At 73.2% G+C, this 114,564-nt stretch carries 100 protein-coding genes and 2 riboswitches (1 of these 102 cut by a window edge); of the genes, 52 read left to right on the forward strand and 48 right to left on the reverse strand.

What is annotated here, in order from left to right; all coding sequences use genetic code 11:
* From C6361_RS10660 to C6361_RS10670, 3 genes are all read right to left on the reverse strand, one after another.
* Positions 1-840, reverse strand: partial view of a helicase HerA domain-containing protein gene (locus C6361_RS10660; RefSeq protein ID WP_107267629.1) — the beginning only. 1,329 nt of this gene lie to the left of the window's left edge; 840 of the gene's 2,169 nt are visible here — the first part of the coding sequence; it begins with the start codon at positions 838-840; its stop codon lies beyond the left edge, outside the window.
* A 344-nt stretch (positions 841-1,184) separates the two neighbouring features.
* Positions 1,185-2,225, reverse strand: a complete 1,041-nt coding sequence (locus C6361_RS10665; protein WP_107267630.1) for a DNA adenine methylase — start codon at positions 2,223-2,225, stop codon at positions 1,185-1,187.
* 27 nt (positions 2,226-2,252) lie between these two features.
* The gene (locus C6361_RS10670; protein WP_159079280.1) at positions 2,253-2,624 is read right to left on the reverse strand and encodes a hypothetical protein; all 372 of its coding nucleotides are present in this window, start codon (positions 2,622-2,624) and stop codon (positions 2,253-2,255) included.
* A gap of 284 nt (positions 2,625-2,908) precedes the next feature.
* Between C6361_RS10670 and C6361_RS36955 the strand changes: the two genes are divergently transcribed.
* The gene (locus C6361_RS36955) at positions 2,909-3,412 is read left to right on the forward strand and encodes a hypothetical protein (protein ID WP_159079281.1); all 504 of its coding nucleotides are present in this window, start codon (positions 2,909-2,911) and stop codon (positions 3,410-3,412) included.
* A 541-nt stretch (positions 3,413-3,953) separates the two neighbouring features.
* On the opposite strand, the gene C6361_RS10675 is transcribed toward C6361_RS36955, so the two are convergent.
* The 3 genes from C6361_RS10675 to C6361_RS10685 form a co-directional block, all read right to left on the reverse strand.
* Positions 3,954-4,574 carry a collagen-like triple helix repeat-containing protein gene (locus C6361_RS10675; RefSeq protein WP_107267632.1) on the reverse strand — a complete coding sequence of 207 codons (621 nt, stop codon included), beginning with the start codon at positions 4,572-4,574 and terminating at the stop codon, positions 3,954-3,956.
* A 71-nt stretch (positions 4,575-4,645) separates the two neighbouring features.
* Positions 4,646-4,954: a hypothetical protein gene (locus C6361_RS10680; RefSeq protein ID WP_107267633.1), complete on the reverse strand. Its 309-nt coding sequence runs from the start codon at positions 4,952-4,954 to the stop codon at positions 4,646-4,648.
* Between the two features lie 3 nt (positions 4,955-4,957).
* Positions 4,958-5,782, reverse strand: coding sequence for a hypothetical protein (locus C6361_RS10685; protein WP_107267634.1), 825 nt, complete (start codon positions 5,780-5,782; stop codon positions 4,958-4,960).
* A gap of 209 nt (positions 5,783-5,991) precedes the next feature.
* On the opposite strand from C6361_RS10685, the gene lhgO reads away from it, so the two are divergent.
* Both lhgO and C6361_RS10695 read left to right on the forward strand, forming a co-directional pair.
* Positions 5,992-7,200, forward strand: a complete 1,209-nt coding sequence (gene lhgO / locus C6361_RS10690; RefSeq protein ID WP_107267635.1) for an L-2-hydroxyglutarate oxidase — start codon at positions 5,992-5,994, stop codon at positions 7,198-7,200.
* 157 nt (positions 7,201-7,357) lie between these two features.
* Positions 7,358-7,594 carry a hypothetical protein gene (locus C6361_RS10695; protein ID WP_107257470.1) on the forward strand — a complete coding sequence of 79 codons (237 nt, stop codon included), beginning with the start codon at positions 7,358-7,360 and terminating at the stop codon, positions 7,592-7,594.
* A 6-nt stretch (positions 7,595-7,600) separates the two neighbouring features.
* On the opposite strand, the gene C6361_RS10700 is transcribed toward C6361_RS10695, so the two are convergent.
* Entirely contained in the window at positions 7,601-9,079 is a 1,479-nt protein-coding gene (locus C6361_RS10700) for an FAD-dependent oxidoreductase (protein ID WP_107267636.1), read from the reverse strand.
* Positions 9,079-9,579, reverse strand: a complete 501-nt coding sequence (locus C6361_RS10705) for an MSMEG_6728 family protein (protein ID WP_107257472.1) — start codon at positions 9,577-9,579, stop codon at positions 9,079-9,081. Before C6361_RS10705 ends, C6361_RS10700 begins: the two co-directional genes overlap by 1 nt.
* A gap of 116 nt (positions 9,580-9,695) precedes the next feature.
* On the opposite strand from C6361_RS10705, the gene C6361_RS10710 reads away from it, so the two are divergent.
* Positions 9,696-11,708 carry a TrkA family potassium uptake protein gene (locus C6361_RS10710; protein WP_107267637.1) on the forward strand — a complete coding sequence of 671 codons (2,013 nt, stop codon included), beginning with the start codon at positions 9,696-9,698 and terminating at the stop codon, positions 11,706-11,708.
* Between the two features lie 47 nt (positions 11,709-11,755).
* Here the strand turns inward: C6361_RS10710 and C6361_RS10715 are convergent, their stop codons facing one another.
* On the reverse strand, positions 11,756-13,012 hold the full coding sequence (locus C6361_RS10715; protein WP_369931376.1) for a DUF4032 domain-containing protein: 1,257 nt from the start codon (positions 13,010-13,012) through the stop codon (positions 11,756-11,758).
* Positions 13,013-13,086: 74 nt separating this feature from the next.
* Here C6361_RS10715 and C6361_RS10720 point away from each other — a divergent pair, with 74 nt between their 5' ends.
* The 3 genes from C6361_RS10720 (at position 13,087) to C6361_RS10730 (ending at position 15,462) form a co-directional block, all read left to right on the forward strand.
* Positions 13,087-13,839, forward strand: a complete 753-nt coding sequence (locus C6361_RS10720) for a phosphatase PAP2 family protein (RefSeq protein ID WP_107267638.1) — start codon at positions 13,087-13,089, stop codon at positions 13,837-13,839.
* Between the two features lie 10 nt (positions 13,840-13,849).
* Positions 13,850-15,124 carry an APC family permease gene (locus tag C6361_RS10725; RefSeq protein ID WP_107267639.1) on the forward strand — a complete coding sequence of 425 codons (1,275 nt, stop codon included), beginning with the start codon at positions 13,850-13,852 and terminating at the stop codon, positions 15,122-15,124.
* Positions 15,125-15,213: 89 nt separating this feature from the next.
* On the forward strand, positions 15,214-15,462 hold the full coding sequence (locus tag C6361_RS10730; RefSeq protein WP_107270879.1) for a hypothetical protein: 249 nt from the start codon (positions 15,214-15,216) through the stop codon (positions 15,460-15,462).
* 88 nt (positions 15,463-15,550) lie between these two features.
* Here C6361_RS10730 and C6361_RS10735 read toward each other — a convergent pair whose 3' ends face one another.
* The 5 genes from C6361_RS10735 to C6361_RS10755 form a co-directional block, all read right to left on the reverse strand.
* Entirely contained in the window at positions 15,551-16,177 is a 627-nt protein-coding gene (locus C6361_RS10735) for a dihydrofolate reductase family protein (protein ID WP_107267640.1), read from the reverse strand.
* Positions 16,174-16,650: an SRPBCC domain-containing protein gene (locus tag C6361_RS10740; RefSeq protein WP_107267641.1), complete on the reverse strand. Its 477-nt coding sequence runs from the start codon at positions 16,648-16,650 to the stop codon at positions 16,174-16,176. The genes C6361_RS10735 and C6361_RS10740 overlap by 4 nt, the downstream gene beginning before the upstream one ends.
* Complete coding sequence (locus C6361_RS10745; RefSeq protein WP_107257479.1) at positions 16,634-16,984, reverse strand: helix-turn-helix transcriptional regulator; 351 nt, start codon at positions 16,982-16,984, stop codon at positions 16,634-16,636. Before C6361_RS10745 ends, C6361_RS10740 begins: the two co-directional genes overlap by 17 nt.
* 97 nt (positions 16,985-17,081) lie before the next feature.
* Complete coding sequence (locus C6361_RS10750) at positions 17,082-17,804, reverse strand: DUF3105 domain-containing protein (RefSeq protein WP_107267642.1); 723 nt, start codon at positions 17,802-17,804, stop codon at positions 17,082-17,084.
* 386 nt (positions 17,805-18,190) lie between these two features.
* Positions 18,191-18,394 carry an AlpA family transcriptional regulator gene (locus tag C6361_RS10755; RefSeq protein ID WP_159079282.1) on the reverse strand — a complete coding sequence of 68 codons (204 nt, stop codon included), beginning with the start codon at positions 18,392-18,394 and terminating at the stop codon, positions 18,191-18,193.
* Between the two features lie 222 nt (positions 18,395-18,616).
* Between C6361_RS10755 and C6361_RS10760 the strand changes: the two genes are divergently transcribed.
* The 3 genes from C6361_RS10760 to C6361_RS10775 all read left to right on the forward strand — a co-directional run bounded on the left by C6361_RS10760 (position 18,617) and on the right by C6361_RS10775 (position 21,341).
* On the forward strand, positions 18,617-19,129 hold the full coding sequence (locus tag C6361_RS10760; RefSeq protein ID WP_107267644.1) for a hypothetical protein: 513 nt from the start codon (positions 18,617-18,619) through the stop codon (positions 19,127-19,129).
* Positions 19,130-19,321: 192 nt separating this feature from the next.
* Positions 19,322-19,588, forward strand: a complete 267-nt coding sequence (locus C6361_RS10765) for a DivIVA domain-containing protein (protein ID WP_234359440.1) — start codon at positions 19,322-19,324, stop codon at positions 19,586-19,588.
* Between the two features lie 331 nt (positions 19,589-19,919).
* Positions 19,920-21,341: a WGR domain-containing protein gene (locus tag C6361_RS10775; RefSeq protein WP_107257490.1), complete on the forward strand. Its 1,422-nt coding sequence runs from the start codon at positions 19,920-19,922 to the stop codon at positions 21,339-21,341.
* Here C6361_RS10775 and C6361_RS10780 read toward each other — a convergent pair.
* The 4 genes from C6361_RS10780 to C6361_RS10795 form a co-directional block, all read right to left on the reverse strand.
* A complete protein-coding gene (locus C6361_RS10780) occupies positions 21,305-22,510 on the reverse strand; it encodes a lipopolysaccharide biosynthesis protein (RefSeq protein ID WP_107267646.1) in 1,206 nt (401 codons plus the stop codon). The genes C6361_RS10775 and C6361_RS10780 overlap by 37 nt on opposite strands.
* Positions 22,511-22,577: 67 nt before the next feature.
* Entirely contained in the window at positions 22,578-23,603 is a 1,026-nt protein-coding gene (locus tag C6361_RS10785) for an NAD(P)-dependent oxidoreductase (RefSeq protein ID WP_107267647.1), read from the reverse strand.
* Positions 23,604-23,614: 11 nt separating this feature from the next.
* On the reverse strand, positions 23,615-24,448 hold the full coding sequence (locus C6361_RS10790; RefSeq protein ID WP_107267648.1) for a glycosyltransferase family 2 protein: 834 nt from the start codon (positions 24,446-24,448) through the stop codon (positions 23,615-23,617).
* Positions 24,445-25,647, reverse strand: coding sequence for a nucleotide sugar dehydrogenase (locus C6361_RS10795; RefSeq protein ID WP_107267649.1), 1,203 nt, complete (start codon positions 25,645-25,647; stop codon positions 24,445-24,447). Before C6361_RS10795 ends, C6361_RS10790 begins: the two co-directional genes overlap by 4 nt.
* Before the next feature lie 113 nt (positions 25,648-25,760).
* On the opposite strand from C6361_RS10795, the gene C6361_RS10800 reads away from it, so the two are divergent.
* Genes C6361_RS10800 through C6361_RS10810 form a run of 3 tightly spaced genes read left to right on the forward strand, consistent with a single transcriptional unit; the run spans position 25,761 to position 30,259 of the window.
* Positions 25,761-26,522, forward strand: coding sequence for an FkbM family methyltransferase (locus C6361_RS10800; protein WP_107267650.1), 762 nt, complete (start codon positions 25,761-25,763; stop codon positions 26,520-26,522).
* Positions 26,519-28,450, forward strand: a complete 1,932-nt coding sequence (locus tag C6361_RS10805) for a hypothetical protein (protein ID WP_107267651.1) — start codon at positions 26,519-26,521, stop codon at positions 28,448-28,450. The genes C6361_RS10800 and C6361_RS10805 overlap by 4 nt, the downstream gene beginning before the upstream one ends.
* A gap of 3 nt (positions 28,451-28,453) precedes the next feature.
* On the forward strand, positions 28,454-30,259 hold the full coding sequence (locus tag C6361_RS10810; protein WP_234359441.1) for a hypothetical protein: 1,806 nt from the start codon (positions 28,454-28,456) through the stop codon (positions 30,257-30,259).
* Between the two features lie 55 nt (positions 30,260-30,314).
* Here the strand turns inward: C6361_RS10810 and C6361_RS10815 are convergent, their stop codons facing one another.
* The gene (locus C6361_RS10815; RefSeq protein ID WP_107267652.1) at positions 30,315-31,490 is read right to left on the reverse strand and encodes a glycosyltransferase family 4 protein; all 1,176 of its coding nucleotides are present in this window, start codon (positions 31,488-31,490) and stop codon (positions 30,315-30,317) included.
* A gap of 100 nt (positions 31,491-31,590) precedes the next feature.
* On the opposite strand from C6361_RS10815, the gene C6361_RS10820 reads away from it, so the two are divergent.
* The 3 genes from C6361_RS10820 (at position 31,591) to C6361_RS10830 (ending at position 39,546) form a co-directional block, all read left to right on the forward strand.
* Positions 31,591-33,297, forward strand: coding sequence for a substrate-binding domain-containing protein (locus tag C6361_RS10820; RefSeq protein WP_107267653.1), 1,707 nt, complete (start codon positions 31,591-31,593; stop codon positions 33,295-33,297).
* The gene (locus tag C6361_RS10825) at positions 33,294-38,351 is read left to right on the forward strand and encodes an alpha-(1->3)-arabinofuranosyltransferase family protein (RefSeq protein WP_107270880.1); all 5,058 of its coding nucleotides are present in this window, start codon (positions 33,294-33,296) and stop codon (positions 38,349-38,351) included. The genes C6361_RS10820 and C6361_RS10825 overlap by 4 nt, the downstream gene beginning before the upstream one ends.
* A 106-nt stretch (positions 38,352-38,457) precedes the next feature.
* Positions 38,458-39,546 (forward strand): DUF3068 domain-containing protein, encoded by a 1,089-nt coding sequence (locus tag C6361_RS10830; RefSeq protein ID WP_107267654.1) that lies wholly within the window; start codon positions 38,458-38,460, stop codon positions 39,544-39,546.
* Between the two features lie 269 nt (positions 39,547-39,815).
* Here the strand turns inward: C6361_RS10830 and nagA are convergent, their stop codons facing one another.
* From nagA to C6361_RS10845, 3 genes are all read right to left on the reverse strand, one after another.
* Positions 39,816-40,937: an N-acetylglucosamine-6-phosphate deacetylase gene (gene nagA, locus C6361_RS10835; protein ID WP_107257500.1), complete on the reverse strand. Its 1,122-nt coding sequence runs from the start codon at positions 40,935-40,937 to the stop codon at positions 39,816-39,818.
* Positions 40,938-41,085: 148 nt separating this feature from the next.
* On the reverse strand, positions 41,086-42,051 hold the full coding sequence (locus tag C6361_RS10840) for an ROK family protein (RefSeq protein ID WP_304598547.1): 966 nt from the start codon (positions 42,049-42,051) through the stop codon (positions 41,086-41,088).
* An 11-nt stretch (positions 42,052-42,062) separates the two neighbouring features.
* Complete coding sequence (locus C6361_RS10845) at positions 42,063-42,992, reverse strand: SIS domain-containing protein (protein WP_107267655.1); 930 nt, start codon at positions 42,990-42,992, stop codon at positions 42,063-42,065.
* Between the two features lie 224 nt (positions 42,993-43,216).
* On the opposite strand from C6361_RS10845, the gene C6361_RS10850 reads away from it, so the two are divergent.
* From C6361_RS10850 to C6361_RS10860, 3 genes are all read left to right on the forward strand, one after another.
* The gene (locus tag C6361_RS10850; protein ID WP_101369278.1) at positions 43,217-44,002 is read left to right on the forward strand and encodes a DeoR/GlpR family DNA-binding transcription regulator; all 786 of its coding nucleotides are present in this window, start codon (positions 43,217-43,219) and stop codon (positions 44,000-44,002) included.
* Positions 44,003-44,070: 68 nt separating this feature from the next.
* Positions 44,071-44,742, forward strand: coding sequence for a hypothetical protein (locus C6361_RS10855; RefSeq protein ID WP_159079283.1), 672 nt, complete (start codon positions 44,071-44,073; stop codon positions 44,740-44,742).
* A gap of 177 nt (positions 44,743-44,919) precedes the next feature.
* Positions 44,920-45,435, forward strand: coding sequence for a hypothetical protein (locus tag C6361_RS10860; RefSeq protein ID WP_159079284.1), 516 nt, complete (start codon positions 44,920-44,922; stop codon positions 45,433-45,435).
* Between the two features lie 33 nt (positions 45,436-45,468).
* On the opposite strand, the gene C6361_RS10865 is transcribed toward C6361_RS10860, so the two are convergent.
* Complete coding sequence (locus tag C6361_RS10865) at positions 45,469-46,119, reverse strand: response regulator transcription factor (protein ID WP_107267658.1); 651 nt, start codon at positions 46,117-46,119, stop codon at positions 45,469-45,471.
* Positions 46,116-47,264: a sensor histidine kinase gene (locus C6361_RS10870; RefSeq protein ID WP_159079285.1), complete on the reverse strand. Its 1,149-nt coding sequence runs from the start codon at positions 47,262-47,264 to the stop codon at positions 46,116-46,118. The genes C6361_RS10865 and C6361_RS10870 overlap by 4 nt, the downstream gene beginning before the upstream one ends.
* Before the next feature lie 154 nt (positions 47,265-47,418).
* Here C6361_RS10870 and C6361_RS10875 point away from each other — a divergent pair, with 154 nt between their 5' ends.
* From C6361_RS10875 to C6361_RS10890, 4 genes are all read left to right on the forward strand, one after another.
* Positions 47,419-48,306, forward strand: coding sequence for a hypothetical protein (locus C6361_RS10875; RefSeq protein ID WP_107267660.1), 888 nt, complete (start codon positions 47,419-47,421; stop codon positions 48,304-48,306).
* 98 nt (positions 48,307-48,404) lie between these two features.
* Entirely contained in the window at positions 48,405-49,418 is a 1,014-nt protein-coding gene (locus C6361_RS10880) for an ATP-binding cassette domain-containing protein (protein WP_107267661.1), read from the forward strand.
* Positions 49,415-50,431, forward strand: a complete 1,017-nt coding sequence (locus tag C6361_RS10885) for an ABC transporter permease subunit (protein ID WP_107267662.1) — start codon at positions 49,415-49,417, stop codon at positions 50,429-50,431. Before C6361_RS10880 ends, C6361_RS10885 begins: the two co-directional genes overlap by 4 nt.
* Before the next feature lie 231 nt (positions 50,432-50,662).
* Complete coding sequence (locus C6361_RS10890; RefSeq protein WP_107267663.1) at positions 50,663-51,094, forward strand: DUF3263 domain-containing protein; 432 nt, start codon at positions 50,663-50,665, stop codon at positions 51,092-51,094.
* Between the two features lie 36 nt (positions 51,095-51,130).
* On the opposite strand, the gene C6361_RS10895 is transcribed toward C6361_RS10890, so the two are convergent.
* Positions 51,131-51,343 (reverse strand): hypothetical protein, encoded by a 213-nt coding sequence (locus tag C6361_RS10895; RefSeq protein ID WP_107257510.1) that lies wholly within the window; start codon positions 51,341-51,343, stop codon positions 51,131-51,133.
* Between the two features lie 306 nt (positions 51,344-51,649).
* Here C6361_RS10895 and C6361_RS10900 point away from each other — a divergent pair, with 306 nt between their 5' ends.
* From C6361_RS10900 to C6361_RS10910, 3 genes are all read left to right on the forward strand, one after another.
* Entirely contained in the window at positions 51,650-52,483 is an 834-nt protein-coding gene (locus tag C6361_RS10900) for a hypothetical protein (protein WP_234359442.1), read from the forward strand.
* A gap of 91 nt (positions 52,484-52,574) precedes the next feature.
* Positions 52,575-53,171 carry a DUF4291 domain-containing protein gene (locus tag C6361_RS10905; protein WP_107263752.1) on the forward strand — a complete coding sequence of 199 codons (597 nt, stop codon included), beginning with the start codon at positions 52,575-52,577 and terminating at the stop codon, positions 53,169-53,171.
* 198 nt (positions 53,172-53,369) lie between these two features.
* Positions 53,370-53,888, forward strand: coding sequence for a GNAT family N-acetyltransferase (locus C6361_RS10910; protein WP_107263753.1), 519 nt, complete (start codon positions 53,370-53,372; stop codon positions 53,886-53,888).
* Positions 53,889-53,965: 77 nt separating this feature from the next.
* Here C6361_RS10910 and C6361_RS10915 read toward each other — a convergent pair whose 3' ends face one another.
* The gene (locus C6361_RS10915; RefSeq protein WP_107257511.1) at positions 53,966-54,400 is read right to left on the reverse strand and encodes a hypothetical protein; all 435 of its coding nucleotides are present in this window, start codon (positions 54,398-54,400) and stop codon (positions 53,966-53,968) included.
* Between the two features lie 200 nt (positions 54,401-54,600).
* On the opposite strand from C6361_RS10915, the gene C6361_RS10920 reads away from it, so the two are divergent.
* The 5 genes from C6361_RS10920 to C6361_RS10940 all read left to right on the forward strand — a co-directional run bounded on the left by C6361_RS10920 (position 54,601) and on the right by C6361_RS10940 (position 60,598).
* Entirely contained in the window at positions 54,601-55,911 is a 1,311-nt protein-coding gene (locus C6361_RS10920; protein ID WP_107263754.1) for a helix-turn-helix transcriptional regulator, read from the forward strand.
* A gap of 248 nt (positions 55,912-56,159) precedes the next feature.
* On the forward strand, positions 56,160-56,777 hold the full coding sequence (locus C6361_RS10925; RefSeq protein ID WP_107257512.1) for a toll/interleukin-1 receptor domain-containing protein: 618 nt from the start codon (positions 56,160-56,162) through the stop codon (positions 56,775-56,777).
* Positions 56,770-59,106 (forward strand): hypothetical protein, encoded by a 2,337-nt coding sequence (locus C6361_RS10930; RefSeq protein WP_107267665.1) that lies wholly within the window; start codon positions 56,770-56,772, stop codon positions 59,104-59,106. The genes C6361_RS10925 and C6361_RS10930 overlap by 8 nt, the downstream gene beginning before the upstream one ends.
* A complete protein-coding gene (locus C6361_RS10935; protein ID WP_107267666.1) occupies positions 59,100-60,083 on the forward strand; it encodes a hypothetical protein in 984 nt (327 codons plus the stop codon). Before C6361_RS10930 ends, C6361_RS10935 begins: the two co-directional genes overlap by 7 nt.
* Positions 60,080-60,598, forward strand: a complete 519-nt coding sequence (locus tag C6361_RS10940; protein ID WP_159079286.1) for a hypothetical protein — start codon at positions 60,080-60,082, stop codon at positions 60,596-60,598. The genes C6361_RS10935 and C6361_RS10940 overlap by 4 nt, the downstream gene beginning before the upstream one ends.
* A 74-nt stretch (positions 60,599-60,672) precedes the next feature.
* Here C6361_RS10940 and C6361_RS10945 read toward each other — a convergent pair whose 3' ends face one another.
* The gene (locus tag C6361_RS10945) at positions 60,673-61,257 is read right to left on the reverse strand and encodes a TetR/AcrR family transcriptional regulator (RefSeq protein ID WP_107267668.1); all 585 of its coding nucleotides are present in this window, start codon (positions 61,255-61,257) and stop codon (positions 60,673-60,675) included.
* An 89-nt stretch (positions 61,258-61,346) separates the two neighbouring features.
* Between C6361_RS10945 and C6361_RS10950 the strand changes: the two genes are divergently transcribed.
* Positions 61,347-61,754, forward strand: coding sequence for a nuclear transport factor 2 family protein (locus C6361_RS10950; protein WP_107267669.1), 408 nt, complete (start codon positions 61,347-61,349; stop codon positions 61,752-61,754).
* Positions 61,755-61,785: 31 nt separating this feature from the next.
* Here the strand turns inward: C6361_RS10950 and C6361_RS10955 are convergent, their stop codons facing one another.
* The 8 genes from C6361_RS10955 to C6361_RS10990 form a co-directional block, all read right to left on the reverse strand.
* Positions 61,786-64,044 (reverse strand): AAA family ATPase, encoded by a 2,259-nt coding sequence (locus tag C6361_RS10955; protein ID WP_107267670.1) that lies wholly within the window; start codon positions 64,042-64,044, stop codon positions 61,786-61,788.
* A 54-nt stretch (positions 64,045-64,098) separates the two neighbouring features.
* Positions 64,099-64,998, reverse strand: coding sequence for a cellulose binding domain-containing protein (locus C6361_RS10960; protein ID WP_107267671.1), 900 nt, complete (start codon positions 64,996-64,998; stop codon positions 64,099-64,101).
* Positions 64,999-65,144: 146 nt separating this feature from the next.
* Positions 65,145-65,558: a hypothetical protein gene (locus tag C6361_RS10965; protein ID WP_107257520.1), complete on the reverse strand. Its 414-nt coding sequence runs from the start codon at positions 65,556-65,558 to the stop codon at positions 65,145-65,147.
* Between the two features lie 53 nt (positions 65,559-65,611).
* The gene (locus C6361_RS10970; protein ID WP_318396947.1) at positions 65,612-66,163 is read right to left on the reverse strand and encodes an ATP/GTP-binding protein; all 552 of its coding nucleotides are present in this window, start codon (positions 66,161-66,163) and stop codon (positions 65,612-65,614) included.
* A 211-nt stretch (positions 66,164-66,374) separates the two neighbouring features.
* Complete coding sequence (locus C6361_RS10975; protein ID WP_107257521.1) at positions 66,375-66,878, reverse strand: DUF742 domain-containing protein; 504 nt, start codon at positions 66,876-66,878, stop codon at positions 66,375-66,377.
* A 76-nt stretch (positions 66,879-66,954) separates the two neighbouring features.
* Positions 66,955-67,422 carry a roadblock/LC7 domain-containing protein gene (locus C6361_RS10980; RefSeq protein WP_107257522.1) on the reverse strand — a complete coding sequence of 156 codons (468 nt, stop codon included), beginning with the start codon at positions 67,420-67,422 and terminating at the stop codon, positions 66,955-66,957.
* Positions 67,419-70,391 carry a nitrate- and nitrite sensing domain-containing protein gene (locus C6361_RS10985; RefSeq protein WP_107267672.1) on the reverse strand — a complete coding sequence of 991 codons (2,973 nt, stop codon included), beginning with the start codon at positions 70,389-70,391 and terminating at the stop codon, positions 67,419-67,421. Before C6361_RS10985 ends, C6361_RS10980 begins: the two co-directional genes overlap by 4 nt.
* Complete coding sequence (locus C6361_RS10990) at positions 70,381-71,724, reverse strand: hypothetical protein (RefSeq protein WP_159079287.1); 1,344 nt, start codon at positions 71,722-71,724, stop codon at positions 70,381-70,383. The genes C6361_RS10985 and C6361_RS10990 overlap by 11 nt, the downstream gene beginning before the upstream one ends.
* Before the next feature lie 374 nt (positions 71,725-72,098).
* On the opposite strand from C6361_RS10990, the gene C6361_RS10995 reads away from it, so the two are divergent.
* The 3 genes from C6361_RS10995 to C6361_RS11005 all read left to right on the forward strand — a co-directional run bounded on the left by C6361_RS10995 (position 72,099) and on the right by C6361_RS11005 (position 77,314).
* On the forward strand, positions 72,099-75,017 hold the full coding sequence (locus C6361_RS10995; RefSeq protein ID WP_107267673.1) for an alpha/beta fold hydrolase: 2,919 nt from the start codon (positions 72,099-72,101) through the stop codon (positions 75,015-75,017).
* A complete protein-coding gene (locus tag C6361_RS11000) occupies positions 75,017-75,901 on the forward strand; it encodes an ABC transporter permease (protein ID WP_107257526.1) in 885 nt (294 codons plus the stop codon). Before C6361_RS10995 ends, C6361_RS11000 begins: the two co-directional genes overlap by 1 nt.
* A 141-nt stretch (positions 75,902-76,042) precedes the next feature.
* Positions 76,043-77,314, forward strand: a complete 1,272-nt coding sequence (locus C6361_RS11005) for a sensor histidine kinase (protein ID WP_107257527.1) — start codon at positions 76,043-76,045, stop codon at positions 77,312-77,314.
* On the opposite strand, the gene C6361_RS11010 is transcribed toward C6361_RS11005, so the two are convergent.
* The gene (locus tag C6361_RS11010; protein ID WP_234359443.1) at positions 77,257-77,955 is read right to left on the reverse strand and encodes a response regulator; all 699 of its coding nucleotides are present in this window, start codon (positions 77,953-77,955) and stop codon (positions 77,257-77,259) included. The genes C6361_RS11005 and C6361_RS11010 overlap by 58 nt on opposite strands.
* A 239-nt stretch (positions 77,956-78,194) precedes the next feature.
* Between C6361_RS11010 and C6361_RS11015 the strand changes: the two genes are divergently transcribed.
* From C6361_RS11015 to C6361_RS11030, 5 genes are all read left to right on the forward strand, one after another.
* A complete protein-coding gene (locus C6361_RS11015; protein ID WP_107267674.1) occupies positions 78,195-79,886 on the forward strand; it encodes a PqqD family peptide modification chaperone in 1,692 nt (563 codons plus the stop codon).
* Entirely contained in the window at positions 79,883-80,761 is an 879-nt protein-coding gene (locus C6361_RS36960; RefSeq protein ID WP_159079288.1) for a S24/S26 family peptidase, read from the forward strand. The genes C6361_RS11015 and C6361_RS36960 overlap by 4 nt, the downstream gene beginning before the upstream one ends.
* Entirely contained in the window at positions 80,758-81,696 is a 939-nt protein-coding gene (locus C6361_RS36965) for an ABC transporter ATP-binding protein (RefSeq protein WP_159079289.1), read from the forward strand. The genes C6361_RS36960 and C6361_RS36965 overlap by 4 nt, the downstream gene beginning before the upstream one ends.
* A complete protein-coding gene (locus tag C6361_RS11025) occupies positions 81,693-82,505 on the forward strand; it encodes an ABC transporter permease (RefSeq protein ID WP_199853322.1) in 813 nt (270 codons plus the stop codon). Before C6361_RS36965 ends, C6361_RS11025 begins: the two co-directional genes overlap by 4 nt.
* Before the next feature lie 218 nt (positions 82,506-82,723).
* Positions 82,724-83,614: an oxidoreductase gene (locus C6361_RS11030; protein WP_107267676.1), complete on the forward strand. Its 891-nt coding sequence runs from the start codon at positions 82,724-82,726 to the stop codon at positions 83,612-83,614.
* A 52-nt stretch (positions 83,615-83,666) separates the two neighbouring features.
* Here the strand turns inward: C6361_RS11030 and C6361_RS11035 are convergent, their stop codons facing one another.
* Positions 83,667-83,945, reverse strand: coding sequence for a DUF6295 family protein (locus tag C6361_RS11035; RefSeq protein WP_107257531.1), 279 nt, complete (start codon positions 83,943-83,945; stop codon positions 83,667-83,669).
* Positions 83,946-84,012: 67 nt separating this feature from the next.
* The gene (locus tag C6361_RS11040; RefSeq protein WP_107257532.1) at positions 84,013-84,756 is read right to left on the reverse strand and encodes a dienelactone hydrolase family protein; all 744 of its coding nucleotides are present in this window, start codon (positions 84,754-84,756) and stop codon (positions 84,013-84,015) included.
* Positions 84,757-84,945: 189 nt separating this feature from the next.
* A riboswitch (SAM riboswitch) is annotated at positions 84,946-85,062 on the forward strand.
* A 13-nt stretch (positions 85,063-85,075) separates the two neighbouring features.
* On the opposite strand from C6361_RS11040, the gene thrC reads away from it, so the two are divergent.
* The 3 genes from thrC to paaN all read left to right on the forward strand — a co-directional run bounded on the left by thrC (position 85,076) and on the right by paaN (position 89,537).
* Positions 85,076-86,371, forward strand: a complete 1,296-nt coding sequence (gene thrC, locus C6361_RS11045) for a threonine synthase (protein WP_107257533.1) — start codon at positions 85,076-85,078, stop codon at positions 86,369-86,371.
* Between the two features lie 412 nt (positions 86,372-86,783).
* Positions 86,784-87,800, forward strand: a complete 1,017-nt coding sequence (locus C6361_RS11050) for a GNAT family N-acetyltransferase (RefSeq protein WP_107267677.1) — start codon at positions 86,784-86,786, stop codon at positions 87,798-87,800.
* A gap of 63 nt (positions 87,801-87,863) precedes the next feature.
* Positions 87,864-89,537 (forward strand): phenylacetic acid degradation protein PaaN, encoded by a 1,674-nt coding sequence (gene paaN, locus C6361_RS11055; RefSeq protein WP_107267678.1) that lies wholly within the window; start codon positions 87,864-87,866, stop codon positions 89,535-89,537.
* A gap of 72 nt (positions 89,538-89,609) precedes the next feature.
* Here the strand turns inward: paaN and C6361_RS11060 are convergent, their stop codons facing one another.
* The gene (locus C6361_RS11060; protein WP_234359592.1) at positions 89,610-90,056 is read right to left on the reverse strand and encodes a GNAT family N-acetyltransferase; all 447 of its coding nucleotides are present in this window, start codon (positions 90,054-90,056) and stop codon (positions 89,610-89,612) included.
* A gap of 507 nt (positions 90,057-90,563) precedes the next feature.
* Here C6361_RS11060 and C6361_RS11065 point away from each other — a divergent pair.
* On the forward strand, positions 90,564-90,767 hold the full coding sequence (locus tag C6361_RS11065) for a cold-shock protein (protein ID WP_033342363.1): 204 nt from the start codon (positions 90,564-90,566) through the stop codon (positions 90,765-90,767).
* Positions 90,768-91,812: 1,045 nt separating this feature from the next.
* Positions 91,813-93,435 carry a chaperonin GroEL gene (groL, locus tag C6361_RS11070; protein WP_107257537.1) on the forward strand — a complete coding sequence of 541 codons (1,623 nt, stop codon included), beginning with the start codon at positions 91,813-91,815 and terminating at the stop codon, positions 93,433-93,435.
* A 51-nt stretch (positions 93,436-93,486) separates the two neighbouring features.
* On the opposite strand, the gene C6361_RS11075 is transcribed toward groL, so the two are convergent.
* From C6361_RS11075 to C6361_RS11085, 3 genes are all read right to left on the reverse strand, one after another.
* Positions 93,487-93,729 carry a hypothetical protein gene (locus C6361_RS11075; RefSeq protein WP_107267680.1) on the reverse strand — a complete coding sequence of 81 codons (243 nt, stop codon included), beginning with the start codon at positions 93,727-93,729 and terminating at the stop codon, positions 93,487-93,489.
* Between the two features lie 108 nt (positions 93,730-93,837).
* Positions 93,838-94,803, reverse strand: coding sequence for a GNAT family N-acetyltransferase (locus C6361_RS11080; protein ID WP_107267681.1), 966 nt, complete (start codon positions 94,801-94,803; stop codon positions 93,838-93,840).
* 70 nt (positions 94,804-94,873) lie between these two features.
* A complete protein-coding gene (locus C6361_RS11085) occupies positions 94,874-97,657 on the reverse strand; it encodes a S8 family serine peptidase (RefSeq protein WP_159079290.1) in 2,784 nt (927 codons plus the stop codon).
* Between the two features lie 162 nt (positions 97,658-97,819).
* On the opposite strand from C6361_RS11085, the gene C6361_RS11090 reads away from it, so the two are divergent.
* Positions 97,820-99,643: a glycerol-3-phosphate dehydrogenase/oxidase gene (locus tag C6361_RS11090; RefSeq protein ID WP_107257540.1), complete on the forward strand. Its 1,824-nt coding sequence runs from the start codon at positions 97,820-97,822 to the stop codon at positions 99,641-99,643.
* Between the two features lie 71 nt (positions 99,644-99,714).
* Here the strand turns inward: C6361_RS11090 and C6361_RS11095 are convergent, their stop codons facing one another.
* A complete protein-coding gene (locus C6361_RS11095) occupies positions 99,715-101,109 on the reverse strand; it encodes an FAD-binding oxidoreductase (protein ID WP_107267682.1) in 1,395 nt (464 codons plus the stop codon).
* 175 nt (positions 101,110-101,284) lie between these two features.
* Between C6361_RS11095 and C6361_RS11100 the strand changes: the two genes are divergently transcribed.
* Positions 101,285-102,517: an aromatic acid exporter family protein gene (locus C6361_RS11100; RefSeq protein ID WP_107270885.1), complete on the forward strand. Its 1,233-nt coding sequence runs from the start codon at positions 101,285-101,287 to the stop codon at positions 102,515-102,517.
* 50 nt (positions 102,518-102,567) lie between these two features.
* On the opposite strand, the gene C6361_RS11105 is transcribed toward C6361_RS11100, so the two are convergent.
* On the reverse strand, positions 102,568-103,878 hold the full coding sequence (locus C6361_RS11105) for an aminotransferase class V-fold PLP-dependent enzyme (protein ID WP_107267683.1): 1,311 nt from the start codon (positions 103,876-103,878) through the stop codon (positions 102,568-102,570).
* A 46-nt stretch (positions 103,879-103,924) separates the two neighbouring features.
* A riboswitch (SAM riboswitch) is annotated at positions 103,925-104,044 on the reverse strand.
* Positions 104,045-104,110: 66 nt separating this feature from the next.
* On the opposite strand from C6361_RS11105, the gene C6361_RS11110 reads away from it, so the two are divergent.
* On the forward strand, positions 104,111-105,670 hold the full coding sequence (locus C6361_RS11110) for a PrsW family intramembrane metalloprotease (RefSeq protein ID WP_107267684.1): 1,560 nt from the start codon (positions 104,111-104,113) through the stop codon (positions 105,668-105,670).
* Between the two features lie 88 nt (positions 105,671-105,758).
* Here C6361_RS11110 and C6361_RS11115 read toward each other — a convergent pair whose 3' ends face one another.
* Positions 105,759-106,097 carry a co-chaperone GroES gene (locus C6361_RS11115; RefSeq protein ID WP_101369320.1) on the reverse strand — a complete coding sequence of 113 codons (339 nt, stop codon included), beginning with the start codon at positions 106,095-106,097 and terminating at the stop codon, positions 105,759-105,761.
* A gap of 103 nt (positions 106,098-106,200) precedes the next feature.
* On the opposite strand from C6361_RS11115, the gene C6361_RS11120 reads away from it, so the two are divergent.
* Positions 106,201-107,502 (forward strand): AI-2E family transporter, encoded by a 1,302-nt coding sequence (locus C6361_RS11120; protein WP_369931420.1) that lies wholly within the window; start codon positions 106,201-106,203, stop codon positions 107,500-107,502.
* A 25-nt stretch (positions 107,503-107,527) separates the two neighbouring features.
* Here C6361_RS11120 and C6361_RS11125 read toward each other — a convergent pair whose 3' ends face one another.
* Complete coding sequence (locus C6361_RS11125; protein WP_107270886.1) at positions 107,528-109,645, reverse strand: ATP-dependent DNA helicase; 2,118 nt, start codon at positions 109,643-109,645, stop codon at positions 107,528-107,530.
* A gap of 282 nt (positions 109,646-109,927) precedes the next feature.
* On the opposite strand from C6361_RS11125, the gene C6361_RS11130 reads away from it, so the two are divergent.
* Positions 109,928-110,431 (forward strand): DUF402 domain-containing protein, encoded by a 504-nt coding sequence (locus C6361_RS11130; RefSeq protein ID WP_107257545.1) that lies wholly within the window; start codon positions 109,928-109,930, stop codon positions 110,429-110,431.
* 49 nt (positions 110,432-110,480) lie between these two features.
* Here C6361_RS11130 and sigJ read toward each other — a convergent pair whose 3' ends face one another.
* Entirely contained in the window at positions 110,481-111,449 is a 969-nt protein-coding gene (gene sigJ, locus C6361_RS11135; RefSeq protein WP_107267686.1) for an RNA polymerase sigma factor SigJ, read from the reverse strand.
* A 307-nt stretch (positions 111,450-111,756) separates the two neighbouring features.
* On the opposite strand from sigJ, the gene C6361_RS11140 reads away from it, so the two are divergent.
* A complete protein-coding gene (locus C6361_RS11140; RefSeq protein WP_107257547.1) occupies positions 111,757-112,383 on the forward strand; it encodes a DUF47 domain-containing protein in 627 nt (208 codons plus the stop codon).
* A gap of 3 nt (positions 112,384-112,386) precedes the next feature.
* Positions 112,387-113,388: an inorganic phosphate transporter gene (locus C6361_RS11145; RefSeq protein ID WP_107257548.1), complete on the forward strand. Its 1,002-nt coding sequence runs from the start codon at positions 112,387-112,389 to the stop codon at positions 113,386-113,388.
* Positions 113,389-113,463: 75 nt separating this feature from the next.
* On the opposite strand, the gene C6361_RS11150 is transcribed toward C6361_RS11145, so the two are convergent.
* The gene (locus C6361_RS11150; RefSeq protein ID WP_107267687.1) at positions 113,464-114,459 is read right to left on the reverse strand and encodes a Gfo/Idh/MocA family protein; all 996 of its coding nucleotides are present in this window, start codon (positions 114,457-114,459) and stop codon (positions 113,464-113,466) included.
* Positions 114,460-114,564: the final 105 nt, after the last annotated feature.

The following is a 114,564-nucleotide window of genomic DNA, read 5'->3' on the forward strand; positions in this document are numbered from 1 at the left end:
CAGCAACTGACCGATGCGCTCGCCGTTCTCACAGGCGTGTCGGAAGACCGCGGTGGTGAGGGTCTTCACGGTGTTGGACTTGCCGGTGCGGGTCATGCCGAAGATGGCGGTCTTCTGCTCAATGAAGTCACCGACCCGTACGGCGACTGGCACCTCATGCTCCTGGCGCAACTTCGCGCGCCGACGGGTGCTGGCGTACCGCACGTGGCCGATCGGCAGCAGCTGCGGGGCGGTCCCCTCCTCGGCCTCGGCCTCGGTGACCGATGGGTACGAGGCGATGATCTCCAGCGCCGCCGGGGACGGCTTGAAAACCCGGTAGGAGGTGGCCGCGTAGAGGTTGTCCAGGTCGCTGCCGAACGCCAGGTACTGCACGCCGTTGGTCGTGACGTCGGCGTAGAAGGTGCCCAGAATGCGGCACCGTAGACCGCTGTACTGCATCCGGTCGCGGGTCAGGTTGTCGATCGGGACGGACGACGAGTCCAGGGTGACGGCGGCGGCGTCTGGCGCAGCGTCGCCCCAGACGGCATCGTGCCTGGCGGCGGCCTCGCGGATCTCGGTCAGCTCGGTCTGACGCGGGATTGGTGCCGTGCCCTCGACGCGCAGCAGCAGCACTTCGTCGTCGTCTTCATTTCCGGCAGGCACGCCAGCCTGTCGAACGGTCGCCAGCAGGAAGCAGAACTCGGGGATCCCACCGGCTGCCCGCTTCCACGCGTCGTTGGTCACGACAGTGGCGCCCCGGAAGTCGATGTCGAAGATCCGGCCGACGTCGACTCCGTCCAGCAGAGCGTTGAGGGGGCTCACCTCGGCTTGAGCGCGAGCAGAGCCGATCGGCATGGTCATCGCGTTCTGGTTCCTCTCAGCTACTCGTCCGCGGTGCCGGGAAGGCTCGTGATCACGAGCTCTGAAGATCCCGGCGACCGCCTGCAGGTTGTGGCGCTCAGATCAATGTGGACGCGCGAACGGTACGCCATGCCACCGACAAAGCCAGTCGATCCGGTCTCCGAGGGCCTGGCAGTTCCGGCCGGCCCAACGCTGTAGGAGGGGTAGCTGGGCAGACCACACCCCGTCTCGATCGGGTCACCGGCGGCAGTTGCGATACGGCAATGATGCCCGACGGTGACGGGTACGTACACCCGAAGGGGACACGGATATGTCGGCCGTTAGTGGGATCCAGCCGGGGCCTGCTACGAGCTAAGGACTCTGTAGCGGTCCGACCCTGGTATCAAGCAGAAGTTTGTGACTAGCAGTTCGTCCTTGACGGTACGTTTCTCTGACCCTGCGGCTGTGTACCGGTGAGAAACATGCAACGTGGCCTGCCCTGGCCGCGCTCTGTACAGGCCACGGATCGTCTGGTTGTCGTCGTAGGACAGGCACCAGCGATAGGGAGCGTCGGGGCCTAGGGCGTTAGCAAGGTCGCTGTGCTCGGAGCTGTCGAAGGACCACTGGTACAGCCATCGGGCTTTGTCGACATACGGTGGATCAAGGTAGACGACCACTTCGCTGGGCTCCAGCATCCCGTAGCGCTTGGGGATGTTGGCGAGCGCGGTTCGCCAATCGGCTTCCCAAACATCGAGCAGACGGCCCGTGGCAGCCAGCTCTGCGACTCCCTTGATCCGGCGCGTGAGGCCGTCCAAGCCGAAGCGACAACCGATCTTGTACGCCGAAGTCTGAGCGCGGCCGCCGATCGGGCCGGCACGCCCATGCAAGATGCCTGAGAACGTGGTCCGGTTGAGGAAGAGACACTTCAGCGCCCGCTCACGACGTCCCCGGGGATTACTGGCACGCCACCAGTCCCATCGGGCGACGGTGACCGGCTCTTCGTGCATCGCATCGATTAGCCAACGAGCGTCGAACGCTGCTGTCCTCCAAAAGGCGGCGATCAGAGGATCGATGTCAGCAAGTACGCCGTGCTCGACGACACCTGCCCCAAGGAGTCGAAGGGTTGTCGTGGCGCCGCCGGAGAAGGGTTCGACCACCAGCCGAGGCGGGGGAACGTTCGCTCGGATGAGTGACTCGATGACAGGGACGAGCTGACGCTTCGCGCCCGGATAGCGTAGCGGGCTGATGACGGAATGTCGGAAGAGTGCTTCATCCGTTAGAGCCGAAGGCTTGTCTAGGACTGCCTCAGGAGGCCACGGCATCCGGCGCGCGGCGGCCTTCTGCTGGCTTCCCATCGACTGTCCCTCCTGCGTCCCGACTGGGTCGCCGTCGGTGCGCCTGATCATAGCCAGCTCCCCGACAATCCGTAGAGATCAGTACCCGACCAGGAGAACGCCCTCGAAGGGCAGCCGCAGTCGCTGACTTGCGTAGATGGCGTCGAACTGGTCCCGAGCCTCTCGGAACGCAGCCACGGAAACTTGGCGTCCGTTGCTCTGATGGCGGTACGCGATGGGCAGCAGCAGGGCCAGGTAGCGCGCGTCGAGGATGAGGCTGGTTCGCACGATGTCGCGGTACACGGCATTGCCCCTTGCGCCACGTCCAGCCTCGACCTCGACAACAATGCCCTCTTTGTCATGGAAGGCGTCGATGTCGTACGAGACCTCCGACCGGCCGTTGTCGCCGAACAGCACAGGGCGGCGGATCTTGCCAGCTGATGTCTTGGCCGTTTCGACGGCAAAGCCCAAGGCCGTGAGGCCAGGGGCAAGATGCTGGAGAACCGTGTCGCTCGTGAGGCCAAGACGGGGGGTAAGGGTCGAGACCGCGGGCTCGGCTGCTGTGACCACAGACAGGAGATCCCCCACCCAAGCAGGCGGCCGCACGTTTCGGGGATAGTAGTTCCAAGATGGGTACGGCATGCCCGAAGGTTAGCTGCCTCATGAAGCCCTAGAAGATCCTCGGGGGCGCGATCTTGATCATGAGTCAGCAGGTCCTGAGGAACTTGTCGGTGGGTCGCGGCATCGTCCGTAGCATGAATGACGGCATCGAAGTGTCCAAGCCTCGGCTGCGGATCGAGCTGGTACCGAGACCCCTGTGGGGCAAGACATTGGCCAAGACCCTTCCACGCTCGAAGTGGCGGGCACTCCGTGCCTGGGCGCTCGGTCGGGCTCATAACGCCTGTGAAGTCTGCGGATTCCGTCCCGTCGACGGCAAGGGTTTGATCTGCCACGAAGTGTGGGAATACGACGACGATCAGATGATCCAAACCCTGGCAGGCTTGGAGATCCACTGCACAGAATGCGATCACGTGACGCACTTCGGGCGTACTACAACGCTTGGTCAGCCGGAACTGGTGGCGGCGGCCCGTGTACGCCTTGGTCGGGTCAATGGATGGCCTCCAGAACAGGTGCGCGCTTATGAACTGGCCGCGCGTGAGCAGTGGCGTGCGAGGAGCGCCCGCGAGTGGATTCAGGACCTCAGCTGGTATGAACGCTGGCTCGCAGGAGGCACGGAGGAATTTCTGCTCCAGCAGTAGCGCGGAGGTCTCTTCGTGATCCAGCCACCCGAGCAGCCAAGCACCCAACGACGGCGGACACGGACGGACGCAGGAGCGCTTCACTGCGGGCAGGTTCGCAAGCGAGACGTCGGGCAGTGGTGAGGCAGCAAGAAGGCAGCGCAGACCTTGATCACAGCTCGTGCCAGATGTAACGGGACGGACTGTGTCACCTGCGTGACGACCCCAGTTAGTACCATCCGACAACCGCCAACAGCTTGCATCCGCATCCCCCCAGCGGGGGTCAGTCTGACGGGCCGGCGGCACGGCTGTCGACAGCAACGCTGACAGCAACGCCGCCGGCCGGCGGCACGCTGGCGAGCGCAGGGACGGACGGAGCTTCGAGCGTGCAGCCGTCCCCGGACCTGTGCGGACGCGGTGCACAGAGCTTGTAAGCGAGTGGTCGTCGGTTCGAGTCCGACCGGGGGCTCCAACTACACCGGGACACCCTCTCGAAGGCGTCAGACGAGCGGGGCGACGCGGCGTAAATCCACCGGCGAACCGGCGGCCCGGGAGTGGGCGGTCACGGGGCGGGTGTCTGCGGAGCCGGGTCGACGACGCAGGCGGTGATCTGCCGTGGTCCCTCGGGCGTCACGACGGTCAGCGTCAGCAGGGTCGTACCGGTGGGGCAGGTCGGGCCGGGCGGCCCGGGTCCGCCGGAGGGACCGGGTTCGCCCGTCGGGCCGGCGGGTCCCTCCGGGCCGGCGGGGCCTTCCGGTCCGGTCGGGCCGGCGGCGCCCGGACCCCCGCTCACACCCGGTGGGCCCGGATCGCCGGCCGGACCAGGTTCGCCCGGCGGGCCGGGATCTCCGGGCGGGCCCGGATCGCCCGGTCGGCCGTCCCGGCCGGGCAGCCCCGGCGGGCCTGGCGGACCCTCCGGTCCGGCCGGGCCCTGCGCGCCGCGCAGGTTGGCGGGGTCGACGACGCATTCGCCGCCGAGTTGGCGTACCTGCTGGCAGAGCTGCTCGGCGCCGGAGACGGCGGTCGCCGCCCGGCGCTGCTCGACGGCGGCCTGCCGGCCCAGCCTCGCCCAGGCCCAGCCGCCGGCCGCCGCGACCAGCGCGGTCGCCACCACCACGATGATGAGCCGGCGCCGGATGCGCCGGTCCATCCGGCGGCGGAAGATTTCCGTCTCCTCGGTCATCGCGCCTCCTCGCGGCGATCCGGCCTGCCGATCTCGCCTGGGTCATCACCGAAGGTCGTCAGGCCCGGCGGTCATGCCGGACCGTTGGGGCGGTAGCGGTGCAGTTCGCGTTCGACGAGGGCGAGCGCGTCCTCGGCGGCCCGCCGGGCCCGGCGCGCCTCGTCGATGGCCTGTTGCAGCCCCTCCGCGCGCTGTTCGGCGGCATCGGTCCGCCGTGCGGCGTCGTCCGCGCGCTTCTCGGCGCGGTCGATCGCCTCCTGGTACTCCTTGCGATCGGCCCGGTTGGCGTTGAGCAGGTACGCCACGATCATCACGAGCAGCCCTCCGACGCCGACGGCACCGAAGCCGCCGGTCGGGAGGAGATTTGCCAGTTCACCCACACGTCAGCTCGCCGGGGTGCCCAACTTCGCCGCCAGTTCCGCCGCCCGGTCGCCGAACGCGGACCTCAGGGCCGCCGCGACGCTGTCGATGTCGCGCTGGCCGAGCCCGGCCAGTACGCCGTCGACGATGGCCTTCTCGTCGGTGGTGTCCCGGCCGACGGCGTCGAGCAGGGTCGCCTGGCTGACGGTCAACTGCTGGACCCGGGCCAGCAACTGCTGGATCCCGCCGTCGGCCAGCACCTTCGCCTTGGTACGGGTTGCGATCTTGTCAATCGTCGCGTCGTCCACGTCTTCCTCCGTCGGGTCTCCGAGCGCGATCGCGAGGATCCGCTCCATCACGCGTCTGTCGGCGCAGTGGCGCCGGTCGAGGGTCAGGTGCCAGTGCCACAGGTGGCTGGAATCGCTGCTGGCGGCCCGGTTCCGCACGTTGTCCCAGCCGTCGACGACCTTGTCGCCGTCGACGTTGCCGTAGAACTCGCGTACCTCTTCGAGTTGACCGGCGCGCAGCGCGGCGTAGAGCCGTTTGCACTGCGCGACCATCTGGCCGGCCGAGCCCGGCGTGAAGTCGACTCCGGCGACGTGTCGCTGTTGGACGGCGGTCAGGCCCGACTGCACGGTGTACGTCCGGGAGGTGCAGTACCGGGACTTGAGGATCCACTCCTGGGATCGGTGGGCGCCCCGCAGGTGGTTGTTGTCGCCCTTGACCCCGAAGGTGCCCCGGGGGCGTCTGGTACGCCGGCACAGTTCGTCGCCGAGCCAGTCCAGTTCCGGCGTGACGATCTCCCGACCCCACCATGATTCAGCTTGTAATTGCGCATAGGTCGGCATCGAACCTGCCTATTGTGAAAAGTTCTCTAATATAGGGTGCTACAGGCTAGTATTGATATTTGCCGTGACTCGCCATATTGCGGAAGAAACAGTCGTCAACCCGACAGTGTCGTACCGGGACACGCCCTGACCGGCGGCTACGCGACGCCATCCCGGGGCGGGTACGGGCGCATACCATCGGCTCCGATGCCAGCGGCCGGGGAGCGCGGATGACCAGGTACGTGATCGTGGGCGGCGGGATCCTCGGGCTCGCGGTGGCGCACCGGCTGCGTACCGACCGGCCCCGGGACACGGTGACCGTGCTGGAGAAGGAGTCCGGCTGGGCCGCCCACCAGACCGGCCACAACTCGGGCGTCATCCACGCCGGGGTCTACTACCGGCCGGGGAGTCTCAAGGCGACGCTCTGCCGGGCCGGCAGCGCCTCGATGGTGCGGTTCTGCGCCGAGCAGGAGTTGCCGTACGAGGTCTGCGGCAAGCTGATCGTCGCGGCCGAGGCGGCCGAACTGCCCCGGCTGCACGCGCTGCACGAGCGGGCGCTCGCCAACGGGCTGCCGGTCACCCTGCTCAACGCGATCGAGGCGGCCGAACACGAGCCGCACGTCGCCGCCGTCGCCGCGCTCCGGGTCGCCTCCACCGGGATCGTCGACTTCGGCGCGGTCTGCCGGCGGCTCGCCGAACTCCTCGCCGCGAACGGCGCCGACCTGCGGCGGAACACCAGGGTCACCGGGATCCACGGGGTCGCCGGGAGCCACGGCCGGGCCGGCGGCGTCGTGGTGCGCACGAGTACCGGCGAGGTGACCGGCGACGTACTGGTGAACTGCGCCGGGCTGCACGCCGACCGGATCGCCGCACTGGCCGGCATCGACCCGCCGGCCCGGATCGTGCCGTTCCGAGGCGAGTACCACGAGCTGGTGCCCCAGCGGCGGAAGCTGGTGCGTGGACTGATCTATCCGGTACCCGACCCGCAGTTCCCGTTCCTCGGCGTACACCTGACCCGGATGATCGACGGTACGGTGCACGCCGGCCCGAACGCGGTGCTCGCGACCGCCCGGGAGGGCTACTCGTGGCGCCGGTTCGACCCGCGCGACGTCTGGGAGCAGGTCGGCTACTCCGGCCTCTGGGCGCTGGCCCGCCGGCACTACCGGTACGGGCTGACCGAGGTGACCCGCTCGCTGTCCCGGAGACGCTTCGCGGCCAGCCTGGCCCGGCTGGTGCCGGAGTTGACCGAGGCCGACATCGTCCCCGCCGGAGCCGGCGTACGCGCCCAGGCCGTACGCCCGGACGGCAGCCTGGTGGACGACTTCCTCATCGTCGAGACGGAGCGGCAGGTGCACGTGCTGAACGCGCCGTCGCCGGCCGCGACCAGCTCGTTCGAGATCGCCCGGCACATCGTCCACCGCCTCCCCGCCGACCGTTGACGCCTCCCCGCCGACCGTCGACCGCCTCCCCGTCGGCCGTCGACGACTGCCGACCGTCGACGACTGCCGACCGTCGACGACTGTCGATCACTCGATCACTGTGCGTCACCGGATCGGGTGATGGTGATCGTCGACCGGTGCCGGTGACACTGGCCGGGTGGACCGTCCCGGTGTCGCCATCCTGCTGGTCGGAGTGGCGTTCGGCCTCTTCGCGGGCACCGCGTACGCGGTGGCCCGGCGGGCCTGGGTGGACTACCGCAAGACCAGGGCGAGCCTGCCCGGACTCCGCAGGACCGCGTGGACGGTGACCCGGATCGCTACCAGCCGTGGCGGCATCGTGCTGCTGATCTGCCTGGTCGCCGTCGGCTGGGCCGCAGCCGGCGGCGAACGCTGACCTCGGTCACGCTCGGCGTGCGCTGCGGGCCAGCAGGCCGTGTCGGGGGATGGTCCGGATCGGCTCGGTGGCGGCGCCGGCCCGCCGGAGGATGTGGTTCGCGGCGAGCATCCCGGTCAGGGCGGCCCGCTCCAACAGCGCGCTGGGCAGCTCGGTGCGGATCCCGTCGCCGGCCAGATAGAGCCGGTCCGCGTCGGTGAGCACCCCGGGCCGGTCGGCCGAGCAGCCCGGCCGGAACGCCGGGGCCCGCCGCTCGACCCGGCAGCGCAGGTCCCGCACCGGCAGGTCGGCGACCTCCGGCCAGAGCCCGGCCAACTCGGCCCACATCCGCCGGGCCAGCTCCGGCGCGGGCACGCCGTCCGGGCAGGCGTACGCGTGCAGCTCCAGCACCGCACCGCCGGTCCGGTCGGCCCAGTCGCGGGAACCTGCCTCCAGCCGGTGGTAGAGGGTCACCGAGTCCAGGGTGGGCTGCCGGGACACCCCGCTGAACACCGCCCGGTCCGGCGCCACGTCGCCGGCCAGCCAGTACCGGGCGATCGCGTACGGCGGGCCGGCGCCGAGCCGGGCCGCCCGTCCGGCGAGTACGGGTGCCCGGGCGGCCAGCTCCGGCGAGCCGGCCAGCAGCGCGGTCAGGGCCGGCGGATCCACGGCGAGCACCAGGTTCCCGGCCCGGTGCCCCTCTCCGGTGCCGGTCTCCAGCCGCCAGCCGTCGCCGTCGGGCAGCACCGCCGCCACCGGCCGCCCGAGGAGGATCCGGGCACCGTGCCGGCGCAGGTGCGCGGCGAGCGGTTGCCAGATCGCCGACTCGTAGTCCCGGTCCGGTGCGTCGAAGCCGAGCCCCTCCGGGTTGCCGAGGAAATAGAAGTGGAAGTTCGCCACCAGCTCCGCCGCGGAGAGGTCGGCCTCGTGGTTGAAGAACGAGTGCGCGAAGACGTCGAAGAGCATCGCCCGGGCCCGGTCCGGCAACCGCAGCCCGTCGAGCAGCTCCTCGGCGGTGGTGTGGTCGAGTTCGGCGTACGTCTGTCGCGGGTGGTAGGCAAGCAGCGGCAGGGCGGCCCGGCCGTCCATCCGGCGCAGGTCACGCAGGCGCAGGCTCGGACTGCGGGCGAGCAGCGCCAACAGGCTCCACGGTGGCCTCGCCGGCAGCCGGCCGAAGTCCTCGGCCGGCCAGTCGGCGTGCAGCACCGGATAACCGGGTACCGGCCGGAGCAGGCCGAGCGTCGGGTCGATTCGGCGCAGGATCGCGCGCAGGTTGTGGTACTGCCGGAAGAAGGCGTGGAAGCCGTGGTCGACCGGCGCGACGGTGCCGTCGGTAAGCGTCTCGGGCCGGGTGTCGAGCCGGCCGCCGAGCCGGGGCCGCGCCTCCAGCACGGTGACCCGGACACCGCGCTCGGCGAGGACGACCGCCGCCGAGATCCCGGCGACACCGCCACCGACCACCAGCGCGTCCGTGTCGCGCCGTACCCACCCCGACGAGGGTCGCATCAGGACTCTCCGGGTGGTGGGGCCGGGGGCCGGCAGGCCGGTGGGCGGTCGGAGCCGGGCCAGACGTACGGCACCTCCGGCACGTCGCCGAAGATCGGGCCGTAGTGCACCGGATCCTTGCGCAGCAGTGCCGAGCGGTGACTCAGGTGCAGCTCCTCCCGGCCGAGCCAGGGCGGCAGCTCACCGGCGGCGGCCAGCTCGTCCTGCCGGCGTACCCGATCCAGGCCGCAGCCGGCGGCGAGGTCGGCGACCAGGGTGCCGGCGCAGGTGTCGGCCCGGCCGGTCGAAACCCACTCGGCACAGATGTCCAGGCCGTACCGGACCAGCGCCTCCTCGTAACCGGCCCACATCTTCACCGCCGGGTGGTGGCGCCAGCCGTAGCCGGGACGGACCAGGCCGCGCAGCACCTGGATCGCCTCGACCCGCTGCTTGCCCAGCCGCAGCGGGTCCAGGCTCCGGGCGGTCCGCCCGAAGTCCGGGTACGGCAGGAAGGTCTGCACCCGGATGCACTACCCGTCACCGCGCGTTCCATTCATCGACACGCTGGGTGATTGTACTGTCTCGTCCGCTTCCCGGACGGCTCCCGCGTACTGATCACAGTGACTACCATCCGGGCATGGCGGATCTCTGGCGGACCCGGGCCCGGCGCGCGTTCGAGACCCGACTGCGGGACGGCCTGCGCACCAACGGAGATCACCGGCCGCACTACGTGGTCTGTGGCCAGGACGCCCTCGCCGTCCACCTCGTCACCGAGCTGCTCGGCAACGACCCGCAGGGCAGCGGCGTACGGGTGACCGTGATCGTGCCGTACCGCCGCCGGCCGGACGGGCCGGACATCCGCTCGATCCGGGGCGTCCGGGTGATCCAGTCGGACCGGCTCGACGAGGAGACCTTCAAGACGGCCGGGCTGGTCGGGGCGACCGGTCTGGCCCTGCTGCACCAGGACGACGTGGGCAACATCCACGCGGCGCTCTGCGCCCAGGAGGTCGAGCCGGACCTCCGGGTGGTGCTGCGGATGTTCAACATGAGCCTCGGGCACGGGATCCGGCAGCTCTTCCCGAACAGCGCCGTACTCTCCGACGCCTCGATGGCCGCGCCCGCGTTCGTCGCGGCGGCGCTCGGCGAGGTCGCACCCTCGTACTTCCGGCACGGCGGTCGTACCCTCTTCGTCGCGCCCCGGGCCGAGGTCCGGCCGGAACAGGTGGTCTGCGGGCTGGCCGACACCCGGGACCCGAACCATCCGGTGGTGCTGCCCGGCGATCCGGCCGACGCCGACCTGGTCCTCGCCGAGGCGGTCGGCCAGGGCGGGCAGGTCGGCACCGAGCAGGCCACCCGGCGGCGGCTGCTGCGCACCCAGCGGTGGCGGCGGCGGCGGATCTCGGTGCTGCTCCGGGCGGTACGCTCGTTCGCCACCCGCAAGATCGGGATGGCCACCATCGCGGTGCTGGTCGTGGCGGTGGTGCTCGGCTTCCTGCTCTCCTTCGCCGAGCACACCAGCATCGGGGACGCGATCTACCTGACCATGGTGACCACGATCGTCGGTGCCGACCCGGACACCACCAAGGGCGCGGCGGCCCAGGTCCTCCAGGTGGTGCTGAACCTGGCCGGGCTGGCGCTGATCCCGCTGATCACCGCCGCCGTGGTGGACGGGATCGTCAAGGCCCGGCTGGCGCTGGACGCCGGGCTGCTGCCGAGCGAGCGCAGCGGGCACGTGGTGGTGGTCGGGCTCGGCAACGTCGGTACCCGGGTGATGTGGCAGCTGCACGACCTCGGCGTCGAGGTGGTCGCCATCGACAAGGATCCGGAGGCCCGGGGTGCGGCGGTCGCCCGGCGGCTGAACATCCCGCTGATCGTCGGCGACGCCGCCCGGGAGGAGACCCTGGACAACGCCTCGGTCGGCACCGCCCAGGCCCTGGTGGTGGTCTCCACCGACGACGTGACCAACCTCCAGGCGGCGCTGAACGCCCGGGCGCTCCGCGCCGACCTGCGGGTGGTGCTGCGGCTCTTCGACGGCGACTTCGCGCAGCGAATCCAGAAGACGTTCCGGATCGGCGTGTCCCGCAGCGTTTCCTACCTGGCCGCGCCGTCGTTCTCGGCGGCCCTGCTCAACCGGGCGGTGATCGCGACCATCCCGGTGGCCCGGCACGCCCTGCTGGTCGCGGAGGTGCCGATCGCCTCCGGCGCGGCACTGGCCGGGCAGGAACTGCGGGTGGTCAGCCAGGCGGAGTGGGTCCGGGTGCTCGCGCTGACCGGCGCCGGCCAGCGGCGCGCCGAGTGGGCGCCGCCGCCGGGGCACCAACTCCGGCCCGGGGACGTGTTGACCGTGGTGGTCCGGCGGGCCGGGTTGAACCGGCTGCTCAGGGAGGCGAGTACCCCGCTTCCGCCGCCACCGGAGTCGGGAGCGGGGGCGACGCCTCGATCCGAACCGGCGGGCCGGTCGTCGTCGGATCCGAGCCGGCCCAGCCGGCGGACCGTACCCCGGCAGGCCGGCCGGTCGACGGCCCGGGACCGCACCGGTGAGCAGTCCGGCCAGCCGGGCCGGGCGGGTACCCGGAGCCAGCCGGGCCGGACGGCGCGGCGGAGCCAGCCGGTCCCGCCGCCGGCCCGCCGGCCCGATCCCCCGCACTGAGCCCGCTACGACTCCGACGGTCGGTGGCCCGGCTGCGATCCTGGCGGTCAGCCGACCTCGATGCCGAGTACGGCCTGCTCGTCGGGGCGGTGCACCAGTTCGTCGGCGAGGAACGACTGCACGGCCGGGGCCAGCCCGACGTCCCGGCCGGCCCGCTCGGAGAGCCGCCAGCGGTGTTCGATGACCTGTGCGAAGAGTTCGGCCGGTTCGAGCTTCTTGCGCAGGTGCGCCGGCACGGCCCGGACCACCGGCTCGAAGACCTCGGTCAACCAGCGGTGCGCGGCCTGCTGCTCGTCGGTGAGGTCGCTCTCCGCCCGGTAGGTGTCCAGGTCGTTGAGGAGCCGCCGGGCCTGGTTCTCCTCGGCGTCCAGTCCGGTCAGCCGGAGCAGTCGGCGGCTGTGGTAGCCGGCGTCGACCACCTTGGGCCGGACCAGGTAGCGCCCGCCGTCCACCACGGACATCGCCACCTCGGCGACGTCGAAGCCGAGCTCGTTGAGCCGGCGAATCCGGCCCTCGATGTCGTGCCGGGCCTCCCGCTCGATCTGCTGCTCGTAGGTGATCTCGTGCCACAGCCGCTGGTAGCGCAGCACCACCTCCTCGCAGACCACCTCCGGGTCGATCGAGGGGTGCAGCAGCCCGGCGGCCTCCAGGTCCAGCGCCTCGCCGAAGATGTTGACCCGGGCGATCTCCAGGTCCTCCTCCCGCTGCCCGTTGGAGAGCCGGGTGTGCAGCGCCCCGGTCTCGGCGTCGACCAGATAGGCGGCGAAGGCGCCGGCGTCCCGCCGGAAGAGGGTGTTGGAGAGCGAGCAGTCGCCCCAGAAGAAGCCGGTCAGGTGCATCCGGACGATCAGCGCGGCCAGCGCGTCGAGCAGCCGGTTCAGCGTCTCGGGGCGCAGCGTGTGCGAGAAGAGCGCCCGGTAGGGCAGGGAGAACTGGAGGTGCCGGGTGATCAGCACCGGGTCGAGCGGCTCGCCCCGCTCGTCGTGCCGGTCGGCTACGATCGCGACCGCCTCCACGGAGGGGAAATCGATCCGCTCCAACGCGCGGAGCAGGTCGTACTCCCGCTCGGCCACCCGTTCGCCGGTCTCCTTGACCGCGTAGACGGTGCCGGCGAGGCGGACGAACCGCACGATATGCCGGGAGATTCCCTGGGGTAGCGCCACCAACTGGTCGGCGGGCCACTCCTCCAGCGGAGTCGACCAGGGAAGGTCGAGCAGCGCCGGGTCGACGAGGGCCGAGGTGATCCGCACGGCAACAAGCATGCCGCTCCGGGCCGCGCCGCGCCGCCTCACGTGTGCGGGCACACATCGCCGACCCGCCCGAGCACGGCCGCCGTCCTGTGCCGGCTCCGCCCGGCCGGCCCGGTAGCGTGGTCGGAATGCGGGAGACCACGACGGTACGCCGACCGCTGCGGCTGCGCCCCGTCCGTCCGGCCGGCTGGTGGCTCGACGGCGTACTGGTCGCGGCGGTGGTCGCGTTGACCGCCGCGCTCGCCGCCGGTGCGCTGCTCGGAATCGACCTGGCGGTACGGGACTGGGTCGACGCGCACCGGCCCGGACCGGCGTACTGGGTGGCCCGGGTCTTCAACTCGCTGGGCCAGGGCGGCTGGTTCCTGATGCCGATCGCGTTCGGCCTGGCGGTGCTGGTCGGCTGGCGCACCCGGTCGGTCCGGCCGCTGCTGGTGCCGATCGGCGCGTTCGTGCTGACCTCGTTCACCATCGGCCCGATGAAGCTGTGGCTGGACCGGGGCTATCCGCACAACTTCGAGCTGGCGCACCCGGAGGAGCTGTTCAGCGACCCGGCGGGCGGCACGGCGTACCCGTCCGGACACGTGGCGAACGCCGTCGTCTGGTACGCGGCGATCGCGCTGCTGCTCGCCGCGCTGCTGCGTACCCTCGGCCGGCCGGACGCCCCGCCCGGCCTGTACGCCGTGATCCGGCTGGCGCCCCCGGTCATCGTCTTCTGCACCACCACCTACCTCGGCTGGCACTGGATCACCGACTCGGTCGCCGGGCTGCTGCTCGGACTCTTCCTCGGCCGGCTGCTCGACCGGGTGCCGTGGGACGACGTACCGCTGCCGTCCCTGCCGGGCGGGGTGCACCGACGCGGAGTGTTCACCGACGACCTCTAGATTCGGCGTCGTGCAGGAACTGGAGCGCCGGCTCGGCGTACCCGACGCGGTGGTCATCGGCCTGGGGTCGATGCTCGGGGCCGGGGTCTTCGTGGTCTTCGCCCCGGCGACCGCCGCCGCCGGCAGCGGCTTCGGCCTGCTCGGCGCGCTGGCCGTCGCCGGCCTGGTCGCCTACTGCAACGCCACCAGTTCGGCCCGGCTCGCCGCCCGCTATCCGGAGTCCGGCGGCACCTACGTCTACGGCCGGGAGCGGCTCGGCCCGTTCGCCGGGTTTCTCGCCGGCTGGGGCTTCGTGGTGGGCAAGACCGCGAGCTGCGCGGCGATGGCGCTGACCATCGGGGCGTACCTGTGGCCGGGGCACGCCCGGCTGGTCGCGGTGGCCGCCGTGCTGGCGGTGACCGGGGTGAACCTGCGCGGCGTGCAGAAGACGGCCCGGGTCACCCGGTGGCTGGTGGCGGTGACGCTCGGCGTACTGGCCCTGGTGGCGCTGGTGGGACTTCTCGGCGGAGAGTTCCGGCCGGTACGGCTCGGTGACGCCGTCGGCGGGCCGGCCGGGGCCGGCGTACTCACCGCCGCCGGGCTGCTCTTCTTCGCCTTCGCGGGATACGCCCGGATCGCCACCCTCGGCGAGGAGGTACGTGACCCGGAGCGGACCATCCCCCGGGCGGTACCGGTCGCGCTCGGGATGGTGCTGGTGATCTATCTGGGGCTGGCCGTGGTCGCGCTCTCGGTGCTCGGGCCGGCCCGGCTGGCGCACTCGGCCGCACCGCTCGCCGAGGTGGTGGACGCCGCCGGGCTCCCCGCGCTGGGCTGGCTGGTCCGGGCCGGCGCGACGGTGGCGGTGCTCGGCGTGTTGCTGGCGCTGGTCGCCGGGGTCGGTCGGACCGGGCTGGCGATGGCCCGCCGCCGTGACCTGCCGGGTGCGCTGGCCGCCGTGCACCCGACGTACCGGGTGCCGCATCGGGCCGAACTCGCCGTCGCCGGGGTGGTGGTGCTGGTGGTGGCGCTCGGCGACGTCCGGCACGCGATCGGCTTCTCCAGTTGTACCGTGCTGGTCTATTACGCGATCACCAATGCCGCCGCGCTGACCCTGGGCAGGGACCCGGGCCGCAGGCTTCCGGTCCGGTTTCTCGCCGGTCTCGGGCTGGCCGGCTGCCTGCTGCTCGCGGTCACCCTGCCGGTCGGCAGCGTGCTGGCCGGCTTCGCCGTGCTCGCCGTCGGCGCCCTCGGCTACGCCGCCCGCCGGCTCGCCCGACACCCGGGCGGCGACGGCGGCTCGCGGTGAGCGGCCGGCGGGTCATACCCAGGTACGAGCGCGGCGCTGCTACCGCAGGGCGACGCGCATTCCACTGATCCCCTCCTATGGTCGAGCGCATGAAGAAGGCTCTCGCCGTGCTCGGAATCCTGCTCGGGCTCTATCTGATCGTCCGCGCGGTCGCCGAACCGTTCGTGATCGACATGACCGATCCGGCGACCTACCAGCGGGACTGGGGCGGGCCGAGCCTGGCCGGGGTGCTGCTGGTCCACTGTGGTCCCGGGGTCGTCTCCGCGGTACTGCTCGGACTGGCCGCGCGTTCGTGGTGGCGGCGCCGGGCGGCGACCGGAGGCGGCCGGGACGGTTAGTGAGTCAGCGGCCGGGACGGCGAGTGAGTCAGCGGCCGGGACGGCGAGTGAGTCAGCGCCGGGACGGCCGTGTCGTGCAGGGCGGTGCCTAGACGAAGGCGGCGAGGCCCTCGTAATCCGCGACCGGGGCGGTGCCGACCGCCTCGTACTCGAGCAGCAGGAGGCCGGTCGCCGTCACCTCGGAGTGGACCAGTCGGAAGCCGACGGCCGCGCCCGGGTGGTCGAACAGCCGCCGCCCGGCACCGGTGACGGTGGGGGCGATGACGAGCCGGAGCGTGTCGACCAGGCCGGCCGACAGCAGGGTGCTGCCGAGCCGGGCGCTGCCGTGGATTTGGAGTTCCCGTCCGGGGCGTGTCCTGAGTTCCCCGACGGTCTGGACCGGGTCGCCCCGGAGCACCGTCGTCGGGTGCCAGTCTCCCTCGGTGAGGGTGTTCGTCACGACGTACTTCGGCAGCGAGTTCATCCGTACGGTGAACGGGTCGGCCGGGTCGGTGATCCGCGGCCAGTCGCGGGCGAACGCCTGGTAGGTCCGCCGCCCGAGCAGCAGTCCGTCGGCGAGGTCCAGCCACTGCGAGGTACGCCGGACGAACGACCCGTCCATGTGCGGTACGAGCCAGCCGCCCCGGGTGAAGCCGCCGGTGGGGTCCTCGGTCGGCGAGCCCGGTCCCTGGCTGACCCCGTCCAGGGTGACGAACTCGGTGAGAGCGATCCTCATCGGGCCGCCTCGGCCTCGGTGAGCCCGGCGAGCTGTTTGGTCACCGATCCCCAGCCCTCGGCGAAGCCGAGTTCCTCGTGCCGGGCGCGGGCGGCGGGATCGCCGTGCCGGAGGAGAATCCGGTAGTCGGTGCCGTCTGGATGATCGCTCAGGGTGATCTCGGCGGTCATCGGGACCGGAGCCGGGTGCGTCGGTCGCCATCCGCTGTCGATCGCGTTCGTGAAGACGATCCGCTCCAGTTCGTCGACGACGAGGAAGCTCGCGTCCATGTGCGGGACGAACTCCACCCCGTCGTCGCTCATCCGGGTCACCAGCCCGCCGCCGGGCCGGACCTCCAGGCGGTCGACCCGACAGAGGGTCGGCGCCGGCAGCCACCACTTCGCGAAGCGGGACGGATCGGTCCAGGCCCGCCAGACGACGGCGCGGGGCGCGCGGATGACCCGCTCCAGGGTCAGGTCAAGGTCGGGGTTCATGGTCGTTCTCCTCCGGGTCGGTGACGAGCCGTTCGAGGCGGTCGGTCCGCTCCTCCCAGATCCGGCGCTGTTCGGCCAGCCAGTCGTCGAGGAGGGCGAGACGGTCGCGGTTGAGCACGCAGGTGCGTACCCGACCGGATTTGACCGTGCGGATCAGGCCGTTCGCCTCAAGCGTGCGTACGTGCTTCATGAACGAGGGAAGGGTCATCGGGAACTCGCGGGCGAGATCGCCGACGCTCGTCGCACCACGGCCGAGGCGTCGGATGACGTCACGCCGGGTCGGGTCGGCCAGGGCGACGAAGACGCCGTCGAGCTCCGCCGAATACTGTGCCATGCGGCTAAGTATTGCGCGCCAGAACACTTAGCGCAAGGGCAAAGTGTTCGTGGTCGGTCGGCCGGTCGGGTCGCTCGGCCGGTCAGCCGCTCGGTCGCTACCGGGTGGTGGTGATCCCGCCGCCGCAGGGCGCGCCGGCCTCGATCGCGGCGGTCACCCGGTACGCCGAGATGAAGGCGCCGATCGCCGGGTCGTCCGCCTCCTCGACGGCGAGCTGGTAACCCCAGGCCTGGAGCGAGATCGGTGCCGACTGTCCCGGGTACGGGCTGATCATCATGTGCGACAGCCCGCGTACCCGAGCCTGCAGCTTGCCCAACTCGGACGGCGGCAGGCCGGGCCGGTACGTGATCCACACCGCGCCGTGTTCCAGGCTGTGCACGGCGTTGCCGTCCTCGATCGGCGCTAGGTAGATGTCGCCGTTGCAGTTCTGCCACCGCTGGAAGTGCGGCCCACCGGCCGGCGGGGTCATCGGGTAGCTCACCGGCTCCTGGACGTGGTCCGTCGAGAGCGCACCCGGGTTCGTCTGCCGATAGTTGATCACCCCGGAGAGGTCCCCGGCGCTCGCGTCGTCGCGCTGCTGGTACCAGAGGAAGCCGGCCACCCCGCAGACGAGCAGCAGGAGCAACGCCACCCCACCGGCCACGATCCCGATGATCAGCCCGGTACGCGAACCCGACTTCGCGGGCGGCACCGGCTGGCCGTCCTGGTACGGATACCCGGGCTGGCCGCCCTGGTGCGGATAGCCCGGCTGTCCGTAGCCGGGTGGCTCGCCGTACCCGGGTTGGGGTGCGGGGTAGCCCTGCTGCGGGACCGGCGGCATCCCGTGACCCGGGGGAGCACCGGTGGCCGGTGGTCCATAGCCGGGCTGTGGCTGCTGCGGCGGGGGTCCATAGCCGGGTTGCTGCGGCGGCCCGTACCCGGGCTGTGCGGGTGGCGGTGGTGCCGGATATCCGGGCTGCTGCGGAACCGGCGGCGGTGCGTACCCGGGCTGCGGGGGCAGCGGTCCCGGCGGCGTACTGGGTTGCTGCGGCTGCGGCGGTTCCGGGTTGCCCATGTCTGTCTACGCCTCCCGGCCAGGGGTGTGGGACCCGATCGTACCGAGACGGCTTCGGTGGACGGCTTCGGTGGTGTCCCGGTATGCCGGTCGGCGGGTCGACGGATTTCGACGGGGCGGCGTACCGGCGCGATTGGCGACAGGGGCTCGCGTCACTGCTCCTCGTCGCCCTCGCCGATCAGTTCCGGGCGGTGCTTGGCGATCCACTTCTCGACGTCGGAGGCGCGCCACACCTTGCCCTGCTGCAACTCGGCGATCGGCGCCGGGAACGACCGGTGGGACGTGATGGCGTACACGCGTTGCCGGCTGATTCCACCCAGTCGCATCCGGATCTCGTGTGCGCCCATCAGTCGCATGAACGCGACCGTAGGCGCCCGTCAAGAGGCATGCGTCAACTTGTCGCACGTCAACATGCTGTGCGCTCTTGACTAGTACTGTAGTCATGCGTCAAGGTGGTTCGAGTCGGTTGATCGGCTAGCGGGAGGCTTTCGATGTTCAGTGCTGATGCGGAACCAGGCCCCACCACGCCGAGTCCAGAAGCGACCCGGGCGGCGGCCGGGGCCCCACCACACGTACCGGTGGATACCCCCGAGGCGAGTGCGGCGTGGGCGGCGGAGCAGGTCGCGGGTGAGCTGCGGGAGGCGTACCTGACCGTTGCGGCGGCAGCCGCGCTGCTGGAGCGGACCGGGGCCGGCTCAGCGCACCCGGAGCTGCGGCAGGCCCGCCGCTGCACCGAGGACGCCCTCGACCTGGCCAACCACGCGGAGCAACTGCTCGGCGGCGGGATCCGGCGGGTACACGAACGTTTCGGCCGGGACGAGGTGACCAGCATCGGGCAGGTCGCCGGGATGCTGACCGTGTCCCAGACCAAGTTCGCCGAGGTGGCCGAGCGGATCGCCGGGCTGCCTGACCGGCTGCGCGGCGCCGGGCAGCGGCTCCGGGACGCGGGCGACCCCGACTACTCCACCGACGTGGTGACCGAGCAGTGGTCGCAGGCCGCCGAGCAGCTCGGCTCGATGACGGCCAGCCTGACCGAGGCGGCCGGCGCGCTGGCGACGTACACCGATCGGCTGACCGGCGCGACCAGCTAGAGCCTCTCTCGGACGCTGTGGGGCACGGCGGCCGGGAGTGGGAAAGGGCCCGGGGCGGATGCCGGGCTCCGGCCGCCGGCTGTCCGGATGGTCGGCGGCCGACCCCGTCCGCCTCGGCGCCGCCCCCTCGCACCCCTGACGGAGGACCGACGTGCAAGGAATCCATCTGCCGGCGCCGGCCCGAGGGCCGCGATGACCTATCGAGCCGGGCGGCGCAGCCAGCCGTCCCAGGTCCGCGCGACCACGTTCCGTTCGCGGTGGCGCGGCCTCGACCCCGAAGAGGTGTACGCCTACCTGCGCCGCCTCGCCGACGAACTGGAGAACCTGCGGCGGGCGGAGCGGATCGCCCACGCCGAGGCGGAACGGATCCGGCAGGATCTGCGGCAGTGGCAGACCCGGCACGCCCGCTGCTGGTGCGTCGCCTCGTCCCGGCGCACGCCCAACCGGGGACCATGGTGAGCGAGATCGGGCCTGCGAGGATTCCGAATCCGTTGGCTGGTCGGGTGCACTGGGCTAACCCCTTAGCCAAGGAGGGAACGTGTCGAGCGAATCCGCCCAGTTCAACATCCACGACGCCAAAACGAACCTGTCGCGGATCATCGATCGAGTCTCCGCCTGAGTGTGCCGCACTCCACTTCGGACGGTTCGCGTCCGGGGCAGGCCGACATCGACGGACCCGCGTGGACCGGTGGCCGGATTCTGTCGGTGCCGGCGGCTACCGTCTCGTCCGTCGCCACCGCTGGTGTTCCTGCCGGCGGCTGTCACCCCCACCCCGGAGGCGCAGACCCCCATGGCACAGGAAACGACCTACCTCGAACTGTCCGAAGCGGACGGTGGCTCGCACAAGTTCTACGAGGTGACCGTCGACGGCCCGGAGCTGACCATTCGCTACGGCCGGATCGGTGACTCGGGCCAGGTGAAGCGGAACGTCTTCACCAATGTGGACAGAGCACGGAAGGAGGCGGCCAAGAAGATCGGCGAGAAGGTGCGCAAGGGCTACGCACCGGCCGTGCCCGGGGTGCGGCAGAAGCGCGCGGTCTCCCGGCGGCAGATCGTCAGCACCCGCTCCACCGCCCGCCGGGCACCGGTGCTCTGGCGCTACGAATCGGGCGCCCCGGCGTTCGGCATCTTCGTCGACCGGCAGGGCTGCATGGTCGGCAACGAGTACGGCGTGATCACCACGCTCAGCCACGACGCCGAGGTGGTGCAGCAGTACCGACTGCCCGACGGGGTCAAGTGCATCGTCGCCGACGACGACTGGCGCTACGCCGGCTGCGACGACGGCAACGTCTACGACATCTCCGGCAAGGTGCCCCGGTTGGCCTACCGGATCGCGCCGGACATCGACATCTACTGGCTCGACATCCACGACGGTGTGCTCGGGGTCTCCGACTCCGGCGGCGGGGTCGCGGCGATCGACCACGAGGACGAGTTCATCTGGCGTCGCCAGGGCCACGGCCGGGCCGGCTGGATGGTGCGCTGTGACGCGGACGCCATCTACCACGGCGCCTCGAAGGGAGTGACCAGCTACGACTGGCGTACCGGGCAGCCGCAGTGGCACCGGCCGACCAGTGCGGTGCTGTTCGGCTGGCAGGAGCCGGGCGCGGTCTACGCCGGTACGGTGGCCAACCAGGTGACCCGGCTGAGCAAGCAGGGCCAGTCGGAGCGGATCTACCGGTGCGACGCCCCGATCTACTCCTGCGCCACCGCCCCCGGCGGCGAGTACGTCTTCGCCGGGGACAGCTCGTCCTCGGTCTACTGCTTCGACGCCGCCGGCAACCGGCTCTGGAAGCTCGGCACCGGATGCGGCTCGGCCTACTCCATGCAATACCACGAGCAGCGGCTCTACATCGTCACCACCACCGGCGCGCTGGCCTGCATCGACGCCAGCGAGCCGGCGATCCGCGCGGCCGAGCAGGGCAGTGTGCCGGACGTGCTGGACGTGAAGGCGCCGCCCCGGCTGCCGACGGTGGTGCCATCCACCACGGTCGAGATCACCCACGACCCGGGCGACGGCGTGCTGGTGGAGTGCGTCGAGGACGGCGGCCGGCTGCGGATCCGGGTGCTCTCCGACGGGTACCGCCGGGACTGGCTGGTGCAGTTCCCCAAGGGCATTCGCGAGCCGAGGGCCCGCTACCTGGTCAGCGAGGTGCGCGAGGCGGGGCGGGGCGGCTTCTACCGGGCGTACGGCGACATCCGCCGGCTCGTCTGACCCCGGCGGGTTGCGGCTGCGGTGAGCGCGAGTGCCACCGCGGCCGTGCCGACCGCGCACCACAGGATCGCGGTGAAGGTGTGCGGCGCCAGCCACTCGGTGACCACGAGCAGGCCGACCGCTGCCGCCCACAGCGGTGCCGACGGCCACCTGGCGCCCGCCGCCACCTGGGCGTTGACCAGCACGAAGACCAGCGCGTAGAGGCCGCCGGTGGCGGCGAAGACCGGCGCGTAGCGGCCGAGGTCGACGTAGTCGGCGCCACCCGCCAGGCGGAACGCGAGCCCACCGGCGAGCGCCGACGCCCCCACCAGCGACGCGCCGCAGCCGGTCACCAGCCCGAGGGCGATCATGAGGGCCCGCCGGTTGCCGCGCGCCAGGCGTGGAAGCGCCAGCACCGTGACCACCTGCGGCGCCCACAGCGCGCCCTTGGTGAGGACCGTGCCGACCGCGTAGGCGCCCGAGGCGTCCGCGGGTAGCAGATGGCGGGCCAGGAGCAGGTCGGCGTAGGAGACGACGAGCATCGCGAGCGTCGCCGAGCAGGCGGTGACGACCTGCCGGGTGGCGATGCCGGTGCCGCCGGACGCGTCGGCCCGCGACCGGGCCAGTCGGGCCAGGATCGGCGGGATCAGCAGCGCGACGGCCGTACCCGCCAGGACCGACCCGATCAGGCCGGCGCCGATCAGCAGGCCGGCGACCAGGCCCCCGTACCGGCAGACGGCCAACACCGCCATGCCGGCCGCCAGGCGCAGGAAGCGCTCGTCGCCCTGTAGCTCGCCCAGCCACCTGCCGGCCACCACCACGGCGCCGGTGTAGCCGGCGAGCAGCGGCGACACGACCGGCGGAAGGTCCAGCAGCGCACTCGCCACCGGCGTGAGGACCAGCACGACGCCGGCACAGACGGCCGCGGTCAGCCAGCCGATCCGGCCGCTCGCCGCGCCCGGCGTACGGGCCCGGTGGATCGCGACCGCGATCTGCAGCCCCGTTCCGGGTACGCCGGCGATCGCCGCGATCGCGAGGACGGTGGCCAGCGCGCCCAGGTCGCCGGGGCCGAGATGTCGGGCGCCCAGGACGGGTACCAGATAGCCGAGGCCGCTGGTCAGCGCACCTGCCATCGCCACCGCGAGCCCGGACACGCCGACGCGCCGCGGGGCGGAGGTCGTCACGGTCATGGCCTCAACTGTCCGGGAGATGGGTCGCTTGGTGGCCCCGCGCCAGGGCCGGCGGGTCCGGCCCGCTCTAGAGGCGGCCGTCGTGCACGGCCCGGGTCACCCACGGGATCACCTCGTCGAGCATGGCGTCGAGGCCGGTCGTCGCGGTGAAGCCGAGCACCTCGCGGGCCTTGGCGACGTCCGGCACCCGCCGGAGCACGTCGTGCGCGAACGGCTCGTCGCTGACGTACCGGAACGGCACGTCCGGGCCCTTGATCTTGCGCCAGATCAGCTCGGCCAGCTCCAGCACCGTCGTCGACTCGGCGGTCGAGAGGTTGAAGTCCTCGTTGTACGCCGCCTCGTGCTCCATCGCCACCGCGATCCCGCGCGCCAGGTCGCCGCCGTAGGTGTAGTGGCGCACCTGCTCGCCGCTGCCGAGGATGCGCAGCGGGTCCTGCCCCTTGACGACCTTCTGCACCAGGTCGGGGACCACGTGCGACATCGCCAGCTTGACGTTGCCGGAGAGCACCTCCGCTTCGCCGAGCGCCCGTCCCTCGCCGACGCCGACGCAGTTGAACGGCCGCACGATCGTGTACGGCAGTCGGTACTGGTCCCAGGCCGCCCTCGCGTAGTACTCGACCGCCAACTTCTGAAAGCCGTACGACGACAGCGGCGGCGGGACCTGCCGCTCGTCGCCCTCCCGGCTGGGCCAACGGTCGGTCGACTCGTACACCATCGACGACGAGAGATAGGTGACCTTGCGCAGCCGGCCGGCGCGGTGCGCCGCGATCGCCGCGTCACAGGACGCCGCCATGATCCGCTCGTTGGTGGCGAGGAGGTCGTAGGCGTACGTGTGGAAGTAGGAGATTCCGCCGATCATGGCGGCGCCGGCGACGAAGTGGTCGCAGCCGGCGAGCAGGTCGGCGAGGAGCGTGGTGTCGCGGGCGTCGCCCTCGACGAACCGGAAGCGGGGATGGTTGTCGTAGCTGTGCGCCACCGGACCGTACTTCGAGTGGTTGTCGAGCCCGACCACGTCGTGCCCGCGGCCGAGCAGTTCCTCGACCAGGTAGCCGCCGATGAAGCCGGCCGAGCCGGTGACCAGCACCGTCGCCATCCGTATCTCCTCTACCGCGCCACGTCGTCGGTCACCACGTCGTCGGAGCCCACGCCGTCGGTCGCGGTGTCTGGCGCGGGCGCGGGCGTGGGCGCGGGGGAGGCTGGGCGTCGCGCCTCCCACCGCGCGGCGAGCTGCTGCGCGGTCAGCCGCCGACCGAACGCGAAAAAGTACCAGCGCAGATAGCTGGGCAGGAACCGCCCCAGGTCGAAGTGCGACTCGCCGAGCTGCCGATCCAGCCAGATCGTCGGGATCTCGGCGACCGGGCGGCGCAGCCGGGTCGCCTTCGCGGTCAGCTCGATGCCGATCTCGAACCCGGTCCGGGCCTCGATGCCGACCTCCCGGACGAAGTCGGTGTCGTACGCCTTGAAGCTGTTGGTCGCGTCGCGGGTGCCGACCCGCGCCAGCAGCCACAGGCTGCGCCCGGCCCACCGGGAGGCCATCCGCTTGAGCCGTGGCCCGCCGACCTGCTGCCCACCGGGCATGTAACGGGACGCGGCGGCGACCACCACCCCACGGTCGACGAGCCGGGCCAGCTCGTCGATCTGCCGTGGATCGTCGCAGCCGTCGGCCATCGTCACCACGGCGACCGGCGCCCGTGCCGCGTCGATGCCGAACCGGATCGCGTTCGCCGGCCCGGACCCGTAGGTGTTGAGCACCGGGCGGACCCGCGGATCGCGGCGAGCGACCTCCAGCGCGTACGGGACGGTGGTGTCCTCCGGCATGTCGTGCACGATGAGCACCTCGGCCGGCAGCAACACCTCGCGCAGGATGCGATCGAGGCAGCGGACGACGCCCGCGCCCTCGTTGTAGACCGGGATGACCACCGTGACCTGGGGCTTCACACCAGTACGCCCTGCCCGGTCAGGCCCCACATGTCAATGAGCGGCTTGTCGGTGTCGAGGTCGGCGTAGTCGCCGTGCGGCGCGGCGATCACCAGCAGGTCGGCGCGCCGGAGCACCTCGTCGAGGGGGAGGAGCCGGTCGTCGACCACGTACGGGTCGGTGCACAGGGTCTGCGCCGCCTTGAGCGTCAGAATCTTGCGCAGCTTGTAGGCCAGGCTGCTGCGGGTGTCGTCGCTGCCGCCCTTGAACGCCATCCCCAGGATGCCGACGGTCATCGTGGCGAGGTCGAACCGGTCCTCCAGCCGGGAGACCAGGTACAGCGGCAGGCCCTCGTTGATCAGCATCGCGGAGTGGCCGAGGACGAAGTTGTTCCGGTTGAACGCCGCCAGCTGCATGGTGTCCTTGAGCAGGCACGGTCCGGCGGCGAAGCCGGGCATCGGCAGGTCGGCCGCCCGGGGGTAGTCGAACGCGACCGCGTGCCGGATGCGGGCGAAGTCGAGCCCGAAGTCGTTGGCCATCATCCAGAACTGGTTGGCGGTGGCGAACTTGACGTACCGCCAGGTGTTGGTGAACAGCTTCGCGAGTTCGGCCTCCTCCGGCTCCAGCGCGACGATCGAGTCGGTGAGCCGGCGGAAGAGCAGCTCGGCCCGTTCTCTGGCCTTCGCCGTCCGCGCGGCGACGATCTGCGGCAGGGTGAAGAGCTCGGTCATCGCCCGGCCCTCGGCGATCCGCTCCGGACAGAACGCCACGTCGACCGCGAGGCCCCGGCTCGCCAGCAGCTTCTCGGTCAGCGCCGTCACGCCCGGGTAGACCGTGCTGCGCAGGATCACCAGTTGCCCGTCGTGCAGGTGCTCGATACAGCGTTCCAGAGCCCGGGGCACCGCGCCGAGGTCGGGGTTGAGGTGTTCGTCCACCGGGGTGCCGACGACCACGACCAGGGTGTCGGCCAGGCCGACGCTCGTCGCCGCGGTGCTCGCGCGCAACCGGCCGGCGGCCAGCGCCTCGGTCAACAGCTCCGCGGCGCCCGCCTCGGCGAAGGGCAGCGCACCGGAGTTGACCCGGTCGACAGCGGCGGCGTCGATGTCGTACAGCACGACGCTCAGGCCGCGCGAGGCCAGCGCGATGCCGAGCGGCAGGCCGACCCGCCCGCAGCCGCCCACGACGCAGACGTCGACCGCCGCACCGTCCGCCTCTGTCATCGCCGCACCTTTCCGCCGGCCCGGCGCGGAAATCGTCCGCTGGTCAGTGCAGGTTACTGGTGAGGAAACCTCGGGTCTACCCACCCGTAGGAAAGGGTCTAAGGTTCCACACCATGGCCAGCACGCTGTCCACGGAACTGAGTTCGCGGTTAGCCGGCAGGCTCCCGGCCCGCGCCGTCGGCGCCACCGTTCGGCTCGCCTATCCCCGGGTCGAACCAGAACTCGCCCGGCTCTCCTCTTACCTGCCGCGCGGCGGCACCGCCGTGGACGTCGGCGCCTGGTACGGGCCGTGGACGCGGGGGCTGCGGCGGCTGGCCGACCGGGTCGTGGCGGTGGAGCCGGCCGCCGAACTGGCCCGGTCGGTGGCCGCCGCCTACCCGGACGTGCGGGTCGTCGAGGCGGTCGCCTCCGACCGGTCCGGCACGGCGGAGCTGTTCGTTCCCGCCGGTGGTCCCGGCATCGGCACCTCGTCCGTGGAGCATGGCGACGGCCCGTCGGTCACGGTCGAACGGATCACGGTGGACGGCCTCGGCCTGACCGACGTGCGGTTCGTCAAGCTCGACGTCGAGGGCCACGAGTTGCCGGCGCTACGCGGCGCCGAGCGCACCATCCGCCGGGATGGTCCGCTGCTGCTCATCGAACTCGAGGAACGGATCCAGCCGATCGAGCCGGTGCTGGCGCTGCTCGACGGATGGGGCTACCAGCCGTACGTCATGCCGGACGACCGCTGGGTGCCGCTGGCCGACTTCGACCTGGTCGGGCACCAGCGGGCGGCGGTCCGCCGGGTGACGCAGAGTCTCGCCCGACGGATCATCGACCCACGGCCCCGCTACGTCAACATGGTCCTGTTTCGCCGGGCGGAGCCGAGCCGATGACGGAGCCGGGCAGCACGGCCGCGTCGAGCGGTGCGACCGCGCCGAAGACCACCGTTGCCAAGGCCGTCGACCCGGTCCACCTCGCCGCCGTCGTGCTGATCACCGCGAGCGTGCTCTGGCGGGCTTCGATCACCACGCGCGGCTACCTCACCAGCGACGACTTTCCGATCATCGGTCAGGCCGACGCCGGTGGCCTGAGTCCGGAGCACCTCTTCGGGCTCTACAACAACCACTTCATGCCGGCCGCCCGGCTGCTCACCTGGGCAACCCACCGGCTGACCGAGTACGAGTACTGGCCGTACGCCACGCTCATGGTGATCGGTCAGGTGGCCGTCAGCATCGCCTTCTACCGACTGCTGCGCCTCCTGCTCCCGGCGGGCTGGGCGATGCTGCTGCCGCTCTGCCTGTTCGTGTTCAACCCGCTGACGCTGGAGGACAGCGCGTGGTGGGCGGTGGCGATCAACCTGCTGCCGATGCAGTTGGCCATGATCGTGGCCATCGGCGCCCAGGTGCGTTACCTCCGTACCGGCCGGCCCCGCCACCTGGTCACGCTCGGCGCCTCGGTCGTCGTCGCCCTGCTCTTCTTCGAGAAGGCACTGCTGGTGGTCGCGGCGGTCTTCCTGTTGACGCTCTGCCTCTACGCACCGGGCGGGCCGCTGCGGGCGGTGCTGACGACGATTCGCCGCTGGTGGCCCGCCTGGCTGGTGCTCGGCGGGATCTCGGTGGTGTACCTGGCCGGGTACCTGTCGATGTCGACCTCGACGCTGCGCGAGCCGGTCTCGGCGGCCGAGGTGAGCACGTTCCTTCAGCAGTTCTACGGGCAGTCCCTCCCCACCGGCCTGGTGGGCGGCCCATGGACCTGGCTCGACGCCTCGGACGGTCCCGCCGTCGTCGCCCTGACCCCGACCGCCCAGGTGGTCTCGTGGGTGGTCGTGGCGGCGTTCGTCGGATGCACGCTGTGGCTGCGCCGCGCGGTGGCGGTCCGGGCGTGGACCCTGCTGCTGCTCTACTCCGCGCTGGGCGCCGGCCTGATCGGCGCCACCCGGCTCGGGTCCGGGTTCAGTGGTGTGGCCGGCCTGGTGCCGCGGTACTTCGGCGACGTGCTGCTGGTCGCCGCGCTCTGCGTCGGCGTGGCGCTCTGCGGCCTGCGCCGAACGGAGCCTGCCGAAGCCGTGCAGCCTGCCGAATCTACGCAGCCGGCCGAAGCCGTGCAGCCGGCCAGAGCCGTGCAGCCGGCCGAGGCCACCGAGCCGGCACCCATCCGCAGGCACCCGCAGGCATTCGCCACCGCGCTCGCTGTCGGCCTGGTCCTGCTGGTCGGCAGCAGCGTCTACAGCGGCGTCGACTTCGGCACCGACTGGCAGTCCAAGGCCGGGCGCGACTATCTCAACACGGCCCGCGCCGACCTGGCCGCCGCCGAGCCCGGAACCGTGTTCATGGACCAGCCGGTGCCCGAGATCGTCGTTCCCGGGTTGGCCCACCCGTGGAACCTTCAGTCGCGATTCTTCGCGCCGCTCGACGAAGAACCGGTCTTCGTCACCAAGGCCCGGAGGCTGTGGGTCTTCGACGCATCCGGCCGCATCCGCCCGGCCTGGGTCAAGGGGGTCAAGGCGGCACCCGGGCCGGCGCCCGGCTGCGGCTACAAGGTCACGGGTGGCCAGCCGGCGCGGATTCCCCTGGCCGGCACGGTCGTCGACTACTGGCAGGCGGTGCGGATCGCCTACCTCAGCGACCGGGACACCACCGCCATGTTCCAACTCGGCGACAGCGAGGTGGTGCCGTTCGAGGTACACCGCGGGCTCAACGCGATGTTCCTGCTCGTGTCGGGCGGCGGCAATGCCGTGCAGTTGACGGTGGCCGACCCGGCGGCCACGTTCTGCACCGACGAGATCGAGATCGGCGCGCTGGTGCCACAGCCGGTCGGGTAGCCGGTGCGCCGCCGGCTGATCTCGCGCGCCGTGCCGCACGCCGTCGCGGCGGCGATCACCGCCGTGGTACTCGCCCCGCTGGCCCTGCCCGGCTACGTGCTGCGCTACGACATGGTCTTCGTACCGCACCAGCCGATGAGCTGGGAGATGGTCGCGCCGGCCGACGCCCTGCCGCGCGCCGTGCCGCTGGACGCGCTGGTGTCGGCCGCCAACCTCGTCGCGCCGGGCTGGTTGGTGCAGCGGGTCGCGCTGGTCGCGATCGTCTACCTGGCGGCGCTCGGGATGGCCCGGCTGATGCCGACCGGGCGGACGCTCACCCGAGTGGCCGGCGCGTTCGCCTACGCCTGGACGCCGTACCTCGCCGAGCGGCTGCTGCTCGGGCAGTGGGGCCTGCTGCTCGCGTACGCGGCCCTGCCCTGGCTGGTCGCAGCGGTTCGGGACGTACGCACCGGTCGGCCCGGCGGGCTGGCCCGCCTGGTGCTGGCGGCGGCGCCGGCCGCGGTGACCCCGACCGGCGGCGTGATCGCGCTGGGCACCGTGGCGGTGCTGCTGCCCGGTGGTTTCCCGGGCTGGCGCCGGGCCACCGCCGCCGCCCTCGGCGCTGTCGCCGCGCTCAACGCGCCCTGGCTCGTCGCGGCCGCGACGAGCGCCGCCGACGGCCGGTCTGACCCGGAGGGCGTCGCCGCGTTCGCCGCGCGGTCCGAGAACTGGGGCGGCTCGTGGACCGCGCTGGCCGGCACCGGCGGCATCTGGAACGCGCAGACGGTTCCCGTCAGCCGGGCCTCGCCGCTCGTGCCGGTCGCGACCCTGGTGCTGCTCGCGGTGGCCCTGCTCGGGTTGCGAGAACTGCGTCGGCGGTGGCCGGGCGGGGCCGGCCGGCTGGGGCTGCTCGCGGCCGGCGCGTTCCTGCTCGCCGCGGCGGGCACCGGGCCCGGCGCGCCAATCCTGGAACGGCTCGTCGGCACGGTTCCCGGCGCCGGGCTGCTGCGCGACGGCCAGAAGTTCCTGATCCCGTACGCGCTCCTGCTGGCGGTGGGAGTGGCCCTCGGCGCCGAGGTGCTGGCCGGCCGGCTGGCTCGCCGCCTCGACGCCGCAGCGGGCCGGATCGTGCTGGTCGCGGCCGCGCTGCTGCCGGTGGCAATCCTGCCCGACCTGGCCTTCGGTGCCGCCGGGCAGCTCCGGCCGGTGACCTACCCGGCCGACTGGGACGCGGTGGCGGCCCGGGTCGCCGACACCCCCGGCGAGGTGCTCTCGCTGCCGTTCGAGGGCTACCAGCGGTACGACTGGGCCCGCGGCATCGTGGTCCGCGACCCCGCGCCGCGCTACCTGGACGCGCCGGTACTGATGAACGACGCGCTGCGGGTCGGCGACGTGACGGTCGACGGCGAGAATCCCCGGGCGGCGCGGGTCCGGGCCGTTCTCGACGCCGACGGCCCGCTCGCCGGGCTGGGGATCCGGTGGGTGCTGATCCGGCGCGAACCCGGCGTCGAGTGGCCCGCGACGGCCCTCGCCGGCCTGCGTCCGGTGCACACCGGCCCGCACCTCGAGCTGTGGGAAAACCCGGCTGCCGTCCCGCCGCCGCCCGCCGCCGGACGCTGGCCCGTGGCCGCCGCGCACCTGCTCGCCGCGGCGGTCGTGGTTCTCGCTCTCCTGGCGCTACTGCTCAATCGGCGTAGATCGTGGTATGGTCCGCGCACTTGCGAACCCGGGGAGGTAGAGCCATGGCCAAGCTGGCCACGTTCGCCGTCGCTGCCGTCCTCGGCGCGGCACTGGGATTCATCAGCCTCCTCGCGACGGTCGGAGCGGTGAGTCCGTCCGCCGACCACGTCGCCGAGGAGACCGCCGACACCGCTGTCAGCAACGTCTACGGCACCCGCTGATCCGCTAGCTCCGACGTGGCTGCCGGCAACTGCCCGGCAACCACCTCCGCGAATGCCGCCCCCGACACCGACCAGGTGAAGCGGCGCGCATAGGCCGCCGCCGCCGTGCCCATCTCCGCGCGCCGGTCCGGATCCAACAGCAACGCCCGGACCGCGTGAAAGAACTGGGCCTCGTCGTTCACCAGGATGCCGGTCTGCCCGTCGGCCATCGCCTCGGCGACGCCGCCGGCGGCGCGGAACGCGACGGACGGAGTGCCCCGGGCGCCGGCCTCCACGATCGTCAGCCCCCAACCCTCCTTGAGCGACGGCAGCAGCGACACCCACGAGCGGCACAGCAGCTCGTGCTTCTGACCCTCGGGGACAAAGCCGGTGAACCGGACGCGCTCGGTGATGTCGAGGTCGGCGGCGAGCTGCCGCAGCGGCTCGTTCCACCAGCCCTGACCGGCCACCACCAGCTCCAGCCCTGGCAGCTCCGCCGCGAGCAGCGCGGTGGCGCGCAGCGCCAGCTCCACCCGCTTGTGCGGAACGAGCCGGCCGAGCACCACCAGGCTCGGGTGGGCGGTACGCGGCACCGGCGGGCCGACGACGTCCGGCGTTCCGTTGTGGATGACCGCGACGCGGCCCGGGTCCACGCCGAGCCCGGCCAGTTCCCGGCGGGTCGACTCGGACACGGTGACGTACCGGCAGGTCCGGTAGACCCGTACCGCCAGCCGGGACTCGATCCACCAGCCGATCCGGGCCACCCGGGGGCCGAAGACCACCGGCCACTGCTCACGGTGCACGTGGTGGACCAGCACGATGACCGGGCGGCGGGCGTAGACCCGGCTGAGGAACGGCATGCCGTTGCACACGTCGACGATCACGTCCGGCCGGCCGAGCCGCCGCCGGGCGAGCGGGCCGATGCCGATGGTGCCCGCCAGGTAGATCAGGGCCGCGTACAGGTAGACCGTGTGGCGGCCACCGCGGCGTAGGATGTGGGCCCCCTCGGCCATCGCCTCCAACGCGGGGCCGTTCTCGTGCGACTGGCAGAACAGGGTCACCCGGTAACCGCGCGCGGCCAGCTCGGCTGCGACCCGTTCGAGGAAGACCTCCGAACCGCCGCCCTCTGGATGGCGGGTGTCCCGCCAGCTCAGGAAGAGGACGTGCGGACCGGAGGTCATGGCCTACTCATCCACCCCTACTAGCGAGTACGGTTCGCGGTTGGGTCACACTAGGGCGCTCTGCAGACATCCGCAACGGTGACGTCACTGAGGAGGACGCGTGGCGAACGGCGGCCTGCGGACCCGGCCGGAGTTCTGGCCGGTCCTGCTCCTGAGCGGCGCGCTGGTCGCGGTGCTCGGCGGTTGGGGTGCGAGCACATATCTGGAGCGGACCCGGCAGGAACCGCCCTGCGCGAAACGGACCACCCTCCGGATCGCGGTGGCGCCGAGCGTCGAGCCGCCCGCCCGACAGGTCGCGCGCGACCTGGTCGCCCGGGAACGCTGCCTCGACGTCCTGGTGCAGCCACGCGAGTCCGCGGACGTGCTGCGCGACCTCACGACGCGGGCGGCCGACGCTGCCGTACCCGGCACACCGACGAACCCGCCGCCCAGCACGGCCACGGCGACGGCCACCGCTCCCCCCGACGCCTGGTTGCCGGAGTCGACCCTGTGGCTGCGCCGGGCGCGCGCCGCCGGGGCCTTCCAGGTGCCGGCAGAGGGCGTCTCCGTGGCGAGTACCCCGGTCGTGCTGTCGCTCGACGTGCGGTCCCACGCGCGGCTCAGCCGCGACCGTACCCTCGGCTGGGCCACGCTGGTCGCCGCCGAACGACCACCGCTGCCCGTCGCGCTGCCCGACCCGACGGCCAGCCCGCTCGGCTTCGGCGCGCTGGTGGCCGTCCGGGCGCTCGCCGACACCGCCCAACCGTCCGCCGGCGCGGCGGCGATCATGCGTCGACTGGCGGCCCGTACCGTGCCGTTCCCCGGTGCGCACCCCGTGCCCACCGGCCCCGGTGCGGCCGAATCCGCTGTCGTCAGCACCGAGCAGGACGTCCTGCTGGCCGCCGTCGAGGGCGGCACGCGCCAGGTCGCCGTCTACCCGCCTCGGCCCGTGCCCGGCCCGGACTACCCGTACGCGATCCTCACCGCCGGTGCGGCCCGCGAGGGCGCCGCCGCCTTCCTGCGCGGGATGCTCGCCGCCGAGGGTGCGGCGGCGGTGACCGGCCACGGCCTGCGTACCCCGAGCGGCGGGCCGCCGGCCGGCATCACCGCAGGCAACGGGATCCGCACCGGGACGTACCCGCCGGTGCCCCTGCCCGCCGAGGCGGACGCGACCGCGCTGATCAACGCGTGGGGCGGGGTGCACATCAGCGCCCGGATGCTGGCGGTCCTGGACATCTCCGGTTCGATGGCCGCACGGTTGCCGGGTTCGGCGGAGACCCGGATCTCCGCCACGATCAAGGCCGCCCAGGACGGTGCTGAACTGCTTCTCGGCACCACCGAACTCGGCGTCTGGGAGTTCTCCACCAACCTGGACGGCGAGCGTGACTACCGCGAGGTGATACCGGTGGGTCCGGTCGGCCCGCGCCGCGCGGAGATCGCGAAGGCGCTCGACCGGGTACGCGTCAAGCCGAACGGCGCGACCGGACTCTACGACACGACTCTCGCCGCGTACCGCGACGCGACCCGGAACTGGACCGCCGGGCGGATCAACATGGTGCTGGTCCTGACCGACGGCAAGGACGACAACGCGAGCGGGATCAGCCGCGCCAAGCTGCTGGACGAGCTGGCCAGGTTGCGCGACAAGCGCCGTCCCCTGCCGATCCTGTTCATCGGCGTCGGCCCGGAGATCGATCCGGACGAACTCCGACAGATCGCCCGCGCCACGGGTGGCCGGGTGGCACTGACCCCGCGACCGTCCGGCATCCAGCAGATCTTCTTCTCCGCGCTGGCCGAGTTCAGCTGCCTGCCGCCGAAGTGCCGCCGATGACGGCCAGCACGCGGGACCGCGTCTCCCGGCCGACCCCGGCCCGACCGGCAGACGCGACCGGCGGGGCCGATCCGGTGGGCCGTCGCCGGCGGCGTCTCGCGACCTCGGCGGGCGCGCTCCTCCTCGTGGTGCTCGCCGTGGTGCAGCGCCCCGGCCGGACCACCTTCGACACCAAGCTGGACCTGGCCGTCGACCCGATCGGGTTCATGGCCCGGGCGCTGCACCTGTGGAACCCGGAGGCGGCCTCGGGGGAGCTGCAGCAGCAGGCGTACGGCTACCTGTTCCCGATGGGCCCGTTCTTCGCCGCCGGTGACCTGCTCGGCCTGCCCCCGTGGGTGACCCAGCGAGCCTGGAGCGCGCTCCTGCTCTGCGCCGGATACCTCGGCGTGGTGCTGCTCGCCCGGGCGCTGCGGATCGGTACGGAGCCCGGGCGGCTGCTGGCCGGGCTGGCCTACGCGCTCGCACCCCGGATGCTGACCGAGATCGGCCCCCTCTCCGCGGAGATGCTGCCGGTGGTCGCGCTGCCATGGGTGTTGCTGCCGTTGGTGGCGGTGCGCCGCATCGGCTCGGCCCGGCGTGCGGCGGCCCTCTCCGGGCTGGCCGTGCTCTTCATGGGCGGAATCAACGCCGCCGCCACCGTGATGGCGCTGGTGCTGCCCGTCCTCTGGCTGGCGACCCGGCGCTGGGACCGGCACCTGGCGGTGCTCGGCGCCTGGTGGTGCGTCTTCGTGGCGGGCGCGACCCTCTGGTGGGTGGTGCCGCTGCTGCTCTTCGGGCAGTACAGCCTGCCGTTCCTGGACTACATCGAGTCGTCTGTGACGACCACCGCGGTGACCTCGCTCTTCCAGGCCGTACGCGGCACCAACCAGTGGGTCGGCTACATCGTCCAGGGCGAACCGTGGTGGCCGGCCGGCTGGATGCTCGTCGACAACCCCGTACTGATGGTCACGACCGCGCTGGTCGCGTTGGTCGGCCTGGTCGGGCTCGCGCTGCGCGGCCTGCCCGAGCGCCGGTTCCTCGTCCTCGGCGTGCTGACCGGGCTGACCCTGCTGACCGTCGGCTACCTCGGCACCCTGGACAGCCCGTTCGCCCCGTTCGTCCGCGACCTGCTCGACGGGCCACTCGCGCCGCTGCGCAACGTGCACAAGTTCGAGCCGGTGCTGCGGCTGCCGCTGCTGCTCGGCCTCGCGCACGCGGCCAGCCGCCGGATCGCCCGACCCCGGGTACGGATCCCGGTGGCGCCGGTCGTGGCGGCCCTGCTGATCGTCGCGTCCGCGCCCGCCTGGTTGCTCATGCTGCGGCCGGGTCCGGGCTGGACGGACCTGCCCGGGCACTGGCGGCAGGCGGCCGACTGGCTCGCCGCCCAGGATTCCCGGGCGCGCACGCTGGTCGTCCCCGGATCAGGGTTCGCGCAGCACACCTGGGGCCGGACGGTCGACGAGCCGATCCAGCCGCTGGCCGGCGCCCCCTGGGCGACCCGGCACCAGATCCCGCTCGGCTCCGAGGGCAACATCCGGGTGATGGACACCGTCGAGGCGGTCCTCGCGCAGGGCCGTGGCTCACCGGCGCTCGCCGACTTCCTCGCCCGCTCCGGCTACCGCTACCTGCTGGTCCGGCACGACATCGACCGGGCGGCCAGCGGCGCCCCGCCGGTCGCGGTCATCCGGCAGGCGATCGCGAACTCCCCCGGGCTGCGGCGGGCCGCGTCGTTCGGTCCGACGGTGGGCGTCGACGATCCGCAACGCAGTCCCGTCGACGCGGCCGAGTCCGTACCGGTGATCGAGATCTTCGCCGTTGACCGTGCGGTCCCCACCGTGTCAGCGTCGGCCCGCGCCGACGTGCCGGTGGTCAGCGGCGGGCCGGAGTCGCTGCTCGGGGTGATCGAGCAGGGGCTGCTCGACCCCCGGCAGCCGGTCCTGCTGACCGGCGACGCGGAGTCCGCCGACGCGACCGGCCCGCGGATCGTCACCGACGGGCTGCGTCGACGCGAGCTGAACGTGGGCCGGATGCGTGACAACGTCAGCCACACCCTGACCGCCGACGAGGCGACCCAGCAGGGACGGCTCCGCAGCGACCTGCTGCCGTTCGCCCCCGCCGGGCATCAGACCGTTGCCGCGTACGAGGGCATCCGTTCGGTGGACGCGTCCAGCGGCGCCAGCTTCGCCGACTCGCTCGGCGGCACCGAGCCGTCCTACCTCCCGTTTGCGGCGCTCGACGGCGACCCCACCACCGCCTGGCGTTCCGACCCGTTCGAACCCGCCCCGGGCCAGTGGCTGGAGGTCACCCTGGACACGCCGCGCCGGGTCACCGAGGTGACCGTGGACTTCTCCGACGACCTGCGGGCGGCGCTCCCGGTCGGGCTGGTGCGGGTCGGCACCGACCAGGGCGAGGTCGACCGGGCGGTGCCGGACACCCCCGGGCCACACCGGCTCGAGACGCTCCCCGGCCTGACCACGACCGTACGGGTGACGGTGCTCGCCCTTCGCCAGGGCTACAGCGGCGGCCCGGTGGCACTGCGCGAGCTCGGCGTTCCGGGGCTGACGGCCCACCGTGCCCTGCGCGCGCCGGCCGACCTGAGCGGGGGGCCGGCACCGGCGTACGCGTTCGGCCGTGCCCCGCAGGAGCGCGGCGCCTGCTTCACCGGCTCGGCCGGCCTCCGCTGCGACCAGTTCCTGGCCCGCTCGGGCGAGGAACCGCTGGGCGTGGACCGGTTCTTCGCCACGCCGGTGCCAGCGAGGTACTCGCTGAGCCTGACCGCGCGACCGCGCGTGAACGGGTCGATGCCGGTGCGGCGCCCGGTGACCGCGTCGGCCTCGTCGGTGCTCGCCGGGGACGTCTCGGTCGGCGCGGGCGCGGCGGTGGACGGCGATCCGGCCACGGCGTGGCTCGCGGAGCCGGTCGACGAACGGCCGACGCTGCGCCTGCGCTGGAACGAGCGTCGGACGATCGACCGGCTGCGACTGGTCGCGCCGACGGCGCCGGTCTCCGCCGTGCCCCGGCAGGTCGTGCTGCGTACCGGGACCGGTGCGACCAGCGCGCCGGTCGGCGCGGACGGCTGGATCCGCTTCCCGAGGTCGACGACCGACCGGCTGGACGTCACGGTGACCGGGTTCGACGGCGCGGTGGCCGACTCCCGAGGCAGCGCGTGGCCGGCACCGGTCGGCGTCGCCGAGGTCGAGGTTCCCGCGCTCGCCGACCTCCTGGCGCCGGCCGATGCCGACCCACCGGTGTCGGTGCCGTGCGGCGACGGGCCGACGGTGACGCTCGACGGCGTCGGGTACCCGACGTCGGTCTCCGGCACCCTCGCCGACCTGCGCGCCGGCCGGTCGCTCGCGGTGACCGTCTGCGACGACTTCGCCAGCGAATGGGTGCAGCTCCCCGCCGGCGAACACCGCCTGCGTACGGCCCCGTCGGCCGAGTTCGTCGTGGACTCGGCGGCGCTCGTGCCGGCCGGGACCGGCCCGGCGGCGTCCACCCGGTCCCGCGACGTGCGGGTCGACAGGTGGAAGGCCACCGAACGGACGGTCACGATCGGCGCGGGCGAGGCGGCGCTGCTCGTCGTACCGGAGAACTTCAACGCCGGCTGGACCGCCACGCTGGGCGGAGAGCGGCTGCGGGCCGAACGGGTCGACGGCTGGCAGCAGGCGTTCGAGGTGCCGGCCGGTGCCGGTGGCACCGTGACGCTGAGCTTCGCCCCGGACCGGCCCTACCGGGTCGGGCTGGCGGCCGGCGCCGCCGCCGTGCTCCTCGTCGGACTCGCCGCGCTTCCGGTGGCCCGACGCCGCCGACCGGCCGACGGCCCGGCGACGGAACTGTCGTCGGGTGCCGGTGGCTGGTGGATCGTGGTGCCGCTGGTGGCGCTCGCGGTCGCCCTCGGCGGTGCGGCCGCGACCGCGCTGCTGCTCGCCGCCATGCTGGTACGCCTGCTGCGCCCGGGTGCACTGCCGGGGATAGCCCTGGTCGCCGGTACCGGCGGCATCGTGGCGGCCGTCCTCGGCCGCATGCTGGGGCACGGGCAGGAGTGGGTGCATGGTGCCGTGGTGCAGACGGCGATGCTCACGGCGGTGTGCGCCGTCGCGGCGACCGTGGCGCCGACCGTCGGCCGCCCGTCCAGGTCCGACACCGGCTCCGACACCGACACCGACACCGGCTCCGGCTCTGACACCGACACCGAACTGCGGCCGGAGCCCGGGCCGTCGCCGGACCCGGAGCAGCCGGAGCCGGAGCAGCCGGAGCCGTCGCCGGAGCAGCCGGACGAGCGGCCGGAGCGGCCGGAGCGGCCGGAGCGGCCGGACGAGCAGCGGCACCGGGCGACGCTCGGTCGGTCGATCGCGCTGTTCCGGGGGTTCCTGCACGAACAGTCCGACCCCGACCGGTTCTACTCGCTGCTCGCCGACGACTCCGTGCGCCAACTGAGGTCCTATGTGGACCTGGCTGGAGCGCGGGTCCTCGACGTGGGTGGCGGCCCCGGCTACTTCGCCACCGAATTCCGCAGGGCCGGCGCGGCGTACGTCGGGCTGGACCCGGCCGTCGGTGACTTCGCCGCGGCCGGTGCCGCCGTGTCGGGCATGGTGCGGGGCAGCGGGACCGCGCTGCCCGTGCGGTCCGGCGGGGTGCAGGTCTGCTACTCGTCCAATGTGCTCGAACACGTCGCCGAGCCCGAGGCGATGCTGGACGAGATGGTCCGGGTGACCCGGGCGGGCGGCACCGTTTTCGTGTCGTTCACCCCGTGGCTGTCCCCGTGGGGCGGCCACGAGACGTCGCCGTGGCACTTCCTGGGTGGCGAGCGGGCCCGACGGCGCTACCTGCGCCGTAACGGCCGGGAGCCGAAGAACCGGGTCGGGCACACCCTCTTCCCGGTCAGCGCCGCGCGGGCGATGCGGTGGGCCAGGGCGGCCCGGCGCGCCGGCGTGATCGAGATCGTCGACGTGCTGCCCCGGTACCACCCGGGGTGGGCGCGCTGGGTGGCCCGAGTCCCGGTGTTACGGGAGACGTTCAGCTGGAATTTCACCATCGTGCTGCGCAAGACGGCAAAACCCGACGATCGGGAGTAGGAACAAGCCGCGCAGGGGTCGCATCCGGATGTGACTCGGTAGTAACCTCTGGCAGCCGGCAAGCAGTCCGCCTGCCGAATATCCGTTCCTGAATCGTGGAGGCACTATGAGGTCCCGCGTCATCGGCGCGGCGCTGTTCGGCGTCGGTGTTCTCGCGTTGGTCTTCGCTGGCGGTCTCGCGTTCGTCGTGGCACCCCAGGTGGACCGTCTGCCGTACGACCTGGAACGCACCCAGTCCGTCGCCGAAGCGCCCAACGCCCGATTCCTGCAGATCACCGAGGGTAAGGCGGAGGTGAACCAGGGCACCCTGCGTTCGACCATCACCGTGCAGCCGGACGCCAAGGAGACCGCGAAACTGGAGGGCCCGCTCGACGGCGACGCCGTGGTGTGGCTGGTCGGCCAGGAGGTCATCCGCACCGACACCAAGGCCCTGATCAGCGCCTACAGTACGTCGCTGGCACTCGATCGGAAGACCGGCGCCGCCCTGCCGTGGAACAAGCAGTGGCTCGACACCGGCAACAACCGGCAGAGCGTCAGCTACTCGGGCCAGATCTACAAGTTCCCGTTCGGCACCGAGAAGAAGACGTACGACATCTTCGACCGGGACATCAACGCCTCCCAGCCGGCGCGCTTCGTCAAGACCGAGGAGATCAAGGGGCTGGAGACGTACCAGTTCACCCAGGAGATCCGCGACGCGACGCAGGAGCTGCCGGCCGACCGCCTCCAGCTCCTGGCGAGTCAGTTGCTGCCCGGCGCCACCACCAGCCAGGTCCGCTACAGCAACACCCGCTCCGTGTGGGTGGAGCCGACCACCGGCCAGTTCATCAAGGTGCAGGAGGCGCAGCGCAAGAGCCTCGTCGGCAACAACGGGCAGGAGGCGGTCATCCTCGACGCGGTCTTCACCTACACCGACGACACGATCGCGCGCAGCGCCGAGGCGGCCGGCTCCAACCGGCAGCTGCTCCAGATGGTCAAGCTGTGGGGCCCGCTCGCGCTCCTGGTCATCGGCCTGGCCCTGGTGATCGTCGGGCTCCTCAAGGCACTGCGCCGTCCCCGCGCGGCGGCGGTCGGCGACACCGTCCCCGAGCCCCGCTCCGGTCGCCACGCCGCCGACAAGGTGTCGACCGGGGCCGGCAAGCCGGAACGTGCGGCGCCGTCGGCCGATCGCGGCCGGCAGCAGAATTCCGACGGGTAGCACGCCGGTGCCCTGAGGTGCCGACCCGACCGGGACGGCACCTCAGGGGGCAACCTTCTGAGCGGCCATCGCGCCACCCTCGCCGCACCGCCGCACCGCCGCACCGCCGCACCGCCGCACCGCTGCACGGCATGCGCGACCGCGGGCGGGTGGTCGGCCGCGGAGGAAGTCCTTCGCAGCGGTCCCTCGGCGCCCCGGCCGGGGGCTCCGCGGCAGTCGATGCGGTGTCGATGCACCCGCACCTCGCAGGCAGCGAGGCAAGCAGCGAGCTACTCGACCCACTCGCCGCCGCGCATCACCTGGACGACGTTCAGGTCGTCGTCCAGCACCACCAGGTCGGCCCGCCAGCCGGGCAGCAGCGCACCCCGCCGGTCGCCGAGCCCGATCGCCCGGGCCGGGGTGGTCGCGGCCATCCGGCAGGCGTCCACCATCGGGATCCCGGCCGCCACCGCCGCGCGCAGCGCCGCGTCCATGGTCAGCACGCTGCCGGCGATCGCCCCCGGCGAGGAGTCGGCGGTGGCCAGCCGGACGGTACCCTCGGCCACCACCACCGGCTGGCCGCCCAGCTCGTACTCGCCGTCGGGCATCCCGGCCGCCGCCATCGCGTCGGTGATCAGGGCGGCCCGGTCCGCGCCGGCCACCCCGGCGGCGAACGCCAGGGTGCCCTGGTGCAGGTGTACGCCGTCGGCGACCAGCTCGCAGACCACGTTGGGGGAGCCGAGCAGCGCGAAGACCGGTCCCGGCTCCCGGTGGTGTGCGCTGGGCATGCCGTTGAAGAGATGCGTCGCCACGGTCGCCCCGGCGATCACCCCGGCACCGGTCTGCTCGTACGTGGCGTCGGTGTGCCCGATCGCCGCGACGACCCGGCGGGAGACGAGCAGCTCGATCGCGGCCAGCGCGCCGGGCAGCTCGGGGGCGATGGTGACCATCCGGACCGTACCGTCGCCGAGGGCGAGCAGCTCGGTCAGCTCGTCCAGGGAGGGGTCGCGGAGGAACTTCGGGTTCTGCGCCCCGCAGCGCACCCCGGACAGGTAGGGCCCCTCGTAGTGCACGCCGGCCAGTACGCCCTCCTTGACCAGCGGGGCGAACGCCTCAGTGGCGTCCCGCATCAGCTCGTACGGCGAGCTGACCAGGCTGGCCAGGATGCTGGTGGTGCCGTGCGAGAGATGGAATCCGGCGGCGGCCCGGGCCTCGTCGGCGTCCCCGGTGGTGAAGGTGTGCCCGCCGCCCCCGTGGCTGTGCATGTCCACGAAGCCGGGCACGATCCAGTGCCCGTCCCGGATCGACGGATATTCGGCGACCGCCGAGATCCGCTCGCCGTCCAGCTCCACACAGCCCTGCCGGATCACGCCGGTCGGGGTTACCACCTTGCCACTGACCCGGACGGTCATGTCGTCTCCTCGCTGTGCTGGTCGTCGCCATGACGTATCAGACCGATCCGACCGACGACGTCTGGCTCGGTCATGTCGTCGTTCCTCTCCCGCCCGTCCGGGCCGGGACGGCTCGCGTCGGGCGGGCCGGGGAGGGCCGCGCGGCCACTCACGGTCGGTTCATCGCGTCGAGGGCGAGCAGGGCGGCGCCGAGGGAGCCGGCCTCGTCGCCGAGGGCCGCGCGGAGCAGCCGGGGCTCGGTCTGGAACGTCAGTCGTTGCCGCAGCGCCACGCCGAGCGGGTCGAGCAGGTCGGCGCCGGCCTCGGCCAGCCCGCCACCGAGCACGACGACCTCGGTGTCGTAGAGCGCCTGGGCGATGGCGAGCCCGTCGGCGAGGGCGTCGACCGTCTCCCGCCACACCAGGCTCGCGGTCTCCTCGCCGCCGGTCGCCCGGGTGACCACCTCGGCGGCGGTCGCCGGAAGACCGGTCAGCGCCGTGTAGCGCCGGCCGACGGCGGCGGCCGAGGCGACCGCCTCCAGGCAGCCGAGCCGGCCGCAGCCGCAGCGCGGCCCGTCGGGGCGTACGACGACGTGGCCCAGCTCGCCGGCGGCGCCGTGCGCGCCCGCGAAGGCCGACCCGTCCACCACGTGCGCGGCGGCGATCCCGGTGCCGATGGCGAGGAAGAGCACGTGCCGGGTGCCCCGTCCGGCGCCGAGCCGGGCCTCGGCGAGGCCGCCGGAGCGCACGTCGTGGCCGAGCGCCGAGGGCAGGCCGAGCCGCGCGGTGACCAGCTCCCGCAGGGGTACGTCCCGGAAGCCCAGGTTCGCCGACCAGACCGCCCGGCCGGTGGCCTCGTCGACCACCCCGGGCACGGCGAGCCCGACCGCGAGCGGGGTCAGCCCGTCGGCCCGCGCCTTTCCGGCGAGCCCCTCGGCGACGTCGAGGATGCGCTCCACCACGGCCGCCGGACCGTGCTCGGCCAGGGTGTGGTGCCGTTCGGTGTGCGCGACCCGGCCGTCGGTCCGGACCAGGGCGCACTTCATCCCGGTCCCGCCGACGTCGAGCGCGACGACCACACTCCCGTCCTGGCCGTTGCCACCGGTCGGTGTGCCGGCGCCGGTGGTCGCCGGCACGGCGGGGTCGGTCACGCGAGCACCACGGACCGGCGCAGGTGCCGGGGCGCGTCCGGGTCGAGGCCGCGCCCCTCGGCCAGGGCGACCGCGAAGCGCTGGGCCAGGATCAGGTCGGCCATCGGGTCCAGCGGCGGCCGGCCCGCCGCCCAGCCGCCGATCACGGCGTGCACGTTGCTGGTCCGGCTGTGCACGAACGCCGCCCCGGTGGCCGCGATGTCCTCGGCCAGCCCGTCGGGGACCTCGCCGAACGCCCAGACCAGCCGGCCCGGTCCGGCGATCGAGATCGGGCCGTGCCGGTAGTCCATCGCCGGGTACGCCTCGGCCCAGGCACCGGCCGCCTCGCGGCACTTGAGCGCCGCCTCGTGGGCGATCCCGACCGTCCAGCCCCGGCCGAGGAAGGTGATCTGCTCGACCCGGGCGGGGTCGAACGGCAGCGGGGCGCGTACCGCGACCTCGGCGTCGGCGGCCAGCGCGGTGATGCCGGTGCCGAGGTGGGCCCGGAGCAGGGCCAGGGCGCTGGTGGCGAACCGGGTCTGCACCACGGAGCGCTCATCGGCGAAGGGCAGCGCGATGCTCTGCTCGGCGAGTTCCGTGGCCGGGGAGTCCGGATCTCCGACGATCACGGTGCTCGGCCGGCGCCCGCGCAGCGCGGCGAGGACGTCCAGCACCTCGGTGGTGGTGCCGGAGCGGGTGATCGCCAGGACCCGGTCGTACCGGCGGTCGAGCGGGAACTCGGAGGCCTGGAAGGCGTCGGTCTCGCCGTGTCCGGCGCGCTCGCGCAGGCTGGCGTAGGCCATCGCCATGAACCAGGAGGTGCCGCAGCCGACCACGGCGACCCGTTCGCCGGGCCGGGGCAGTGCGGCGGTCGAGTCGGCGGCCTGGGTGGCGGCCTGTCGCCAGCACTCGGGTTGGCTGGCGATCTCCGCGTCGACGTGGCCCATCGCAGCTCCTCGCGGGCGGGAGACCGCACCGGCGGGGCGGCGCCATGTGACGGCGGACCGGCCTGCGCAATACGGCTCGGTTTGACGATCTTTCGCGCGTCATTCTGCGCGAAAGACATCGGTCGTGGCAACCGCGCGCAGCTTTGCGCAGAACAAAGTTTTGCGGCTGCGCGTTTCGCGCACTATTGTGCACGGAATCTCCGCGACGAAGCTGGAGGCCCGAGGTGGACCGCTATGCGAGATGGAACGCGCTGCTCGAACTGCTGACCGACACCGGTCGGGTCAGCGTGGAGGACGCCGCCGCCCGGCTGGACGTCTCGCAGGCGACCATCCGGCGTGACTTCGACCAGCTCGCCCAACAGCAGATGATCACGCGTACCCGGGGTGGGGCGGTCGCCAACGGCGTCTCGTACGACCTCCCGCTGCGCTACAAGACCGCCAAGCACTCGGCCGAGAAGCAGCGGATCGGCGCCGCCGCCGCAGCCCTGGTCGCCCCGGGCATGGTGGTCGGGCTCAACGGCGGTACCACCACCACCGAGGTGGCCCGGGGGCTGGCCGTACGGCCGGACCTGAACAGCAGCGCCGACGGTGCCCAGTTGACCGTGGTGACCAACGCGCTGAACATCGCCAACGAGCTGCTGGTCCGGTCCAGGATGAAGATCGTGGTGGCCGGCGGGGTGGTCCGGCCGCAGTCCTTCGAGCTGGTCGGCCCGCTCGGCGGCGCGCTGCTCCGCGAGGTCACCCTGGACGTGGCGCTGCTCGGGGTTGACGCCATCGACGTGCAGCTCGGCGCGGCGGCGCACCACGAGGGCGAGGCGTCGATGAACAACCTGATGGTGGCCCGGGCCAAGCGGGTCGTGATCATCGCCGACTCGTCCAAGCTGGGCGGGCACGCCTTCGCCCGGATCTGCCCGATCGAGCGGGTCGAGACCCTGGTCACCGACTCCGGCGCCGACCCGGCGACCCTCCAGGCGTTCCGGGACGCGGGCGTCAACGTCGTCTGCGCGTGACCCATCGAGGCGGTACCGCTCTTCCGGCCGCTTGACACGGTACGGCTAATCTCATTAGCTAGTGAGCTATGAAGCATCCTAATGCTGTCGTACCCCCGGCGCCGGCCGCCGTCCGTACCCGGGCCGGTGCGGTTCTGTTCGCCGCCACCGGCGTGCTCTTCGTCCTCTATCCGGCCAGCCGGCCCTGGGACGACGAGTCCACCCCCGCCGGGGCGATCGCGGCGATGGGTTCCGCCGCCTGGGTCGCCTCGCACCTGTTCGCCATGATCGGCTTCATCCTGCTGCCGCTCGGGCTCCTCGCGCTGCGCCGGGCGGTCGACGGCACTCCGGGCGCCCGGCCCGCCGTCGCCGCGCTGCTGACCGGGTGGGTCGGCGCCGGGCTGGTCCTGCCGTACTACGGCGCCGAGGACTTCGGCCTGCACGCCCTCGCCCGGGCAGCCGCCGACGGTCAGCGGTTCGACCTGCTCGCCGTGGTCGAGGCCGTACGCTTCGGCCCGGCCGCGAGCACCACCTTCGTGATCGGACTGCTCGCCCTGGGCGTCGGCGCGGTGCTGGCCGCGATCGCGGTCTGGCGGTCGGGCAGGCTGACCCGGTACGGCGGGATCCCGTTCGCGCTGGGCTTCGCCCTCTTCCTGCCGCAGTTCTTCACCCCCGCCGAGGTACGGATCGCGCACGGCGTACTCGTCGGGATCGGCTCGGCCTGGCTGGCCTGGGAGCTGTGGCGGGCGGAGACCCGGTAGGCCGGACGACTCAGCCGGACGACTCAGCCGCACGACGTCGCCAGATTCAGCCGGACGACTCAGTCGAAGGGTGGGCCGGGAGGGCGGCTCCGACCACCAACGGGCGATGTGGACGAACCCGGCATCGCCGTACGGTCGGCTCGGCCAATCCGGGTGAGCGAGGGTGAGGTGTTTCCGATGACCGGAGACGACGACCGGCGGCGGTTCCTGCGGCGTGCCGCCGGTGCCGGTGCGATGGCGATCGGCGCGGCGGTGACCGCGAGCGGGGTGGCGGTGGGCGCGGGCGGGGCTGCCGAGGCGTCCGCATCCGGGCGTCGCGGGCCGGACAGCCCGGTCGCGGGTACCTGGCGTGGTGTCGTCACGCTCCCGCACGAGCAGGAGGTGGCACTCTTCACCTTTCTGCCGGGCGGCTTCTTCCTCTCCTTCGCCCAGGGGATCCACATCGCCACCGGGCGCTGGGAGGCCACCGGGCGGCGTACCGTCACGTTCACCCTCTGGCAGGTGCTGCCCGAGGACCTGAAGGGGATGCCGCCGCGCTACAACGGCGAGGTCCGGGCGCTGCACCACGCCGAGGTACGCGGTGACACGCTGACCAGCCGGGGCAGCTACCGGGCCCTCGACATCGACGGCAACGAGCTCGGCCGGGGGCCGGTGACCGCCCGGGCCACCCGCTTCGACATCAGCACCTTCTGACCGGACGCACCCCGACCGGACGCACCGGCCGGTTCAGCGGACCAGGCCGGCGCGGTGCGCCAGGATCGCCGCCTGCACCCGGTTGCTGAGCTGGAGCTTGGCGAGGAGCCGACTCACGTGGCTCTTCACGGTGGCCTCGCTGAGGTGGAGCCGCCGGCCGATGTCGCTGTTGGTCAGTCCCTCGCCGAGCGCGACCAGTACCTCCCGCTCCTTGCCGGTCAGCACGTCGAGCCGGCGGAGGGCGTGCTGGCGGCCAGGGTCGGCCGGCTCGGCGAACCGGTGCAGCAACCTGCGGGTGACCTGCGGCGAGAGCATCGCGTCACCGGCGGCGGCACTGCGGACCGCGGCGGCCATCTGGTCGGCGGTGGCGTCCTTGAGCAGGAAGCCGACCGCGCCGTGCCGGAGCGCCGTCGCCACGTACTCGTCGAGGTCGAAGGTGGTCAGCACGACCACCTTCGGCGGCACCGCGAACCGGGCCAGCGCGGCGGTCGCGTCGAGCCCGTCGGCGCGGGGCATCCGGATGTCCATCAGTACGACGTCGGGGCGCAGGTCGCGCGCCTGGCGTACCGCCTCGTCCCCGTCGCCGGCCTCGCCGACCACCTCGATGTCGTCGTAGGCGTCCATGATGGTCCGGAGCATCGCCCGGACCATCCACTCGTCGTCCACCACCAGCAGCCGGATCACGCGCTGCCCTCCAGATGTGCCGCCAGGTCCGGGCCGGGCAGCGGCAGCCGGGCCGAGACCTCGAAGCCGCCGTCGGCGAGTCGACGGGTCTCCAGGGTGCCGCCGACCAGCCGGACGCGTTCGGCGATGCCGAGCAGCCCGTGCCCGCCGCCCGGCGCCACGGCCGGCGCGCTGGTGCCGCCGTCGTCCCGGACCACCAGCCAGAGTCCGTCGTCGTCCGAGCCGAGCGCCACCGTGGTGCGGGCGTCGTACGCGTGCTTGTGCACGTTGGTCAGCGCCTCCTGCACCACCCGGTAGACCGCGTGCTGCACCAGGGCCGGGGCGGTGAGCCCGGCCTCGACGCGGAGTTCGACCGCGTGCCCGAGCGCCCGGGACGCGGCCACCAACTCGGCCAGGTCGTCGAGGCCGGGCTGCGGGTGCAGCGGCACGGCGGCGCCGTCCCGCAGCACGCCGACCAGGGTACGCAGCTCGGCCAGCGCCTCCCGGCCGATGCCCTGGATCCGGCCGGCGATGCGCACCGCGTCCCGCCCCTGCGCCGACTCCAGCGCGGTGGCGTGCAGCACCATCAGCGCCACCCGGTGGGTGACCACGTCGTGCATGTCCCGGGCGATCTGGGCCCGCTCCTCGGCCCGGGCCTGGTCGATCCGGAGCCGCTCCTCCCGCTCGTTGCGCCGGGCGCGTTCCTCCAGGTTCGCCAGCACCTCCCGCCGGGACGACAGGTAGAGCCCGACCAGCACCGGCAGGATGCAGAGCGCGACGCTGAGCGGGGCGCCCGCGTCGCCGCCGTTGGACCGCCAGATCGGCCAGGCCACCGCGGCCACCATGACGGCGGTGAGCGCGACCCGCAGCCGGGCCGAGCGGAGGTGGGCGCCGAGGGAGTACTGCGCCAGAATCGTCGCCGGGTACGCCCCGACGACGGTCCAGCAGAGCAGCGCGGAGGCGTACAGCAGCAGGGGGCGGTCGCGCCGGACCAGTACGGCGAGCCCGGTGAGCACTCCGAGGGTCGCGTTGACGGCCAGCGGGGCGCGGTGGTCGACGATCGGGGAGCCCTCGAACAGCCCGGACTGGAACCCGTCCCAGACGCCGGCCAGTACGCAGACCGAGGCGAAGAGCAGGTCCACGGCGCGACGCTGGCGGGGACCCATGCCGGGGAAGTCTATGCAGCTCTGCTGCGGTGCGCCTCGGCCGTTGGATTCATCCGTTGGTAGCACTCGGCGGTCGGACCGGGCGACCATCGGCCGGCGAGGTGACTCATCTCGGCCGATGGCGGCCGGCTCCGCCGTACCTAGCGTCGGGGGCATGTCTCTCGATATCCGACCCGAGTCCACCGGCCCCGCCTCCGGCCGGTCCCGGCCGGCACCGGTCACCGTGCTGCACTGGGTCTTCGCCGGTTTCGCCGTACTGACCGTCGGGTCGCTGCTCGGCGGCTCCGACGTCGCCGTGCTCCGGGCGGCGGCCCTGGTCGGCTATCCGGTGGCGGCGCTGCTGTCGGTGGCCGCCGCGCTGCGGGGACCGGAGCGGGGTCGCCGGGTCACCATCGTGCTGCACCTGGTGATGGCGTTGGCGCAGTTCGTCTTCGGCATCCCGGCCCCGGTCGCGCTGCTCGGCATCCCGCTGTCGCTGACGATCCTGGCGGTGAGCCGGCCGAGGTTTCCCCGGATGTCGCCCCGGACCCGGAAGGTCTGGCTGGTCCTGCACGTCGGCTTCAGCGTCGGCTGGCTCGGCGTGGCGCTCACGATGACCGTACTGGCGATCGTCGGCAGCGCCGCCGACTCGCACGCGCTCCGGCACGGCGCGTACGAGGTGCTGCACGTCGTCGACCTGGCGGCGGCGATCCCGTCGATGTTCCTCGCCATCATCACCGGCCTGGTGGTCTCGCTCGGTACGAAGTGGGGTCTGGTCCGGCACTGGTGGGTGCTGGTCAAGTTCGCCATCTCGGTGAGCATCCCGCTGGTCGCCGGGACGGTGGAGAGTGCGCTCGCCGACGAGTTGGCGCTGCGTACGGTCGATCCGGCCGCCGTGCCGGGGTCCACCGGGGTGGCCCTGACGGCGTGTCTGGCCGCGTTCACGGTCGCGCTCTGGGTGGCCACCATCCTCTCCGTACTGAAGCCGTGGCCGCGTACCCGGTGGGGGCGGTCGGCGGATGCCCGGGAGCGGGCGGCGCGCCGGCAGGGAGCACTTCTCTGACCGAAGTAGCGTGTATAGCGCGGTAGCGTGCAAAGCGATGGTACGGTGTCGGTCGTTACCGGACGTGAGTGATGCCGGACACGACCAGAGAGGCCGAAATGGCTGCCGTACTGGAGATCGAAGGTCTGCGCAAGACCTACCGGAGCAGACGTCGGGGCACCCGGCAGGCGTTGGACGGCTTCGACATGCGGGTCGAGGCCGGCCAGGTGCACGGGTTCCTCGGCCCCAACGGTTCGGGCAAGACGACCACGCTGCGTACGCTGCTCGGGCTGATCCGGCCCAACGGCGGCCGGATGGCGATCCTCGGCCAGGAGGTGCCGGCGGCGCTGCCCTCGGTCGCCGGCCGGGTCGGCGCGATCGTCGAGAGTCCGCAGTTCTTTCCGCACTTCTCCGCCCGGGACACCCTCTCGCTGCTGGCCGGGGCCGGCGGCGTGCCGCAGACCCGGGTGATGGAGGTGTTGGAGCTGGTCGGGCTGCGGGAGCGGGCCAAGGACCGGGTCAAGACCTACTCGCTGGGCATGAAGCAGCGGCTCGCGGTCGCCTCCGCCCTGCTGAAGAACCCGAAGCTGCTGATCCTCGACGAGCCGGCCAACGGGCTCGACCCGGGCGGCATCCGGGAGATGCGCAGCCTGATGCGCGACCTCGCCGCCTCCGGCATGACCGTGGTGGTCTCCAGTCACATCCTCGGCGAGGTGCAGCTGATCTGCGACTCCGTCACCATCATCTCGCTGGGCCGCCGGGTCGCCGCCGGCCCGGTCGCCGAGGTGCTGGCCGAGCACTCCGGCGGCGGGCTGCGGGTCCGGCTGGAGGCGGTGACCGACCTGCCGGCCGCCGTCGACGTGCTGCGCCGGAGTGGCGCGCGGGTCACCCCGCACGACGACCACCTGCTGGTGTACGAGGTGGACAAGCCGGCCACCGTCACCCGTACCCTCGCCGCCGCCGACCTCTACGTCAGCGAACTGGCTCCGATCACCGTCGACCTGGAGAGCGTCTTCCTGGAGTTGACCGCCACCGCGCCGGTGCCGGGTCAGCACCGCCAGGTCGACCAGTCCGTGGTGGTCGACGGCACCGCCGGGACCGACTCCCGGGCGAACGGGGGGTGGGGAGTGTGAACCTCTACACCACGGAACTGCGCCGGCTCGCCAAGCGGCGGTTCGTCCGCTACCTGACCCTGGCCGGGCTGCTGGTGCTGGTCGCCGTCGCGGTCGGGATGTTCTTCACCAACCAGAAGATCGGCCCGACCCAGGTCGCCGCGGCGGAACGCGCGGCGGACCGGGACTACCAGCAGAACGTCGCGATGACCGAGCAGTACCGGGAGAACTGCGAGCGGGCGAAGGCGGCCGGTACCGCCGCCAAGGAGGGCTTCCCGGAGGACTGCGCGAGCATCCAGCCGCCGCCCCGGGAGGCGTTCCAGGGCGACTGGCACCTGCCGGCCACCTTCGACTTCCGTGAGGAGTTCGCCGCCACCATCACCACGCTCACCGCCGTACTCGCGCTGGTGGCGTTCGTCGGGGGCGCCTCGTTCGTGGGCGCCGAGTGGAGTACCGGCGGGATGATGAACCTGCTGCTCTGGCGACCGCAGCGGATCCGGGTACTCCTCACCAAGCTGGCCGCGCTGCTCTCCGCGCTGTTCGGCGTGACCGTGCTGGCCGGCGCACTCTGGACGGCGGCGTTCTGGGCGACCGGCAGCTTCCGGGGCAGCACCTCCGGGATGACCCCCGGGACCTGGGAGTCGTTCGGGCTGACCGGGCTGCGCGGGCTCACCCTGATCCTGGTGGCCGGGGTGCTCGGCTTCGGCCTGGCCTCGCTCGGCCGGCACACCGCGCTGGCGCTCGGCGGGGTGCTCGGGGTGATGGTGGTCGGGCAGTTCGGCCTCGGCGTCGTACTCGCGATGGCCCAGGTCAGGTTCATCGAGAGCTGGCTGCTGCCGACGTACCTGCTGGCCTGGATGGACAAGAAGGTCACGCTGAAGAACTGGGACGCCTGCCAGGCGTCGTTCAGCGGCGAGTGTGAACCGCTGACCAAGGACATCACCTGGCAGAACTCGTCGGTGCTGCTCGCCGTCGGGCTGCTGGTCGTGCTCGGCGGGGCGATCTGGTCGATGCGGCGGCGGGACATCACCTGACCCGGCACGGCGGCGGGTGACGGGGGTCGGGGGCGGCGGCCGGGGGCGCCGCCCCCGGCGGCCCGCCCTCGAAAGGGGTGTCGAACAGCGGTGCGGCGCTGCGGCCGGGGGCCGGTCGGGGGCCGGTCGGGGGTGACGGTTGTCGCCCGTGCCGACCGGTGCGGTCCCGGCCGGGCGTCGGTAGGCTGGTGAGCCCCAGGTCGTGCCCTGTTCTACCCCCGGAGGAGCGCCATGCGGAACGCCTCTGCTCCGGCCGACGACGAGGCGGACGACGCCGTCGGGCAGGCTGAGGCGGGCGACGTTGCCGGGCACACTGAGGCGGACGACGCCGCCGGGCACGCCGAGGTCGCCCACGTCCCGCAGCCACGGTCCGCGCCCGGTGCCGAGGCGCCGGAGGTACCCGGGATTCCCGCCCCGGCGCCGCCGGCCGACCCGGCACTGTCCGAGCGGGAGCGTGAGATCCTCGCCTTCGAGCGGCGCTGGTGGAAGCATGCCGGCGCCAAGGAGCAGGCGATCCGGGACGCCTTCGACCTCTCCGCCACCCGTTACTACCAGATCCTCAACGGGCTGCTGGACAATCCGGCCGCGCTGGAGGCCGAGCCGATGCTGGTCGCCCGGCTCCGGCGGCTGCGCGCGGCCCGCAGCCGCAACCGCCGCCGCTGACCCGCCCCGCCACGGAGGCGGCGCCGCCGCGCCGGACTACTTCTCGTAGGTACGCAGCCCGTTGCCGAGCGCGATGAAGGTCGGCGCCCACTCGCCGATGAAGATGCCCCAGCGGTCGGCGCGGTCGATACCGGCGCTCTCCATCTGCTTCGACAGGCACCAGCTCAGGAACGACAGCCCGATGCTGGCCGCTCCCGCCATGTACATGTGTTCGGCCCGCAGGCCCATCCGGTGCAGGTGTTCCAACATCTGCGTCCCCCCTCGCGTCAAGCCCTCGGTACCGACGCTACCGTCGGTAATCGTCGCTGGTCGGCGAGTTTCCCGGATGAGTCCACGGATCCGGCACCGGGTGTTACGCCGGCTGCCTGCCACCGGACCCGGCGCGACGGGGCGGGCGGGTCGAACTGCCCGCCGACCCGTCGATTCCCGCCGGGGCGGGCGTCGCCGCACGGTAGACAGGAGGGGAGAACCACCCGTCGTACCGCCGGGAGCCGCCGATGACACCGTCAGGCCGCCGATGACACCGCCAGACCGGGGCCGGCCGGAGCCGGTCCGATGATGCTGGTCCGGTCGGCCTCGGCACCCGCGCCGGGGCGGCTGGAGAACGAGGACCACGTCTTCCGGTACGGGGACCTGGTCGGCGTACTCGACGGGGCGACGGTGCCGGACGGCTTCGACACCGGCTGCGTACACGGACCGGGCTGGTACGTCCGGCGGCTCGCGGCGCGGCTCGGGCTCGCCGCCGCCGACCGGCCCGCCGCCGCGCTGACCGGCAACCTCGCCGCCGCGATCCTGGCGGTACGCGCCGACCACGGCGGCGCCTGCGACCTCGACCATCCCGGCACCCCGTCGGCGACGGTCTGCCTGCTGCGGCACGGTGCCGATCACGTCGACTACCTGGTGCTCTGCGACAGCCCACTCGTGCTCGACCTCGGCGCGCGGGTCCAGGTGATCTCCGACGAGCGGTTGCGGACGGCAATGGCCGACCTGCGGCAGAAGGCGGAGCTGGCCCGGGTCGGCGGTGAGCCGGACCCGGCGACCCGGTTCCGCCGGGCGGTGGCGTTGCAGCGGGAGCAGATGAACCGGACCCACGGCTACTGGGTGGCCGCCGCCAACCCGGACGCGGCGTACCACGCGGTCGCCGGGAGCCTGCCGCTGCACGGTCCGGAGCGGGTCCGCCGGGCCGCGCTGCTCACCGACGGGGCCTCGGTCGCGGTCGAGCAGTTCGGGCTCTTCGACTGGCGTGGCCTGCTCGACCTGCTCAGCGAGGCCGGGCCGGGCGAGCTGATCCGCCGGGTCCGGCTGGTCGAGGCCGGTGACGGCCAGCGCCGCAGCGGCTTCAAGCGGCACGACGACGCGACCGCCGTACTCTGCGAGTTCGAGGACTGAGCGCCGGTCCGGGTCGGGCACCGGCTCGGCGGCGCGGGTGCCGGGTGAAACCGGGTGGCGGCCGGCCTCGGGTACGGCGACGATCGGCGTCGTGTCGATTCCACAGCGGCAGGTCCGGGCCGGCTTCACCGACGAGACGATCACGGTCTACCAGGCGTACCCGCCGTCGATCGCCGAGCCGGCGCTGCTTGCCGGCCGGTTCGTGGCCCCGTTCAAGCGGGAGCGGATGACCTGGATCAAGCCGTCCTTCCGGTGGATGATGTACCGCTGCGGCTGGGCGGAGAAGCCCGGTCAGGAGCGGGTACTCGCGGTCGAGATCACCCGGGAGGGTTTCGAGTGGGCGCTGGGCCACGCCTGCCTGAGCCACTACGACCCGGACCGGTACCCGAGCCGGGCGGACTGGGCCGCGCTCCTCAAAACCAGCCCGGTACGCGTGCAGTGGGATCCGGAGCGCTCGCTGGAGCTGACACCGCTGCCGTACCGGTCCCTCCAGGTCGGGCTGAGCGGCCCGGCCGTCGCCCGGTACGTCGACGAGTGGATCGTCGGCCTTAGCGACGTCACCGCGACCGCGCGGGCGATCCGGGCGCACCTGCGGGCCGGCGAGCGGGACGCGGCCGCCGCGCTGCTCCCGGCCGAACGGCCGTACCCGCTGCCGGAGCCGGTGGCGGCGGTCGTCGGCGCGTCCTGACCGGAGCGGCACTGATCCGTCCGCCCTTCCGATTCCGTGCCCGATGTCCGAAATGGTGCGGGTCGGCCGGCCGGCGCCGTGGGCGGCACGACCAGCCAGTCGGTGAGGGGGTCGCCCGGTCGGGTCGGGGTGGTCCGAACGGAGCGGGTCTGCCAAACCAGTGGACGCGGCGGCGACGCGGCGAGAAACATCGGGTTCGTGACCCGTGAGATACGGCTGACGCCGGTAGACGAGCAGAATCTCGAACCGCTGCTGTCGGTGGCGGTCGCCGAGACCGAACCGGACGAGGTGATGCCGCCGGTCGAGGCTCCCGCCGGCTGGTCGCAGGCCCGGCGCGACGCGTTCCGGGAGTTCCACCGGGCGAACTTCGGCGGCCTGGGCGGGCCGACCGGCAGCCTGATGTACGCGATCGTCCAGGACGGTGACGTGGTGGGGATGGCCCGGCTGGGCCGGCACGCCGAGCCGGGCACCCTGGAGACCGGGATATGGCTCGGCAAGTCCAGCCGGGGGCAGGGGATCGGGCTGATCGCACTGCGGCTGCTGCTCGCCGAGGCGGTCGAGGCCGGCGCCCGGCGGGTGGTGGCCGAGACGCGGGCGGACAACCTGCCGGCGCTGAACCTGCTGCGGCGGTGCGGCGCGGTGCTGGGTCAGGACGGTGTGGCGGTCCGGGCGGAGATCCGGCTCGGCGTCGGCGAGGACGCCGTCGGGGTCTGGTGACCCGTACCGTCGGCTCGTGCGCCGAACCCCCGGATCGTGCGCCGTACCCGGCCGGCCGGGACGCCGCGTCGGGCGGATCAGTCGAGCAGCAGCGTGTAGCCCAGGGTCAGCACGATCAGGGTCGCCGGGATCGCCAGCACGTGCGGGGCGACGAGGGTACGCCAGTATCCCGGCACCTCGTCCCGGTAGTGCGCCACGCCCATCTCCAGCGGCCGTACGTCGGGCGCCTCGGCACCGTCGAGCAGCCGGCGGGCGACCGCCGCGTGCAGCCGCCGGAAGAGGCGCTCCTGGCGTAGGTAGTAGGCGTCCAGTCCCCAGAAGATCACGGCGGGCGCCAGTGCCACCACCGCGAGCAGGCGCAGGTTCTGGCCCTGTGTGCCGAGCACGGTGAAGACGATGGAGACCAGCGTGACGGACCAGCCCCGGATCACGAACGAGTGCTGGGACATCCGGGCGATCGTCGCCTGCACGTCGGCGAGGTGGCGCAGCCGGAGTTCGTCCTCGTCCGCCAAGTACGCCTCCTGAGGGTCGCCGGCACGCTCCACCTGGTGCGCCGGTCCGGGGTGTCATCACAGTAGCGGAGATCCACAGTAGCGGAGATCCACATCGGTGGTGTGAACAGACGTCGCCTTCGTGGGCGGCGACGTTTGTGCTCGGCAGATAGTGTTGTCCACATCCTTTCGGGCCGGACAATGGAAACGCGGTGGTGGCCATGGTGGGCGAGGTGCCTGGTCCGATAACGTTCGCCGGAGAACTCCGCCGGCGGCGAACCGGGCAGGGATTCACCCTCACGGAGTTGGCCGGACGGATCAACTACAGCAAGAGCCATCTGAGCAAGATCGAGTCGGGCGTCAAACGGCCCAGTGTGGACCTGGCACGTCGATGCGATCAGGAACTGAATGCCGATGGTGCCCTCGCCCGTCTGGTCGACGCACCGTCGTACGATCCGCCGCCGGAGACAGCGACTCCGAGCGAGGTCTGGGTGATGCGGATGAATGCGGACGGCAGTGGTGAATTCACGGCTTTCGACCGGCGTACGGTGTTGACCGCCGCAGCCTCCATGATGAGTTGGGCGATTATTCCGGCACGGGGGCGCCCGCAGGCGGCGGATTTCGCCCTGCCGACCTTCCGGACCTGGCTCGACCAGATGCGTCTGCTCGGCCAGGGCGTCGACCCGGCGACGATGATTCACATGCTGGTCGGGGCCACCAACAGCATCCGGGCACTCGCCGCCGAGGCGCGGGGCGAGACCCGGGTCGCCGCGCTGCGCCTGGCGGCCCGGTTCGCGGAATACACCGGCTGGATGGCCCAGGAGCAGGGCGACGAGGGTGCGGCGTGGTGGTGGACCCAGCGCGCCGTCGACCTCGCCACGAGCGGCGGGGACCACGAACTGCCCACCTACGCCCTGGTCCGCCGGGCGGAGCTGGCGCTCTACCGGGACGACTCCCGCTCGGTGGTGGCCCTCGCCGAGCAGGCGGAGCAGCGGGCGTCCAGCAGCCGGGTCGCCGCCTTCGCCGCCCAGCGCGCCGCCCAGGGGTACGCCCTCGCCGGTGACGATCGCGCCTGTCGTCAGGCGCTCGACCGGGCGGCGACGCTGATGACGCACGCGGCCGGCGAGACGAGTGCCGAACCGGCGCTGGGCAGCCTCACCATGCGCGACCCGGTCGCCTTCACCACCGGCTGGTGCCTGTTCGACCTCGGGCGACCGGCCGAGTCCGCCGAGATCCTCGGTGCCGAACTCGACCGGCTCCCCGCCACCATGCACCGGACCCGCTCCCGGTACGGTGCCCGCCTCGCACTCGCGCTCGCCAACAGCGGGGAACTCGAACGGGCCTGCGAGGTCCTCCGGTCGGTGCTGGAGCAGGCCTCTACTGTCGACTCCGCGACTGTCCGGCACGACCTGCGGCACCTCAGCCGAACGTTGCGGCGCTGGCGTACCGAAGGTGCGGTCAACGAGGCCATGCCGCTCCTTCTGGACGTCCTTCGCAGAGACAATCAGCCACCTTCGGACTACCGGTTGTAATACGGCGGAGAGGTCGCCCCTGCCGACCGGTTCGTGGCCGGGTCGTCCCGGCCACGTCCGCTTCCGCTCGTTCGCCGTTGTCCGTCCACAAGGGTGAGGACAACGTATTGCTAGTCCCATGCCGCACTGCCAGTCTGAAATGCGGCGGACGGCGTCGGTCCGCTAGTTGTGCATGACGACGCGCAGTTGCGTGCATCCATCGGCAATAGGCGCGACGTTCCCGACCGCTTCTGCCGAAAGGCGACCCGATGACCGGGATCTTCATCAACTATCGAACCGGTGACGAAACGTTCGCCGCACCGGTGATCGACGAGAGGCTCCGCAGGGAATTTGGCGACGACCGCGTTTTCCGGGATTCCCGTTCACTCGAACCGGGTCTCGATTTCCCGCCCGAGATCTGGTACCACCTGAAGCGCAGTACGGTGTTGCTCGCGCTTATCGGCCCCCGATGGCTCACCCTCGCGGACGACTCCGGAAACCGTCGGATCGACCATCCGAAGGACTACGTGCGGCGGGAGATCCGCCGGGCGCTCAAGCGGGACATCCGAGTCATTCCCGTACTGCTCGACGGGGGGCGGATGCCGACCGAGGAGGAACTGCCGCACGACATCAGGCGACTGGCCCGCCGTCAGTTCCTGCCGCTGCACACCCGCAACCTGCTGGGCGACCTCCAGCGGCTGGTCGACGAACTGGGCCGGATCGTGCCGCGCGTCGGCTCGGGTCCGGGCGGCGCGGCCGGCACCGCCGCCGCACCCGGCCAGGCGGCTCCGGCGGCACCGGCGAACGGCCGGCACAGCGCCGTGCACATCACCGGGGACGGTCAGGTCTTCAACGGGCCGATCACCGGCGGGGACAGCAATGGCTGAGCAGGCCGAACGGCCCGCGAAACCCTCACAGACTGCCCCGGACGTCTCCGGCAAGGCGTCCGGGGCGCCAGCCCAGGAAGGCCGGTCGCCCGGCCCGGCCGGTACGCCCGGTGGATCCGGCGCGGACCCGAAGTCCGCGAGCGACGCCACCGGGTCTGCCGGCGACGCCGCCGAGGGGCTCGCCGCGAGCCTCGGCGGCGCCAGGTCGGCGGCGAAGTCGCCGGGCGAGGGGGCCGGCGACGAGGAGCGGACCTGGCAGCAGCAGGAGATCCGCAACACCCTGGCGGCGGCGCTCAGTTCCTTCGGCAGCCGCTCCTCCGGCGTCATCGTCGTCGGCGACGGGCACACCTTCAGCGGCCCGATCACCGGCGGGGACAGTCGGACCGGCGCGGACCGGTCCAGGGCGGTACTGCGCACCTTCACCGCCGGGTTCGTCGCCGGTACGGCCCGGGTGTACGTCTCGCCGGACGGCTACGTCGACCTCGCCGAGGCCCTGGAGGACAGCCCGGTACTGCTGATCAGGGCGCGTCGGCGCTGGGGCAGTACGACGACCGCCGTCCGGCTGCTCTCCGAGATGGAGACCGTGCACGAACTGCGGTTCGCCGACGCGCTCGCCGCACTGCCGATCGAGGACCTGCCCGAGGGGTGCGGCTTCGTCATCGAACGGCTGAGCAGGAACCAGCTCGGCACCCTGTACGCCCGGGAGCTGCCGATGCTGGAGGAGCGGCTGACTCGGCGCCGGGGCAGACTGGTGGTGATCGTCGACGACTCGGCGCGCGCTGCCGACCACGCGGTCGACCGGCTCGCCCGGAAGATCGCCGCACCGCCCGCGGCGCTGGAGCTGGTCACCAGCCACCTGGCGGAACTGCTCGGTTCGGATGCCGAGGCGGAACGGCTGTTGGCGGACGAGAACGTCGGTACCCGGCTGGCCGACATCGCACCGGAGTCGTTCGACGCGCCGCAGCTGGTGGAACTGGCGAAGGACCTCGCCGAGGTGGCCTCGGGTACGGGCACCGTGGCGGACGCCATGGCGCGGTTCGAGGACCGTTCCCGCCAGGACGTCGAGGACTGGTACGACGAACTCGGCAGCTTCGACGAGCGGGCGCTGGTCGTCGCGATCGCCGTACTGGACCGGATGTCCTTCGACGCGGTCTCCCGGGCCGCCACCCTGCTGGAACAGGCGTGGCGGGAGGACGAGGCCGGCAACGGCCAGGCGCCGCCACGGTCCCGGCAGACCCGGCGCAACCGGCTGCGGGCGGCCCGGGCCCGGATCGACACCGAGGTACGCCGCACCCGGTACGGCTGGGCGGAGCTGGAGGTCGTCTCCTTCGTCGACCCGAACTATCCGGCCCGGTTGCTGCACCACCTGTGGCACGAGCACTACTACGACCGGGCTCTGCTGCTGGACTGGCTGCGCCGGGTCGCCGGCGACGTGGAGGGTGCGGTCGGGATCCGGGCGGCGACGGCGATCGGCTACCTGAGCCAGTTCGCCTTCGACACCATCCGCCGGGACATCGTGACGCCGTGGGCCGGCAGTGGCCGGGGCAACGAACGGGAGTGGGCGGTGGCCGCCCTCGCGCTGCCCGCCCGGGACCCGGCGACGGCGAGCCGGGTCATCCGGCTGGTGCTGGACTGGGCGGACCGGGACGGTCTCGCGCTCCGGCTGTCGGCCGCCCGGGCGCTGGGCGCCAGCGTCGGGGCGGTGCTGGACGGCGGCCCCGACGAGCACCTCGCCGAGTTGGCCGACGGCGCCGAGACGCCGCTCCAGCTCGCCATCGGGGACAGCATCGCCGAGCTGATGGCCGAGGCGACGCTCGACCGGCAGACCGAACTGCTCCGCCTGCTGGAGACCTGGTCGATGGAGAGTCGTTCGGGCCGGCTCTACGCGGGCGTGGTGGGCTTCCTCGAAGTCGCCGCCACGCTCTGGACCAACCAGCAGACCCCGGACGGCGACGTGGCCTGGCCGACCCTGCTCTGGCTGGCCGGCGAGGGCGGGCAGCCGGTGACGGTCCCGGACGACGGCGTCGTCCCGGCGGAGGGCCGGTCCGAGGCCGGGCGGATCGTCGCCCGGCTCTGGGGGCGGGCGCTGGTCGCCCCCGGTGTGGACACCGCCGTGCACAACGTGCTGCGCAGGTGGGCGCAGGCGGCCGAGGAGGCCCCGGCGCTGCGTCCGGCCCTGGTCGCCCTGCTGATGGAGGCCGCGGTCACCGACCGGCAGCGGCGACTGCTGACCGCGCACGCCAACCGGTGGCGCGATCCCAAGCCGCTGGCGCCGGACCTGGCGGCCAGATTGCTGAACGTACTCAGTCGAAGGGTTGGTGTGTGGTGATCCGTGGCCCCGTCCTCGAACGAAAAGAACTCCGCCGGCTGCCGTTCCAGCGGCGGCCGATCGCCGAGCCGGGTACCCGGCTGGTGTTCCAGATGTCCAGCGGCCAGTTGGTGGCGCCGACGCACCCGTACACCACCGGGGACGTCTGGTGGCGCGGGCCGCGAGCGGTCTACGTGGTCTACACGTCGCCGCAGCCGGCGTACTTCGCCTGCACGCTGCCGTGCGCCGGTGACACGCTCTTCTTCGACGCGGCGGTGCGGTTCTCGTTCGCCGTCGCCGATCCGGTGAGTGTGGTCCGGGAGCAGGTTTCCGACCCCGTCGCCGACTGCCGGCGCTATCTGATGGAACCGCTGCGCGCCGTCACCCGCAGGTTCACGGCGATGCAGCCGGAGGCGGCCGAACGGGCGATCCGGTCGACGCTGGCGGACGCGCCGACCGACCTCGCCAACGGGCTGCGGATCAGCGAGCTGCGCTGCGAGCTGACCATCAACGCCGAGCAGGGGGGAATCGCCAAGGATCTGGAGATCCAGACGTTGCGGCAGCAGTTGGCGATGCGTACCGAGACGGACCGGATCGCCCTGACCAAGCTGAACCAGGACGCCGATCTGGCCCGGCACCAGGAGCGGGCGGCGTTCCACGAGCGGCTGCTCTCCGGCGGTGGTGCGGCGTTGGCCGGCAGCATCGTGGCGCAGGATCCGACGAAGGCGACCGAGGCCGCCAACTTCATGATCTCGCTCTACGACCAGGACCAGAAGCTGGCCGTGGAGGCGCTCAAGGTGATCATGGACGGCGACCAGATCCGGCTCGGCGAGATGGACGGCGCCGTGCAGGCGGTGGTCGAACGCTTCAAGGGGATGATCACGCAGGGCGGCGGCCAGTTGATGCCGAACCGGGCCGTCGGCGAGTTGTCCAACGCGCCGGCCCGGGACGGCGAGGCCGGGTCACCGCCGGGCGGCGAAGCCGGGGAGCAGCCGTGAACGGAGCCCGGGGCTTTCCGATGGAGATTCTCGACACGCTGGCCGGGTGGATCCGGGACCTCCCGCTGATTCCCGTCGAGATTCGCGGAGTGGTCTGGTTCCCCCTGCTCGCCGTGCTGGTGATCGGCGGCCTGCTGCTGCTGGTACGCCGGGTGCTGCCCTGGCTGGGGCGGCTCGTCGGCCGCGCGCTGGGCGTACTGGCGGTCGCGGTCGGCGCCGTCCTGCTCCTGCCCGACCTGCTGGTCTCGTACCTCTACCGGCGCACCGGCGGTGCCCCGCCGGGACTCGCCTACGGCTACGGCGACCTGGTGGCGGAGCTGGCGATCGGGCTGACCCGGGTCTCCGGGCTGGCCGCACCGGCCTTCGCCCGCGCGGCCCGGACACCCGCGGTCTTCGTGATCGTTCTCGGTGCGCTCTGGCTCTGGACCTGGAACCACGGCTCCTGCCCCGGCGAGCAGGCGGTGGACACCTGCGTACGCCCGGTCGTGGAGTGGACCCGGGCCTTCGAGTCCTGACCGTGCCCGGCGGCCGGTCACCGGGTCCGGCCGGCCGCCCGGGGTACCCGTTGCGTCGGCCGCCGGGTGTCCGGTCAGCCGGTCGGGGCCGGGCGCAGGCCGGCGAAGACGATCGCCAGGGTGCGCTGCCGCAGCTTGGCGTCCCAGTTGCCGCGCAGGGCACCCTGGGTCAGCGCGGCGAGCAGCGCCATCACCTCGGGGAGCTGCACCTGCCGGTCGACCGTGCCGGCGGCCCTTGCCTGGCGCAGCAGGCCGTGCACGGCCGCGCCCAGCACGTCGAGCACCTCGGGGAGTTGGATCTCGACACCGTCGCGGGCGAGCAGGTCGGCCACGGCCTTCTTGGTGGCGGCCTGCTCGACGACCCGGGCGAAGAAGGTGAAGAGCCCGGTGCCGGAGCTGTCGTCGCCGCCCAGTGTCGCGGCCTGCTCGACCAGTCCGGCGAGTACGCCCTTCATGATCGCGGCGAGCAGGTCGTTCTTGGTCGGGAAGTGCCGGAAGACGGTACCGATGGCGACCCCGGCCCGGGCGGCGACCTCCTCGGTCGACGCCGCGACGCCGTGCTCGGCGAAGACCTCCTCGGCGGCCGCCAGGATCCGGGCGCGGTTGCGCTGCGCGTCGGCGCGCAGCGGCCGGCCGGGTTCGGCTGTCCGGGGCGTCATGCGGATCTCTCCTCCTTGCAAAGTGAGTCCGGGCTCACTATCTTCATAAGTCGAGTCGTCACTCACTTTATTCCGGAGGGGATGGTCCGATGAGCACGCCCAGCGAAGCGTTCGCCCGGATCCGCGCCAACTTCCTGGCCAACACGGCCGGCTTCACCGAGGACCAACTCGCCGAGGACGTCGTGGTGGAGATGCCCTTCGCCGCACCCGGCCGGCCCAACCGGATCGAGGGCCGGCGGGAGTTCCTCGAATTCGCCGCCGCCGGCCGGGCCGGGCTGCCGCTTCGGATCGACGACTGCCGCAACGTGGTCATCCACCAGACCACCGACCCCGAGGTGATCGTCGTCGAGTACGAACTCGCCGCGACCGTCACCACCACCGGCGTCTCCGCCGCCGCCCCGTTCATCGCGGTGCTCAGGGTCCGCAACGGCCGGGTGGCGCACTGGCGGGAATACCAGAACCCGGCCGCGCTGGCCCTGGCCACCGGCCAGTCCTGAGCCACCTGGCGGAACCGGACCGGGATCCTGCTCACCGCTGCGCGGCGTACGCGGCCAGCCAGGCGACCTGACCCGGATCCAGCGACGGCCGGACCCGGGACCGGGCCGTCGCCACATGCCCGGCGTGCACCGTGCTCGCCTCCAGCGACTCCCGCATCGCCGCCAGCGCCGCCTCCCGGACCAGCGCCGCACAGTCCGCGGCGGAGAAGCCGTCCAACTCCTCGGCCAGCGCCGCCAACTCCACCTCCTCGGCCAGCGGCACCGACCGGGCCGCCGCCCTCAGGATCTCGGCCCGGGCGGCGGCGTCCGGCGGCGGCACGTAGACCAGCCGCTCCAACCGGCCCGGCCGCAGCAGCGCCGGATCCACCAGATCCGGCCGGTTCGTCGCACCGACCACCACCACGTTGCGCAGCGTCTCCACCCCGTCCAGCTCGGTCAGCAGCGCCGCGACCACCCGGTCGGTGGTACCGCCGTCGGTGGCCTGGCCGCGCACCGGGGCCAGCGCGTCGACCTCGTCGAGGAAGACCAGCGTCGGTGCCGCCTCCCGGGCCCGGCGGAACAGCTCCCGGACCGCCCGCTCGCTCTCGCCGACCCACTTCGAGAGCAGCTCCGCGCCCTTCACCGACAGCACGTTCGCCCGACCGGTACCGGCCAGCGCGGTGACCAGGAACGTCTTGCCGCACCCCGGCGGGCCGTAGAGGAGTACGCCGCGCGGCGGCTGCACGCCGAGCCGGGCGAAGGTGTCCGGATAGTTCAGCGGCCAGAGCACCGACTCGGTCAGCACCTCCTTGACCTCGGCCATGTCCCCGACGTCGTCCAGGGTCACGTCGGCCAGCTCCAGCACCGACGACTCGGCCATCGAGGTCGGCCGGACCACCTCCAGCGCCGCCGAGAAGTCCGCCATCGCCACCGTCGGGGCGGTCGCCTCCTTCTGTCGCAGCGCGGCGCGTACCCCGGCCTCCCGGGCCAGCGCGGCCAGGTCGGCGGCGACGAATCCGGGCGTACGGCCGGCCACCTCGTCCAGCCGGACGTCCTCGTCCAGCGGCATCCCCCGGGTCAGCACCGTCAACTGCTCCCGGCGCAGCGCGGCGTCCGGCAGCGGGATCGCGATCTCCAGCGAGAGCAGGTCCGGCGCGCGCAGCGCCGGGTCCACCGACTCGGGCCGGCTGGTCGTGCAGACGACGGCGGCACCGGCGCGTACCGTCTCGGCCAGCAACTGCCGGAAGACCGTACCCACCGGACCGGGCGTGTCGCGCGGCGCCAGCGCCTCGACGTCGGCGACCAGCAGCACCGCGGGCGGCGCGTCCCGGACCGAGGCGGCGGCCTCGCGGAGCCGCCGGGCGGCGGCGTCGTTGGTCAGCGCGGCGACCTCCGGCGCCCAGATCGCGGCGAACCGGGCCCCCACCGACCGGGAGACCGCCCGGACCAGCGCCGACTTGCCGGACCCGGCCGGGCCGGTCAGGAGTACGCCGAGCGAGACCGTCGTGCCCAGCCGGCCCAGCACCTCCCGGTGGTGGAAGCCGAGGTCGAGCAGCTCGGTCAACTCCTCGGCCTGGGTACGCAGCCCGGGCAGCTCGTCCAGGCCGGGCGCCGGATCCGGCATCGCCCCGGTCGCCGCCCGCGGACTCTGGCCGCCGGTGACCGCCCGCAGCTCGGCCGAGGTCGTGCCGTGCGTGGCGTGACCGTCCCGCCAGCCGACCACACTGTCCATGGTCACCAGCACCGAATCGGCCTCGCCGCCGGTGTCGAGCGGCCCGGTCGAGTCGTTCGCCGACTCCGCCGAGGTCACCGTCAGCAGGGTGCTGGTCCAGGCGTAGCCGACGGTGTTCGCCAGGCTGCGCCGGGCCGCCTCGACCAGGGTCCGCACCGCCGCGTCGGGCAGCACGTCCTGGGGGAGCAGGGAGACGTCGTCACCGGCGGTCACCATCTTGCCGAGCAGGGCGAGGCGGAGCATCTCCGGCGAGACCACGGCGACGATCTCCGGCGGGCCGGTCAGCACCACCCGGCGGGCCGCCACCACCGGGATCGGTGCGACGGTGACCTGGCTGCCGTCGCGTACCCCGAGGTTGCCGAGGACCAGGTCGTCGGCGTAGAGCAGGGCGCGGCTCGCCGACGGCTCCGCCCGGGCCACGATCCCGGCGGTGCTCCGCCGCCCGGTGAGGCGTACCGGAGCGCCGGGGTGCAGACCCAGCGCGGTCAGCACCTCCGGATGCAGCCGGACGATGCCCCGGCGGGCGTCCAGCGCGGCCGGACGCAGGCTGGCGGTGAGCGTGAGATCCCGACCCGTCACCGGCCGAGAGTACCGGCCGGGAGCGGACCGGCATCCACCCGACGTCCGCGCCGTTCAGGAGGAGGTGTCGCCGAACTCGCGTACCCCGTCGACGTCGAGGGTGATCCGGCCGTTCTCGATCCACCCGCCGGTGGCGCTCCGCCAGCTCCGGTCGTCGCGCTCGTCGATCGCACTCCAGCTCTGCCGGTGGAAGCGCAGGTAGATCGGCCCGGACGAGGCGCCGGGGGCGAGCACCGCGCCGGGGACGGTCAGCTCCACCCAGCCGGGAATCGGGGTACCCGGTGGCGGGAACACGCTCGGGCTCGGCGTCGGCGCGCCGCTCGGCCCGCCGGGCGGTGGCGCCGGCGGCGGGAAGTACTGGAGGGTACGCCGGATCCGGTCGCAGCCGAGCGCCGCCCAGTCGCACCCCAGCACCAGGTCGGTGTTGCCGCCCTCGAAGGTCAGGTGGTACCGCACCCGGACGTAGTTGAGGTCGAGCGGCTCGTCGCCGGTGTTGACGATCCGGAGTGCGTAGTGGATCTGGTTGTTCGTCGGGGACCAGTCCAGGTTGAGGTAGCCGACCTTCGCCCGGCCGTACGCGGTGCGGAGGTTGAGCTCCGGTGAGTTGTCGGAGTACGCGTTGATCGCGTAGGCGCCGATCGCGATCCGGTACTCGGTGCCGGGCGCCAGGTCGGTCACCGTGAGGGTGGTGCTGCTCGTGCTGCCGAGGTTGCGGTAGACGTTGGTGCCGAGCAGCACCCGTACCTCGTAGGTGATCGGGTCCTCGCCGGCCGGGTCGCTCGCCCAGGTCGCGGGCGCCCAGGTCAGGGTGAGGGCGTGCGGCTCGTTGGCGAGCACGACCGGGACGCCGGGGGCGGTCAGCCTCGGCGGGTCGTCGGCCCGCGCGACGCCGACGGCGAGCAGGCTCAGCAGCGCGGCGAGGAGGCTGACGGCGGTGACGCGGCGGGCACGCATGGCGAGGATGGTATCGATCACATACACAGTCCTCAATGCAAAATGTCCGACTCCATCGCCCGCCGAGGACGGGACCGACCGGGAGACGGGCGGCAGATTCCCCGAAACCCGGAGGATGTCCGCCGGCACCGCTCCTCGGCCGGGGATCAGCCGTGGTCGTCGGGGCCGAGCAGCGACGGGTCCCGGCGGATCAGGTCGGCGAGCCGGGCGGCGGCATCCGGGGCCGGCGGATCCTCCGGAGCCGCCCAGCCCGGCACCGTCCGGACCGACATCGGCCAGGAGTGCGGGGCCTGCCCGGCGACCGGCAACGCCGGCTCGGCGGCGGGCCGCACGGTGACCTCGCCGTCCGACCAGGCCACGTGCATCGCCGAGATCTTCGGCCCGTCGGCGACCCACATCGTGACCGCCACGTTCGGATGCTGTGCGACCACCCGTTGCACGGCCTCGGTCACCTCGTCGACCGGTGATCCGGCCCGGGCGGCCGCCTCCTGGGCCCGTCGTCGTTGCAGCGCCTCCCGGCGCTCCATGCGTGCCAGTGCGTCGTCCAGTTCGCCCCTCATCGTGTCACCCTTCCCGGCCAACCGCCGACCCGTCGCGGCCGGACCGTCGCGGGCTAAGTCTCCCGCTCCCGGATCGCTCGATCCAGGGCCCGATCCAGCACGATCAGTAAGGCGTCGCGTACCGAAAGTCGATCTCGAGCGTCGAACTGGACCAGTGGAACATGTTCCCCGATTGCCAGCGCCCAACGGATCGCCGTCAGGTCGTGCGCGATCTGGCCGTCGAACGCGTTGACCGCGACGACGAAGGGTAGACGGGCCCGCTCGAAGTAGTCGATGGCGGGATAACAGTCGTCGAGCCGGGAGGAGTCCACCACCACCAGCGCCCCGAGCGCACCCCGGGCCAGGTCGTCCCACATGAAGCCGAACCGGGACTGCCCCGGGGTACCGAAGAGGTAGAGCTTGAGACTGCGGTCGATGGTGACGCAGCCGAAGTCCATCGCCACCGTGGTGGTGGTCTTCTCGGAGCGGATCCCCGGATCGTCCACCCCGATCCCGGCGGTGGTCATCTCCGCCTCGGTGGTCAGCGGCGCGATCTCCGAGATGGCGCCGACCGTGGTGGTCTTGCCCACCCCGAAACCACCGGCGATCAGGATCTTCACCGGGATCGGCGGTGCGCTGCCGCGCCGCTGGTCGGACCGGTGCGCCCCGGCCGGATCGGCGCCGGTTTCCCGGGCGTGCCGGGGCGGCGCGGAGCGGGCCGGCGGGGCGTACCCGGCGGGCAGCCCGCGACCGGTACCGACACCGTGTCCGGCCGGGCTGCCGTACCGGCCGGGTGCGCTGTTCGCCAGGGGGCCGGCCGGCGGCGAGGCGGGCCAGTCAGGAGATCGCACGAAGTCCATCGATCACTCGCATAATGAGGTCGGGGTCGTGGGCATCCTCGACGGGACAGACGTGTACGTCGAGGTGGCCGGCGGCCCGCAGGTCACCGACCAGGATCTTGGTGACGCCGAGATGCATCCGAAGCCGGGCGGAGATCTCCGCCACGGACATCGGCTCGACGCACAGCGCGACGATGTCCTGGAGTTCCGAGGAGAGCCGGTTGACCGGTGGGCTGGTCCAGGAGGTGTCGTCGATCCTGGCGGTCACCTGGGTCTCCAACCCGATCGCCGGATCTGCCCCGGAGACCCGCCCGGAGGTCAGCACGAACGGGCGCAGCCCGGTCGGTGCCGGCTGCACGACCGGCAGCTCCCCGGTGTCCGCCTCCGGTTGCGCCTGCTCCTCGGCAAGCGCGGCCTGGAGGTAGGGACGGATCCGGACCGTCGGCAACACCTCCGGTTCCGGCTCCGCGTCCGGCGCCGGCACCTCGCTCCGCTCGGTCATGCGGGTCCCTCACTCCGCCCGGGGGCGCTCCGGGGTGTACGGCGCGGCGGACCGCCGCCCACCGCAACACCCGTGGTCACGACTGAACGGAGTTCTTCAGTTCGACGATCAGCCGAGGGGTGAGCGCGCCTCCGGCCCGACCGGCGAACAGGGTCATCTCGTAGGCGACGGTGCCGAGGTTGGCCGACCGGTCGGCGACCACCCCGAGGACCGAGCCGCTGCTGATCGCGCTGACCAGCAGGTAGCCGTCGGTCATGTCCACCACCACCCGGTTGAGCGCACCCAGCGTGTACCAGTTCGCGGCGCCACTGGCCAGGCTGGTCATCCCGGAGACCACCGCGGCGAGGCGCTCCGCGTTCGACCGGTCCTTGATCGACGACATGGCCATCAGCAGACCGTCGGAGGAGACCGCGATCGCCTCCTGCACACCGGCGGTGCCGGACGTGAACGAGTCCAGCAACCAGTTGAAGGTGCGTGCCTCCTGGCTCAGCTCGCCGGTGCCCGCTGCCTGGTCCTGCTCGGTACGGATGAAGGGAGTGCTCATCGTGGGGTTCCCTCTTCGTGGCGGTGTTCTGTTCGGACTTCGCTCAGCGCGCGGGCGACACCGGACTCGAACTGCATCATCAGCTCGCGTACCTGGTCGGGGTCGCCCGGCCCGGCGGTGGCGACGGCCGGCGCCTGGCCGAGCGGGGTGGTCGGCAGGGGAACGCTCAGGTTGGCTCCGGGGACCCGCCGGTTGAGCCGGGGCGGAGCGCCCGTCGCGGCGGGGGTCGCCGCTGGGGTGCCGTTGGGCCGGGATGCCGACCCGACCGGCCTGACACTACCGCCCTCCGGACGCGGGGCGTCCCGCTCCGGCGGTGTGCCGCCCGACGGCGGGTCGGCGGCCGGCTCCGGCCCGGAGGAGACCGGTGGCGGTACCTCCCGGTCCGGCTCCCCGGGCCCGGTACCGAGCTGCTCCGCCGGGTGGTCGGGGCCGGTCGGCCGGGACTGCTGCTCGCGCTGCGCCCGGCGTACCCCGGCCTCGAACTCCTCGATCAGCGCCCGGACGACGGACGGGTCGGCCGGGGTCGGTTCGGGGCGGCTCCGGCCGGTGGTGTTCGGCAGTTGGGCGCCCGGGACCCGCTGGCGCAGCCCGGTGCCGGGGCCGGACGAGGCGGGTCCCGGGCCGCTGTCGGCGGAAGGCGTCGCCGGGGCACCGGAGGTGGCCGGGCCGCTTCCCGCATCGGGGCCGCCGGGAGCGGCGCCGTCGGAGCGTCCCGCCCGATCCGCGCCGGGCTCGGCGGTGGCGACCGGGCGGGTCAGGAAGGCGTTCCAGGGTTGGCCGGAGGTCAGCGACCGGGTGGCCCGGCGGATCAGCTCCTCGTCGAAGACCGGGCCGGCCGGTACCGCCACCGGCATCAGCTCGGGCAGCCGGAACACCGGTGCCGGCCCGGCCGCCGCGGGCACCGGCTCCGGGGTCACCGGGACCGGCTCGGCGGGCCTGGGTGGTGCCGGCTGGGCGGGCCTGGACGGTACCGGCTCGACGAGTCCGGGCGGGGCCGGCTCGGCGGTGGGTACGGTGGCCCGGCCGTGCGGGATGGCGCCCTCCGCGACCTTGACCGGACGGACCGGCAGCGGTGCCGACGCGCTCGCCCGGGGTGTCGGCAGTTCGGATTCCGGACGCCGGGTGACCAGCAGCCGGTCGGCGATCTCCACCCCGACGGTCACGCCACCGCCGGGGGTGGTCGCCGAGAGGGTGACCCGCCAGCCGTGCCGGCGGGCCAGCCGGCCCACCACGAACAGCCCGAGCACCTCGGTCGGCACCAGGTCCAGTCGCTCGCGTCGGGTCAGCCGGGCGTTCTCCTCGGCCAGCCGCTCCGGGGTCATCCCGATGCCGTGGTCGACCAGGTTGAGGCGTACCCCGCCCGGGACGACCTCGGCGAGCACGGTGACCCGGGTGTGCGGCGGGGAGAAGGCCGTGGCGTTCTCCATCAGTTCGGCCAGGGTCAGCACCAGGTCGCCGATGACCCCGGGCGCCACCGCGACGTCGAGCCGGACCTGCACGTCGACCCGGGTGAAGTCCTCGATCTCACCGAGCGCCAGCCGGACCACGTCACCGAGCGGCAGCGGGGCGACGTGCCCGTCGCCGCCGGCTCCGCCGGAGAGCACCACCAGGCTGCTCGCGTTGCGGCGCAGCCGGCTGGAGACGTGGTCGAGCCGGTAGAGGTGCTGGAGCCGGCCCGGGTCCGTCTCCTGGTGTTCCAGCCGGTCGATCAGGGCGATCTGCCGGCCGACCAGGTTCTGGGTACGTCGTCCGACGTGCCCGAACATCTGGGCCACGTTGCGCCGGCTGGCGGCCTGCCGCTCCACCAGCCGGGCGGCCGTACCCTGCACCCGCTCGAAGGCTCGGGCCAGGTCGCCGATCTCGTCGCGGCCGTCCACGTCCACCGGGTCGAGCCGGATCGGGTGGTACGACTCGGACTCGTCGTCGACGATCCGGGTCAGTTCCTCCTCGGCGGCCCGGGCCATCCGCTCGGCGGAGACGGTCAGCCGGGTCAGCGGCCGGGCTACGGTACGCGCCACCGCCAGGCTGAGCAGCATCATCAGCGCGATGGTCAGCAGCACCAGCAGGCCGACCGTGTACGCCCCGGCGATGGCCCGCTGGCGCTGGTCGGTGACCTCGGCGACCACGTCGGTGACGATCTTCTTCTCGATGAACTGACCGAGCGTGATCAGGGAGGAGGCCGCCGGAAAGAGGTCCGCCAGGTCCAGCTCGGCGATCGCCTCGGTCGGGTCGGCGGCACCGGCGCTGAGGAACTCGGGGCCGGTCCGGGCCGCCGTCGCCCGCTCGATCAGGCTGTAGAGCTCGTTCTGCGCCGGGGTGGCGAAGCTGCGGAACCGGGCCAGGTTGGCTTCGAGCCGGGCCATGGTGCCGACGTACGCGATGCCGGAGGCCGGGTTCTTCGTCCCGGCGACCAGCACGATCAGGCTGGCGGCGGCGCTGATCCCCTCGTCGGTACGGAGTACCGCGTCGAGCGCGATCATCTGGCGGCCCTCGGGCGTACTGGCGTCCGCGGCGTGGGTCAGCCCCAGCGACCCGATCAGCGCGGTGTGTACCTGGCCGAAGGTGGTGATCACCTGGTCCGGCCTGGCCCGCCGGTTCAGTACGCCGGCCCGCAGGTCGGTCAGCCGGCCGATGCCGCCGATCGCGGTCTCGATCTCCTCGGTCAGTTGGGCGCCGAGTTCGGCCCGCAGGTCGGCGATCCGGTCGCCCACCTGGGCGCCCTGCTGGACGAGTTCGGAGCGGTCGACCACGTTGAGCAGGTAGCCGACGGAGAGCAGCCGCTCCCGCTGGAGGTCCTGCACGAGGGTGCCGACCTGGCCGGCCCGGCGCACCGTTTCGGCGGTCTCGGCCGCCTCCCGGGCCGAGGAGATCCGGTCGACCAGCACCGGGACGGCGAGGCCGATGGTGCTGAGCAGCGGAAGGATGGCGAGCAGGGCCAGCCGGCCCCGGATCCGGAGCCTACCGAGCATCGGGACGTCCCCACGGCGCCTGGCTGTCCGGAGCGGCCGACGGGGTCGCCTGGCCGGCGGGTACCGGATCCTGCCAGTCCGCCAGCGGCGAGCGTCGGCCCGGATCGCCCGCCGGGTCCGGCCGGCGCGGCCGGCGCTCGGGCAGCGGTGGCACGCCGCCGGCCGGCGGCCCGGCCAGCGCCGCCCCGGCCGGCAGCGGCGACTCGATCGGCGGCGGTCCGGACGGCGGCGGCCCGGTCGGCGGAGGTCCGGACGGGGTACCGACGGCGGAGCCGAGCCCGCCGGTGACCGGGTCCCCGGCCTCGGCCGGGGCGCGGCCGGCCCGGGCGGCGGCCCGGGCCGCCAGCACCGGCAGGGCGGCGACGGCGAGCACCAGGAGTACGGCCAGGACCAGCGCGCCGACGATGATCCGCCGTTCGTCGACGCGTGCGTCGGCCCGCTCCCGGAGCAGGATGTCGAGTTCGGTCAGGATGATCGTGGCCAGGCCGGATCCGGCGAGTTGCGCGGAGGCGCGGGCGGCACCGACCTGGATCGGGTTGGGCGCGGTCGAGTCGCGGGTGAGGGTGGCGAGATCCTCCACCGCGCGCTGGTAGCCGTCGAGCCGGCTGAGCAGGTTGCCGCCGAGGGTCCGGCTGGCGGTGCTCTCCACCGCCGAGCGCAGGTTGTCGACCAGGTCGGCCGTCGGGCCGAGTACGTCGGCGCGGGCCAGGGCCAGTTCGCTGGCGGTACGCAGCCGGTCGCCGCGCGGGCGGCCCGAGGCCAGTACCGAGCGGTCGGCGAGGCGTCCGGCCGCGACCAGCGCCTCCGGCAGTTCCTCGGCCACCGCGTCCTGGAGGTGGTAGGAGTCCGAGTCCGGGTCCCGGATCAGCCCGGAACTCTCCCGTACCTTGGCGTAGAGCGCCAGCAGCAGGTCGGTGGTCTCGGTGTAGACCGTGTAGGCGTCCTGCGGGTTGCCCGGCGGGCGGTCGGGCAGCGCCTCGATCTTTGCGTGCAGCCCGGCCCAGCGCTCGCTGGTACGCAGCTCGGCACCGTACCGGACGTCGATCGCGCTGGTCTGCTCGACCGCGGTACGCAGTGCCGCGGCGGCCGCCGCCCGACCGGCCACGGCACCGGACTGGGCGTCGACCAGGGCCAGCGTCACCTGTCCCAGGGCACGCAGGTATTCGACCCCGTGCCGCTCGCGTTCGGTGCCGGCGAGCCGGTCGTCGTTACTGCGCCAGGCCGAGCTGAACAGCACGCCGACCGGGATCAGCAGGGCGACCGCGAGCAGCACTCGCAGCGCCGTACCGGTCCGGTTCGGCGCGCGCCGGGACCGTTGCGCGGGAACTGTCATCGTCCATCTCCATCGGCGCGAGGGGTCGATCTGCGTGGCGGGCGTGGGGAGGCCGCCCGGTCCCGTCCACCGGACCGGAAAACTAGTAGACGTCGGAGCCCCTCGATCCGGGCCGAGCAGTCAGTTATGCGTCACTTGGGTACAGGTAACACCCGGTGAGCAAAATTGTGACTCCTTGTGCATTGTTGCCTAGGTGCATGCATCGATTAGTACGTCCTGCACCAAAGATCGGAATTCACAGAATCCGAAGTCGTCTCGCCGGATACCCGGTGGCGCGACGCGGACGACCAGTCACGGACACCGAACGGGCCAGCCGGACGGACGTACGGCGGATCTCAGCCAACGCTCAGCTCCGGCGCCGTACGGTGTGACCCATGCCTTCCCGACTGCTGGCGCGGCTGCGCCGTGCCCGGCCGACCCGGCGCCGGATGGTTGCCGGCTCGACCGTGCTGGTGCTGCTCGCCGCGCTGGTCGGCTGGGCGGCCTGGCCGGAGCGCCCGCCCTACTCCACAACGGACTCGACGATCACCGTCCGCTCCGGACCCGGCGGCGACCAGCCGGTCGACCTGGACACCCGGTTCTACCTGCCGGACGGGGCGAGCGCCGACCGGCCGGTACCGGCGGTGCTGCTGGCGCACGGCTTCGGCGGCACGAAGCGGTCCGTCGAGGACGACGCCGAGGACCTGGCCGGACTCGGTTACGCGGTGTTGACGTACACCGCCCGGGGGTTCGGGCGCAGCGGCGGGCAGATCCACCTGGACCACCCCGACTACGAGGTACGCGATGCCGCCCGGCTGCTGGACTGGCTCGCCGCCCGGCCGGACATCCGCAAGGACGCGGCCGGCGACCCCCGGGTGGGCGTGGTCGGCGGCTCGTACGGCGGCGGCCTGGCCCTGCTGCTCGCCGCGGCGGACCAGCGGGTGGACGCCATCGTGCCGATGATCACCTGGAACGACCTGGCCCGCTCCTTCCTGCCCGAGGCGACCGGCCGGGAACCGGTCGACGGCGTCTTCAAGAAGGGCTGGGCGGGGATCTTCTTCGGCAGCGGCGGCGGTACGGGCAGCCTGGGCGGGCTGGCCGCACCCGGCGCCGCCGGGAACTCCGGCTCGGAGGAGGCGGACGAGGACGGGCCGGCGGCCGGCCAGGATCCGGTACTCGGCACGGTGCCGGGCGCCGCTCCGGGCGGTACCCCGGCCGACCCGGCCTGTGGACGCTTCGCCGCCGACGTCTGCGCCGCGTACCTGCGGATCGCCACCGCCGGCCGGGCCGACCCGGCGGCGGTCGAGCTGCTCCGCCGGTCCAGCCCGGCCGGGGTGCTGGACCGGATCAAGGCGCCCACCCTGCTGATCCAGGGCGCGGCGGACACCCTCTTCCCGCTCGCCGAGGCGGACGCCAACGCCCGGGGCATCGCCGCCGGCGGCACCCCGGTCCGGGTCGCCTGGTTCACCGGCGGCCACGACGGCGGCGAGGGCCCGCAGACCGACCGGGACCGGCTGCGCTTCCTGATGGCGCAGTGGCTGGAGCACTACGTCAAGGGGTCCGGCGAGACGCCGTCGGCCAGCTTCACCTGGTCCCGGATCGCCGGCTTCGACGCGCTCGACCGGGGCCTGGTCGCCACCGGCTTCTCCGTCACCGACTACCCGGGCCTCGGCGGCACGACCAGCGAGTCGATCGCGGTCGCCGGCCCGGCGCAGCGGATCGCGAACCCGCCGGCCGGCAACCCGGCGGCGATCTCCGCGCTGCCCTTCGGCGGCGGCTTCTCGTCGCTGCTCGACGGGGTCGCCGGTGACCTGCCCGGCCAGCACGCCCGGTTCGAGTCGGCGCCACTGGACCGGGCCGTCGACGTGGTCGGCTCGCCGACGTTCACCATCCGGGCCGCGTCGCCGACCGGCGAGGCGGTGCTCTTCGTCAAGCTCTACGACGTCGACCCGAACGGCCCGGCCGCGCTCTCCAACGGACTCGTCGCGCCGGTCCGGCTGACCGGGCTGCCCGCCGACGTCGCCGCCGCGACCCCGGTCACGGTCACCCTGCCGGCGATCGTGCGCCGGATCGAGGCCGGGCACCGGCTGCGGATCGTGGTCGCCACCTCCGACCAGGGCTTCGCCACCCCGGTCGAGCCGGCCACCTACACCGTCGCGCTGGCCGGGCCGGCGTCCGGGACCGTACCCGGAATGCCGGCCGGAGCCGCCCTGACCGGCGCCGAGGTGTCGCTGCCGACCGTGTCCGGCGAGCCGATCGCCACCCCGGCGGTGATCTGGCGCTGGGCGCTCGCCGGCCTGGTCGCGGCGATCGTGCTCGGGCTCGTCGTGGTGGTGGCCGTGCTGCGCCGCCGGCACCGCCGGCACGACACCTCGGTGCATCCGGAGTACGCCGACACCCCGCTCGTCGTCCGCGACCTGCGCAAGGAGTACGCCGACGGCTTCGTCGCGGTCTCCCGGATCGACTTCGAGGTGCACCGGGGACAGGTGGTCGGGCTGCTCGGGCCGAACGGCGCCGGCAAGACCACCACCCTGCGGGTACTGATGGGGCTGACCCAGCCGACCACCGGCGAGATCCACGTCTTCGGCCACCGGCTGGTCCCCGGCTCGCCGGTGCTCTCCCGGATCGGTGCGCTGGTGGAGGGGCCGGGCTTCCTGCCGCACCTGAGCGGGCTGGAAAACCTGCGGGCGTACTGGCGGGCGACCGGCCGGCCGGAGGCGGACGCGCACTTCGAGGAGGCGCTGGAGATCGCCGGGCTCGGCGACTCGATCCACCGGAAGACCCGGAAATACAGCCACGGCATGCGGCAGCGGCTGGCCATCGCCCAGGCGATGCTCGGGCTGCCCGAGTTGCTGGTGCTGGACGAGCCGACCGACGGGCTCGACCCGCCGCAGATCGCCGAGATGCGCCGGGTGCTGCGCCGGTACGCCACCGACGGGCGGGCGGTGCTGGTCTCCAGCCACCTGCTGGCCGAGGTGGAACAGACCTGTACGCACGCGGTCGTCGTACACAAGGGGCAGATCGTGGCGTCCGGCCGGGTGGAGGAGATCGTCGGCGAGTCGCCCTCCACCCAGTTCGACGTCTCCGACGTCGAGGCCGCCCGGGCCGTGCTGGACCGGCTCGACGGTGTCCGGGTGCTGCCGGAGACGAACGGCGCGCTGGTGGTCGACACCAACGGCACCGCCCGGAGCGAGGTGGTGGCCGAACTCGTCCGGGCCGGCGTCGGGGTGGACCGGGTGGTGCCGCGCCGCCGCCTGGAGGATGCCTTCCTCGCCCTGGTCGGCGAGAACTCTCGGGGAAGCGGGGACCGCTGATGACCGCCACGGAAACCAGGGCACCGGACGCGGCCGGCGGTGCCGCCGGGTACCGCCCCCGGGCCACGCTCTCGATCGCCGCCGAGTGGCGCCGGCAGGCGTCCCGCCGGCGTACCCAGTTCGCGCTCGGCTTCATGGTGCTGCTGCCGCTGATCATCCTGATCGCGTTCCAGTTCGAGAGCTCCGGCGACGACGACAACGGCGGCGGCGAGTTCGGCAGCCTGATCGAGCTGGCCACCACGGGCGGGCTGAACTTCACCCTCTTCGCGCTGCTGGTCTCCTCGTCGTTCCTGCTGGTCGTGGTGGTGGCGCTCTTCTGCGGCGACACGGTGGCCAGCGAGGCGAGCTGGGGCAGCCTGCGCTACCTGCTGGCCGTACCGGTGCCCCGGGCCCGGCTGCTGGCGGTCAAGCTGGTGGTCGCGCTCGGGTACTCGCTGCTGGCCCTGCTGCTGCTGGCCGGCACCGCGCTGCTCGCCGGCACCCTCCGGTACGGCTGGTCGCCGCTCTCCAGCACGGTGGCCGCGCAGATCCCGGCCGGGGAGGGGCTGCTGCGACTGCTCGGCATCCTCGGCTATCTGGCGGTGGTACTCCTGGTCGTGGCCGGCCTGGCGTTCCTGCTCTCGGTGACCACGGACGCGGCACTCGGCGCGGTCGGCGGCGCGGTGCTGCTCTGGATCCTCTCCAGCATCCTCGACCAGATCACCGCGCTGGGGGTGCTCCGGGACTTCCTGCCGACGCACTACAGCTCGGCCTGGCTCGGCCTGCTCTCCACGCCGGTGCAGACCGACGACATCGTCAAGGGCGCCATCTCGGCGATCTGCTACGCCACCGTCTTCTGGTCGCTCGCCTTCTGGCGCTTCACCCGCAAGGACGTGGTGTCCTAGCGGGTCAGGCAGGTGCCCGGCGCCCCGGCGGGCCCTCGCCGCCGGCCGGTAGCGATATTCTCACTCCCGGTGCCGGCGCGAACGCGGCCGACGGTGCCGCCAGCAGAGCGGCCCCGGTGACTCTGGGACAGGGGGTGCCCGGTGCTGGACCTCGCCACCCGGGTCGGGCGACCGCCCCGGCGGATCAGCCGGTTCCTCGCCGAGGCGCGACTGGGCTGGGTGGACGCTCGGCTGATGGTCATGATGCCCGGCCGGGAACGGGCGCTGCGCCTCGTCGCGGTGGTGCTCTTCTGCCAGCGGGCCAGCTACATCGTGCCGGCGCTGCTCGGGATGACCAGCAGCGCGGACCGCTACCACAGCCCGGCGCTGAACGTGGCGCTGCTGTCCGGCGCGGTCGGCTGGAACGTGCTGCTCGGCATGCTGGTGTGGCGGCGCGGCTGGTTCAGCTACGGCAACGTCGTGGTGGACGTGGCGATCACCTGCGGGCTGCTGGTCCTGGTCAACGCCAACATCCGGTCCGGCTACGAGCTGTCGGCGGCGAACTGGGCCGGCAAGTTCGCCCTCGGCTCGGCGGCGCTGGTCGGGGCGGTGCTGACCCTGCGGGCGCTGCTGCTCGGCCTCGCGCTGCTGGTGCTGACCGCGGTGGCCGCCGCCTCGGTGCAGATCGGCGGGCTGCCGCCCTGGGAGTCGGGTTTCGTCAACCACGTCAACTCCAGCGTCTGGTTCGCGCTGGTGCTGCACTTCACCCGCCGGTTCCTCTGCGCCCAGGCGGGCGCCGTCGACGAGGCGACCCAGCGCCGGCTCGCCGCCGAGACGGCGACGGCGGCCGGGGCGGCCCGGTACGCCGAACGGCTGCACCACTACCGCCGGCTGCACGACACCGCGCTGGCGACGCTGACCGCGATCGCCCGGGGCGGGCTGGACCATCGCGCCGAGGACGTACGGCGGCGCTGCGGCCGAGAGGCCGACTACATCCGGAGCCTGGTCACCGAGGACCGGGCCGAGGCGGACATCACGCTCGGCGCCAGCCTCGCCGAGGTGGTGGCCGACGCGACCGGGCTGGGACTGCGGGTGCACCTGCTCTCGGGCAACGTGCCGACCCAGCCGCCCCGGCACGTCGTACGGGCGGTCTGCGACGCGGCTCGGGAGGCGCTGAACAACGTGGCCCGGCACGCCGGTACCGGCGAGGCGTGGGTCACCGTCGACTGCTACGAGGGCGTACTCGGGGTACGAATCGTCGACCGGGGGGTCGGGTTCGACACCGAGGCCGCCGACGGCGGTTTCGGGCTACGCCGCTCGATCGCCGAGCGGATGACCGAGGTCGGCGGCGAGCTGCAACTCTTCTCCGAGCCCGGTCACGGCACCAGTGTGGAACTGCTCTGGCCGGCGTCGTCGCCGGAGGCGGACGAGTAGCGGTGCAGCCCGTCCTCGCGGACCCGGTCGGCGAGGTCGAGTTTCGTGTACGTCGGCCGCCCCGCGTCGCAGTACTTCGCCTTGACCCGGTCCAGGTACTGCCGGGCGGTCGTCGGTTGGATGCCGACCTTGCGGGCCACCGCCGTCAGCGTCATGCCGGAGGCGTAGGCGACCAGGACGGCCCGTTCCCGGGGTGCCAGCTTGGGGCGGTCCGGCCGCTCGTCACAGGACCAGGCGAAGGCCAGCTCGGGGGAGTGCGCCACCTCGCCCCGGGCGACCGTACGGATCGCGTCGGCGAGGCTCGGCAGGTCGTGGTCCTTGGTGAGGTAACCCGACGCGCCGGCCCGGATCACGTCGACGCCGTGCACCACGTGCGGTACGACGCTGACCACCAGCACCGGCCGGCCGGTGCCGACGAGTCGACGGACGTTCTCCACCGGCGCGGAGCCGTCCGCCAGCAGCAGGTCGAGCACGACGACGTCGGCCGGTTCCGGTTCGGTGTCGAGGAGTTGGTCGACGGTGGCCGCCGTGCAGAGCAGCCGGAGGTCGGGGACCGAGCCGAGCCAGGCGGCCATGCCGTCCAGCAGCATCCGGTCGTCGTCGACCACGGAGACCGAGATCGCGGACACGATGGACAGCACCTCGCCTTCCGCCCGGGGTGACGACCCCGGAACCCGGGACGGTGGGGTGGCAGGGACCCGGACATTAGAGCCGGTCGTACGCGTTGTCAAGACGACATTTTTGCTTTCTGGTACCGCTCAATGACTGTCTGTGATTCTTCTGTCAGGTTCGAGTCCCGTCGGCGAGACCGCCGAGCCGGGCTTCGGGACAGCGGGGAACCGCTCGACGGCGAGTTCCTCCGGCCGGACGGGGAGTGGTCATGCGGCTGTCGACACTGTGGAGTTCCCTGGTCGTCCCGGACGATCTCGGTTACTTCCGGTGCCGGGACCGGTATCTCGTGGAGAATCGGGGCCTGGCCGCCTGGGCGGTGCTCACCGAGGAGGAACTCGGGCTGCTGCGGGCGCTCGCCGCCGGCACCGCCCCGCCACCCGAGTTCACCGCGCCGCCCGGACCCGGCCTGCCCTCCGGAGCCGCCGCGCCGGACGGGCGGCGCCGGCTCGAACGCGTACTCGCCGTCCTGGTGCTGAACTGGCTGGTGTACCTGCCGGGCCAGGTGCCCCGGCTCCGGGCGGCCGAACCGAGGCTGAGGACGGTCCGCTACGCCATCACGCACGGCTGCCACCCGCCGTGCCGGGACCGCTCCGCCTCCTGCACCCACCGGCTCCCAGACGAGCTGGAGCCGGCGGAGTCCCTCGACCTGGTGGACCAGATCGCCGACCTCGGCGCCGAACTGCTGGTCCTGACCGGCGGCGAACCCATGCTCCGGCACGACCTCTTCGAGGTGGCCGAGCGGGCCCGCAACCGGGGAGTACCCGTCAACCTGGTCACCACCGGCAGCCGGATCCGGGACGCCGCCACCGCCCGGCGGATCGCCGACACCTTCGCCGGCATCACCGTCAGCCTGTACGGCGGCAGCCACGAGACGCCCGGGGCCGCCCCCGGCGAGAACCCGCTCGCCCGGACCGTACGCGGGCTGAGCCTGCTGAACGCGGCCGGGGTGAGGCCGGCGATCGACCACGTGGTGTCGCCGGAGAACATCGCCGCGCTGGACAGCCTGATGGCGTTCCTGGACGGCATCGAGTTCAGCCGGGTCCGGATGATGAGCCACACCGCCCTCGACCGGGGCACCCCGGACGGTCTCCACCTCGGCTGGGAACAGCTCGGCGGGGAGCACCCGTCGGCGCGGCGGTCCGCCTGGACGAGCCCGGTCGCCCGCAGGCTCCTCAGCCGGGGCCCGCTCGCGGCCCGGTCCTGCCCGGTACCGGCCGACTGCGGCCTCGACGGCCTCGACATCCACGTCGACCCGCGCGGCGACGTCTATCCCCGCGGGGCGGTCGCCGGCCCGCCGCACCGGGCCGGCAACCTGCGATACCAGCCGTTGCACGAGATGTTCGCCCCGCCCGTCCCGACCGGTCCGTCGGACGACCCGTCGCCGGCCGGCGCCGTCGAGGACGGGGACCCGGCGGACTGCCGGCGCTGCCGCCTGCACCGGCTCCGGCGGTACGCGGCGACGGGGTCGGGCGAGGACGCCGCCCCGCCCGGCCCGGGACGGCCCGGCGTACGACGACCGGCGGGCCCGGGCCCCACCGTCCGGAGAACGCCGGTGGCTTCCACTGCCGACCACCCGAGGGGAAGGTGTCGCGTGACGGTCGGGATCAACTCCGCAGTCGTCTGGGTAGACGACGACGAGGAGGTCCGGCTCTACCACCCGGACGACGGGGAGTTCCAGACGTTCAACGTGAGCGCCGCGCGGATCTGGCGCCGGCTCGCCGCCGGCAGCGACGTGCCGACCGTGGTGCGGGAGCTGGCCGACGCGTTCGGCGGCGACGACGGGCGGGAACGCGAGGCCGTCGCCCGGGACGTCCGCGAGTTCGTGGCGCTGCTGCACGCCCGCGACCTGCTCCGGTCGGCCGAGCCGTCCGGACCGGCCGGCGAGGGGGGCCACCGGTGAGCGGCTTCGCCGACGGGGTACGGGCGACTCTCGCGGCCGGCGGCCTGGCCCGGGTACCGGTCACCGGCTCCGGCATGGTGCCGGTGCTCTCCGACGGCACCGTCGTGGTCGAGCCGGTCGAGTTCGACCAGGTCTGCCCGGGCGAGGTGGTCGCGTACCAGCACGGCGACGGGATCGTGGTGCACCGGGTGGTGGCCCGGCTGCCGGAGCACCTGCTGACCGCCGGTGACAACCTGCCGCTGTACGACCCGCCGGTGCCCCGGGCGGCACTGCTCGGCCGGGTGCCGCAGGTCCCGGCCCGTGCCCCGGGTGCCCCGGCCGTCGGCGGCCCGCCCCTGCCGCTGCCGGACGGCGTCACGCTCTGGCTGGTCGGCGCGGCGGCCCGGGCCGTACCGGAGACCGACCACCAGCTTCCGGTGTCGGGGAGCCGCCGAACCCAGGACCTGGTCCGGGTACGCCACCTCGCCGCCGGCTCCGCCCTGCCGGACCGGGTACGCCGGGCCCTGGACGCCCTCGACGCGCTGGGCGGGGTGACCGTCGGCATCTCCCCGGCGGCGGTACGCCCGGTGGACGACCTGCGTACCGCCCTGGCCGGCCGGAGCCGCCCGGCCCGGCCGGCACAGCGGCTCGACATCGTGCTCGGCTGCCGGTTCGGCGCACCGGCCCCGTCCGGCGGCCGGGACGGCGTCGCGCCGGTGGACGGAGCCGACGACGCCCAGCCGGTCATCGCCCCGGACGACGTCGACCACCACCTGCGGACCGGCCCGCCACTGTCGGAGACCGGCCCGGTGAGCGCCATCCGGACCATCCTCGCCACGCTCGGCGTACCCCCGCTGCCGGGATTCCCGCAGCCCGCGCTCGACGGTGCGCCGTGACCCCGGCGATCGCCGCGGCCGACCTGGTCAAGGCGTATCCCGGCGCCACCGCCCCGGCGGTCGACGGGCTGACCTTCGACGTTGCGCCCGGCCAGGCGGTCGGGCTGCTCGGCCCGGCCGGCGCCGGCAAGAGCACCCTGCTCAAACTGGTCTGCGGGGCCTGCCCGGCCAGCTCCGGACGGCTCCTGGTGCACGGCCGCCAGCCCGACGGCGAGGCGAAGCGGGACGTGGCGGTGGTGCACCAGTCCGGGCCGTTCGACCTGACCCTCTCGGTCCGGGACAACCTGCGGGTCGCCGCCGCGTTCCGGGGCCTGCCCTGGCGCCGGGCCCGTTCCCGGGCCGACGACCTGCTCGGCGCCTTCGAGCTGGCCGGCAGCCAGGACCGGCTCGTGCAGGCCCTCTCCGCCGGGCAGCGGCGCCGGCTCCAGCTGGTCCGGGCGCTGCTCCGGGTGCCGAGGATCCTGCTGCTGGACGAGCCGTCGGTCGGGCTGGACGTCGAGGGCCGGCGTCGGGTCTGGGCCGCCCTGAACGAACTGCGCCGGCAGCACGAGCTGACCATCGTGCTGACCAGCCACTACCTCGACGAGGTGGAGCGGAACACCGAACGGGTGCTGGTGCTGCGGCACGGCCGGCTGATCCGGGACGGCAGCCCGGCGGATCTGCGCGACGAACGCGGCGAGGCGCGGGCGGTGCTGCGGAGCGGCTCGGTGGACGGCTGGCCGGCGATCGCCGCCGGGGCGCTGCGGCTGGGGCTGGCCGCCGCGCGCAGCGGCAACGAGATCGTCCTGACCGGACCGGACCTGCGGCGCCGGCTGCCCCGGCTGCTGGCCGAACTGGCCGACCAGCGGATCCCGGTCGACAGCGTGGAGCTGGCCACGGCCTCGCTGGAGGAGGCCTTCGTGGCCCTGACCCGATCGGAGGTGACCACCCGGTGAGCCTGACCGGCCTGGCCGACGACGAGACCGCCGCGCCGCCCTGGCACGGCTCCGGACTCACCGCGACGCTGCGGCGGGAGTGGCTGCTGCTCACCCGCGACCGGGGCGACCTGCTGCTCGCGGTGGTGCCGAGCGCCGTCTACATCGCACTCTTCGCCACCTCGCTCGCCGACCTGATCGGTACGGTCACCTACCGGGGCCGGACCGTCGGCTATCCCGACTTCGTCATTCCCGCGCTGATGTTCTCCGCGCTGCTCTCCGCCGCCACCATCTCGGGTACCGCGCTGGTGCGGGAGCGGGCGCACGGGATGGCGCTGGAGCTGTGGTCGTACCCGCTGACCCGGTGGCAGTACGTCGCCGGCAAGCTGCTCGCCGGCTCCGCCCTGGTGTCGGTGCAGACGGTCGCCGCGCTGGCGGCCTCGGCGGCACTGTTCCGGGTTCGCTGGCCGGCGGATCGCTGGGCCGCGCTGCTCTGCGGGGCGCTGCTCGCCGCGCTGGCGTTCAACGCGCTCTGCCTGCTGCTCGCCACCGTGGTGCGGGACGCGCAGCGGTTCACCGTACTGGTGAACGTGCTGGTCCCGCTGCTGCTCTTCGCCAGCCCGTCGTTCTATCCGATCGAGAATCTCGGTACGGTGCCGCGGATCCTCGCCGTGGTCAACCCGGTCAGCCATGGCGTCACCGCGCTCCGGGAGGCGCTGCTGCGCGGGTTCGCGGAGGTCTGGCCGCACTTCCTGCTGCTCGGGGTGGTCGCCGTCGTCGCGGTGGCCGGGGTGGGCCGGGCCCTGGTGCGGCAGTCCCGGGCGCTCTGAGTCGGCGGCTCCGGGGCGCCCGGACGGCAGTCGGGCGCTGCACGGCGACACGCGGCCCGACCACACCATTGTCGCACGGGACATCGACGAAATCCGCAGGTAGTGCCCTGTCCGGCCGGGTGGGCGACCGGCTAGTCTTCGCCGCCGTGCCGACCGTCGACCACTGCGGTGGCGGTCGGCCGACCACGGGTGGACAGCGCACGAGGAGGCGTTCGGCGATGACAGGATCCGACGAGGTGAGTGCGGCGTCCGCCGGCACCTGGCGGCTCGGCGACCTGACGGTCAACCGGATCGGCTTCGGCGCGATGCGGCTGACCCGGAACTCCGACGGCGGGCCGAGCGACCGGGACCGGGCGGTGGCGGTGCTCCGCCGGGCCGTCGAACTCGGGGTGAACCACATCGACACCGCCGCGTTCTACTTCTCGCCGCTGCGGTCGGCCAACGAACTGATCAACCGGGCGCTGGCGCCGTACCCGGAGGACCTGGTCATCGCCACCAAGGTCGGGCCGGGGCGGGACCCGTCGGGCGAGTGGCTGCCGCCGGCCCGGCCGGAGCAGTTGCGCGGCCAGGTCGAGGAGAACCTGCGGCAGCTCGGCCGGGACCACCTCGACCTGGTGAACCTGCGGGTGCACGGCCCCGAACCGATCGCGGAGCGGTTCGGGGTACTGGCCGAGCTGCGCGACGCCGGGCTGATCCGGCACCTGGGCGTCTCCAACGTACGGCCGGAGCAGCTCGCCGAGGCGCAGGCAGTCGCGCCGGTGGTCTGCGTGCAGAACCCGTACGGCGTCGACTACCGGCGTAGCGCCGACGACCTGGTGCGGATCTGCGCCGAGCAGGGCGTCGCCTTCGTGCCGTTCTTCGCGATCGCGGGCGCCGGCCGGGAGGCGGGCGCGACCGCCGCCGGTGACTCCGATGCGGAGCTGCGGGCGGTGGCGCGGGCGCACGGCGCGACGGTGGCACAGGTCCGGCTCGCCTGGACGTTGCACCGGGGCCCGCACGTCCTGGCTATTCCGGGTACCGGCAATCCGGAGCACCTGGTCGCGAACGTGGCGGCCGGCGCCCTGCGGCTCAGCCCGGACGAACTGGCCCGGCTCGACCAGGCCGGCTGACCGCCCGGGGTGCCCGTGCCGGGGCTCGTGTCCCGGCCACGGGTACTCCGGGTCAGACCTGCTGGTCGCGGCTGGCCAGCCCGGCCGGCGCGGCGGCCAGGGCGGCCTGGATCGCCTCGACCAGGGCGAGCGCGGACTCCTCGGTCAGCTCGACCGCGACCCGCGCCCCCGGGCCGGCGGCCGGGTTCAGAAAGTCGATGTTGAGGGTGTGTGCGTACGGCGCGTGCGTCGGATGGTCCACGTAGACGCAGGTGTGGCTGACCGGGAACCAGCCGCCGGCACCCTTGCCGCTGCCGTCGACCTCGCGCTTCACCGTGACGTACGTGCACATGCCGGCCTCCTCGGGCTCGGACGGAGGGGACTCGGAGGAGGGGACTCGGACGGAGGGGATTCGCCGGTCAGGCGTTCAGGTGCCGGTCGAAGAAGTCCCGGACCCGTTGCCACCCCTCGGTGGCGGCCAGCGGCCGGTAGCTGGGCCGGTCGACGGCGAAGAAGCCGTGCCCGGCGTCGGCGAAGGTGTGGAACTCGTGCGGCTTGCCGAGCCGGGTCAGCTCCCGGGACAGCTCGTCCATCTGGGCCGGGGAGGGGTACTGGTCCTCGGCGCCGAAGAGCCCGAGCAGCGGGCAGGAGAGCCGGTCGGCCTGGTCGAGCAGCGGCTTCACCGCCAGCGGGAAGCTCTCCGGCGGGTTGCCGACCACGAACGCGCCGTAGCAGTCGACGGCGGCGTCCAGCGGCAGTCGGGTGGCGGCCAGGAACGCCTGCCGGCCACCGGAGCAGTACCCGATCACCCCGACCCTGCCGTTCGAGGCCGGCAGCCCGCGCAGGTGGTCGGCGGCGCCGCCGACGTCGCCGACGAGCCGGTCGTCGGGTACGCCACCGGCGGCCCGTGCCGTCGCCGCCGCGTCGTCGGGGCTGGCGCCGGGTGCCTCCCGGGAGTAGAGGTTGGGGCAGATCGCCGCGTACCCGTAGCTGGCCAGCCGACGCGTGATCTCCTTTGTCGGCTCGTCGTAGCCGGGCATGTGGTGGATCACCACCACCCCGCCGTGCGGCGTGGCATCGAGGGGCTGGGCGAGATATGCCTCGATCTCGTCGCCGCCCGCCCCGGTGATCCGGACCGTTCCGGCCTGCATCCCGTCCCGCACCGTCGTTGCTCCCGTCCTGCCCGGCCGGACCGCGTCCGCCGGCCGTACCCGAATTCTCATTAGCCCGGGTAACTATTTCAGCCGGCGGTCGGCGGCGGTCCGGTGACCCGGTGCGGGGATCTTCCTCACACCGCGAACAGACCCGGGACAGCGGCCTGCGGTGCCCGTAGACTGTCGGCACAACTTCATACCTCATCCAGAGGGGCTGAGGGATACGGCCCGATGACGCCCCGGCAACCACTCCACGGCGGAGCAGGTGCCAAATCCGTCCCCGCCGCGCGGTGCGGCGCCAGGGAAAGATGAGAGGACGGCTATCGCCATGACGTCGATCATCGACGCGACCCCCAGCCAGACCAGCCCGGTGGCACCCAACCCCGCCCGCGTTCTCGTCTGTCGCGGCTGCGGCACCGAATATCCGCTGGTCGCGCAGCACGCCTGTTACGAGTGTTTCGGCCCGCTGGAGGTCGGCTACGACGCCGCGACCCTGGCCCGGGTCACCAGGGCCGACATCGAGGCCGGCCCGAAGAACCTCTGGCGGTACGCCGCGCTGCTGCCGACCGGCCAGGACCCGACCACCCGGGTCACCCTCGACCCGGGGTTGACCCCGCTGGTGCCGGCCGCCGGCCTCGCCGCCGAGCTGGGCATCCGGGCGCCGCTCTGGGTCAAGGACGACAGCGCCAACCCCACGCACTCGTTCAAGGACCGGGTGGTGTCGGTGGCGTTGACCGCCGCCCGTGGTCTCGGCTTCACCCGGTTCGCCTGTGCCTCGACCGGCAACCTGGCGAACTCGGTCGCCGCGCACGCGGCCCGGGCCGGGGTGCCGTCGATCGTCTTCATCCCCGGCGACCTGGAGCAGGGCAAGGTGGTGACCACCGCCGTCTACGGCGGCGACGTGGTCGCGATCGACGGCTCGTACGACGACGTCAACCGGCTCTGCGGCGAGCTGGTCGAGACCGACGAGTTCGAGGACACCGCCTTCGTCAACGTGAACGTCCGGCCGTACTACGCCGAGGGCTCCAAGACGCTGGGTTACGAGGTGGCCGAGCAGTTGGGGTGGCGGATTCCCGAGCAGGTGGTCATCCCGATGGCCAGTGGCGAGCTGCTCACCAAGATTGACAAGGCGTTCAGCGAGCTGGTCGAGATCGGACTGGTCGAGGCGCCGCCGAACGGCTGGAAGGTCTTCGGCGCCCAGTCGGTCGGCTGCAACCCGATCGCCGTCGCGCTGCACGCCGACACCGACGTGATCACCCCGGTCCGGCCGACCGGGATCGCCAAGTCGCTCAACATCGGCGACCCGGCCGCCGGGCTCTACGCACTGGAGGCGGTGCGCCGTACCGGCGGCTGGATGGACTACGCCGACGACGACGAGATCCGCGCCGCCATCCGGCAGTTGGCCCGGACCACCGGCGTCTTCGCCGAGACGGCCGGCGGGGTCACCGTGGCCGTACTCGGCAAGCTGGTGGCGAGCGGCCGGCTGGATCCGGACGCCGAGACGGTGGTCTTCAACACCGGCGAGGGCCTCAAGACCCTGGACGCGGTGGCGGCACAGGTCGGTCCGACGTACCGGGTCAAGCCGTCGCTGCGGGCCGTCCGCGACGCCGGGCTGCTCGGCTGAATTTTCCGGAAGAAATTTTTGGCATCTGCCCGAAGCGTGCTCGGGCAGATGCACGTGCAACTTGCAGGTGGAATCGTTCGGTCCCATCGGCGGCCCGCCGAAGCCGGCGGTACGGATGCGGTGCGTAGCTGCTCTTTTGCCGCCCGTGACGAAAACACGCGGAAGAGGGCTTGACGCCTGCATCTGCACGACGCAAGATGCTCCGTGCGGGAGGACGCACCGCCGTAGACTTTCAAAGCTCTTACGACCCAGCGCCGGAGGCGTTGTGCGGGCGTCCTCCCGACCAAACTCTCCCGCCCGGTCCGGCCGACGTCGTCGCCGCCCGTCGGGCTCAACGCGAATCCACCGACCCGGGTGACGGTCCCCCGATATTCGGTCGCGCCCGGTTCGTGCAAGCGGCACTCTCCAGAGCATGGATATCGTGGTCACCCCACTGGATGTCGCCGACGTGGCCGCCACCGAGCGGGCGTACGAGATCGAGTCCGCCGCGCGCACGGCCGACCAGCCCGACGTGCCGACGCTGTCCCGGCAGCGCTTCTTCGCCGGGCTGCGGCGCCCGTGGCCGGGTAGCGACGGCCGGTACGCGCTCGGTTATCTCGACGGGGTGGCCGTCGGCTACCTGGGCGTCTCGCTGCCGCAGCGGGAGAACCTGGAGAACGCCGAGCTGGCCCTCGCCGTCCATCCGGAGTACCGCCGCCGGGGCGTCGGCCGGGCGCTCTACAACCACGCGGTGCGGCTGGTCCGCCAGGAGGGGCGCAAGCGGATCATCGGCGAGGTGGCGAACATGAGCCCCGACGCCGCGCCGACGACGCCGGGCGACGCCTTCGCCGCCGCGATGGGCGCCAAACCGGCGCTGGCCGACGTACGCCGCCGGCTCGACCTGAGCACGCTCGACGAGGCCGAACTCGACCGGCTGCTGACCGAGGGACTGGCCCGGGCCGAGGGCTACTCGATCGTGCGCTGGCGGGGCGCCACCCCCGACGAGTACGCCGAGGACGTCGCCTACCTCGACAGCCGCCTGATCAGCGACGCGCCGCTCGGCGACCTGACCTGGGAGGCGGCCCGGCCGGACGTGGGCCGGCTGCGCGAGATGGAGGAGGCGCACCAGGAGCGCGGCCAGTACTGGTACAACAGCGGCGCCCGGCACGACGCCACCGGCCGGCTGGTGGCCTGGACCGGGATCGGCATGAACACCAGCTGCGACTGGCACGCCTTCCAGCAGATCACCCTGGTCGAGCCGGCGCACCGGGGGCACCGCCTCGGCACCGTGATCAAGGTCGACAACCTGCGGCACATCCGGGCGCACGAGCCGGCGCTGCGGGTCATCGACACCTACAACGCGGCGTCGAACGACTACATGATCTCGATCAACGAGGCGCTGGGCTTCCGCGCGGTGGCCGGGCTCAACACCTGGCAGGCAACCCTCTGACCAGCGGCGCCCGCCCGGGTGCGCAGGCTGGGACCGGCCGGGCCGGTGCGGCATGATGGCGGGATGACGGAGACCCCGCACCCCTTCTTCGCCCGGCACGCCGACACCCTGGAACGGGCGCTGACCGCGATCACCGAGCGCTCCTACTGGTCCGCCTACCCCGAGTCGCCCAGCCCCCGGGTCTACGGCGAGACCGCCGCCGCCGAGGGCGAGGCGGCGTTCCGGGCGTACCTGGGCGGCAAGTTCCCGCTCGATCAGCCCGGCACCGGCGACTGGGTGGCCACCGAGGCGAGCCCGTTCGGCATCGACCTCGGGGTGAGCTACCCGCACGCCGACGCCGAGGTGCTGCTCGCCGCCGCCGCGACCGCGCTGCCGACCTGGCGGGACGCCGGGCCGCAGACCCGGGTCGGCGTCTGCCTGGAGATCCTCGCCCGGCTGCACGCCCACGTCTTCGAACTGGCCAACGCGGTGCACGCGACCACCGGGCAGGCGTTCGTGATGGCGTTCCAGGCCGGTGGCGCGCACGCGCTGGACCGGGCCCTCGAAGCGCTCGCCTACGCGTACCGGGAGATGACCCGGCACCCGGCGACGGCGGCCTGGGAGAAGCCGGCCGGCAAGGGCGACCCGCTGCGGATGACGAAGAACTTCCACGTGGTGCCGCGCGGGGTGGCGCTGGCGATCGGCTGCAACACCTTCCCGACCTGGAACACCTACCCGGGACTCTTCGCCTCGCTGGTCACCGGCAACCCGGTGGTGGTCAAGCCGCACCCCCGGGCCGTGCTGCCGCTCGCCATCACCGTCCGGTACGCCCGCGAGGTGCTCGCCGAGGCGGGCTTCGACCCGAACCTGATCCTGCTCGCCCCCGAGGCACCGGGCGAGAAGCTCGCCTCCACCCTGGCGCTCCGCCCCGAGGTGCGGATCGTCGACTTCACCGGCTCCACCGAGTACGGCGACTGGCTGGAGGCGAACGCCCGGCAGGCGGCCGTCTACACCGAGAAGGCCGGCGTCAACGCGATCGTGGTCGACTCGACCGACGACTTCGCCGGGATGTGCCGCAACATCGGCTTCTCGCTGGTCCTCTACAGCGGACAGATGTGCACCACCCCGCAGAACATCCTGGTGCCCCGGGACGGGATCGAGACCGACCAGGGGCACAAGAGCGTCGACGAGGTCGCCGCCGGCATCGCCGGGGTGGTCGGCAAGCTCACCGGCGACCCGGCCCGGGCCGTCGAGCTGACCGGGGCCATCGTCAACGACGGGGTACTGGCCCGGCTCGACGAGGTCGCCGGGATCGGCGAGCCGGTGTTGCCGTCCCGCCCGGTCGAGCACCCCAACTATCCGGGTGCGGTGGTGCGTACGCCGCTGATCGCGAAGCTCGGCGCCGACGACGCCGGCACGTACGGGCGGGAGTGGTTCGGGCCGATCTCGTTCGTGATCGCCACCGACTCCACCCCGCACAGCCTGGCGATCCTGCGGCAGACCGTCGGCGAGCGGGGCGCGCTGACCGCCTCGGTCTACTCCACCGACTCCGCCGTGCTGGACGCGGCCGAGACCGCGGCGATCGAGACCGGCGTGCACCTCTCCTGCAACCTCACCGGTGGCGTCTTCGTCAACCAGTCGGCGGCGTTCTCGGACTTCCACGGCAGCGGCGCCAACCCGGCGGCGAACGCCGCGTTGACCGACGGCGCCTACGTCGCCAACCGGTTCCGGGTGGTGCAGGCCCGCCGGCACAGCTGACCGGTGCGCGGAGGGGTTCCCGCCGTCCCGGTGGGCCCCCTCCGCCGTCAGGCGGTTTGGTGGCTCGCGCCGTCAGGCGGTCCGGCGCATCTGTAGTTCGCGCAGCGTCGGGATGGTCGGGTGCGCCACCCGTACCCCCGTGTCGACGAAGCCCAGCCGCTGGTACGCGCGTACCGCCCGGTCGTTGCCGACCACCACCTCCAGCAGCAGCTCCGGCCGGCCGGCCGCCCTCGACCAGTCGGCCACCGCCTCGACCAGGGCGGCCAGCAGGCCGCTGCCCCGCCAGGCCGGGGTGAGGTAGACGGCGAAGACCACGGTGAGGCCCGGCTGACCGGGGGCGGCCTGCCCACCGGCGTGCCCGACGACCCGACCGTCGACCTCGGCGACGAAGGCCGCCGTCCGGTGCCCGGTCGACATCCCGGCGATCCGGGCCGCGTACTCGAAGTGCGGCCGGGCCGCCGCGTCGGCGAGCGTCTCCAGGAAGGCCAGTGGCGAGTCCGCGAGCATCTCCAGGCGGATCGCCCGGACCCGGGCGGCGTCACCGGGGCGTACCCGGCGGACCGGTGGGACGTCGACGGCTGGCCGGAGACCGTAATCGGTCGTCCGGGCGGCCCGGTCCGGCGCGGTCGCCCCGGGGCGGTCGGTGGGGTGCTCGGAGCGCGGCCCGGTGGTGGTCTGCGGGATGGAAGCCGGCACGCCGGCCATCGTCGCACGCCGTACGGGGAGCAGTTTCGGCGGGTGACGGGGCCGCCGCCGGGTTCGGTGCGGGCGGGTTGACCTGGGCAGCGATGGTCGCCAATGGCTGAGAGACGGGAAAACGACCGTCCGGTTGCCCGCCCGGTGACCGTTTTGGCCTAGTGCGCTGCCACCCGACCTTGGTGTACGGTGCGGGTTCGGCCGCTCGATTCGTTGGATCCCGTTCAATTGCATGATCCATTCGGGGAAAGCGACTCGGCGGCCCCGGCAGGCATACGGCGTCGCCGGAGCTCGGGCAGCTCCGACGCGACCGAAGTAAGGAAGTGCACCGTGGCGCAGGGCACCGTGAAGTGGTTCAACAGCGAAAAGGGCTACGGCTTCATCGCGGTCGATGGTGGGCAGGACGTCTTCGTCCACTTCTCCGCGATCGAGATGGACGGCTACAAGGCGCTTGACGACGGTCAGCGCGTCGAGTTCGAGATCGCCCAGGGTCAGAAGGGCCCGCAGGCGGAAAAGGTCCGGGTCATCGCCTGAGCTGCCGGGCCGTCGGCCCGCCGCTCCTCGGGTTCGTCCCCGTTCCGCACCACCCGGTCGCCGCCCCGCCGTGGCCGGGACCGTTTCCGGCCCGTTCCGGACCCCCACCGTTCGACGCCGCTATCGGTGATCGCGGTCTGCGGCCCGGCGGGTCCCCGTGTCGAGTACCCGTGCGTGTTCGGCCTTTTCGGGTGCCGATCGGATCGGGGTGCCGACGGTCGAGTAGCCGGGCCGGTCACCCGGCTCCGGGTGCCCATGTGTGGCGCCCGGTCGCGCCCTCGTCGCTTTCTCCCGGAGGATCTTCCGGGGTTGCCGAGACGAATCGTCACCCCGGCGGTGTGCGGTCGGGAACCGGTCCCGGGTCCGCGGTCCGGAACGCGACGGTGTCCCGATCGGGGCGACTCGACCGCGCCCTGCGAGACTTTTCCCGATTGCGAGAACGCGCAATTCGGTGCCGGTGGACGGCGGGCTGGCGCGGGTCTGTTGCCGGGGAAGGTGTAGCGGCTGATCGGCCCGTGCCGACCGGCGGGGCGGGACCGCCCGGATTCGTGGGCTGCTCCCGGTGGCGGCCACCTGATGCCGGAACCGGTCGACGTCCCGCCCGTCGAGCACGGGCCGAGCCCGACATCGCTGGTTCGGCTGCCGTTCCGCTCCGGTTCGGGTACCGGCCGCCCGCCGTACTCCGGCCGCGGCCGGACCGGTACCACGGCTCGGTCCGACCCGCACACTCGCTTGCACTCGGCAGGGGAGAGTGCTAAACAAGTGTTTGGCACTCGCACACCGCGAGTGCCAAGGTCGGGGCGGTAGGGCCACGGTCGCGGGCCCGGGAGCGGGTGCGCGGCACATGGCCGGTCGTCGCGGGCTGTCCGGCCCGGCCGGCGGACGTCACTGTCGCACAGCGCGACGGAGCACGGCGGGCACCCCTGCGGGTGCCGGCGAGCCCCGTCCGCCAGTGCCGTAGTGACGTCCGAAGGTGCGTAATCAGGCGGCAGGTCGGGGTCGGCAAGGCTCCGGCGGCCGTGAGTGTCCAGGAGGACAACGCCGTATGGCCAAGATGATCGCGTTCGACGAGGAGGCGCGCCGCGGCCTTGAGCGGGGCATGAACACCCTCGCCGACGCCGTAAAGGTGACGCTGGGCCCGAAGGGCCGCAACGTCGTGCTCGAGAAGAAGTGGGGCGCCCCCACCATCACCAACGATGGTGTGAGCATCGCCAAGGAGATCGAGCTCGAGGACCCGTACGAGAAGATCGGTGCGGAGCTGGTCAAGGAGGTCGCCAAGAAGACCGACGACGTCGCCGGTGACGGCACGACGACGGCGACCGTCCTCGCCCAGGCGCTGGTCCGTGAGGGCCTGCGCAACGTCGCGGCCGGTGCCAACCCGATGGCCCTGAAGCGGGGCATCGAGGCCGCCGTCGCGAACGTCTCGGAGGAGCTGAGCAAGCTCGCCAAGGACGTCGAGACCAAGGAGCAGATCGCCTCCACCGCCTCCATCTCCGCCGGTGACACCAGCGTCGGCGAGATCATCGCCGAGGCGATGGACAAGGTCGGCAAGGAAGGCGTCATCACCGTCGAGGAGAGCAACACCTTCGGGCTCGAGCTTGAGCTGACCGAGGGCATGCGCTTCGACAAGGGCTACATCTCGGGGTACTTCATGACCGACCCCGACCGGATGGAGGCCGTGCTCGACGACCCGTACATCCTGATCGTCAACAGCAAGATCTCGACGGTCAAGGACCTGCTGCCGATCCTCGAGAAGGTCATGCAGTCGGGTAAGCCGCTGGCCATCATCGCCGAGGACGTCGAGGGCGAGGCCCTGGCGACCCTGGTGGTCAACAAGGTCCGGGGCACCTTCAAGTCCGTCGCCGTCAAGGCGCCGGGCTTCGGTGACCGCCGCAAGGCCATGCTGGGCGACATCGCCATCCTGACCGGCGGGCAGCCGATCAGCGAGGAGGTCGGCCTCAAGCTGGACGCCGTCGGCCTCGACATGCTGGGCCGGGCCCGCAAGGTCGTGGTGACCAAGGACGAGACCACCATCGTCGACGGTGCCGGCGACGCCGACCAGATCAACGGTCGGGTCAACCAGATCCGCGCCGAGATCGAGAAGAGCGACTCCGACTACGACCGCGAGAAGCTGCAGGAGCGCCTGGCCAAGCTGGCCGGCGGTGTTGCGGTGATCAAGGTCGGCGCGGCCACCGAGGTCGAGCTGAAGGAGCGCAAGCACCGCATCGAGGACGCGGTGCGCAACGCGAAGGCCGCCGTCGAGGAGGGCATCGTCCCCGGTGGTGGTGTCGCGCTGGTCCAGGCCGGCAAGACCGCCTTCGACAAGCTGGACCTGGCCGGCGACGAGGCGACCGGCGCGCAGATCGTCAAGATCGCGCTGGACGCCCCGCTGCGGCAGATCGCCGTCAACGCCGGCCTCGAGGGCGGCGTCGTGGTCGAGAAGGTCCGCAACCTGGACGCCGGGCACGGCCTCAACGCGGCCAACGGTGAGTACGTCGACCTGCTCCAGGCCGGCATCATCGACCCGGCCAAGGTGACCCGTTCGGCGCTGCAGAACGCGTCGTCGATCGCGGCCCTGTTCCTGACCACCGAGGCTGTGGTGGCGGACAAGCCGGAGAAGACCCCGGCTGCCCCGGCCGCGCCGGGCGGCGGGGACATGGACTTCTGAGTCCAGGCTCCACGTCGTGGGGGCGGGCCGCGTCAGCGGTCCGCCCCTTCGTCATGTCGGCATCCGCCGCTGGTTGCGTCGCTTCTCCGCCTGGCTGAACGGTTCCCGGACGGAGATCGGCGCGTCCACCGGTGCCACTACCTCCTCGGGCGGGATGCCCTCGGCCCCGGCCATTTCCGCCCGCTGGTCGGCGTCTCCGTAGTCGAACCGGGCCGGCGGACCGGGCGCGGAGAGGTCCGCCGTCGGGGCCCAGGCGACCGAGAGATCGTCGACCGGTTCGTCGTCTTCTGCCATGATTCCTCCTCCACTGGAAACGGTAGGAGGCCCGGGCCGGTCACACGGGCAAATGGCACGGTATCGATGTGAACCGCTGCCGGGACCGCCCGCCCCGACCGCCGGCCGTCAGAGCTGCTTGGCGTAGAGGAAGAAGACCCGCTCGATCCGCGCCCCGGCGCTGCCCGCGTAGAACGGCACCGGGCCGACCCAGCCGATCTCGGCCCGCAGGTGCCCGGCCGCCCGCTGGTCGCGCAGGCACCGGCGCAGCAGTACGCCGCCGATCCCCAGGCCCTGGGCGGCCGGCGCCGTACCCATCGGCCCGAACCAGCTCGGCCGGGACGAGCCGTACGCGGCGAAGCCGAGCAACTCCGGCGCCCCGCCGCCGGCCGGCGTACGGACCGCGAGGTGGCAGCCGGCGCCCTGCCGACCGACCGAGTGCAGCACCTCGACGTCCCAACTGCCGCCGAAGGTCGACCGGGCGAACCCGGTCAGCAGCTCCAGGTCGGCCGGCTCGGCCCGGCGTACCGTGACGCCCTGCTCCGCCAGCCGTCGCTCGGCCGCCTCGGTGGAACGCAGCGCCGGAGAGGACTCGGTGGAGAGGTCGGCGGTCATGTTCCAGGCGGTGCCCTCCGGGGCGTAGCCGAGGGCCAGCACGGTGCAGATCGCCGGCGTGTACCGGACGTCGATGCCGGGCCAGACGTAGTGCGGCGGGTTGCCGGCGACGCGTACCCGGGTCGCGCCGAGCCCGCCGAGCGCCTGCTCCAGCCGCGTCACCAGGGCCCGGCCGATGCCCTGCCGTCGCCGGTCCGGGCGCACGGCGACCAGGTCGAGGTGGCCGGCGGTCGGATCCGGACCCCGGTCGGCCATCGAGCCGAGCGCGACCCCGGCGAGCAGGCCCTGCTGCCACGCGGCGACCCCGACGGTCCGGCGTGGCCCGGCGGCGCCCGGCAGCGCGGAGTCGTCCCGGAGCCGGGCCACGATCTCGGCCGCCTCGGCCGAGTCCTCCGGCAGGTCCAGCGCCGCCCGGCAGAGTTCCACCACGGCGGGTAGCTGGTCGTCGGTCAACTCGGTGAAGGACGGCTCGGCGCTCACAGCCGCAGACCCTAACCGAGCCCGGCCGAACCGACGCGGCCCGGCTCGGCGGACACGGCCCGGGCGCCGGCTACCGGCCGGACCGGCCGAGTTCCCGGGCGGCCTCGACCGCCGCGAACGCGTCGACCAGGCCGGCGCCGGTGACGTTCCGCTCCGAGCCGCACATGTCGGTGCTCAGCCCCGACGGGTCGGTCGGGTCGGCCGGTCCGGCGGTGTCGAGCAGGATCCGTCGGGTCGTCTCCAGGTCGCCGACCAGCGCCGGATTGGCCGACCACATCAACGCCACCACCCCGGCCAGGTGCGGCGCCGCCATCGAGGTGCCGCTGAGCACGCCGTACCCGCCGCCGGGCAGCGCCGAGAGCACGTCGGCGCCGGGCGCGACCAGGTCCGGTTTGGGTACCCCGCCCGGTGCCGGGCCACGGCTGGAGAAGGAGGTGATCCGGCGCTGCCGGTCCACGGCACCGACGGTGAAGACGTCCGGGTACGGGGCGGGCGGGTCGTCGACCGATCCGCAGAACGAACCGGTGTTGCCGGCGGCGGCGACGAAGAAGATCCCGGCCGCCGCCAGCGCCGAGGTGGCCGGCTGGAGCGTCTCCGGGGCGCAGCCCTCGATCTCGGGGCAGCCCCACGAGTTGCTGAGCACCTGGGGTGCCCGATCCGGGCGCCCCTGGGTGAACGGGTCGGCACCGGGCGGGAACGGCGCCATCATGAACTGGAGACAGTCGAGGTAGCGCGCCGGGTTGCCCAGGTTCCGGTCCAGGTTCACGCAGCCGACCCACTGCGCTCCGGGCGCCACCCCGACCCGCTCGTCGCCGACGGCGGTGGCCAGGGTGTGCGTGCCGTGGCCGCCCAGGTCGGTGGGGGAGCGGGAGTCGTTCCACGGGTCGTGCCAGGAGTCGTCGCCGCTCCGGAAGCCGGCGGAGAGCGCCGGGTGCCGGCCGTCCACGCCGGAGTCCGAACCACCCACCACGATCCCCGAGCCGTCCACGCCGAGCTGCGACCAGACCCGGTCCGCGCCGATCAGGCCGAGGTTCCAGCTCGGTACGGCCGGCGCCGGCTCGTCGCCACGCCTCGGTGACCCGCCGGCCGGCAGCGGGCGCAACCGCTGGCTGACCAGTACCCGGTCGACGTCTCCGCGCCGGGCCAGCCAGGCCCGTACCGCCGCACCGCCCTGCACCTCGACGCCGTTGACCAGGTAGTACGGGGTGTGCTCCAGGTGCAGCCGGTCCAGTTCCCGGCGCAGGTCCGCCTGGGACCGTTCGGCGGTCTCGACGAGTCTCCGGTACACCTCCCGGCCCCGGGCCTGCCGACCGGCCGGACCGGTCTGCGCCGCCACGCCGGTCAGGTCCGCCTGCTCCCGGAGTACCACGAAGAGCCGTTCGCCGTGCCAGCCGGGGGAGCCGAGTCCGACGTACACCGCACCGGTGGCGAGCAGCAGGACTCCGGCCACGGCGGCGGCGACCGGGCGGCGCGGTACGGGTGCGGTGGGGCGACCGAGGCCGACCCCGTACCCGATGCCGAGCAGCACCGCGACGGCGAGCGAGCCGGCGGCGGCGACGGCGGCCCAGAACGGCACGTCCCGGGCGCCGGAGAGCAGCAGGGTGATCTCCTCCGGGTCGACCAGGGTCAGCGGCCCGGCGACGGCGATGCCGACCAGCCAACCGACCGGGGCGGAGCCGACCGGTCGCGCCTGCGGCTCCGTCGTCCCGGCCGTCGTCCCGGCCGTCGTCCCGGCCGTCGTCCCGGCCGTCGTCCCGGCCGTCGGTCGGGGCCGGGAGGTCACCCGGAGGGCGGCGAGCGCGAAGCCGGCCGGTGGGAGGAGGAGCAGTGCGCCGAGTTGCGCCCCGGACTGGCCGATCCCGCCCGCGAGCAGTGCCAGCGTCACCCCGGCCACCAGCCCGCCGACCAGGACCAGCCGCGCCCCGCCCACCGGGCGCTCCGTGGCCGACCCGCCGCCGTGACCCGCCGCCGACCCGCCGCCGTAACCCGCCGCCGGCCGCTCGTAGCCGGCCCAGAACCCTCCATCGAGGATGGTGGCGGCCAGCCAGCCCAGCGCGGCCGAGGCGAGCAGCCCGCAGAGCGTCTCCAGTACGCCACCGAGGGCGCCGAGCCAGACCCAGGGCAGCAGCAGGGCGAGTCCACCGGCCACGGCCAGGCCGGTCGCGGCCGGCTCGGCCCGGACCTGTCCCGGCCGGCCGGCTGACCGCCGACCCGGGCCGCCGAAACGCCGGACCAGCAGGGCGCCCACTCCGGCCGCCCCGGCCAGCCCGCCGAGGTAGACCTCCGGCAGGGTGGGCGGTACCGCCCGGAGCAGTCCCAGCCCGCCGAGGGCGATCGCGCCGAGCAGCCAGGCCCGGCCGGCCGCCCGGACGGCCGGGGAGCGGGGCAGCGCGGCGAGCAGTCCGGCGGGTACCCCGACGAGCAGCGCGGTCACGACGCCGGTCACCGGCCAGAGCCAGTCCTGCCGGTCCAGGCCGGCGACGAGCAGCACCTGTTCGACGAGCCAGCCGACGGTCTGGCCGCCGACGGTCGCGCCGACCGCCCCGACCCCGACCAGTGCGGCGGCGACCACCGGCCAGACCCCGCCGCCGGCCGCCGGCACCGGTCGGACCGGCGGCGCCGGCCACCCCGGGTGCGGCCCGCCGGCCCAGGACTGCTGCGGGGCTGCCGGCCAGGGCTGCTGCTGTGGGGCTGCCGGCCAGGACTGCTGCTGCGGGGCTGCCGGCGAGGGCTGCTGCTGCGGGGCCACCGGCGGCGACGGCTGGCCCGGAACCGGCGGCGGTGGGGGCGGTGGCGGTGGGGGCGGTGGCAGCGCGGAGGGTTCGTCGGGCGGTGGTGGCGGACCATCCTGCATCACCGAACAGTACGGCGCGACCCCGCCCACCGCCGACCTCGGCCGCCACGGTACGACCGCGGTCGGCCCTCCGCCTCCGGTTCGGTGCGCTCCGCCGCCGGCCCCGCCGGAAGTGACACCCGCAGAGCCCGCTCCGGGCGCCGGTACGGCTACCGTGGACGGGTGCGTGACCCCAGCCTTTCCCGGAACGAGGCCAGCCGGCTCTCCCCGTCCCGCCGCGCCGCCGACCTACGACGGCTGCGGAGCGAGCGCTTCGACGTACTCGTCATCGGTGGTGGGGTGACCGGCGCGGGGGCGGCACTCGACGCCGCCTCCCGAGGGCTCAAGGTGGCCCTGGTCGAGGCCCGCGACTTCGCCTCCGGCACCTCCAGCCGGTCCAGCAAGCTGATCCACGGCGGGCTGCGCTACCTGGAGCAACTGGAGTTCCACCTGGTCCACGAGGCGCTGACCGAGCGGGGCCTGCTCGCCACCCGGCTCGCACCGCACCTGGTGCGCCCGGTGCCGATCCTGGTGCCGCTGCCGCCCGGCAGCGGTCCGGCCGGACTCGCCGGCCGGGCCTGGCGACGCTCCTACTACGGCACCGGGGTCGCGGCCTACGACGCCTTCGCCGGGATCTTCGGCGGCGGGCGGGGCATGCCGCTGCACCGGCACCTCACCCGGGAGGGAGCCCGGCGCACCTTCCCGAGCCTCCGCGCCGACGCGATCTCCGGGGCGATCCGCTACTACGACGGGCAGGTCGACGACGCCCGCCTGGTGGTCACCCTGGCCCGCACCGCGGCCAGCCTGGGCGCGGCGACCGTGAACAGCGCCCGCGTCGTCGGCCTGCTCCGGCAGGCCCGCGAGGTGACCGGGGTACGGGTCCGGGACATGGAGGCGCCACCCGGCTCCCCGGACGCCGAGTTCGAGGTACGCGCCCGCACCGTCATCGCCGCCACCGGAGTGTGGAGCGACGACATGTCCGAACTCCTCGGCGACGTCGGCGTACGGCGCGGGCTGCGGGTACGGGCCTCCAAGGGGGTACACCTGGTGGTGCCCCGATCGGCGATCACCGGCGAGGCCGGACTGATCCTGCGTACCCCGACCTCGGTGCTCTTCGTGATCCCGTGGGGCGGGCACTGGATCATCGGTACCACCGACACCGACTGGCGGCTCGACCGGGCCCACCCGGCGGCCTCGGCCCGGGACATCGACTACCTGCTCGACCAGGTCAACACCGTGCTGGACCGGCCGCTGACGACCGCCGACATCGAGGGCGTCTACGCCGGGCTGCGCCCGCTGCTGAGCGGCGAGGCGGACTCGACCTCGAAGCTCTCCCGGGAACACGCCGTCTACGAGCCGATGCTCGGGCTGCTGCTGGTGGCCGGCGGGAAATACACGACGTACCGGGTGATGGCCGCCGACGTGGTCGACCGGGCCGCCCGCCGGCTCGGCGGGGTACGCGCCTCACGCACCGCCGACCTGCCGCTGGTCGGCGCCGACGGCTACGCCGCGCTGTGGCGGGACCGGGCCGACCTGGCCCGCCGGCACGGCGTACAGGCCGGGGTGGTCGAACACCTGCTGGAGCGGTACGGCAACCTCACCACCCACCTGCTGGAGATGGTCGACGCCGAGCCGCTGCTCGGCTCCCCGCTGGCCGGGGCGCCGGAGTACCTCGCCGCCGAGGTGGCGTACGCGGCCCGGGCCGAGGGGGCGCTGCACCTCGACGACGTGCTGACCCGGCGTACCCGGATCTCGTTCGAGACGGTGCACCGGGGCGTCGAGTCGGCCGAGCAGGCCGCCGAGATCATGGGGCGGGTGCTCGGCTGGGACGCCCGGGTCCGGGCCCGCGAGGTCGAGCACTACCTGGCCCGGGTGCAGGCGGAACGGCAGTCGCAGCGGATGCCGGACGACGCCACCGCCGACGCGGCCCGGGTCGGGGCGCCGGACGTACGCGGTTTCGCCGCCGACCGGGGCGCCGGCCGGGACGGGGCGGAACTGGCCGGCTGACCCGCGTCCAGGGCCGGCGCAGAGCCGCACTGCCCGGCCGACCCGTCCGGGATCGGCGTGGCGCCGCGCCGTCAGAGCACCTTGCCGGGGTTGAGCAGCCCGGTCGGGTCGAGCGCGTCCTTGATGGCCCGGTGCACCCGCAGGCCCACCGGCCCGATCTCCCGGGCCAGCCAGTCCCGCTTGAGCAGGCCGACGCCGTGCTCGCCGGTGCAGGTGCCGCCGAGCGAGAGACCCAGCTCCATGATCGCGTCGAACGCGCGCCGGCCCCGCTCCAGGTTCGCCGGGTCGGCCCGGTCGACGACGATGTTCGGATGCATGTTGCCGTCCCCGGCGTGCCCGACCACGCCGATCGGCACGTCGTGTTCGGCGGAGATCCGGGCCACCCCGTCGAGCAGCGCCGCGAGCGCGTCCCGGGGTACCGCCACGTCGTCGATGACCAGCCCGCCGATGCCGTCCGGATAGGTGGCGGCGGCGAACCGTTCCATCGCCGGGTGCGCCAGCCGACGGGCCTGGAGCAGGGCCGCCGCCTCCTCGGCGTCGGTGGCCGCGAAGACCTCGTCGGCGCCGCTCGCCGTGCAGACCTCGGCGAGCCTGGCCAGGTCGGCGGCGGCCCGGGGGCCGGTGTCGGCGGCGGCCAGCAGCAGCGCCTCGGCGTCGGTGCGCAACCCCATCGGCCGGTACGCCTCGATCGCGCCCAGATGGGTGCGGTCGAGCAGTTCCAGCAGGCTCGGGCTGAGCCCCCGGGCGGAGATCTCCGCGACCGCCCGCCCGGCGGCGGTGGTGGACGGGAAGACCGCGACCAGGGTCAGCGACTCCTCGGCGGCCGGCCGGAGCGAGACGGTCACCTCGGTGATCACTCCGAGGGTGCCCTCCGAGCCGACGAAGAGCCGGGTCAGGTCGTACCCGGCGACCCCCTTGGCGGTACGCCGTCCGGTGCGCAGCACCTCGCCGTCGGCGAGCACCACCTCCAGACCGAGGACGTACTCGGTCGTCACGCCGTACTTGACGCAGCACATCCCGCCCGCGTTCGTCGCCACGTTGCCGCCGATGGTGGAGGACTCCCACGAGCCGGGGTCGGGCGGATAGCGCAGGCCGTGCTTGGCGACGGCGGCGGCGAGCATGGCGTTGACCACGCCGGGCTGGACCACGGCGATCCGGTTCACCGGGTCGACCTCGCGGATCTCGTCCATCAGCACGGTGGAGAGCAGCACCGCCCCGTCGACCGCGTTGGCGGCTCCGGCGAGCCCGGTCTGGGCCCCCTGCGGCACCACCGGTACCCCGTGCGCGGCGGCCGTGCGGACCACCGCGACCACCTCCTCGGTGGTCCGGGGCCGGACCACCACCGCCGGCATGCCGGCCGCACAGAGGTCGGCCTCGTCGCGCTGGTGGCCGCGGAGCAGGTCGGGGTCGGTCAGTACGGCGGAGTCGCCGAGCGCCGCCCGCAGGTCGTCGAGAAGATCCGGCATGCCTGGCAGGCTAGCCGCCCGACGAGTACGCCGACCACGGTCGTTTCCGGCCGTCGGGGAACACCCCGGACAGTCCGGTCGACGCTCACCGGTGCCGTCCGAACGGGTTCGACCGGTTCGTCAGCGGGTAGTCCCCGCCATGCGCTCCGTCCGGGCCACCGTGGCCAAAACGCCCGTGGACCTCGATCGGGAGCGGATCGCCAACCTGGCGAAGGAGTTCCGGAACCGGTCCCGGGCCACCGTGCGGGACCGCTGGCACGCCGTACGGTTCAACCTGGTGCTGGCGCTCCAGGCGGCGCTGGCGGCCGCGCTGGCCTGGCTCGGCTCGCACGAGTTGCTGGGCAACCCGTCGCCGGTCTTCGCACCGATCTCCGCGATCGGTACCCTCGCCTCCTCGGTCGGGCAGCGGTTCCGCCGTACCGTCGAAATGATCTTCGGGATCGCGATCGGCATCGGTCTCGGCGACGCACTGGTCTTCGCCGCCGGCACCGGGCCGTGGCAGCTCGGTCTGATCGTCTTCCTGTCGATCGTGGTCAGCATCTTCCTCGGCGGAGGCCCGGCCGTGGTCACCCAGGCGGCGGCCACCGCCGTGCTGATCGCGACCCTCGAGATGCCGCACGAGGCCAACATCGAGTTCCCCCGGGTGATCGACGCACTGATCGGCGGCTTCGCCGGGCTGGTGGTGCTCGCGCTGCTGCTGCCGCTGAACCCGTTGCGGATCGTGGACCGGGCGGCCCGGCCGGCGCTGGGCCGGCTCGCCGACGAACTCTCCGAGACCGCCGAGGCGATCAAGACCCGGGACGCGCCCCGGGCACAGGCCGCGCTGGACCGGCTCCGCCAGGTGGAGGAGCACTTCCAGGGCTTCGAGGAGGCGCTGGAGGGCGGCCGGGAAACCGCGCTGCTGGCCCCGGTGCGCTGGCGCCGCCGGGGCGCGCTGACCCAGTACGTGGAGAGTTCCGAGTACATCGAGCACGCGGTGCACAACAGCGGGACCCTGATCCGGCGGGCGGTCACCGCGCTGGAGGACGAGGAGCCGATCCCGGAGGAGATGTCGAACGCGGTCACCATGCTCGCCGAGGCGGTACGGCTGCTGCGCCGGGACCTCGGGCACGGCATACGCCCGGAGGCGGCCCGGGAGCAGGCGTTGCAGGCGATCGGCCAGGCCGGTCGGGCGTACGCCGAGGGGGTCGGGTTCTCCGGCAGCGTGGTGATCGCGCAGGTGCGTACCACCGGCAGTGACCTGCTCCGGGCCACCGGCATCGAACGCCTGGAGGCGAACCAGCTCGTACGCCGGGCGGCCGGCGGGCACGCCGGGGAGGCCGCCGCGGAGGCCGCCCGGCAGCCCGGCACCCCGCCGTCGACCGGGCGCTCCGGCGGCCCCTCGGGCGAGCGGGGCCCGGCCCGCTGACCGGAGCCGGTCCCCGCCCGGCAGCACGCCCTCGCCGGGCGCGGGCTAAGTCAGCGGATCGCCGCCAGGGCGGTGAGCAGCCGGTCGACGTGCCCGGCGGTGCTGCCCAGCCCGATGCTGGCGCGCAGCGCGGTCGGCGGCAGGTCCCGCCGTCCGCTCCGGGTGGCCGCCTCGGCGAGCAACCGCCGGGCCAGCGGGTGCGCGCAGAACAGCCCGTCCCGCAGCCCGAGCTGCCAGCGCTGGGCGAGGTCGGCCGCGACCGCCGCCGAGTCCCGGCCGGCGACCACGAACGAGACGATGCCGACCCGGGGCGCGGCCGCGTCGAAGGTACGCAGTTCGACCACCTCCGGCAGGGCGGCGAGCCCGGACCGGAGCCGGGCGAGCAGGGCCTGCTCGTGCGCGTACAGCGCGGCCCGGTCCGCCTCGGCCAGGGCGGTGCAGACCCCGGCCAGCGCCACCGCGCCGAGCAGGTTGGGGGTGCCCGCCTCGTGCCGGGCGGGCCCCTCGGCCCAGCGCACGTCATGGGTGGCCGCCCCGACGCCGAGGGTCGCACCGCCACCGGCCAGGTACGGCGGGGCGGCGTCGAGCCAGTCCGCCCGCCCGGCCAGTACGCCGATCCCGAACGGCGCGTACAGCTTGTGTCCGGAAACGGCCACGTAGTCGACGGTCAGGGCGGCGATGTCCAGTTCGGCGTGCGGGGCGAGCTGGGCGGCGTCCAGCGCGATCCGGGCGCCGTGCCGGTGGGCGACCCGGGCCAGGTCGGCGACCGGCCAGCACTCGCCGGTGACGTTGCTGGCCCCGGTCACCGCGACCAGGATCGGTGCCCCGCCGCCGCTGCCCCGGCGCAGTTCCCGCAGTGCCGCGTCGACCGCCCGCACGGCGTCGCCGGCCGAGCCCGGCACCGGCAACCGGACCGTACCGGCCGGCCAGGGCAGCAGGTTGGCGTGGTGCTCGGCGGCGAAGGTCACCACCCGGGTGCCGGGCGGCAGGGCCCGGGCCAGCAGGTTGAGCGCGTCGGTGGTGTTGCGGGTGAAGACGACGTGGTCGTCCGCGCGTACCCCGAGGAAGTCGCCGACCTGCTGCCGGGCCCGCTCGTACGCCAGCGTGCTGCGCCGGGAGAGCGCTCCGGCGCCCCGGTGCACGCTGCCGTACCAGGGCAGCAGCTCGGCCACGGCGTCGGCGGCGGCCCGCGCGCACGGTGCGGTGGCGGCGTAGTCGAGGTTGACCTGTCCCGGCACCCCGAGCACCGCGAGCGGCGCCGCCGGGGCCAGGGTTGCCGGGGTCAGGGTTGCCGGGGTCGGCGTTGCCGGCGCGGCCACGCCGGTCGGCCGGGCGGGCGCGGAAACGACGGTGCTGCTCATCGGGGATACCTCCGGTGGCCAGGGACCCCGGAGCGGGTGGGAACGGGGTCCGCGCTTGCCCGGTGCGGTGTGCACCGAGCCCGGTCATCACCCGGGGCACCCCACCGCGAACCTCGACGAGGGTTGCCGGCCAGCAAGCCGGGGCTTGACGCTGGCGCTCGTGACCTGCCAGAGAGCATAACCGGCCCGGTTGTGCTCCGGCCGGGCTGTCCGGAGGAACTACGCTGATCACATGGCCGACACCCCGCCCGGTGCGGCGGCGCCCCAGCCGCCGTCGCCGACCCCGCCGTGGCCGCCCGCCCCGTCGGGGCAGTTCCCGCCCTCCGCGGGCAGCCTGCCGCAGGTGGCGGCGCCCGAGCGGCGGAGCCGGGCCCGGCTGCTGACGATGATCGGGGCGATCGCGCTGATCGTCGTCTGCGCGGTGTTGATGGCCTGGGAGCTGGTGTCGCCGGCCGGGGTCACGCCGCCGCTGATCGGGCTGGCCGCGGCGGCGCTGCCGGTGCCGGTGCTGGTCGCCTGCTTCCTCTGGCTCGACCGGTACGACCCGGAGCCGGTCAAGTATCTGGCCTTCTGCCTCGGCTGGGGTGCCGCGGTCTCCACCTTCGCCGCGCTCCGGACCAACACCTTCGCGGCCGACACGCTCCAGCTCCCGCTACCGCTGGTCGGCGTGCTGGTCGCGCCCTTCATCGAGGAGCTGACCAAGGCGCTCGGCCCGCTCCTGCTCCTGCTCTACCAGCGCCGCAAGTGGTCCGGCATCACCGACGGCATCGTCTACTGTGGCCTGTCGGCGGTCGGGTTCGCCATGGTCGAGAACATCCTCTACTTCGGCCTGCACGGCTACGCCGAGGGCGTCGACCAGTACGGCCCGGCCACCGGTGCGCAGAACGTCTTCGGGATCTTCATCCTGCGGGTCCTGATCAGCGGCTTCGCCCACCCGCTCTTCACCTCGATGACCGGCATCGGGCTCGGCATCGCCGTCCGGTCGGGCAGCCGCCCGATCCGGATCCTCGCCCCGCTCGCCGGCCTGCTGCTGGCGATGATCCTGCACGGCGCCTGGAACCTGGCCGCGACCCTCACCCAGCTCTTCGCTGAGCCGCTGATCCTGCTCTACAGCTACCTCGGGCTGATGGTGCCGATCTTCCTGGGCGTGGTCGGCCTCGCCGTCTGGGTGCGGAGCTGGGAGGGGCGGCTCACCCAGCGGCGGCTCCCCGACTACGTGTCGACGGGTTGGCTCACCCCACCCGAACTGGCCGCGCTCGGCACCCTCGGCCGGCGGCACGCGGCCCGCCGCTGGGCCCGCCGGATCGCCGGTGAGGAGGGCGCCAAGGCGATGCGGGCGCTCCAGATCTCCGCGACCCGGCTCGCCCTGCTCCGGGACGGGCTGGTGCGCGGGCTGGAGCACCGGCCGGCGCAGCTCGCCCGCAGGCTCGACGAGGAACGCCGGCTGCTCGACGCGATCCAGGCCGCCCGCAGGGTCTTCGTCGGCCGCGATCCGCAGGCCCCGGCCGGGATCTGGGACGGCTCCCGCTACCACCTGTCGTTCCCGGACGGCTCCCGCCGGTCCCTGCCGGCCCCGGCCGAACCGGTGGTGCCGATCCCGGTGGTCCTGGTGGCACCGCCGCCCCCGCCGGCTCCGGTCTACGCCGCACCCGGGTACGGCCCGTACGGCGGCCCGCCGGCCCCGTACCCCGGTGCACCCGGCCCGTACCCCGGTGCACCCGCCCCGTACGGCGGACCGCCCGCACCCGGCTCCGGGCCGGCCGGGCCCTGGCCGGGGCCGTACCGGCGCTGACCCGGCCGGCCCGGCAGGGGTGCCGGGCGGGGCGGGTGGCCGGGCGGTGCGCCGGGCGGGTGTCAGTGCTGGCGGGCGGCCGGGGGCGTCACAGGTAGAGGCCGGTGGAGTCGGTCTCCACCCGCTGGGCGGCGACGGCGTGCACGTCACGCTCGCGCAGCAGCACGTACTCCCGGCCGTGCAACTCGACCTCGGACCGGTCGTCGGGGTCGAAGAGCACCCGGTCGCCGGAGACGATGGAGCGGACGTTCGGACCGACACCCACCGCGGTCGCCCAGGCCAGCCGCCGGCCCATCGAGGCGGTCGCCGGGATGACGATGCCGGCGGTCGAGCGCCGCTCGCCCTCGCCGCCGTCCGCCCGCACCAGCACCCGGTCGTGCAGCAGGCGGATGGGCAGGCCGTTGTCGTTGGTTTCCTCGGCGGTCACGACCGGAACGGTACCGCGTGCCACCCCGGGCAGGTCGGCGGCGTCACCCCCGGCCGGCCGTTCCGAGCCGGCAGGTCCGGGTGCGGCTACCGTAGGAAGGCCGATTCCGCCGTGGGAGGTGCGCTTGCGCCGTTTCGAGCAGCTACGAGCAAGGATCCGTCGCGCGTACGCGTTCGGACGGTCGTCGGACCCGTCCGGCGGGCACGCCGATCCGGCGGAGGGTCGTCCGGGCGCCACGCCCGCCGACGTCGCGCCGGTCTCGCCGCCGGTCGTGGACGAACCGGCCAGGGAACTGCACCCGTCGACGTCGAGCCGGGATGACGCGGACGTGCCGCACGGGTTGCGGATCGCCGCCGCCTGGTCGTGGCGGCTGATCGTCATCGGCCTGGTCGCCTGGGCGCTGCTGCGGCTGGTCGGCGCGGTGCGGATCGTGATCATCCCGTTGGCGATCGCCCTGCTGCTCTCCGCCCTGCTGGCCCCGCTGGTCGGGCTGCTGCTCCGGGCCCGGTTCCCCCGCTCCCTGGCCACCGCCGTGGTGCTGGTCGCCGGGCTGGCCGCGGTGGTCGGCACGCTCACCCTGGTGGTCAACGAGTTCATCCAGGGCGTACCGGACCTGAGCCGCAACGCGACCGACGGCATCCGGAAGATCCAGGAGTGGCTGAAGACCGGGCCGTTGCACATGTCGGACAACCAGCTCAACTCGTACATCGAGCAGGGCGAGCAGTGGATCAACGAGAACACCCAGGCGTTGACCAGCGGCGCGGTCTCCACCGCCGCGACCGTCGCCGAGCTGCTCACCGGGACACTGCTGGTGCTCTTCGCCACCTTCTTCTTCCTCCGGGACGGCGAGAAGATCTGGCGCTTCCTCGTCCGGCTGCTCCCGGTCGCCGCCCGGTGGCGGGTCGACGACGCCGGCCGGGCCTCCTGGGCGACGCTGGTCGCGTACGTCCGGGCGACCGTACTGGTCGCGTTCATCGACGCGGTCGGGATCGGCATCTTCCTGGTGATCTTCGACATCCCGTTCGCGTTCCCGCTGGCCGCGCTGGTCTTCCTCGGCGCGTTCATCCCGATCGTCGGCGCCACCCTCTCCGGCGCGGTGGCGGTGCTGGTCGCGCTGGTCGACAGCGGCTGGGTGACCGCGCTGATCATCCTCGGCGTGGTGATCGGGGTGCAGCAGGTCGAGGGACACATCCTGCAACCGCTGATCATGGGTCGGGCGGTGGCGATCCACCCGCTCGCGGTGATCGTCGGGATCGCCGCCGGAGTGGTGCTGGCCGGCATCGTCGGCGCGCTGGTCTCGGTACCGCTGATCGCGGTGCTGAACACCGCCGTCCGGCGACTCGCGCACCGCCGGCCGCCCGCGGTACCCCCGGACGCGGTGGTGGTCGCCGCGAAGGCACCGTAGGCAGCGCTTCCGGCACCGGAGCGGCTCAGGACTGGCCGAGCCGCTCCAGGGCGCCCCGGGCGACCTCCGGCCGGGTGGTGTACCAGAACGGCGGCAGCGACTTCCGCAGGAAGGCGCCGTACCCCCGGGCGGTCTCCAGCCGGGAGTCGAGTACCGCCACCACGCCCTTGTCGCCGGTCGACCGGATCAGCCGGCCGACCCCCTGGGCCAGCCGTACGGCGGCGATCGGCACGCTCACCGAGGCGAAGCCCGAACCGCCCGACGCGTCCACCGCGGCCGCCCGGGCCGCCGCCAGCGGCTCGTCCGGGCGCGGGAACGGCAGCCGGTCGATCACGACGAGCTGGCAGGAGTCGCCGGGCACGTCCACGCCCTGCCAGAGCGACATCACCCCGAAGAGGCAGCTCGCCCGCTCCTGGCGGAAGCGGCGGACCAGCAGCGGCAGCGCCTCCTCGCCCTGGAGCAGGATCGGCAGGTCGGTGCGGGCCCGGAGCAGCTCGGCGGCCTGCAGGGCGGCCCGCCGGGACGAGAAGAGCCCCAGGGTACGGCCGCCGAGCGCGCCCACCAGCCCGAGCAGTTCCTCGCCGGCCGCCGCCGGCAGCCCCGAGGCGCTGGGCCGGGGCAGATGCGCGGCGACGTAGAGGATGCCCTGGCGCGGGTAGTCGAACGGGGAGCCGACGTCGAGCGAGCGCCAGCCGGCGTCCGGCTGCGACCCGTCCGCCTTCGGGGTCCCCGCTTTCGCGTTCCCCACGTCCGCTTTCGCCTTCTCCACGTCCGCTTTGGCGCTCTCCGCCTTCCCGGCGTCGGGGCGTACCGTCCGCAGCGCCGCCGCGCGCGGGTGCGGCCGGGTCGGGTCGACCGCCGGATCGGCCGGTGCGGCGAGCCCGAGCGCCCGGGCCACGGTGTCGAACCGGCCGCCGAGGGCGAGCGTGGCCGAGGTGGCGACGACGGTGCGGTCCTCGTACAGGTGGGTGGCGAGGGTGCCGGCCACGGAGAGCGGGGCGACGACCAGGGCCCGCCGGCCGGCGCCGCCACCGTCCGGCTTCTCCACCCAGGCCACGTCGTGGTCGGCCTCCTCCAGCAGCCGCTGGGCGGTCTTGGAGAGGTCGTCGAGTACGGCCTTCGCCTGCTGCTTGCGTACCGGGTCGGGATCGTCGGCCTTCACGTCGCCGATCTTCTCCAGCGCGCCCCGGGTCGCCGCGTCCAGCAGCGTGCACGCCTCGCGCAGCGGCCCCGGCAGCTCGCCGGTGATCCGCCCGGCCGGCGCCTCGGCGAGCCCCACCGCCAGCGAGTCGCCGGCCGCCACCAGCGACTCGGCCAGTTCCGGGTCGAGCAGCGGCCGGCTGCGCCGGGCGGCCCGGTCGATCAGCTCCGGGATCAGTTCCGCCTGCGCCGCCGAGGAGACCCGGTCCGCCAGCTCGTGCGCCTCGTCGATCACCAGCAGCTTGTGCGGCGGCACGATGTGCCGGCCGGCGAGCATGTCGACGGCGAGCAGGCTGTGGTTGGTCACCACCACGTCCGCCTCCCGGGCGCGGGCCCGGGACGCCTCGGCGAAGCACTCGGTGCCGTACGGGCAGCGGCCGGCGCCGACGCACTCCCGGGCCGGCATCGAGACCAGCCGCCACGCCTGGTCGTCGACGCCCGGGTCGAGCTCGTCACGGTCACCGGTCCCGGTCTCCATCGCCCAGTCCCGGATCCGCTCGATCTGCTTGCCCAGCCGACCGGCCTCACCGAGCCACTTCATCCCGCCGCCACCACCGCCCCGGCCGGGCGTGTCGAAGAGGGTGTCCTCCGGCTCGTCCTCTGTGGAGTTCTCCAGCCGGGCCAGGCAGAGGTAGTGGTGCCGGCCCTTCAGCACCGCGAACGTCGGCCGCTCGCCGAGGACCGGGGTGACCGCGTCGGCGAGCCGGGGCAGGTCGTGCTCGACGAGCTGGGACTGGAGCGCGAGGGTCGCCGTGGAGACCACCACCGGACCGTCCACGGTCAGCGCCGGGGCGAGGTACGCCAGCGACTTGCCGGTGCCGGTGCCGGCCTGCACCAACAGGTGCTCGCCGGAGAGGATGCTCTCCTCGATCGCGGCGGCCATCTGCTGCTGCCCGGGGCGGGCCCTGCCGCCCGGCACGGCACCGACCGCCGCGGCGAGCAGCTCCGCTCCGCTGGGGCGGTCGCCCCGGCGGCGCCGACGGGACCGGGGCGCCGGGGGTCGGCCGGATTCCGCCGCCTCGGAGCCGATCAGGGTGGGGACGCTGGCGTCGGTGGCGGGCACGGTCACCGTGCGACCGTACCCGCCGTTCCCGACACCGCCGCGCTCCCTCGCCCCGGCGGGTCCACGACCCCGCCCCCGGGCAGGGGCGATGTTGTCGATTCCGACGCCTGCCGGCCGCTTCGCGCACCGCGCGTACTGGGCCACATCGGCTAGGGTGCGGGCATGTCGAGCGATGTGGTCCGAGTCGTCTACCGCAAGTACGACGGCACCGCGCACCGGGACTACCCCGCCCGCAGACTGACCGAGGACGACCTCGGCGTGTGGCTCGGCGTGACCGCCGGGACGGCATCGGTCTACCACGGCCGCCCCTCGGTGGAACAGATCCCGTTCGTGCTGCTGGTGCCACACGGCACGTGGTGGAGCGCGATGTTCAACCCGCCGCCGCGGACCAGCGAGGTCTACTGCGACATCACCAGCCCGGCCCGCTGGGAGGGGGACACCGTCCACCTGATCGACCTCGACCTCGACGTGGTGCGCCGACGCGGCACCGGCCTGGTGGAGCTGCGCGACGAGGACGAGTTCGCCGAGCACCGGGACCGGTTCGGCTATCCCGAGGAGACGGTGGCGCAGGCCCGGGCCGCCGCGGAGTGGCTGCACGTCGCGCTCGGCGACGGTACCGAGCCGTTCGCGTCGGCGTACCGGAAGTGGCTGGCGCTGGTCGTCTGATCCCGGCGCCGACGCGCCCCGGGCGGGCGCGGACGCCGCGCGGCGCAGCTCAGCGCCGGAGCTGCCAGGGGTGCTCGTCCGGCCCCATCCGGGGTACCCGGGTCAGCTTCTCCGGGTTGAGCTGGTGGTAGGCGGCGGTGATCCGGCCGTCGGCGGCGGTGAACCACATGACGCCGTGCAGCGGCATGCCCGGCCGGTAGTCCGCCTCGATCTGGAGGCCGAGCGTGCCATTGACGAGTACCGGCCGCATCCGCAGGTTGCTGGTGTCCCACGCGGCCCGGCGGATCAGGCCGAGCGTGAACCGGGCGACCTTGACCGCGCCGACCACCGGGTGCCGCGAGGTCGGGAAGAGGCCGCCGCCGTCGCCGACGAAGACCACGTCCGGGGCGAGCACCTCGAGCAGCCGCTCGGGTTCGCCGGACTCGATGGCCGCCAGGAAGGCGCTGACCAGCCGCTGGTGTTCGGCCGGGTCGGCGGAGCGGCGCGGGCCCTCCTCGGCGACCGCCCGCCGGGCCCGGGAGGCGAGCTGCCGGGCGGCGGCCGGGCTGGTCCCGAGCACCGTGGCGATCTCCGCGAAGGGCACCGCGAAGACGTCGTGCAGGACGAACGCGACCCGTTGCTCCGGGCCGAGTCGTTCGAGCACGGTCAGCAGGGCGATGCCGACCTGCTCGGTGTGCGCGGCCCGCTCGGCGGGGTCGGGCGCGAAGCCGTCCGGGCCGCCGGCCGGGTCGGTGAGCCGGCTGACGATCGGCTCCGGCAGCCACTCACCGTGGTAGGACTCCCGGCGTACCCGGGCGGAGCGGAGCACGTCCAGACAGATCCGGGCGGTGGCGGTGGTGAGCCAGGCCCGCAGGTCGCGTACCTCGGCGCGGGCCTGCGGGGTGTCCAGGGCGGTGGCGTAGCGCAGCCAGGTCTCCTGTACGGCGTCCTCCGCCTCCGCCCAGCTGCCGAGCATCCGGTAGGCGACCATGGTCAGGTGGGCCCGTTCGGCCTCGAACTCGCCGGCCAGATCGCGCACCGCTGCCTCCCCCGCCGCCGTACGTCCCTTCCGCGAGGTTAGCTCCGACCCGGGTGTTCGCCGCGCGCGGATCGTCGGCCGGCGGTCTCGGCGCGGTGAATCTCACACCGCCGGTGATGTGGGTCTGTTCGGTCGGGTTCGTGCCGGCCTGCCGGCGGCCAAGGTGAACATCAGATGAATGCCAGATGAACCGCCTCTGACCAGGGGTGGGCGGGCGAAAACTACGATCCGAGGTTTCCTAGCATTCCCCAAGGGGCAGCCTCTTGCGGCCCGCCACCCGTCCGCCGACGCAACGAGGTTCCGTGCCGTGAAGTTTTCCCTCCGCCCCTCCGAGGGCGCGTTCTACGAGTTGTTCACCAGGGCCGCTCAGAACCTTGTGCGGGGTACCGAGCTGCTCAACGAGCTGGCGCTGCCCGGGGTCGACGTGCAGTCGGTCAGCGAGCGGCTCACCGAGGTCGAGCACGACAGCGACCAGATCACCCACGAGCTGTACAAGAAGATCAACTCGACCTTCGTGACGCCGTTCGACCGGGAGGACATCTACCGGCTCGGCTCGCTGCTCGACGACGTGATGGACCACCTGGAGGCGGTCGGCAACCTGCTCTACCTCTACGGGCTGACCAAGCTGCCGTCGCTGCCCCGGGAGATGCACGAGCTGGTGAACGTCCTCGACCAGCAGGCCAAGCTCACCGCCGAGGCGATGCCCCGGCTGCGGGCGATGAAGGACCTCGAGGACTACTGGATCGAGTGCAACCGGCTGGAGAACGACGGCGATCAGGCGTACCGGATGCTGCTGGTCCGGCTCTTCTCCGGCGAGTACGACGCACTGACCGTGCTCAAGATGAAGGAGGTCGCCGACGAGCTGGAGGCGGCCTGCGACGCGTTCGAGCACGTCGCCAACACCGTCGAGACCATCGCGGTCAAGGAAAGCTGACCCGTGGAACCTGAACTCATCGCCGTACTGGCGGTGATCGCCGTCGCGCTGCTCTTCGACTACACCAACGGGTTCCACGACGCCGCGAACGCGATCGCCACCAGCATCTCCACCCGGGCGCTGACCCCCCGGGTCGCGCTCGGCATGGCGGCGATCGGCAACTTCATCGGCGCGCACTTCGGCGCGGACGTGGCCAAGACGGTCGGCTCCGGCCTGGTCGAGCTGCCGCCCGGCGTCTCCAGCCTCGGCATCGTCTTCGCCGGGGTGATCGGCGCGATCACCTGGAACCTGATCACCTGGTACTTCGGCCTGCCCTCCTCGTCCTCGCACGCGCTGATCGGCGGGCTGGTCGGGTCGACGCTGGCCGCCTCCGGCACGGTGCTCTGGAAGGGCATCGGGGAGAGCGTCGTACTGCCGATGATCCTCTCGCCGCTGGTCGGTTTCCTCCTCGGTTACCTGGTCATGGTCGCCGTTCAGTGGATCTTCCGGAACGGGCAGCCCGGCAAGCTCAACCGGGGCTTCCGGTGGGCCCAGACCGCCTCGGCGGCGGCGATGTCGATCGGGCACGGCATGCAGGACGCCGCCAAGACGATCGGCATCGTGGTGCTCGCCCTCTTCGTCGGCGGCTACCAGAGCAGTGCCGAGCACATCCCGGAGTGGGCGTTCTGGACCTCGGCGACCGTACTGGCCCTCGGCACGTACGCGGGCGGCTGGCGGATCATCCGTACCCTCGGGCGGAAGATCATCGACCTCCGGCCGCCGGAGGGCTTCGCCGCCGAGACCGTCGCCAGCGGGGTGCTCTACTTCAACGCCCTGGTGCTGGGCGCACCGATCTCCACCACGCACACCATCACCTCTGCGATCATGGGCGTCGGGGCGACCAAGCGGCTCTCCGCCGTCCGGTGGGGCGTCGCCGGCAACATCGTCGGCGCCTGGATCCTGACCTTCCCGGCGGCCGGCTCGATCGGCGCCCTGATGTACGTCGTGGTCAACCCGCTCTTCTGAGCCTCCCGCCCCGCCTCGTCCGGCCCACCGGCCGGTCCGGCCCACCGGTCGGGCCGGGCGGGAGCGCCGGGACGGTCAGGGGTACGTGACGCCGATCTGCTCGCGGATGTCGTCGAGCAGGCCCATCACCTCCAGGGTGGCGGCGTGCGGCACCAGCGGGCTCTCCAGCAGCCCGGCGGCGAGGCAGCGCTGCACCTCGGCCGCCTCGTGCTGGTAACCCGAGCCGGTCAGGTCGACCGGCAGCAGTTCCGGGTCGGCGCCGTCCCGGAGCAGGGTGACCTGGCCGGGCCGGTAGAACGGCGGGGCCAGCTCGATCCGGCCGGTCCGCCCGGTGATCACCGCCGCCACCCGGGTCGCGCCGATCATGCCGCAGCTCAGCGTGGCGACCGCGCCCGAGTCGTAGCCGAGGATGATCCCGGTGTTCTCGTCCACCCCCTCCGGGCTGATCCTGGCCCAGGAGCGGACCTGGTCCGGCCGGCCGAGCAGCAGGTGCGCCAGGCTGACCGGATAGACCCCGAGGTCCAGCAGGGCGCCGCCGCCGAGCGCCCGGGCCCGCATCCGGTGCTCCGGCGGGAACGGCCCGGCGACCCCGAAGTCCGCCTGCACGCTGGTCACCTCGCCGATCGCACCGTCGGCGATCAGCTCCAGGATCCGGAGTACGACCGGATTGCACCGCATCCACATCGCCTCCATCAGGAAGCGGTTGCCGGCACGGGCCGCGTCGACGAGTTGCTGTGCGGCGGCCCGGTCCAGGGTGATCGGCTTCTCGACCAGTACCGCCCGGCCGGCGTCGAGGCAGGCCGTCGTGGCCTCGAAGTGCGCGGCGTGCGGGGTGGCGACGTAGACCACGTCGATCTCGTCGTCGGCGGCGAACTCCTGCCACGACCCGTACGCCCGGGGCACCCCGTGCCGGTCGGCGAAGGCGCGGGCCGTCTCCGGGGTACGGGAACCGACCGCCACCACCTCGGCGTCCGGCAGCAGCTTCAGGTCCTCGACGAAGGTCGCCGCGATGTAACCGGTGGCCAGGATGCCCCAACGGGTCTTGCTTTCGCTGCCAGATTGCTGCGCCATGGAACCTCTTCGACTACGGGCCGGCGGGGAACAGCCCGGGGGCATTCCCGGCGACCCGACGTGGCCGGCTGCGTGAACCCGATCATCGTCCACCACGTCAGCCGC

The sequence above is a fragment of the Plantactinospora sp. BC1 genome (assembly GCF_003030345.1).
Lineage (GTDB): Bacteria > Actinomycetota > Actinomycetes > Mycobacteriales > Micromonosporaceae > Plantactinospora.

Bases quoted from the DNA above. Each gene is read 5' to 3' on its own strand.
- C6361_RS10665 (WP_107267630.1), bottom strand. From the start codon at position 2,225: ATGATCAGGCGCACCGACGGCGACCCAGTCGGGACGCAGGAGGGACAG.
- C6361_RS36955 (WP_159079281.1), top strand. From the start codon at position 2,909: ATGAATGACGGCATCGAAGTGTCCAAGCCTCGGCTGCGGATCGAGCTG.
- C6361_RS10675 (WP_107267632.1), bottom strand. From the start codon at position 4,574: ATGACCGAGGAGACGGAAATCTTCCGCCGCCGGATGGACCGGCGCATC.
- C6361_RS10685 (WP_107267634.1), bottom strand. From the start codon at position 5,782: ATGCCGACCTATGCGCAATTACAAGCTGAATCATGGTGGGGTCGGGAG.
- lhgO (WP_107267635.1), top strand. From the start codon at position 5,992: ATGACCAGGTACGTGATCGTGGGCGGCGGGATCCTCGGGCTCGCGGTG.
- C6361_RS10700 (WP_107267636.1), bottom strand. From the start codon at position 9,079: ATGCGACCCTCGTCGGGGTGGGTACGGCGCGACACGGACGCGCTGGTG.
- C6361_RS10710 (WP_107267637.1), top strand. From the start codon at position 9,696: ATGGCGGATCTCTGGCGGACCCGGGCCCGGCGCGCGTTCGAGACCCGA.
- C6361_RS10720 (WP_107267638.1), top strand. From the start codon at position 13,087: ATGCGGGAGACCACGACGGTACGCCGACCGCTGCGGCTGCGCCCCGTC.
- C6361_RS10730 (WP_107270879.1), top strand. From the start codon at position 15,214: ATGAAGAAGGCTCTCGCCGTGCTCGGAATCCTGCTCGGGCTCTATCTG.
- C6361_RS10735 (WP_107267640.1), bottom strand. From the start codon at position 16,177: ATGAGGATCGCTCTCACCGAGTTCGTCACCCTGGACGGGGTCAGCCAG.
- C6361_RS10740 (WP_107267641.1), bottom strand. From the start codon at position 16,650: ATGAACCCCGACCTTGACCTGACCCTGGAGCGGGTCATCCGCGCGCCC.
- C6361_RS10745 (WP_107257479.1), bottom strand. From the start codon at position 16,984: ATGGCACAGTATTCGGCGGAGCTCGACGGCGTCTTCGTCGCCCTGGCC.
- C6361_RS10750 (WP_107267642.1), bottom strand. From the start codon at position 17,804: ATGCCGCCGGTCCCGCAGCAGGGCTACCCCGCACCCCAACCCGGGTAC.
- C6361_RS10755 (WP_159079282.1), bottom strand. From the start codon at position 18,394: ATGCGACTGATGGGCGCACACGAGATCCGGATGCGACTGGGTGGAATC.
- C6361_RS10765 (WP_234359440.1), top strand. From the start codon at position 19,322: ATGACCTATCGAGCCGGGCGGCGCAGCCAGCCGTCCCAGGTCCGCGCG.
- C6361_RS10775 (WP_107257490.1), top strand. From the start codon at position 19,920: ATGGCACAGGAAACGACCTACCTCGAACTGTCCGAAGCGGACGGTGGC.
- C6361_RS10780 (WP_107267646.1), bottom strand. From the start codon at position 22,510: ATGACCGTGACGACCTCCGCCCCGCGGCGCGTCGGCGTGTCCGGGCTC.
- C6361_RS10785 (WP_107267647.1), bottom strand. From the start codon at position 23,603: ATGGCGACGGTGCTGGTCACCGGCTCGGCCGGCTTCATCGGCGGCTAC.
- C6361_RS10795 (WP_107267649.1), bottom strand. From the start codon at position 25,647: ATGACAGAGGCGGACGGTGCGGCGGTCGACGTCTGCGTCGTGGGCGGC.
- C6361_RS10800 (WP_107267650.1), top strand. From the start codon at position 25,761: ATGGCCAGCACGCTGTCCACGGAACTGAGTTCGCGGTTAGCCGGCAGG.
- C6361_RS10805 (WP_107267651.1), top strand. From the start codon at position 26,519: ATGACGGAGCCGGGCAGCACGGCCGCGTCGAGCGGTGCGACCGCGCCG.
- C6361_RS10815 (WP_107267652.1), bottom strand. From the start codon at position 31,490: ATGACCTCCGGTCCGCACGTCCTCTTCCTGAGCTGGCGGGACACCCGC.
- C6361_RS10825 (WP_107270880.1), top strand. From the start codon at position 33,294: ATGACGGCCAGCACGCGGGACCGCGTCTCCCGGCCGACCCCGGCCCGA.
- C6361_RS10830 (WP_107267654.1), top strand. From the start codon at position 38,458: ATGAGGTCCCGCGTCATCGGCGCGGCGCTGTTCGGCGTCGGTGTTCTC.
- nagA (WP_107257500.1), bottom strand. From the start codon at position 40,937: ATGACCGTCCGGGTCAGTGGCAAGGTGGTAACCCCGACCGGCGTGATC.
- C6361_RS10845 (WP_107267655.1), bottom strand. From the start codon at position 42,992: ATGGGCCACGTCGACGCGGAGATCGCCAGCCAACCCGAGTGCTGGCGA.
- C6361_RS10855 (WP_159079283.1), top strand. From the start codon at position 44,071: ATGAAGCATCCTAATGCTGTCGTACCCCCGGCGCCGGCCGCCGTCCGT.
- C6361_RS10860 (WP_159079284.1), top strand. From the start codon at position 44,920: ATGACCGGAGACGACGACCGGCGGCGGTTCCTGCGGCGTGCCGCCGGT.
- C6361_RS10870 (WP_159079285.1), bottom strand. From the start codon at position 47,264: ATGGGTCCCCGCCAGCGTCGCGCCGTGGACCTGCTCTTCGCCTCGGTC.
- C6361_RS10875 (WP_107267660.1), top strand. From the start codon at position 47,419: ATGTCTCTCGATATCCGACCCGAGTCCACCGGCCCCGCCTCCGGCCGG.
- C6361_RS10880 (WP_107267661.1), top strand. From the start codon at position 48,405: ATGGCTGCCGTACTGGAGATCGAAGGTCTGCGCAAGACCTACCGGAGC.
- C6361_RS10890 (WP_107267663.1), top strand. From the start codon at position 50,663: ATGCGGAACGCCTCTGCTCCGGCCGACGACGAGGCGGACGACGCCGTC.
- C6361_RS10895 (WP_107257510.1), bottom strand. From the start codon at position 51,343: ATGTTGGAACACCTGCACCGGATGGGCCTGCGGGCCGAACACATGTAC.
- C6361_RS10900 (WP_234359442.1), top strand. From the start codon at position 51,650: ATGATGCTGGTCCGGTCGGCCTCGGCACCCGCGCCGGGGCGGCTGGAG.
- C6361_RS10920 (WP_107263754.1), top strand. From the start codon at position 54,601: ATGGTGGGCGAGGTGCCTGGTCCGATAACGTTCGCCGGAGAACTCCGC.
- C6361_RS10925 (WP_107257512.1), top strand. From the start codon at position 56,160: ATGACCGGGATCTTCATCAACTATCGAACCGGTGACGAAACGTTCGCC.
- C6361_RS10930 (WP_107267665.1), top strand. From the start codon at position 56,770: ATGGCTGAGCAGGCCGAACGGCCCGCGAAACCCTCACAGACTGCCCCG.
- C6361_RS10945 (WP_107267668.1), bottom strand. From the start codon at position 61,257: ATGACGCCCCGGACAGCCGAACCCGGCCGGCCGCTGCGCGCCGACGCG.
- C6361_RS10950 (WP_107267669.1), top strand. From the start codon at position 61,347: ATGAGCACGCCCAGCGAAGCGTTCGCCCGGATCCGCGCCAACTTCCTG.
- C6361_RS10960 (WP_107267671.1), bottom strand. From the start codon at position 64,998: ATGCGTGCCCGCCGCGTCACCGCCGTCAGCCTCCTCGCCGCGCTGCTG.
- C6361_RS10965 (WP_107257520.1), bottom strand. From the start codon at position 65,558: ATGAGGGGCGAACTGGACGACGCACTGGCACGCATGGAGCGCCGGGAG.
- C6361_RS10975 (WP_107257521.1), bottom strand. From the start codon at position 66,878: ATGACCGAGCGGAGCGAGGTGCCGGCGCCGGACGCGGAGCCGGAACCG.
- C6361_RS10980 (WP_107257522.1), bottom strand. From the start codon at position 67,422: ATGAGCACTCCCTTCATCCGTACCGAGCAGGACCAGGCAGCGGGCACC.
- C6361_RS10985 (WP_107267672.1), bottom strand. From the start codon at position 70,391: ATGCTCGGTAGGCTCCGGATCCGGGGCCGGCTGGCCCTGCTCGCCATC.
- C6361_RS10990 (WP_159079287.1), bottom strand. From the start codon at position 71,724: ATGACAGTTCCCGCGCAACGGTCCCGGCGCGCGCCGAACCGGACCGGT.
- C6361_RS10995 (WP_107267673.1), top strand. From the start codon at position 72,099: ATGCCTTCCCGACTGCTGGCGCGGCTGCGCCGTGCCCGGCCGACCCGG.
- C6361_RS11000 (WP_107257526.1), top strand. From the start codon at position 75,017: ATGACCGCCACGGAAACCAGGGCACCGGACGCGGCCGGCGGTGCCGCC.
- C6361_RS11015 (WP_107267674.1), top strand. From the start codon at position 78,195: ATGCGGCTGTCGACACTGTGGAGTTCCCTGGTCGTCCCGGACGATCTC.
- C6361_RS11030 (WP_107267676.1), top strand. From the start codon at position 82,724: ATGACAGGATCCGACGAGGTGAGTGCGGCGTCCGCCGGCACCTGGCGG.
- C6361_RS11035 (WP_107257531.1), bottom strand. From the start codon at position 83,945: ATGTGCACGTACGTCACGGTGAAGCGCGAGGTCGACGGCAGCGGCAAG.
- thrC (WP_107257533.1), top strand. From the start codon at position 85,076: ATGACGTCGATCATCGACGCGACCCCCAGCCAGACCAGCCCGGTGGCA.
- C6361_RS11050 (WP_107267677.1), top strand. From the start codon at position 86,784: ATGGATATCGTGGTCACCCCACTGGATGTCGCCGACGTGGCCGCCACC.
- paaN (WP_107267678.1), top strand. From the start codon at position 87,864: ATGACGGAGACCCCGCACCCCTTCTTCGCCCGGCACGCCGACACCCTG.
- groL (WP_107257537.1), top strand. From the start codon at position 91,813: ATGGCCAAGATGATCGCGTTCGACGAGGAGGCGCGCCGCGGCCTTGAG.
- C6361_RS11075 (WP_107267680.1), bottom strand. From the start codon at position 93,729: ATGGCAGAAGACGACGAACCGGTCGACGATCTCTCGGTCGCCTGGGCC.
- C6361_RS11085 (WP_159079290.1), bottom strand. From the start codon at position 97,657: ATGCAGGATGGTCCGCCACCACCGCCCGACGAACCCTCCGCGCTGCCA.
- C6361_RS11095 (WP_107267682.1), bottom strand. From the start codon at position 101,109: ATGCCGGATCTTCTCGACGACCTGCGGGCGGCGCTCGGCGACTCCGCC.
- C6361_RS11105 (WP_107267683.1), bottom strand. From the start codon at position 103,878: ATGAGCAGCACCGTCGTTTCCGCGCCCGCCCGGCCGACCGGCGTGGCC.
- C6361_RS11110 (WP_107267684.1), top strand. From the start codon at position 104,111: ATGGCCGACACCCCGCCCGGTGCGGCGGCGCCCCAGCCGCCGTCGCCG.
- C6361_RS11130 (WP_107257545.1), top strand. From the start codon at position 109,928: ATGTCGAGCGATGTGGTCCGAGTCGTCTACCGCAAGTACGACGGCACC.
- C6361_RS11150 (WP_107267687.1), bottom strand. From the start codon at position 114,459: ATGGCGCAGCAATCTGGCAGCGAAAGCAAGACCCGTTGGGGCATCCTG.